This is a genomic window from Pseudoalteromonas sp. NEC-BIFX-2020_015 (assembly GCF_012952265.1).
GTDB classification, from domain to species: Bacteria; Pseudomonadota; Gammaproteobacteria; order Enterobacterales; family Alteromonadaceae; genus Pseudoalteromonas; species Pseudoalteromonas neustonica.
The window spans coordinates 1-115,343 of the sequence record NZ_JABCJL010000007.1; the positions used below are offsets into that span (position 1 = coordinate 1).

General features: G+C 39.4%; 97 protein-coding genes, 7 tRNA genes and 1 pseudogene (1 of these 105 running past the window's edge). 65 read left to right on the top strand and 40 right to left on the bottom strand.

The window, feature by feature from the left end; genetic code table 11:
* Positions 1-248: 248 nt before the first annotated feature.
* Positions 249-1,073: a M90 family metallopeptidase gene (locus HH219_RS06760; protein WP_054205490.1), complete on the top strand. Its 825-nt coding sequence runs from the start codon at positions 249-251 to the stop codon at positions 1,071-1,073.
* A gap of 97 nt (positions 1,074-1,170) precedes the next feature.
* A complete protein-coding gene (locus tag HH219_RS06765; protein WP_054205489.1) occupies positions 1,171-4,356 on the top strand; it encodes an amidohydrolase family protein in 3,186 nt (1,061 codons plus the stop codon).
* Positions 4,357-4,439: 83 nt separating this feature from the next.
* On the opposite strand, the gene HH219_RS06770 is transcribed toward HH219_RS06765, so the two are convergent.
* A complete protein-coding gene (locus tag HH219_RS06770) occupies positions 4,440-5,057 on the bottom strand; it encodes a TetR/AcrR family transcriptional regulator (protein WP_054454158.1) in 618 nt (205 codons plus the stop codon).
* Positions 5,058-5,157: 100 nt separating this feature from the next.
* Between HH219_RS06770 and HH219_RS06775 the strand changes: the two genes are divergently transcribed.
* Positions 5,158-5,634 (top strand): HPP family protein, encoded by a 477-nt coding sequence (locus tag HH219_RS06775; protein ID WP_064436002.1) that lies wholly within the window; start codon positions 5,158-5,160, stop codon positions 5,632-5,634.
* 30 nt (positions 5,635-5,664) lie between these two features.
* Here HH219_RS06775 and HH219_RS06780 read toward each other — a convergent pair whose 3' ends face one another.
* Positions 5,665-6,027: a hypothetical protein gene (locus tag HH219_RS06780; protein WP_064436001.1), complete on the bottom strand. Its 363-nt coding sequence runs from the start codon at positions 6,025-6,027 to the stop codon at positions 5,665-5,667.
* A 149-nt stretch (positions 6,028-6,176) separates the two neighbouring features.
* Between HH219_RS06780 and HH219_RS06785 the strand changes: the two genes are divergently transcribed.
* Positions 6,177-6,929: a Nif3-like dinuclear metal center hexameric protein gene (locus tag HH219_RS06785; protein WP_169326995.1), complete on the top strand. Its 753-nt coding sequence runs from the start codon at positions 6,177-6,179 to the stop codon at positions 6,927-6,929.
* Positions 6,930-6,957: 28 nt separating this feature from the next.
* Here the strand turns inward: HH219_RS06785 and HH219_RS06790 are convergent, their stop codons facing one another.
* Positions 6,958-7,722 carry an ElyC/SanA/YdcF family protein gene (locus tag HH219_RS06790; RefSeq protein WP_054205484.1) on the bottom strand — a complete coding sequence of 255 codons (765 nt, stop codon included), beginning with the start codon at positions 7,720-7,722 and terminating at the stop codon, positions 6,958-6,960.
* Positions 7,723-7,774: 52 nt separating this feature from the next.
* On the bottom strand, positions 7,775-8,662 hold the full coding sequence (locus tag HH219_RS06795) for a LysR family transcriptional regulator (protein ID WP_054205483.1): 888 nt from the start codon (positions 8,660-8,662) through the stop codon (positions 7,775-7,777).
* 291 nt (positions 8,663-8,953) lie between these two features.
* Here HH219_RS06795 and metE point away from each other — a divergent pair, with 291 nt between their 5' ends.
* From metE to HH219_RS06810, 3 genes are all read left to right on the top strand, one after another.
* Positions 8,954-11,227 carry a 5-methyltetrahydropteroyltriglutamate--homocysteine S-methyltransferase gene (metE, locus tag HH219_RS06800; protein WP_169326996.1) on the top strand — a complete coding sequence of 758 codons (2,274 nt, stop codon included), beginning with the start codon at positions 8,954-8,956 and terminating at the stop codon, positions 11,225-11,227.
* 582 nt (positions 11,228-11,809) lie between these two features.
* Entirely contained in the window at positions 11,810-12,412 is a 603-nt protein-coding gene (locus tag HH219_RS06805) for an ABC transporter substrate-binding protein (protein WP_064435998.1), read from the top strand.
* Positions 12,413-12,650: 238 nt separating this feature from the next.
* Complete coding sequence (locus tag HH219_RS06810; protein ID WP_064435997.1) at positions 12,651-13,988, top strand: ankyrin repeat domain-containing protein; 1,338 nt, start codon at positions 12,651-12,653, stop codon at positions 13,986-13,988.
* Between the two features lie 377 nt (positions 13,989-14,365).
* Here HH219_RS06810 and HH219_RS06815 read toward each other — a convergent pair whose 3' ends face one another.
* From HH219_RS06815 to HH219_RS06835, 5 genes are read right to left on the bottom strand one after another with little or no spacing between them, the layout of a single operon-like run.
* Positions 14,366-14,833, bottom strand: a complete 468-nt coding sequence (locus HH219_RS06815) for a DUF2069 domain-containing protein (RefSeq protein WP_054205479.1) — start codon at positions 14,831-14,833, stop codon at positions 14,366-14,368.
* The gene (gene wrbA, locus HH219_RS06820; RefSeq protein ID WP_054205478.1) at positions 14,830-15,384 is read right to left on the bottom strand and encodes an NAD(P)H:quinone oxidoreductase; all 555 of its coding nucleotides are present in this window, start codon (positions 15,382-15,384) and stop codon (positions 14,830-14,832) included. The genes HH219_RS06815 and wrbA overlap by 4 nt, the downstream gene beginning before the upstream one ends.
* Positions 15,384-15,731: an arsenate reductase (glutaredoxin) gene (gene arsC, locus HH219_RS06825; protein WP_169326997.1), complete on the bottom strand. Its 348-nt coding sequence runs from the start codon at positions 15,729-15,731 to the stop codon at positions 15,384-15,386. The genes wrbA and arsC overlap by 1 nt, the downstream gene beginning before the upstream one ends.
* Positions 15,732-15,785: 54 nt before the next feature.
* Positions 15,786-17,246: a M48 family metalloprotease gene (locus tag HH219_RS06830; protein WP_169326998.1), complete on the bottom strand. Its 1,461-nt coding sequence runs from the start codon at positions 17,244-17,246 to the stop codon at positions 15,786-15,788.
* A 1-nt stretch (position 17,247) separates the two neighbouring features.
* Positions 17,248-17,913 carry a hypothetical protein gene (locus tag HH219_RS06835; RefSeq protein WP_169326999.1) on the bottom strand — a complete coding sequence of 222 codons (666 nt, stop codon included), beginning with the start codon at positions 17,911-17,913 and terminating at the stop codon, positions 17,248-17,250.
* A 157-nt stretch (positions 17,914-18,070) separates the two neighbouring features.
* Between HH219_RS06835 and HH219_RS06840 the strand changes: the two genes are divergently transcribed.
* From HH219_RS06840 to HH219_RS06850, 3 genes are all read left to right on the top strand, one after another.
* Positions 18,071-18,289, top strand: a complete 219-nt coding sequence (locus HH219_RS06840; protein WP_054205474.1) for a hypothetical protein — start codon at positions 18,071-18,073, stop codon at positions 18,287-18,289.
* Entirely contained in the window at positions 18,282-19,364 is a 1,083-nt protein-coding gene (locus HH219_RS06845) for an AI-2E family transporter (protein ID WP_054205473.1), read from the top strand. The genes HH219_RS06840 and HH219_RS06845 overlap by 8 nt, the downstream gene beginning before the upstream one ends.
* Positions 19,365-19,477: 113 nt before the next feature.
* Positions 19,478-21,727, top strand: coding sequence for an aminotransferase class V-fold PLP-dependent enzyme (locus tag HH219_RS06850; protein WP_169327000.1), 2,250 nt, complete (start codon positions 19,478-19,480; stop codon positions 21,725-21,727).
* Between the two features lie 59 nt (positions 21,728-21,786).
* On the opposite strand, the gene HH219_RS06855 is transcribed toward HH219_RS06850, so the two are convergent.
* A complete protein-coding gene (locus tag HH219_RS06855; protein ID WP_054205471.1) occupies positions 21,787-22,815 on the bottom strand; it encodes a LacI family DNA-binding transcriptional regulator in 1,029 nt (342 codons plus the stop codon).
* A gap of 348 nt (positions 22,816-23,163) precedes the next feature.
* Here HH219_RS06855 and pgi point away from each other — a divergent pair, with 348 nt between their 5' ends.
* The 7 genes from pgi (at position 23,164) to HH219_RS06890 (ending at position 35,052) form a co-directional block, all read left to right on the top strand.
* The gene (gene pgi / locus HH219_RS06860; protein WP_169327001.1) at positions 23,164-24,810 is read left to right on the top strand and encodes a glucose-6-phosphate isomerase; all 1,647 of its coding nucleotides are present in this window, start codon (positions 23,164-23,166) and stop codon (positions 24,808-24,810) included.
* 258 nt (positions 24,811-25,068) lie between these two features.
* Positions 25,069-26,541, top strand: a complete 1,473-nt coding sequence (zwf, locus tag HH219_RS06865) for a glucose-6-phosphate dehydrogenase (protein ID WP_169327082.1) — start codon at positions 25,069-25,071, stop codon at positions 26,539-26,541.
* Between the two features lie 3 nt (positions 26,542-26,544).
* Positions 26,545-27,255, top strand: a complete 711-nt coding sequence (pgl, locus tag HH219_RS06870) for a 6-phosphogluconolactonase (protein ID WP_054205469.1) — start codon at positions 26,545-26,547, stop codon at positions 27,253-27,255.
* A 1,363-nt stretch (positions 27,256-28,618) separates the two neighbouring features.
* A complete protein-coding gene (locus HH219_RS06875) occupies positions 28,619-31,174 on the top strand; it encodes a TonB-dependent receptor (RefSeq protein WP_169327002.1) in 2,556 nt (851 codons plus the stop codon).
* Positions 31,175-31,466: 292 nt separating this feature from the next.
* Positions 31,467-33,029, top strand: coding sequence for a tryptophan halogenase family protein (locus HH219_RS06880; protein ID WP_169327003.1), 1,563 nt, complete (start codon positions 31,467-31,469; stop codon positions 33,027-33,029).
* Positions 33,030-33,176: 147 nt separating this feature from the next.
* The gene (locus HH219_RS06885) at positions 33,177-33,881 is read left to right on the top strand and encodes a SapC family protein (RefSeq protein ID WP_169327004.1); all 705 of its coding nucleotides are present in this window, start codon (positions 33,177-33,179) and stop codon (positions 33,879-33,881) included.
* 124 nt (positions 33,882-34,005) lie between these two features.
* Entirely contained in the window at positions 34,006-35,052 is a 1,047-nt protein-coding gene (locus HH219_RS06890; RefSeq protein WP_169327005.1) for an isoaspartyl peptidase/L-asparaginase, read from the top strand.
* A gap of 33 nt (positions 35,053-35,085) precedes the next feature.
* On the opposite strand, the gene HH219_RS06895 is transcribed toward HH219_RS06890, so the two are convergent.
* The 5 genes from HH219_RS06895 to dinG form a co-directional block, all read right to left on the bottom strand.
* Entirely contained in the window at positions 35,086-35,235 is a 150-nt protein-coding gene (locus HH219_RS06895) for a DUF2496 domain-containing protein (protein WP_082379041.1), read from the bottom strand.
* A complete protein-coding gene (locus HH219_RS06900) occupies positions 35,228-35,500 on the bottom strand; it encodes a late competence development ComFB family protein (protein WP_169327006.1) in 273 nt (90 codons plus the stop codon). Before HH219_RS06900 ends, HH219_RS06895 begins: the two co-directional genes overlap by 8 nt.
* A 236-nt stretch (positions 35,501-35,736) precedes the next feature.
* Entirely contained in the window at positions 35,737-36,357 is a 621-nt protein-coding gene (locus HH219_RS06905; RefSeq protein ID WP_054205462.1) for a primosomal replication protein, read from the bottom strand.
* Complete coding sequence (locus HH219_RS06910) at positions 36,358-37,134, bottom strand: TSUP family transporter (protein ID WP_054454191.1); 777 nt, start codon at positions 37,132-37,134, stop codon at positions 36,358-36,360.
* Positions 37,134-39,209, bottom strand: a complete 2,076-nt coding sequence (gene dinG, locus HH219_RS06915) for an ATP-dependent DNA helicase DinG (protein WP_169327007.1) — start codon at positions 39,207-39,209, stop codon at positions 37,134-37,136. Before dinG ends, HH219_RS06910 begins: the two co-directional genes overlap by 1 nt.
* Before the next feature lie 60 nt (positions 39,210-39,269).
* Here dinG and HH219_RS06920 point away from each other — a divergent pair, with 60 nt between their 5' ends.
* From HH219_RS06920 to HH219_RS06950, 6 genes are all read left to right on the top strand, one after another.
* On the top strand, positions 39,270-41,645 hold the full coding sequence (locus HH219_RS06920) for a DNA polymerase II (protein ID WP_169327083.1): 2,376 nt from the start codon (positions 39,270-39,272) through the stop codon (positions 41,643-41,645).
* A 274-nt stretch (positions 41,646-41,919) separates the two neighbouring features.
* A complete protein-coding gene (locus tag HH219_RS06925; RefSeq protein ID WP_169327008.1) occupies positions 41,920-44,517 on the top strand; it encodes a TonB-dependent receptor in 2,598 nt (865 codons plus the stop codon).
* Positions 44,518-44,546: 29 nt separating this feature from the next.
* On the top strand, positions 44,547-45,497 hold the full coding sequence (locus HH219_RS06930) for a class I SAM-dependent methyltransferase (protein WP_169327009.1): 951 nt from the start codon (positions 44,547-44,549) through the stop codon (positions 45,495-45,497).
* 430 nt (positions 45,498-45,927) lie between these two features.
* Entirely contained in the window at positions 45,928-46,176 is a 249-nt protein-coding gene (locus HH219_RS06940; protein ID WP_169327011.1) for a hypothetical protein, read from the top strand.
* A 688-nt stretch (positions 46,177-46,864) separates the two neighbouring features.
* The gene (locus HH219_RS06945) at positions 46,865-49,807 is read left to right on the top strand and encodes a TonB-dependent receptor (RefSeq protein WP_169327012.1); all 2,943 of its coding nucleotides are present in this window, start codon (positions 46,865-46,867) and stop codon (positions 49,805-49,807) included.
* A 60-nt stretch (positions 49,808-49,867) separates the two neighbouring features.
* Positions 49,868-51,823: a S9 family peptidase gene (locus HH219_RS06950; protein ID WP_169327013.1), complete on the top strand. Its 1,956-nt coding sequence runs from the start codon at positions 49,868-49,870 to the stop codon at positions 51,821-51,823.
* A gap of 137 nt (positions 51,824-51,960) precedes the next feature.
* On the opposite strand, the pseudogene HH219_RS21925 reads toward HH219_RS06950, so the two are convergent.
* Positions 51,961-52,221: pseudogene (locus HH219_RS21925) on the bottom strand (IS3 family transposase); the annotation flags it as partial.
* Positions 52,222-52,491: 270 nt separating this feature from the next.
* Between HH219_RS21925 and HH219_RS06955 the strand changes: the two are divergent.
* From HH219_RS06955 to HH219_RS06965, 3 genes are all read left to right on the top strand, one after another.
* Positions 52,492-54,534, top strand: coding sequence for a response regulator (locus HH219_RS06955; RefSeq protein WP_211842043.1), 2,043 nt, complete (start codon positions 52,492-52,494; stop codon positions 54,532-54,534).
* Between the two features lie 97 nt (positions 54,535-54,631).
* Complete coding sequence (locus tag HH219_RS06960) at positions 54,632-54,934, top strand: H-NS family nucleoid-associated regulatory protein (RefSeq protein WP_054205456.1); 303 nt, start codon at positions 54,632-54,634, stop codon at positions 54,932-54,934.
* A 65-nt stretch (positions 54,935-54,999) separates the two neighbouring features.
* Positions 55,000-56,757 (top strand): DEAD/DEAH box helicase, encoded by a 1,758-nt coding sequence (locus tag HH219_RS06965; protein ID WP_169327015.1) that lies wholly within the window; start codon positions 55,000-55,002, stop codon positions 56,755-56,757.
* 71 nt (positions 56,758-56,828) lie between these two features.
* Here the strand turns inward: HH219_RS06965 and HH219_RS06970 are convergent, their stop codons facing one another.
* Positions 56,829-57,161 carry a ribonuclease E inhibitor RraB gene (locus HH219_RS06970; RefSeq protein WP_054205454.1) on the bottom strand — a complete coding sequence of 111 codons (333 nt, stop codon included), beginning with the start codon at positions 57,159-57,161 and terminating at the stop codon, positions 56,829-56,831.
* Between the two features lie 185 nt (positions 57,162-57,346).
* Between HH219_RS06970 and HH219_RS06975 the strand changes: the two genes are divergently transcribed.
* From HH219_RS06975 to HH219_RS06990, 4 genes are read left to right on the top strand one after another with little or no spacing between them, the layout of a single operon-like run.
* Positions 57,347-59,053 carry an autotransporter assembly complex family protein gene (locus HH219_RS06975; protein WP_349251610.1) on the top strand — a complete coding sequence of 569 codons (1,707 nt, stop codon included), beginning with the start codon at positions 57,347-57,349 and terminating at the stop codon, positions 59,051-59,053.
* Positions 59,053-62,733 (top strand): translocation/assembly module TamB domain-containing protein, encoded by a 3,681-nt coding sequence (locus HH219_RS06980; protein WP_169327016.1) that lies wholly within the window; start codon positions 59,053-59,055, stop codon positions 62,731-62,733. The genes HH219_RS06975 and HH219_RS06980 overlap by 1 nt, the downstream gene beginning before the upstream one ends.
* 9 nt (positions 62,734-62,742) lie before the next feature.
* A complete protein-coding gene (locus HH219_RS06985) occupies positions 62,743-63,570 on the top strand; it encodes a transporter substrate-binding domain-containing protein (protein WP_169327017.1) in 828 nt (275 codons plus the stop codon).
* A 35-nt stretch (positions 63,571-63,605) separates the two neighbouring features.
* Positions 63,606-64,478, top strand: coding sequence for a peptidylprolyl isomerase (locus tag HH219_RS06990; RefSeq protein WP_169327018.1), 873 nt, complete (start codon positions 63,606-63,608; stop codon positions 64,476-64,478).
* Between the two features lie 105 nt (positions 64,479-64,583).
* Here HH219_RS06990 and queF read toward each other — a convergent pair whose 3' ends face one another.
* Entirely contained in the window at positions 64,584-65,429 is an 846-nt protein-coding gene (gene queF, locus HH219_RS06995) for an NADPH-dependent 7-cyano-7-deazaguanine reductase QueF (RefSeq protein ID WP_054205451.1), read from the bottom strand.
* A gap of 59 nt (positions 65,430-65,488) precedes the next feature.
* Between queF and syd the strand changes: the two genes are divergently transcribed.
* A complete protein-coding gene (gene syd, locus HH219_RS07000; RefSeq protein ID WP_169327019.1) occupies positions 65,489-66,028 on the top strand; it encodes a SecY-interacting protein in 540 nt (179 codons plus the stop codon).
* Positions 66,029-66,146: 118 nt separating this feature from the next.
* Here syd and HH219_RS07005 read toward each other — a convergent pair whose 3' ends face one another.
* Together HH219_RS07005 and HH219_RS07010 are read right to left on the bottom strand one after the other, a co-directional pair.
* Positions 66,147-66,920, bottom strand: a complete 774-nt coding sequence (locus HH219_RS07005) for a Zn-ribbon-containing protein (protein WP_054205449.1) — start codon at positions 66,918-66,920, stop codon at positions 66,147-66,149.
* Positions 66,921-66,934: 14 nt separating this feature from the next.
* Positions 66,935-67,201, bottom strand: a complete 267-nt coding sequence (locus HH219_RS07010; protein ID WP_054205448.1) for a hypothetical protein — start codon at positions 67,199-67,201, stop codon at positions 66,935-66,937.
* 392 nt (positions 67,202-67,593) lie between these two features.
* On the opposite strand from HH219_RS07010, the gene HH219_RS07020 reads away from it, so the two are divergent.
* Positions 67,594-68,235, top strand: coding sequence for a GNAT family N-acetyltransferase (locus tag HH219_RS07020; RefSeq protein WP_054205447.1), 642 nt, complete (start codon positions 67,594-67,596; stop codon positions 68,233-68,235).
* Between the two features lie 666 nt (positions 68,236-68,901).
* Here the strand turns inward: HH219_RS07020 and HH219_RS07025 are convergent.
* Positions 68,902-69,201, bottom strand: coding sequence for a DUF3301 domain-containing protein (locus HH219_RS07025; protein WP_054205446.1), 300 nt, complete (start codon positions 69,199-69,201; stop codon positions 68,902-68,904).
* Positions 69,202-70,230, bottom strand: a complete 1,029-nt coding sequence (locus HH219_RS07030; protein WP_169327086.1) for a DUF3549 family protein — start codon at positions 70,228-70,230, stop codon at positions 69,202-69,204. It abuts the gene before it with no gap.
* Positions 70,231-70,597: 367 nt separating this feature from the next.
* On the opposite strand from HH219_RS07030, the gene HH219_RS07035 reads away from it, so the two are divergent.
* The 3 genes from HH219_RS07035 to HH219_RS07045 are packed head-to-tail and all read left to right on the top strand — an operon-like array spanning position 70,598 to position 72,124.
* A complete protein-coding gene (locus HH219_RS07035) occupies positions 70,598-70,918 on the top strand; it encodes a YqcC family protein (RefSeq protein WP_169327020.1) in 321 nt (106 codons plus the stop codon).
* Positions 70,911-71,675 carry a tRNA pseudouridine(65) synthase TruC gene (truC, locus tag HH219_RS07040; RefSeq protein ID WP_169327021.1) on the top strand — a complete coding sequence of 255 codons (765 nt, stop codon included), beginning with the start codon at positions 70,911-70,913 and terminating at the stop codon, positions 71,673-71,675. Before HH219_RS07035 ends, truC begins: the two co-directional genes overlap by 8 nt.
* On the top strand, positions 71,675-72,124 hold the full coding sequence (locus tag HH219_RS07045) for a flavodoxin (RefSeq protein ID WP_054205443.1): 450 nt from the start codon (positions 71,675-71,677) through the stop codon (positions 72,122-72,124). The genes truC and HH219_RS07045 overlap by 1 nt, the downstream gene beginning before the upstream one ends.
* A gap of 50 nt (positions 72,125-72,174) precedes the next feature.
* Here HH219_RS07045 and HH219_RS07050 read toward each other — a convergent pair whose 3' ends face one another.
* A complete protein-coding gene (locus HH219_RS07050) occupies positions 72,175-73,758 on the bottom strand; it encodes a LysM peptidoglycan-binding domain-containing protein (protein WP_169327022.1) in 1,584 nt (527 codons plus the stop codon).
* A gap of 136 nt (positions 73,759-73,894) precedes the next feature.
* Positions 73,895-74,680, bottom strand: a complete 786-nt coding sequence (gene gloB / locus HH219_RS07055; protein WP_169327023.1) for a hydroxyacylglutathione hydrolase — start codon at positions 74,678-74,680, stop codon at positions 73,895-73,897.
* Between the two features lie 52 nt (positions 74,681-74,732).
* Between gloB and HH219_RS07060 the strand changes: the two genes are divergently transcribed.
* Complete coding sequence (locus HH219_RS07060; RefSeq protein WP_054205440.1) at positions 74,733-75,491, top strand: class I SAM-dependent methyltransferase; 759 nt, start codon at positions 74,733-74,735, stop codon at positions 75,489-75,491.
* Here HH219_RS07060 and HH219_RS07065 read toward each other — a convergent pair.
* Both HH219_RS07065 and rnhA read right to left on the bottom strand, forming a co-directional pair.
* Positions 75,462-76,325 carry an MBL fold metallo-hydrolase gene (locus HH219_RS07065; protein ID WP_054454212.1) on the bottom strand — a complete coding sequence of 288 codons (864 nt, stop codon included), beginning with the start codon at positions 76,323-76,325 and terminating at the stop codon, positions 75,462-75,464. The genes HH219_RS07060 and HH219_RS07065 overlap by 30 nt on opposite strands.
* Positions 76,326-76,410: 85 nt before the next feature.
* Positions 76,411-76,878: a ribonuclease HI gene (gene rnhA, locus HH219_RS07070; RefSeq protein WP_054205438.1), complete on the bottom strand. Its 468-nt coding sequence runs from the start codon at positions 76,876-76,878 to the stop codon at positions 76,411-76,413.
* A 68-nt stretch (positions 76,879-76,946) separates the two neighbouring features.
* Here rnhA and dnaQ point away from each other — a divergent pair, with 68 nt between their 5' ends.
* From dnaQ to HH219_RS07120, 10 genes are all read left to right on the top strand, one after another.
* Complete coding sequence (dnaQ, locus tag HH219_RS07075; RefSeq protein ID WP_054205437.1) at positions 76,947-77,660, top strand: DNA polymerase III subunit epsilon; 714 nt, start codon at positions 76,947-76,949, stop codon at positions 77,658-77,660.
* A gap of 8 nt (positions 77,661-77,668) precedes the next feature.
* Positions 77,669-79,045, top strand: a complete 1,377-nt coding sequence (locus HH219_RS07080; protein ID WP_054454217.1) for a TIGR03503 family protein — start codon at positions 77,669-77,671, stop codon at positions 79,043-79,045.
* A gap of 98 nt (positions 79,046-79,143) precedes the next feature.
* A tRNA-Asp gene (locus tag HH219_RS07085) sits at positions 79,144-79,220 on the top strand.
* A gap of 26 nt (positions 79,221-79,246) precedes the next feature.
* Positions 79,247-79,323 (top strand) — tRNA-Asp (locus HH219_RS07090).
* A gap of 41 nt (positions 79,324-79,364) precedes the next feature.
* Positions 79,365-79,441 (top strand) — tRNA-Asp (locus HH219_RS07095).
* 30 nt (positions 79,442-79,471) lie between these two features.
* Positions 79,472-79,548 (top strand) — tRNA-Asp (locus HH219_RS07100).
* Positions 79,549-79,586: 38 nt separating this feature from the next.
* Positions 79,587-79,663: transfer RNA gene (locus tag HH219_RS07105), tRNA-Asp, on the top strand.
* 37 nt (positions 79,664-79,700) lie between these two features.
* Positions 79,701-79,777: transfer RNA gene (locus HH219_RS07110), tRNA-Asp, on the top strand.
* A gap of 54 nt (positions 79,778-79,831) precedes the next feature.
* Positions 79,832-79,908 (top strand) — tRNA-Asp (locus HH219_RS07115).
* Between the two features lie 307 nt (positions 79,909-80,215).
* The gene (locus tag HH219_RS07120) at positions 80,216-80,929 is read left to right on the top strand and encodes a helix-turn-helix transcriptional regulator (RefSeq protein ID WP_169327024.1); all 714 of its coding nucleotides are present in this window, start codon (positions 80,216-80,218) and stop codon (positions 80,927-80,929) included.
* Positions 80,930-80,997: 68 nt separating this feature from the next.
* Here HH219_RS07120 and HH219_RS07125 read toward each other — a convergent pair whose 3' ends face one another.
* The gene (locus tag HH219_RS07125) at positions 80,998-82,923 is read right to left on the bottom strand and encodes a S9 family peptidase (protein WP_169327025.1); all 1,926 of its coding nucleotides are present in this window, start codon (positions 82,921-82,923) and stop codon (positions 80,998-81,000) included.
* Positions 82,924-83,086: 163 nt separating this feature from the next.
* On the opposite strand from HH219_RS07125, the gene HH219_RS07130 reads away from it, so the two are divergent.
* Both HH219_RS07130 and HH219_RS07135 read left to right on the top strand, forming a co-directional pair.
* Positions 83,087-83,677, top strand: coding sequence for an ATP-binding cassette domain-containing protein (locus tag HH219_RS07130; RefSeq protein WP_169327026.1), 591 nt, complete (start codon positions 83,087-83,089; stop codon positions 83,675-83,677).
* Positions 83,674-84,783, top strand: coding sequence for a DUF6136 family protein (locus HH219_RS07135; protein ID WP_169327027.1), 1,110 nt, complete (start codon positions 83,674-83,676; stop codon positions 84,781-84,783). Before HH219_RS07130 ends, HH219_RS07135 begins: the two co-directional genes overlap by 4 nt.
* A 9-nt stretch (positions 84,784-84,792) precedes the next feature.
* On the opposite strand, the gene fadE is transcribed toward HH219_RS07135, so the two are convergent.
* Positions 84,793-87,249 carry an acyl-CoA dehydrogenase FadE gene (gene fadE / locus HH219_RS07140; RefSeq protein WP_054454223.1) on the bottom strand — a complete coding sequence of 819 codons (2,457 nt, stop codon included), beginning with the start codon at positions 87,247-87,249 and terminating at the stop codon, positions 84,793-84,795.
* Between the two features lie 285 nt (positions 87,250-87,534).
* On the opposite strand from fadE, the gene HH219_RS07145 reads away from it, so the two are divergent.
* On the top strand, positions 87,535-88,299 hold the full coding sequence (locus tag HH219_RS07145) for a class II glutamine amidotransferase (RefSeq protein WP_054205625.1): 765 nt from the start codon (positions 87,535-87,537) through the stop codon (positions 88,297-88,299).
* 114 nt (positions 88,300-88,413) lie between these two features.
* Here the strand turns inward: HH219_RS07145 and HH219_RS07150 are convergent, their stop codons facing one another.
* The 5 genes from HH219_RS07150 to cmoA all read right to left on the bottom strand — a co-directional run bounded on the left by HH219_RS07150 (position 88,414) and on the right by cmoA (position 92,752).
* Positions 88,414-89,208, bottom strand: coding sequence for a DUF3108 domain-containing protein (locus HH219_RS07150; RefSeq protein ID WP_169327028.1), 795 nt, complete (start codon positions 89,206-89,208; stop codon positions 88,414-88,416).
* Complete coding sequence (gene purN, locus HH219_RS07155; RefSeq protein WP_169327029.1) at positions 89,153-89,800, bottom strand: phosphoribosylglycinamide formyltransferase; 648 nt, start codon at positions 89,798-89,800, stop codon at positions 89,153-89,155. The genes HH219_RS07150 and purN overlap by 56 nt, the downstream gene beginning before the upstream one ends.
* Complete coding sequence (gene purM, locus HH219_RS07160) at positions 89,800-90,852, bottom strand: phosphoribosylformylglycinamidine cyclo-ligase (protein ID WP_054205628.1); 1,053 nt, start codon at positions 90,850-90,852, stop codon at positions 89,800-89,802. Before purM ends, purN begins: the two co-directional genes overlap by 1 nt.
* A gap of 190 nt (positions 90,853-91,042) precedes the next feature.
* Entirely contained in the window at positions 91,043-92,011 is a 969-nt protein-coding gene (cmoB, locus tag HH219_RS07165) for a tRNA 5-methoxyuridine(34)/uridine 5-oxyacetic acid(34) synthase CmoB (RefSeq protein WP_054205629.1), read from the bottom strand.
* Positions 92,012-92,026: 15 nt separating this feature from the next.
* The gene (cmoA, locus tag HH219_RS07170) at positions 92,027-92,752 is read right to left on the bottom strand and encodes a carboxy-S-adenosyl-L-methionine synthase CmoA (protein ID WP_169327030.1); all 726 of its coding nucleotides are present in this window, start codon (positions 92,750-92,752) and stop codon (positions 92,027-92,029) included.
* A gap of 115 nt (positions 92,753-92,867) precedes the next feature.
* Between cmoA and HH219_RS07175 the strand changes: the two genes are divergently transcribed.
* A complete protein-coding gene (locus HH219_RS07175) occupies positions 92,868-93,554 on the top strand; it encodes a DUF3334 family protein (RefSeq protein WP_054205631.1) in 687 nt (228 codons plus the stop codon).
* Positions 93,555-93,620: 66 nt separating this feature from the next.
* Here the strand turns inward: HH219_RS07175 and HH219_RS07180 are convergent, their stop codons facing one another.
* On the bottom strand, positions 93,621-95,195 hold the full coding sequence (locus HH219_RS07180; protein WP_169327031.1) for an ATP-binding protein: 1,575 nt from the start codon (positions 95,193-95,195) through the stop codon (positions 93,621-93,623).
* A gap of 109 nt (positions 95,196-95,304) precedes the next feature.
* Here HH219_RS07180 and HH219_RS07185 point away from each other — a divergent pair, with 109 nt between their 5' ends.
* Positions 95,305-96,006, top strand: coding sequence for a response regulator transcription factor (locus HH219_RS07185; RefSeq protein WP_169327032.1), 702 nt, complete (start codon positions 95,305-95,307; stop codon positions 96,004-96,006).
* 114 nt (positions 96,007-96,120) lie between these two features.
* The gene (locus HH219_RS07190; RefSeq protein WP_169327033.1) at positions 96,121-97,503 is read left to right on the top strand and encodes a hypothetical protein; all 1,383 of its coding nucleotides are present in this window, start codon (positions 96,121-96,123) and stop codon (positions 97,501-97,503) included.
* A 114-nt stretch (positions 97,504-97,617) separates the two neighbouring features.
* Here the strand turns inward: HH219_RS07190 and HH219_RS07195 are convergent, their stop codons facing one another.
* Together HH219_RS07195 and HH219_RS07200 are read right to left on the bottom strand one after the other, a co-directional pair.
* Entirely contained in the window at positions 97,618-98,118 is a 501-nt protein-coding gene (locus HH219_RS07195) for a YgjP-like metallopeptidase domain-containing protein (protein ID WP_169327034.1), read from the bottom strand.
* A gap of 38 nt (positions 98,119-98,156) precedes the next feature.
* Positions 98,157-99,005: a DUF72 domain-containing protein gene (locus HH219_RS07200; RefSeq protein ID WP_169327035.1), complete on the bottom strand. Its 849-nt coding sequence runs from the start codon at positions 99,003-99,005 to the stop codon at positions 98,157-98,159.
* 270 nt (positions 99,006-99,275) lie between these two features.
* On the opposite strand from HH219_RS07200, the gene aspS reads away from it, so the two are divergent.
* A complete protein-coding gene (gene aspS / locus HH219_RS07205; RefSeq protein WP_169327036.1) occupies positions 99,276-101,054 on the top strand; it encodes an aspartate--tRNA ligase in 1,779 nt (592 codons plus the stop codon).
* A 73-nt stretch (positions 101,055-101,127) separates the two neighbouring features.
* Positions 101,128-101,733: a pentapeptide repeat-containing protein gene (locus tag HH219_RS07210; RefSeq protein WP_169327037.1), complete on the top strand. Its 606-nt coding sequence runs from the start codon at positions 101,128-101,130 to the stop codon at positions 101,731-101,733.
* A 30-nt stretch (positions 101,734-101,763) separates the two neighbouring features.
* Here the strand turns inward: HH219_RS07210 and HH219_RS07215 are convergent, their stop codons facing one another.
* Entirely contained in the window at positions 101,764-102,087 is a 324-nt protein-coding gene (locus tag HH219_RS07215) for a hypothetical protein (RefSeq protein ID WP_169327038.1), read from the bottom strand.
* A 169-nt stretch (positions 102,088-102,256) separates the two neighbouring features.
* Between HH219_RS07215 and HH219_RS07220 the strand changes: the two genes are divergently transcribed.
* On the top strand, positions 102,257-102,997 hold the full coding sequence (locus HH219_RS07220; protein WP_169327039.1) for an alpha/beta hydrolase: 741 nt from the start codon (positions 102,257-102,259) through the stop codon (positions 102,995-102,997).
* A 54-nt stretch (positions 102,998-103,051) separates the two neighbouring features.
* Here HH219_RS07220 and HH219_RS07225 read toward each other — a convergent pair whose 3' ends face one another.
* On the bottom strand, positions 103,052-104,254 hold the full coding sequence (locus HH219_RS07225) for a bifunctional alpha/beta hydrolase/OsmC family protein (protein WP_169327040.1): 1,203 nt from the start codon (positions 104,252-104,254) through the stop codon (positions 103,052-103,054).
* Positions 104,255-104,521: 267 nt separating this feature from the next.
* On the opposite strand from HH219_RS07225, the gene HH219_RS07230 reads away from it, so the two are divergent.
* Together HH219_RS07230 and HH219_RS07235 are read left to right on the top strand one after the other, a co-directional pair.
* Positions 104,522-105,361, top strand: coding sequence for an isopenicillin N synthase family oxygenase (locus tag HH219_RS07230; RefSeq protein WP_169327041.1), 840 nt, complete (start codon positions 104,522-104,524; stop codon positions 105,359-105,361).
* 274 nt (positions 105,362-105,635) lie between these two features.
* The gene (locus HH219_RS07235) at positions 105,636-107,057 is read left to right on the top strand and encodes a DEAD/DEAH box helicase (protein WP_169327042.1); all 1,422 of its coding nucleotides are present in this window, start codon (positions 105,636-105,638) and stop codon (positions 107,055-107,057) included.
* 46 nt (positions 107,058-107,103) lie between these two features.
* On the opposite strand, the gene HH219_RS07240 is transcribed toward HH219_RS07235, so the two are convergent.
* Both HH219_RS07240 and HH219_RS07245 read right to left on the bottom strand, forming a co-directional pair.
* Positions 107,104-107,847, bottom strand: a complete 744-nt coding sequence (locus HH219_RS07240) for a DUF3307 domain-containing protein (protein WP_169327043.1) — start codon at positions 107,845-107,847, stop codon at positions 107,104-107,106.
* The gene (locus tag HH219_RS07245) at positions 107,844-108,470 is read right to left on the bottom strand and encodes a hypothetical protein (RefSeq protein WP_054205648.1); all 627 of its coding nucleotides are present in this window, start codon (positions 108,468-108,470) and stop codon (positions 107,844-107,846) included. The genes HH219_RS07240 and HH219_RS07245 overlap by 4 nt, the downstream gene beginning before the upstream one ends.
* 189 nt (positions 108,471-108,659) lie before the next feature.
* Between HH219_RS07245 and HH219_RS07250 the strand changes: the two genes are divergently transcribed.
* From HH219_RS07250 to nudC, 8 genes are all read left to right on the top strand, one after another.
* A complete protein-coding gene (locus HH219_RS07250) occupies positions 108,660-109,199 on the top strand; it encodes an NYN domain-containing protein (protein ID WP_211842046.1) in 540 nt (179 codons plus the stop codon).
* Between the two features lie 126 nt (positions 109,200-109,325).
* Positions 109,326-109,754, top strand: coding sequence for a hypothetical protein (locus HH219_RS07255; RefSeq protein WP_054455517.1), 429 nt, complete (start codon positions 109,326-109,328; stop codon positions 109,752-109,754).
* A gap of 1 nt (position 109,755) precedes the next feature.
* Entirely contained in the window at positions 109,756-109,968 is a 213-nt protein-coding gene (locus tag HH219_RS07260; protein ID WP_054205650.1) for a helix-turn-helix transcriptional regulator, read from the top strand.
* Positions 109,969-110,332: 364 nt separating this feature from the next.
* Entirely contained in the window at positions 110,333-111,247 is a 915-nt protein-coding gene (locus tag HH219_RS07265; RefSeq protein WP_054205651.1) for a BadF/BadG/BcrA/BcrD ATPase family protein, read from the top strand.
* Complete coding sequence (gene nagA / locus HH219_RS07270) at positions 111,247-112,365, top strand: N-acetylglucosamine-6-phosphate deacetylase (RefSeq protein ID WP_169327044.1); 1,119 nt, start codon at positions 111,247-111,249, stop codon at positions 112,363-112,365. Before HH219_RS07265 ends, nagA begins: the two co-directional genes overlap by 1 nt.
* A gap of 65 nt (positions 112,366-112,430) precedes the next feature.
* On the top strand, positions 112,431-113,576 hold the full coding sequence (locus tag HH219_RS07275; RefSeq protein ID WP_054455519.1) for a DUF5009 domain-containing protein: 1,146 nt from the start codon (positions 112,431-112,433) through the stop codon (positions 113,574-113,576).
* Positions 113,577-113,792: 216 nt separating this feature from the next.
* Positions 113,793-114,587 (top strand): glucosamine-6-phosphate deaminase, encoded by a 795-nt coding sequence (gene nagB, locus HH219_RS07280; protein ID WP_169327045.1) that lies wholly within the window; start codon positions 113,793-113,795, stop codon positions 114,585-114,587.
* Between the two features lie 441 nt (positions 114,588-115,028).
* On the top strand, positions 115,029-115,343 hold the 5' portion of the coding sequence (nudC, locus tag HH219_RS07285; RefSeq protein ID WP_169327046.1) for an NAD(+) diphosphatase. Its footprint extends 609 nt past the window's final position; 315 of the gene's 924 nt are visible here — the first part of the coding sequence; it begins with the start codon at positions 115,029-115,031; its stop codon lies beyond the right edge, outside the window.

The window sequence follows — 115,343 nt, forward strand, 5'->3', positions numbered from 1 at the left end:
AATTGCTTTTAAACCAACCCGTTGGGCGTTTCACAGGCGCTTACTCTCATCGTTGTTACTTCTTAAAAGGGACTGCCATTGTTGCAAAGTAACGCCTTGATATTAAACACCTGTGAAACGCTGAAGTTTGCATCTTGAGGTGGCTTGGGTATAGTTCTTGGGCGGTTTTTATGTAACTGCTATGAAATGATTGAATTTTGCCCTAAGCGGACATATTAATAGTTTATCTCTGTTAATAGGACCCTTTAATGGTAAACGGATTGTTAGTACTCGCACTGGTAGCGTTTGTGGTTATTTATTGGCGTTGGCCAGTAATTCAAAATCGCTTGTGGCAAAAAAAATATCAAGATTATCATTTAGATGAAAAACAAAAAGCGCTGTTGTTACGCTGTATGCCTATTTATCAAAAGATGACAGATGCTGACCGTGAGAAACTAGAGCGCCATATTGTTTGGTTTTTGAATGAAAAACGTTTCATAGGTTGTGATGGTTTAAAACTCAATGAGGGTATGAAATTAATTGTTGCTGCTGATGCATGTTTATTAGTATTAAATAAACCGTGGCCACTTTATCAAAACGTTAAAGAAATTTTGCTTTATCCCAGCGCTTATTATGCACCACAAACATCCCGGGATAGCGCAGGCTTAGTCAGCTACCATAATACTATTCGTCAGGGAGAGTCTTGGCCTGGTGGCACGTTAGTGCTTAGTTGGCACGACGTACTTGAGGGTAATAGATTACCAAACGATGGGCATAATCTTGTGTTTCATGAGTTTGCTCATCAGCTAGATCAAGAAACAGGTAAAACCACCGGCACTCCGTTACTCACTAAAGAGTCAGACTATCAAGAGTGGGGGCGCATTTTTAGCCGTGCTTTTAATCAATTAAAAACACACGTTGCCTATAGTATGCCTCATGTTATCCATAGTTATGGTGCAACAAATGAAGCGGAGTTTTTTGCTGTGATCACTGAAACCTTTTTAGAAAAGCCAAGTGAACTTCGACACTACGATCCAGAAATTTACAGCTTATTAGTTGGCTACTATCAATTTGACCCAATTAAATGGCATTAACCGCCAAATTAAGACGCTTTATCAGATATCGCTGGTAAGTTGCTATCGTTTTTGTTGCAATCAATATTAATAAACAACAAGAACAAGCGAGATAGCAATGAAAGCAATGCTCCATACAACAATGGCTGTAGCAATGTCATTGGCCCTTTATGGTCAAGCACAGGCACAAGAAAGTACTGATGATAAAAAGTGGCAAGTTGATGCACCGCAAGGGCAATTTGTCGATGCGACTATTAGTGTGTCACAAGGCACATGGATGAATATTGATGTGAGCCCAGATGGTAAAACCATTGTGTTTGATTTGCTCGGTGATATTTATACTATGGCGATGTCGGGCGGTAAGGCGACTCAATTAACAACTGATATTGCATGGCAAATGCAGCCACGCTTTAGCCCAGATGGTAAACATATTGCGTTTACCTCAGATCAAGGTGGCGGCGATAACATTTGGCTAATGGATTTAAACGGTGAAAACCAAACAGCAGTAACGAACGAAACTTTTCGTCTTCTTAATAGTCCTGCTTGGAGCCCTGATGGCGACTATTTAGTTGCACGTAAGCATTTTACGGCAAGTCGTTCATTAGGTGCGGGTGAAGTATGGCTTTATCACAAAGCAGGTGGTAAAGGTGTACAGTTAACTAAACGTGCTGACGATCAAAAAGATTTAGGTGAGCCGATGTTTTCGCCTGATGGCCGTTACGTTTATTTCTCGCATGATTCGACTCCAGGTAAAACGTTTCATTATTCAAAAGACTCGGTTGCGGGTATCTACAAAATTAAACGTTATGATCGTCAAACAGGTGAGATCGAAACAATTATAAGTGGTATGGGTGGGGCGATTCGTCCAACACCGTCACCTGATGGTAAAAAACTTGCCTATATTAAGCGAGATGATTTTCAAACGAGCCTTTACATATATGATTTAACGTCGGGTCAGCACACAAAGTTGTACGATAAACTTGAGCGTGACATGCAAGAAACATGGGCTATCCATGGCGTTTATCCAACAATTGCTTGGACACCAGATAATGAAGAGCTGGTATTTTGGGCGGGTGGTACAATCCATAAGCTTGATGTGAAAGATGGCGATGTTGAGACGGTACCATTTGAAGTACAAACAAGTAAAAAAATTCAAAAAGCGGTGCGTTTTACACAAAATATTGATGCCGATGAATTTGATGTAAAAATGCTGCGCAATGTACAGGTATCTCCAGATGGCGAAACCGCTATTTTTGAAGCGCTTGGGCATATTTATAAACGTGATTTAGCGTCAGGTAAAATAAAGCGTTTAACGAAACAAGATGATCATTTTGAGTTATTTGCGCAGTTTTCTCGCGATGGTAAAAAAATAGTTTATGTAACATGGGACGATAATGAGCAGGGTGCTGTTCGTGTTGTATCTGCTCGCAGCGGGCGTGGCGATGACATAACCACTGAACCGGGCAAATATGTAGAGCCAACATTTAGCCCAGATGGCAAAACAGTTGTGTATAGAAAAACATCGGGTGGCGGCATATTAAACCCTGATTGGTCGTTACACACAGGCATTTACGCGGTGAGCACAAAAGGCGGCAAAGCTGAGCTAATTACAAAAAGTGGCTATCAACCACAATTTGGTGCGCAAAACGACCGTGTATTCATTATGAGTCCATGGCCAAAGCCAACATTAAGTGTTGTTGAACTTGATTCTAAGAAAGTCAGTAAACTGTATGAATCTGAGCATGCAACTGAATTTAGAGTATCGCCTGATGGAAAATACCTTGCGTTTGCTGAGCGTTTTAAAGTATTTGTTACGCCGCTAGTTGAAAGCGGTAAAACCATTAATATAGGCCCTAAAGATAGTCAATTTCCGATTGAACAGCTCTCAGTACGTGCGGGTGAAAGCATCAGTTGGAGTGCAAATAGCAATAAACTATATTGGACACTCGGCCCTGAGCTTTATCACGCAAGCTTAGCTGGGTTGTTTGATATTAATAAAGCTGATGACACTGATTTTAAAGTTGAAAGCGGCGATAACATCAGTTTTACTCGCAAAATAGCTGAGCCGAAAGGCATGATAGCCCTAACGGGTGCGCGTATTATCACCATGAAAGGTGAGCAAGTTATCGAAAATGGTGTGTTGCTAACTGATGGTAAGCATATTAAAGCACTGGGCAGTGTAGCAGATGTGAGCATTCCAAAAGGTGCAAAAATCATTGATGTAACTGGTAAAACAATTATGCCAGGGCTTGTTGATGCGCATGCTCACGGCTCGCAAGCGAGTAATGAAATTATTCCAGAGCAAAACTGGAAGAACCTAGCTGGTTTATCATTAGGTGTAACAACCATTCATGATCCTTCTAATGATACCACTGAAATTTTTGCTGCAAGTGAAATGCAAAAATCAGGGGCTATTGTAGGCCCGCGTATTTTCTCTACCGGGACTATTTTATATGGCGCCAATATGCCAGGGTATACGTCGCATATTGATTCGTTAGATGATGCTAAATTTCATTTAGAGCGTTTAAAGAAAGTGGGTGCGTTTAGTGTTAAATCATATAACCAACCCCGTCGTGAGCAACGCCAGCAAGTGATAGAAGCTGGTCGAGAGCTGGAAATGATGGTTGTGCCAGAAGGCGGATCGTTATTACAACATAACTTAACCATGGTGGTTGATGGCCATACAGGTATTGAGCACTCACTTCCTGTTGCAAACATTTATGACGATATTAAGCAGCTTTGGTCACAAAGTGATGTAGGTTATACGCCTACTCTTGGTGTTGCGTATGGTGGTATTTGGGGTGAAAACTACTGGTACGATAAAACGGACGTATGGAATCATCCACGCTTAAGTAAATTCGTACCTAAAAATCAATTGTTACCGCGTTCAATGCGTCGAGTTAAAGCGCCCGATCATCACTACAATCACTTTAATAATGCCCGTGTAGCAAAAGAGCTACAAGATTTAGGTGTACTAGTTAATTTAGGTGCGCATGGGCAACGTGAAGGGTTGGCTGCACATTGGGAGATTTGGATGTTTGCCCAAGGTGGAATGACCCCACTGCAAGCAATTCGCGCCGCGACGCTTGATCCGGCCAAATACATAGGCCTTGATCAAAATATTGGTTCGTTAGAAGTAGGCAAATTAGCCGATTTAATGATCATCGACGGTAATCCGCTGACGAATATTCGTGATACAGATAAAGTTGATTACACCATGATCAACGGTCGTTTATTTGATGCGGCAACAATGAATGAAGTTGGTAAAAAAGAACGCGATAAACTTTACTTTGAAGATAAGTAATTATTAGCGTTATAGACTAATTAAAAGCGGCTAAATAGCCGCTTTATTTTTTAACAACAAAGTAACGCCTTGATATTAAGTCCCTATGAAACGCTGAAGTCTGCATCTTGAAGCGGTTTGGGTATATAGCTTTGTACAAGTTGTCGTAGTAATAATGGGTCTTGCAATAGTTGGTTGCTAGAATGCATGACTCTTGCTTGGCAGATCATACCTTCTTTTAATGTCATTAATAATTGTGCTAACTGCTTGGCTTTTTCTGACTTGCTTTTAAGTTGTGTTGTTTGCGATAGCTTGTCGAACAGCAATTGTAAAACAGCTTTTTTGTGTGCACTGCAAAGTATTGCAATAGGGTGGTCGCTGTGTGGAAATTCAGCCGCAGTATTAATAAAAAAACAACCATTAAAGTCGCCAAGCTCTATGGCCTTATTATCTATCCAAATTGAGAGTGAACCAAACAGCGCTGATGCGATTTCAAAAGGAGTATCACAGTTTTTTAACCGATCGTTGAGCCAATGATTAAAGCGTTTATCCCTGGCTTCAAGGCAGGCGCAAATCAACTCATCTTTACTGACAAAGTGGTTATAAAGAGTTTTTTTTGCAACGCCAGACTCTTTTAGTATTTCATTAATACCTACCGCATGAATCCCTTTTTGATAGAAGGCTGTCAGTGCAGTATTAATAATATGGGTGCGCTTATCCATGATGGCTCCTTGTAAAAAAGTAAGCTTGACATGAGTAGACCGACTTGTCTATCATTTGCGTGTAGACAAGTCGGTCTACTTTTAGTTAGGAGTTATATTTATGAATGATGGATCGTATCAAGCTGTCATTGCAGGGGTGTTTTCAGCGCTTACATTGTTGGTTTTAGCGTATTTAGAAAGTGTAAATAATTATGGGGTCTGGCTTATGGCACCTTTTGGCGCCACGGCAGTATTAGTTTTTGGAATACCAGATAGCCCTTTGGCAAAAGCTAAAAATGTGATTGCAGGCCATTTGATCACTGCTTTTATCGCGGTCGTGTTTGTCACTTATATAGGCTCAGATCCTATTAGTATTGCCACAGCAACGGGTCTTGCAATAACGGCGATGATGCTAACTAAAACAGTTCACCCAGCAGCAGGGGCCAATCCTATTTTAATTATAAGCAGCGGGCAAAGTTGGGACTTTTTAATTATGCCAGTATTGATTGGCACCGTATTTATTGTCGTGTGTGGCTATTTGAGTACGTGGTTGATAGTTAAAGTGACTCTTTATTGTGAGCACAAAAAAACCGCTTAAGAGCGGTTTTTTTGTTTGCTTAGCTGTAAATTACACAACACCGCGTGGAAGGCGGCAGTCATGTTCTTTTCTCGCTAAGTACACAATCCAAAACTCTTCAGCTGTGTAGCCATCTTCATTTTCTGTAGTAACAGTAAATGCTGCTTTTTTAACGGCTGGAACAGTCGTTTTTGTTTTGGTTTTTTTAGCAGGCGCTTTTTTTACTGTTTTCTCAGACGAACCGCCTGAAGTTAACTGTTCAGTTAATTCAGCAACTTCTGCAAGGCGCAAATTTTTGCCGCCATCGATGCTGTACCAACCAGGTTTGGTGGTGATTTCAGGTTTATTACCATTGGCTGCTTCATATGCTGCTTCAAAGGCATTTAACACTTCTGTTTTGTCTAGTTTGCTCATCAGAGACCCTATACGTTGTAAACACAGATTAAGAATACCTATTTATACCTATTTTTGGGTTACTTTTCAATTTTTTGCGATTTCCCTTCCATTTTGAATAGATAACCGCCAAAATTTGCACAAAATCTAACGTTTATGTGGAATATGAAATGCAACGTCGAGAATTTAACCAGTTATTAAATGCGATCTTAAAGCCTGACTCAATTAAGGATTTTTGCCCAAATGGGTTACAAGTTGAGGGGCGAGAACGGATTCAAAAAATAGTAACAGGTGTAACCGCCAGCCAAGCGTTGATTGATGCTGCAATTGCCCTCGGTGCAGATACTATTTTAGTGCACCATGGCTATTTTTGGAAAGGCGAAGCACAGCCTATCACGGGTATTAAAAAGCGCCGTATTGGTGCGTTACTGAATCATGATATTAATTTATTTGCATATCATTTGCCGTTAGATGTGCATCCTGAGATTGGCAATAACGCACAATTAGCTAAATTACTCGATTTAGAAATGACAGGCGGCTTAGAGCCGATAGCAAATAGTGTTGCAGTAAAAGGGCGATTAAAAACGCCTATGACGGGTGAACAGTTCGCGCAAAAAATAGCTGAGGTACTCAATCGAGAACCCTTAGTGAGTTTAGTGCGTGATGAACCAATTGAAACCATAGGGTGGTGTACAGGTGGTGGGCAAGGTTATATTGACTTAGCTGCTAACCAAGGACTCGATGCTTATTTAACGGGTGAGGCATCAGAGCAAACAATTCACAGTTCACGAGAACAAAACATTGATTTTTTTGCCGCGGGTCATCATGCGACCGAACGCTATGGGATCCAAGCGCTCGGTGAGCTATTAGCACAACAACATGGATTTGACGTTACCTTTATTGATATAGACAACCCAGTTTGAAAATAAGTCAAATTCTGTTGATTGGAAACTACAGCGCCTCTGGATCAACCCAGCGGCGCACTGCAATCCAACCACGGCCAATTACTTCGTGCCATTGACGTGTTACAGCTAAGAGTACATTTACATTAGGGACATACTGTTTATGGACAGGCCAAGCAGAGTAATCATAAAAGTCAGTCGCAGCGGGTATTACATCAACCCCTTGTGCGTTAAATAAATCTTTTGCACGGCGCATATGGCTCGATGATGTGACTAACGCAACTTTAAAATCCACAAGTGCAGGCGCTAAAAATTTAGCTTCGTCGGCGGTGTCCATGGCTGCTGGGTTTTGCTTTATACGGTTAGCTTTTACTCCAAGGCTAATCGCTGTTTGCTGCATTAAATGACTATTGGTGACTTTGCCGTAGCCCCCACCTGAAACAATAAGCTGTGCGTGTGGATAAAGATACGCAAGCCTTATGCCTTCTACTAAACGACTTTTTGCACAATTACCCAGCTGGCTATTCGCACTGAGGTTTGGGTTTGGTATTAGATCGCAGCCAAGTACCACTATCTTGTCTATTTTTGAATGATTTTTAGAATTAAATACATATTGAAGTTGCGTGGAAGGATCGACTATTTTTTGGCCCATAAACGGTGTGCTGATCAGCATTAGCGCGCAAGTAACGAGTAAGCCAGTAAATGCGGCGACTTTGTTGTTACGCAAAGCTATCAAAAAGCACAAAGCACATATTAGGCCGAACAAGGGCAGTGGCATGAGCATTGCGCCGAGGATTTTTTTAAGTTCAAACATCACAGTAGCATCAGTAAAAGAGTTTTACGTATGCTACTGGGTTCGCTTGATTTTATCGACCGTTATTTAACTTACAGGTATTTAAAAAGTGGCGATAAACCGGGTTATCCCGCATATTCTTTTTCATTGCAAGGTACATGGGGCGAGTGAGCCCTAATGCGCCAAGGGGAATCGATTTGATTAAACCTTGGCTCTCATAAGGCGTTACTAGCCAATCTGGTAATGCCGCAACGCCCATACCCGCACTGACAAGTTGAAAAATAAGTAAGCCTTGCTCTACGTTTTTTAAGGTGCCGTCAAAACGTGCATTTTGAATAAAGTGCTTAAATATATCTTGGCGTTCGCGTGGAATTGGGTATGAAATAATGGTTTCGTTTTTCAAATCCAGTGCAGTAACGTACGCTTTTTTTGCCAGCTCATGATCGGGGGCAACAATCAGCTTAAGTTTAAAGTCAAATAAATGTGCGTATTCAAGTTTATCGGGTTCACGGATATCAGAGGTAAGCACTAGATCCAACTCGTCGCTTAATAGATCAGGGATTGCGTCGTAGCTAAAGCCACGTTCATAATCTACTTTAATATCAGGCCAAAAGTTATTAAATTCTTTAATCGTGGGTAATAGCCAATGAAAACAAGCATGGCATTCAACACTTAATCTTAACTGCGAAATCGGCTGGTTAAGGCTTTCCTTTAGTCGGCATTTTGTCGCTTCAACGCGGGGTAGTACTTCACTCGCTAGTTCAAGTAATAGCATACCTTGGGGTGTAAACCGCACAGGCTGAGTTTTACGTTCAAATAACTGACAATCAAGCTTGTTTTCTAAATCTTTAATCTGATGAGATAAAGCTGATTGAGTTAAAAATAGTTCGCGGGCGGTATTCACCAAAGAGCCGGTTTCTTTTAAGGTCGCAATGGTCTTTAAATGTTTTACATCAATCATCTTTAATAATTCTCATGGTATAAGTGAGGTTAACTCAGATTGCAGACATAATACGCCTTTATTGAAGATGCTTCAACGTCTAGATGGCTAAAGAATGTCATTTGTTTTACTTAACGTTTACAACTTCACTATAGCATCAAATTTGACAGCGTTGTCATTATATTTATTCTGATTTATAAAAATATTTATATGAAATTACCTCAAGTTAAATAGGAGGAAGCATCAATTGTGTAATGTAAGGGAGAGGTGTAAATTTTTAGCCATCTAAATAGCTAAATGGAGTTCTTTAATATGGCACAATTACATAACCTAGGCTTTCCTCGGGTAGGCAAAAAACGCGAACTTAAATTCGCAGTCGAATCATATTGGGCTGGTAAAATTAGCCAAGCAGAGTTACTTGAGCAAGGTAAAACGATCCGCGCAGAAAACTGGGCGTTACAGGCCGATGCGGGTATAGAGTTATTACCGGTAGGTGACTTTGCTTGGTATGACCATGTGTTATCAACTTCGTTATTAATCGGCGCTGTACCTAAGCGTCATCAAAAAACAGATGGTAGCATTGATCTTGATACGTTATTTCGCATCGGTCGTGGTCGAGCACCTACAGGCTGTTCATGTGCAGCCAGTGAAATGACGAAATGGTTTAATACGAACTATCATTATATAGTGCCAGAGCTTAGCAGTGATCAGCAGTTTGCATTAAGTTGGACTGAGTTATTTGATCAAGTAACCCATGCACATGCATTAGGGCATAATGCAAAAGTGGTGTTAGTTGGCCCTGTAACTTACCTTTATTTAGCAAAATGTGTGGGCAGAGAATTTGATAAATTAAGCCTACTTGAAAAACTGTTGCCAGTGTATCAACAAGTCCTAGTAAAGCTAGCGCGCCAAGGTGTTCAGTGGGTACAAATAGATGAACCTATTCTTGCTCTTGAGTTGTCTGATGATTACCGCCATGCATTAAAAGCAAGTTTTAACGCACTTGCAGGTCAAGGTGTAAAGTTGTTACTGGCTAGTTATTTTGACTCTGTGAGTGCTTACTATGATGATATAGCTGCTTATCCAGTTGACGGTGTACATTTTGATTGTGTTGCAGCTAAAGTCGATTTTACACAGATTGATTCGTTATTGAGCGCTGATCAAGTTCTATCATTAGGTGTAGTTAATGGCCGTAATATTTGGCGTGCAGACCTCGATGCGGTATTTTCCACGATAAAAGACATTGCAACAAAGCGCGGTGATAATTTATGGCTTGCTCCGTCATGTTCTTTATTACACACGCCAGTTGATTTAGAGCAAGAAGAAAAGCTTGATGATGAGTTACGCTCCTGGCTTGCTTTCGCAAAACAAAAAGGCCAAGAGCTGTCATTGTTAAAAGCAGCACTTGAGATCAATGATAACCGTGATTTAGTTACTTACTCAGCCCCTGTAAAAGCACGTTTAACATCAACACGTGTCAATAATGCAGCAGTGCAACAACGAGTAAGTGCGTTAACCGTAAAAGAGGGGGAGCGTGAGAATGTATTTGCTCAGCGAATTGAAAAACAACATGGAGCACTTAACTTACCATTATTACCGACAACCACGATAGGTTCATTCCCACAAACACAGGCTATCCGTAAAGCGCGTCGTGATTTTAAAGCCGGTGAATTATCTGCCACTGACTATCAAAATCAAATGGAAGCCGAAATCCGCTACGCAGTAGAAGAGCAAGAAGCGCTTGATTTAGATGTATTAGTACATGGTGAAGCTGAGCGTAATGACATGGTTGAATATTTTGGTGAACTGCTTGAAGGTTTTGCTTTTACCCAGTTTGGTTGGGTGCAAAGCTATGGCTCTCGCTGTGTGAAGCCGCCGGTGATCTGGGGAGATGTCTCACGCGAAAAAGCAATGACGGTTCAGTGGACTCAATACGCGCAGTCGCTTACCAGTAAAAAAATGAAAGGCATGCTAACAGGCCCTGTCACTATTTTGTTTTGGTCATTTATTCGTGATGATTTAGATAAACCAAGCATTGCAAATCAAATAGCACTCGCGCTGCGTGATGAAGTGGTGGATTTACAAAATGCGGGCATTGAGATAATTCAAATTGATGAACCTGCATTTCGTGAAGGTATGCCACTCAAAGCCACCCAATGGCAAGACTATTTAGAGTGGGCAGCGTATGCATTTAGAGTGTCAGCCAGTGGTGTGAAAGACGAAACACAAATTCATACGCACATGTGTTACGCGGAATTTAACGGTATTATTGCCGCTATTGCGGATATGGATGCCGATGTGATCACTATTGAAACATCACGCTCAAACATGGAGCTACTAGATGCATTTGAAAACTTTGATTACCCAAATGATATAGGCCCTGGTGTATACGATATTCACACACCAAACGTGCCAGATACTGCATGGATCAAAGCGTTAATCCACAAAGCCGCGCGTAAAATACCCGTTGAGCGTTTGTGGGTGAATCCAGATTGTGGTTTAAAAACACGTGGATGGGAAGAAACCCGCCAAGCACTTGATAACATGGTTAAAGCGACTAAAGAACTGCGTGAAGAACTAAAGTAAACGCTTAAAGTAAACCTCTTTACGCTGTTAAGCCCTAGTAATATTGCTAGGGCGTGTTGACCTTTGTGGATTGAAATTTGTTCAATCTAGGGGCGATTTAATCGCGGCGCGAGGTTTGTAACCTAGCGGGCTCGATAACTGCTCCTGCGTTATTCTACTGGCTCACATCCATATGAGAATAAGTAAAAACCGAGCAAAGCTTCCGCGTCCTGCTCACGCCCCTTACCTACATCCCTGTAGGTAACAAAGAGTCAATCGCCCCTAGGAAGAACCCTTTGGGCAGTGCATGTTTGGCATTTATACTGCGTTATCGCCTATTTATGGGAAACAACCACACGACATAGGCTCTGCCTTGCCTAAATACCAAACATACTGCTGCAAAATCAATCACGAAAGGTCAACACGCCCTAGGGCTTTTTGTTTAGTTTTATGTGTAGTTGTCGCTTCTATCTAACATTATGATAGTAAAGAATTAAATTGATTGGTGCCTGATTGGCATTAATTATGTTCACTATTGTGTCTTTTTATTCTCTTAGTGAGCAAGTAAATTAGCGTATCAGAATTATTAAGGGTCTAATCAACATGAAATTACTTAGCCGCGGTGTGTTTTTACTGACTTTACTTTTTAGCGTTTCTTTGATGGCTCAGACGCAAACAGCAAAAGATCCACAGCAATTATTAGTCTCTATTGGGGACCAGTTATTTAGTGATATAGGTAAAGTTAATAGCCAAGGTAATGCGTCAAAGCATGAGATGTCAGCCATTGTAAGTAAGCATTTAATGCCGCATATAGATGTGAAGTTTGTTTCATACAAATTGTTAGGTAAGCATATTAAAGGCATAGAGCGGGCGCAAGCTACAGGGTTTATTAGTGCGGTTGAGCACTATTTGACAATGACATACGCCAGTGCACTGATGAAATATACCGGGCAAGAGATCAAATTTGAAAAAAATAATGATGTCACCACCGGGGATTTTACAACAGTAAAAACACAAATTATAGATTCACAAGCCCCAACAATAGACCTGCACTTTAAACTTCGCCACGGTAAAGATGGTAGCTGGAAAGTATATGATATCGTTGCTGAAGGTATTTCCTTATTGAGTGCTAAACAAAAAGAAGTGATTCAACGTATTTCTGAAGTAGGGCTTGACCAAGTTACTCGCGAACTGAGTAGTAAATAAGCACTTTTATCCCGCCTCCAACCAGAAGCGATAAGTTACGAAAGTGACTTGTCGCTTTATATTAATACCATTATTATTCTTTTAAAATCACACTCTTTGCGCTAGCGTGTCGATCAAGGTGTGCTAGAATAAGCGCCTATAAATTATTATATTAAGCGCAGTGTCAGTTTGGTGTTGTTAAACTCGCGAACTGACCTTTATACCTGAGTAAGATAGACACTGGAGTTATGTTTTTTTAATGGAAAATGTACTTATTTGGCCTAAAGAATACCCGTTGTTAGTCAAAGGACTTATTGAGCAAAACGGTGCATTCATTTTGGATGCTTTAGAAGCATGGCCAGCCTGTCGCTCTAATGAAGAAGACGATGGCGTTTGTACCACTGTATTACCTCCCATCTATTATTTAACTTGGTTAACGCCACTTGAGCCATTTGAAGAGTGTTATTTTCAGCATATTTGTGAATATGACGATTCAGCACAGCATTATATTAACGCTGCAAAAAATCATTATTATGATAATGAATATACCCCAGAAAGCTTAGTGCTTATGCTTTGTCAGCGTCTTGAAAAGTATGCGAGTGTTGCCGGACAAGCTGCAATTAAAACGCCAATATCGTTGATTTCTCAACTTTTTTCTAAACGCTATTTTACGGTTATTGAGCACGCTTTATCATCAGCAAGCAAAGTGAGTGCGCAAGATGCGTTAGCTTTATGGAAAGAAGTTGATTTTCGTGAGCGTTTTAGCTGTTTTATTCCTGACTCAATTGATTCTGTTTCGCAACTAAGTGAATTGGCGGCTAAAAAAGTCGCAGGTGGTAAAGACTATTTTACTTTGCTGACTCAAGTTTCACCGGATGTTGATTCGGTCATGCTATTAGAGCAGGCCTTACTTGCTCATTTGAGTTTTAAAACTGCAAAACAGACAATGGCGATGCGCTTTATTGAACAAGGTGCAACGGGGACGTTAGCTGATGAGAATGGAAAAACGGCTTTTATGTGGGCTGTTGAGAAAGGGTATGTAAATTTGGTTCAAACGCTCTTGGAGCAACAAGATAAAAAGCAGCAAGATAGTTTAGGTAATACGGCACTACATTATGCCGTGTTTGCTAAAAATGAGCCTCTGATGGTGCTATTACTTAAATCAGGTTATGATTTTAGGACTCAAAATATTGACGGGTTAAGTTGTTATCGACTTGCTGTTAGTATAAAAGCGACACAATTAGTAAAATGCTTGGAACGTGATTTTGGTATTAAAGAGTTATCGCCAGATGGTCAGTTTACGCGAATAAAGAAAGTCCACGGGCTACATGCGATAGTTACTTTATTATTACCATTTCAGTTGTTTTTCTTCTTTGATGATTCTTTGTCAGGTAAAAGTGAAATAACGCTAACATTGACGATGTTTTCATTAGTGTGTTTTTTCTTTGCGATGAGCTTAAAGCGGTGTGCATTATATCCACATATTAAACATCCTTGGGGATTGTTTGTATTAAGGTGTTTTTCATTATTTAGCTTAGTAGGGCAGCTAGGTTTAGCGAGTATTGTCGCGCTAGCAACGTTAAGCGGGCTCGTTTAGTTGGGGCGTGTTGACCTTTGTGGATTGAAATTTGTTCAATCTAGGGGCGATTTAATCGCGGCGCGAGGTTTGTAACCTAGCGGGCTCGATAACTGCTCCTGCGTTATTCTACTGGCTCACATCCATGTGAGAATAAGTAAAAACCGAGCAAAAAAGAGTCAATCGCCCCTCGGAAGAACCCTTTGGGCAGCGCATGTTTGGCATTTATACTGCGTTATCGCCTATTTATGGGGAACAACCACACGACATAGGCTCTGCCTTGCCTAAAAACCAAACAGTCTGCTGCAAAATCAATCACGAAAGGTCAACACGCCCTAGCTGCCAAAATTAAAAACGCGCCAAATGGCGCGTTTTTAATGAGAATACTCGAAATATATTTACTGATTTTTTCGATCGTATTCTTGCTCAGCTTTTTCTTGTGCTAATTCATCTTTTAGCTTTCTAATTTTCAATCCTAGTTCTTGGCCTCTGTGGCGTGCGTAGTAAGTGCAGCCTACAAACATCATACTTGCAAACAGCAATTCTAATAATACCCATAGCAGTTGATCTTGAGCAATCCACAGTAACGTGAGGCCATGAATGAAATACAGCATGACAATGAAATTTGCCCATGCATAAGTGTAGGGTTTATCCTGGATAATGCCTTTGAGTGGTAATAGGAGCGGTAAAATATAAACAACAAAAATAAACCCGTTGCTATAGCCTTCTCGTGGTGCAATTAGAAATAACCAAATAGGCATTAATACTAATAAGCCAATATAGCCGATAATAGCAGTGCGTTGAAAGCGTACTGTAATCGCTTTTTTAGGTATGGTTTGAGGACTTAAATCGCTTTGCGATGTCATTGTAATTTTCTCGTTATTTTGACTAAGCGTTGACCAACACTTTGACAAATTTTTATTTCGTCTTTGCTCAATTGAGCGCTATTTTGAGCACCAGCAACATGAGTTGCTCCATAAGGAGTGCCACCGGTTTGAGTTGCAAGCAGTTCCGGTACTTCATAAGGCACGCCCATTAGCATCATACCGTGATGCAACAAGGGTAATGATAAGTTGAGCAACGTCGCCTCATTGCCACCATGCATACTACTGGATGATGAAAATACACAGGCTGGTTTATCAATTAATTGCCCTTTTAACCACAACTCGCTGGTGGTTTCCCAAAAAGCTTTCGCTTGTGAGGCCATCATACCGAATCGAGTCGGGGTACCAAATGCTAGACCATCGCACTTAATCAAATCATCTTTACTGATCACGATATCGTGCGGGTCTCTTACTTCAAATGTTCGCAATAATGCTGTACCACCTTGAGATTCAATGGACTCAGCAATTTCATGAGCCATTGCTGCGACAGAGCCATGGCTTGAGTGGTACAAAACAACAATGGTTACACTCATTAAAGTATGCTTAGTACATGTTCTGGTGGACGACCAATCGCCGCTTTATCGTTATTGACGACAATAGGGCGCTCAATTAATTTTGGGTGCGCAACCATAGCGGCAAGTAGAGTATCTTCATTGAGTTCATCTTTAAGGTTAAGTTCTTTATAAATATCTTCTTTGGTGCGCATTAGTTCACGTACAGAAGAAAAACCTAACTGTTTAATCAAAATGCAGATCTGCTCTTGGCTTAATGGGGTTTTAAGGTATTCAATAATATCTGGTTGAATCGATTTTTGTTCAAGTAGAGCAAGTGTTTCACGCGATTTTGAACAACGCGGATTATGAAAAATAGTAACAGGCATAGTAACAATCCAATTAGATAAAGTAGGGCTATTTTAAGGCAAGCGGCGCGAGACTTAAAGCCTCGCGAGTTCTTTTTGCATTTGTCGGTATTGCGTAAGTAATGCTTTGAGACGCTGCTGCTTATTTAATTCTTCAGGTTTTACAAAATTTAATGCTTTTTGGACTTCGTCAGCAGCTTTCAAATAAGCACCATATTGAACATATACGTCGGCATTTGCTTCATGGTAAGCGGCTAAATTGTCTTGTTTTTTAAATGTGTCAGTGATTAATTGCTTACCTAAGTTATGATTTGGTTTTTCTAATAAAAATGACTTTAATATTCGTTCGGCAACATCATATTGCTTAGCTTCTATTGCGGCATTGGCATAATTTAGTGTGATTACTTGGTTATTAGGACGATTTTGATGCAGCGGTGCTAAATATTTAACGGCATCAGCTGCTTTTTCTTGTGCGATAAGTAAGTCGGTATACGTATCAATGTAAAATAAATTCTTTGGATCGCTGGCTAGTAACTCATTTAAAATTGGTGCAGCTGTAGCAAGCTTTTTTTGATCGAGCAAACTAATACCTAAACCATAATTAAGTGCGGCAGTATTATAAAAACTGTTTTCACGAAGCAGTTTTCTAAATAAGTTTTCAGCTGCAACAGGTTCATATTGATAGCGGGCAATAGCGCGGCTTTTTGCAAGGTTGAAGTTTAAGCTATCAGGTAATTGACGTTTATCAAATTGTTGGGCTCGTAGGCGTACATCAGACACGCGACTTTCAGGTAAGGGGTGTGTAAGTAAAAAGGCTGGGGGTTTATATTTGTAACGAATTTGTGCTGCGAGCTTAGTTAAAAACTCACTTGAGGCGTAAGGGTCAAATCCCGCATTATTTAGCGTTTGCATACCAATACGATCGGCTTCTTGCTCGGCTGAGCGGCTATGAGTCAATTGGCTGAAGGCCGCTTGTGTTTGATTGGCTGAAATAATCGCTAGGCCAGCATCAGGAGACACGACAGTTGCAAGAATACCAGCGATCATCCCCGCTATAGTCAGGGCGCTATTATCTTGTTGTTGCTGGATCCGACGTGCTAGATGGCGTTGGGTTACGTGGGCTATTTCGTGGCCAAGTACAGATGCAAACTGACTTTCGTTATCTGATTGTGCTATTAAACCTGTATGTACCCCGACATGACCACCATAAAAAGCAAAGGCATTTATTTCGGGGTTATTTATCCAAAAAAATGAAAATGGAAAACGTACATCACTGGCACTGGCAACTAATTTACGGCCAATTGTTGTTAAGTATTCATCTAAAACGGGATCACTTACTACCGGTGATGAACCACGAATTTGCATCATCATTACTGCACCGATTGCTTGTTCTTTTTCAAGCGGTAAAGCTTGCAGCGCTGATGTGCCAAGATCAGGAAGTTTAAAGCTGGTTTGCGCCTTTAATGGTTCACTGATCAGGATACTAAACGTTAAAAAGGCACTGAATAGTGTAATAAAGACTGATTTTAGCTGCATTTTATTCCTTGTTAAGATTTTCACCGAGCATGAGTTTAGCAATATCAATTTCATCACTGCATGCGCGACTGTCTTTTTCGCATAATTGGTATAACTCTTTTATTGTGACTCCATCAAGCTTTACTACGTTCAATTCTCGTTGTAAAAAATTAATAATTTTATGGACTACCTTATGCGCATGAAGGATGACGGCTTTATCGGCTTTGTCACCACGCTCAAAATAAAAACCAATAAATTTATGTAACTGGTTAATGCGGATCAGGTTTTTCATTGAATGGGGATCCCATACATTAAATTCCATAAAACGATTGTCTTTGACATATTGATCAATGGTCACATCTTTAGCATAGGGTAATGCCCATAATTCAAAACCACGATCTGTGAATACTTGATGTAATGCAATTCGAGGTTTTTTGTTGCAGTGAATTTCGCCAACAGAGTCCTCATGGCCATCGAGTAAATCGATATTCCAATTACGTTTATCAATTAACCTTTTCACCGCATTGTCAAAGCCGTGTTCAAGAATACCTTCCGCCTCACTCACCGAGGATGCCACAAGATGATAAAAAGGGGGAAGCTCTCCCCAGTTTATTTGTTTTTTATACCAGTTAATCTCTTTGATAGTTGGATTACTGGGTAGTTGCGCTTTATTATGCGTGCCAGGCATTAACCTATCCTTACTACAAACTATGCTATAAGGATAAACCATTGTGATGTTTGTTTTAAGGAAAAGTTACTTTTGTTATTGTCAGCTATGGTATAAGGCGTGTGGTTACTTAAGTTATGGGACTAATTGTTTATTTCAGCAGGTATAATTATTCACTATGTTAAAGCAGGATTTACGTGTATTTAAATGCCCGCAGCAATTTATTCAGTTTAAATTAGGGTTACGGCAGGCATTATTAGCTCAGCAAACTATTGAATTTAGAATATTGGAACAACAACCGATTCAAGATATTGAACGGTTTTTACAGAAAAATAATTATCAATATAAATTAGAACAACAGCATGGGTTGTTAATCGTGGAGCCAAATTGTGTTTGAATATGTAAAAACGTGGTACGAAAGGAAGTTCTCAGATCCACACTCTGTTACCTTGCTATTTTTATTAATCGCTTTAATGGCGATGTTTTATTTTTTTGGCGCATTTATTGTTCCGGTGTTAGTGGCATTGGTAATTGCCTATTTACTTGATTGGCCAGCTGCACATTTAGAACGACTTGGCTTACGTCGCTTTACGGCCACGGTTATTGTAATGCTCATATTTACGGGCCTTATGCTAACTCTGATCATTGGTATTGGTCCTGTACTTTGGCAACAAACAAGTAACTTGGTACAAGAAACGCCGCATATGATTGAGCAAGGAAAGTCATTTTTGCTTCATTTACCACAGCAATACCCAAGTTTAATAAGCGAAGAACAGGTCAAATCAGTTGTAACAAGTGTTGAAGCAAAAGCAATCGATTTTGGGCAAGTGCTGCTCTCTTTTTCGCTGACGTCATTAAAAGATGTTGTTGCTTGGCTTATTTATTTAATTTTGGTGCCACTATTGGTCTTTTTTATGCTCAAAGATAAGCTTGAGCTAGTTAAAAGTGCAGAAAAATTAATCCCCAAACAGCGCCGTTTAATTTTGCAGGTTTGGCATGAAATGAACCAGCAAATCATGAATTATATTCGCGGTAAGGTATTTGAAATTCTTATAGTTGGTTCGGTATCGTTTGTTGCATTCACTATTTTTGATTTACGTTATGCAGCATTACTAGGTGTATTGGTGGGTTTTTCTGTGTTGATCCCGTTTGTGGGAGCTGCACTTGTGACTATTCCTGTCGCTGCTGTTGCGTTATTTCAATTTGGTTTAGAAACCCACTTTTGGACTATACTTATTGTGTACGGCATCATACAGGCACTTGATGGTAATGTTTTAGTGCCATTGTTGTTCTCTGAGGCTGTTGATTTAAATCCGGTGTTTATTATTGTAGCCGTATTATTTTTTGGTGGGTTATGGGGTTTTTGGGGCGTATTTTTTGCTATTCCATTGGCATCGTTGGTAAAAGCGTTGCTCAATGCATGGTCAACTAAATATGAAGACCAAGAGAGCGAAAAAACTAATCAGCTTTAGTCTTAAATAGCATAGAAAACGCACTTGACTAACTAATTGATTCTTACGCGGCCCATTAATTTTAGGTAGAATGGGTTATAAGATATATCTTTTAGTAATATGGTGCGTTTTTAATGTCTGACTTATTATTACCTACTGACTCATCGTCACAAATTTACCTTGATGCAAACGCAACGACGCCGGTACTTCCGTGCATTGCAGAAGTCGTCTCACACACTATGCAAATTTGTTTTGGTAACCCCTCATCCTCACACATCACTGGTATTCAAGCTAAACACTTATTAGAGCAAACACGGCAAAAAGCGCGTGATGTTATAGGTGCTCAGCTAGGTGATATATTATTTACGTCAGGGGCAACGGAAGGTATTCAAACGGCCGTTGTATCTACCCTAATAGCAGCTAAACAGCATACTAAGAAAAACCCTGTTTTACTGTATGGGGCAACAGAACATAAAGCGGTACCAAATACCTTGTTGCATTGGAATGCTGTTTTGGGTATTAACGCCACTTTGCTGGCAATCCCGGTATCGAGTGAGGGGATTTTAGATTTAGATTTTATTGCACAATACGCCAGTGATGCACTGATGATTTGTACTATGGCCGTTAACAATGAAACAGGCGTTTATCAAGATTTAAGCGCAATTGAAGCAGTGATACGTGCTCACAATACAGAAGTCGCTTGGATGGTCGATTGTGTCCAAGCTCTAGGTAAAACCGCCTTAGCACTGAGTGATACAACGATTGACTATGCACCTTTTTCAGGCCATAAACTGTATGCTCCCAAAGGAATTGGCGTGTTATACATTCGCCAAGGCAGTGCATATACACCTTTTATTGCTGGTGGCGGACAAGAAAGTGGAATGCGCTCGGGTACAGAAAACTTACCTGGGATCGCCGGACTCAATAAACTTTTTTCGTTATTGCTCGACAAAGCAGACAATACATTTAAATCTATCGAGGTTTTAAATAGTTATCGTAAACAGCTGCATCAGGCATTGGTGGATACCTTTGGTAACTTAACCTTTAATCATGCTTTTGAATTGTCGGTGCCAACGACGTTAAACTTTTCCATTGACGGGCTCACGAGTAAAGAAATTATGGATTTATTTGATGCCGCAGGGATCCGTATTAGTGGTGGCTCCGCGTGCAGCTCTGGTGCAAATCGTAGTTTTGTGTTAGATGCTATGGGGGTAAGTGATTGGCGCAGTGAAAACGCAATTCGCTTATCATTTGGCCCAGCCACAACGGAGGCTGAAATTGATCTTGCGTGTGAGAGAATTCGATCATTAAAACCGATTCTTGAGGCCAACTGTTTAGTGGTTTCTGATTCAGCATTCCCGTTGCAAGAAGCATGTGCATTAGGGCTAACACAATTTAGACATCAAGGAGCGTGTTGCTGGCTTTACGTTAGCCAAGACAAGCAAGCGGTCATTATTGATCCTATTATTGAGCTTATTCCACGTCTTGAAAAAATAGTCCATACACAAAATTTAACGGTGGCAGCTATTTTAGATACCCATGCCCACCAAGAGCGCAGTGGTGCAATAACCTTACTCGCACAAGCGCTGAGATTCAGCCTTGAGGCTGAACATCAGCTAGGGTGGCCTGTACATCAAACTGCCATAGAATTACCTGAGTGCACAATTGAACGAGTCGCGACACCAGGGCACAGTGTAGATAGTGTTAGTTATTTATTGCGATGTAATCAATCTAAGCAAGTACGTTTTTGTTTTTGCGGTGATTTACTGTTACCTGCGGGACTTGGTAATACCGCAATAGATGGTGGCGATGCCTTAGTAATGGCGTACTCTTTACGCCAATTATCACAACGTTTAGATAATGCGACGGTAATGTGTTCTGGTCATGATTATCAACAGTGTTTTGCGATTAATTGGCAAGTTCAGCAACAGCAAACACCGCTATTGCATGCATTGTTAGTTAATGAATTAAGTGATGCTGAGTTTGCTAGTAAAAAAAGTCACAGCGATGAATCTAACTTATCGAAATTTGCAACCTTGTGTGGGTATGCTGATAGTTTGCAACATAGCACTGCGTATGAACTAAATGCGGCACAAGCAAAAGACATGTTAGCTACAAATGATGTAACCTTAATTGATACTCGTGAACCGTACGAACATGGTGCAAATAATATTCCTCAATTGTTTTCAATCAAGCCTGCGCGAGTGATGAATATACCGCTAAGCAGGATGGCAAACGCGTTAGTTGACGGGCAATTAAACCCACGAGGTAAATATATCTTACTGTGTCGCAGCGGTAATCGTTCAAAGCAAGCCGCCACTAACTTATCTCAGCTTGGTTTTACGGATGTTTATAATCTCAGCGGTGGGATGGCATTGCTATAAAATAGCAAAGTGTTAATAATTAAGACGCTTAAAAGCGTCTTAATTATAGTAGTGAAGGTTTATTGTTTTGGTCCAGAGCTTTCACGGATCACGATTGACGGTGTAAATGAGGTAATAATTTCTTTATCTTGATTACGTGCGCCACGCGTTTTAGTAAACAATAAACGCGCTGCGTGCTGCGAAATAACATCATTTGCTTGATGCGCAGTGGTGAGCTTTGGCCAAGTTTGACGTGAGAATGGCGAATCCTCAAATCCTGTGATAGATAGTTGCTCCGGGATTTGAATCCCCATTAGTCGAGAAGCAAACAGCGCGCCAGCGGCCACTTCATCATTGCCGCCTAAGATAGCAGTAATTGCTAATTCATTATTGTCTTTAAGTAATGCTTTAGCACCCTCGACCCCAGATTCAAAAGAATATTTTCCGTCATATAAAAAAGCAGCATTGAGCGGCGTATCAAAATCGACGAGTGCTGCTTTATAGCCTTCAAGGCGTTCACTGGTTGACTTATGTTCTTTATCACCACAGATAAAACCGATGTTTGTATGGCCATGCTTTAGAAGATGTGTGGTAATTTCATAAGCTGCTTTATAATCGTTTACATAGATACAGGTATCTTGATCATCATCCGTAGGGCGACCTGAAAGAACGCGCACATAATGAATTTTTAATTCATCTAATAAATTGGTAATTTTACTATGCTCAGAAAGCGGTGGTGTAAGTACGAGCCCTGCCAAACGAGAACGTTTGATCATCGTAATAAACTCTTCTTCCATTTGAGAATCTGTGTAGCTGCATGGATGGATAACTAATTCATACCCTTCTTCTTTACAACGTGAAAGTACACCATTTTGCATATCAATTACATAGTAAGCATTAGGGTTGTCATAAACTAACCCGACAGTAAACGACGAAGTACCCGCTAGGTTTCTTGCTGCTAGGTTAGGCTGATAATTAAGTTCTTTGACAGCATCCATGACTATATCGAAGGTTTTTTTACGAACAGAAGGTTCTTTATTAATTACTCGCGATACGGTTTTCATTGAAACCCCCGCGAGTTTTGCTACATCATTTATAGTTACTTTCATACAGTTGCTTATTAGGTTGTTGTTTTAATGTTGTCATGAACGCGAGAAGAAAGCAGATCGCGTATTTATACTAGTACGCGTCATCAATTCTTCATCAGAACCAGTTAGTGTATCTAAAGTTAGTAGAAAAGAGCAGTAAAATAATTGAGATAAATTATATGATACCGGTGTCAAAAGAGTAAAAGTACGTTATTATCTCGATTGTAAAATTTAAAAGTAGAATATTGACAGCGTTGTCATTTTAACTTATCGTTAACTTACTTTGTAGGTTAATACACTATCATTCTAGTCTTTCTATATAAAGATAGTTATAAATCAGATTGTTGCAAGTTTAAGGGGATGTTAAATATGAGTTGTCGTTCACAGTTAGCTAGTTGGCAAGCATTAAAGTTAAGTGCAAATAAGATGAAAGAAACACATCTTAAAGATTTATTTGCTAAAGACAGCACACGGTTCGAGCAATTTTCAACTCAGATCCCAGGTGTTTTGTTTGATTATTCAAAACAACAAATTGATAACAATGTTTTTGAACAGCTTATTACACTTGCAAAAGAGTGCGACATTATTCGCTGGCGCGAAAAAATGTTCAGCGGTGAAAAAATCAATATTACCGAAGGTCGTGCAGTCCTTCATACGGCACTGCGCAATCGTGCAGAATCATCATTAATTATAGATGATGAAAATGTCAGTTCAGTTGTCAATGCTGAATTACATAAAATTAAGTTGTTCGTTGAAAAAGTTCGCAACGGACAGTGGTTGGGTTATACAGGCAAAACAGTTAAAGATGTAGTGAGTATTGGCGTAGGTGGTTCAAACCTTGGGCCTCAAATGGCTACTGAAGCCTTAAAAAGCTACGCTGATGACACCTTAAAAGTACATTACATTTCAAATGTTGATGGTGTACAAATTGCTTCAGTGCTTAAAAACATCGATCCAGAAACCACATTGTTTGTAATCTCATCTAAAACATTTACAACATCAGAAACGATGACCAACGCCAAAACGGCCGTTGAATGGTTTTTAGATTCAGCCAATGATAAACAAGCAATAGCCAAGCATTTTGTCGCAGTGAGCACAAATTTAGAGAAAACCGCTGCATTTGGTATTGCCAATGAAAACGTATTCACTATGTGGGATTGGGTAGGCGGTCGCTTTTCATTATGGAGTGCGATAGGATTACCCATTGCGTTATATTTAGGCTTTGATGCATTTGAAGCAATACTAGAAGGTGCGTTTGAAATTGATGAACACTTTCAGAGCGCAGCATTCGAAGAAAATATCCCCTTACTCATGGCGTTACTGAGCGTATGGAATACCAGCTTTTTAGGCTATGAGTCGCAGGCTATATTACCTTATGATCAGGCGTTACATATGTTGCCTGCATATTTGCAGCAAGGTGAAATGGAAAGTAATGGTAAACATGTAAATTTTGAAGGTAACAAAGTTGCATACACGACTGTGCCAATTATATGGGGTATGACAGGGATAAATGGCCAACATGCTTTTTATCAATGTTTGCATCAAGGTAACGTCGTTGTCCCAGCTGATTTTATTGCATCTGTAGAGCCTCAAGTAAGTGTTGGCGAGCACCATGATATATTATTATCTAACTTCTTCGCTCAAACAGAAGCGTTGATGATGGGTGTTGATGCACAACAAGTGCATTCAGATTTAACCGCAAAAGGTAAATCAGAAGCCGAAATAGCACAGTTATTAAACCACAAGATACATCAAGGTAATCGTCCATCGACATCGATGTTATTAGATAAAGTAGATGCTAAAGCGGTTGGCCGATTGATAGCCTTATACGAGCATAAGATTTTTTGCCAAGGCATCATATTAAATGTTTGTTCTTTTGATCAATGGGGTGTTGAACTCGGTAAAGGCCTAGCCTCAAAAATTGAAGCCGAGTTACTTGATGATCATATTAATCATCCACATGATAGTTCGACAAATGGCTTAATGGCGTATTACAAGCAACATCGAACGCAGTAGAAAATTCGCACAGTTCACGACTGTGCAACCAAATACCTTTGAACGGGTAGCGCTGGAGTTCTTAGGGCCTGTATATTTGTGAGAGGATATGCAGAGCCCCTAAGACTCATTTTATAACAGCTATAATAACAAGCGAATTCAACAGGCTTTTTCTCGAATATGATGCTAAAAGCTGACATCACCTAAACAACAGAATGTATGCCTGAACTGTTAAATGAGCAGTCGACAACAGGGCATAGCAAACGTAGAGAGTCAATTATGCTAAATCCTTTTGATATTGTAATTTTTGGGGGCGGCGGTGATCTTGCATTGCGCAAATTACTACCTGCAATGTATCGCGCATATCAAGAAGGCAACTTACCACAAGGTTCGCGTATTTTACCGACCGTTCGTGAAGAAAGTAAACGTGCAGAATATAAAGAGACAGCGCACGAAGCGCTAAAAGAATTTTTGAGCAAAGGCGAGTTTAATGCTAAAGACTGGAAAGCATTTTCAGCGTGCTTAGTACCAGTCGTAACAAACGTTACAGAAGCGGATGATGACTGGGATAAGTTAAAAGCGATACTAGATGAGCACGATGAAAGTAAATCACGTGTATTTTATCTATCACTTCCACCTGCTGTGTATGGTAGCTGCTGTGAAATACTATCAAGTAAAGGTCTGATCACTGAGACGTCTCGTGTAGTTGTTGAAAAGCCAATCGGATATTGCGGTAATTCAGCAGAAGAGATCAACGCAAAAATTGCTGAATTTTTTAAAGAAGATCAAATTTTCCGCATCGATCATTATCTCGGTAAAGAAACAGTACAAAACTTAATGGCATTGCGTTTTTCAAATTCATTATTTGAAAATATGTGGGATGCTAAATCAATTGATAATATCCAAATTAGCTTATCAGAGACCGTTGGTCTTGAAAGCCGTGCAGGGTTTTATGATAAAGCCGGCGCTTTGCGTGATATGGTGCAAAATCACTTATTACAATTACTATGCTTAGTGGCTATGGAGTCACCAAATAAACTTAATGCGAATAGTATCCGTACTGAAAAGCTAAAAGTATTAGAGTCATTACGACCACTGATGTCTACGGATGTAGATGACAATATTGTTCGTGGCCAATATGTCCCAGGTGACTTGGATGGAAAAATTGTCCCAGGTTATTTAGAAGAGCTAAATGAAGGTTCAAGTAAAACAGAAACTTTCGTTGCCATTCGTGCGCATATTGATAATTGGCGTTGGGCTGGTGTGCCATTTTACCTGCGTACAGGTAAACGTATGGCAAAGCGTTGTGCCGAGATTGTGGTTGAATATAAAAAAGTATCACACAATGTATACGGTGATAATGTTGGCAAAATTGAACCTAATCGATTGGTTATTCGCTTGCAGCCAGAAGAGACTATTCAGCTAACTTTGATGTCGAAACGTCTTGATAACTTAGAGATGCAATTAGAGCCGGTAACGATGAACATTGAGCTTTCACAAGCTTATAGTAATGGTTTTCATTCTGATGCGTACAAACGTTTAATGCTTGATGCTGCAGCCAATAACCCATCGCTATTCATTCACCGTGATGAAGTTCGTCAAGCCTGGAAGTGGATTGATCCTATTGTTGAGCGTTGGCAAGAAAAAGGGAATCCATCATTATACCGTGCAGGTAGTTGGGGGCCTGATGATGCTGATGAATTATTAGCTGAAAAAAATCATGTTTGGTTTAACACTGGCGATAAGGCGTAAGTAATGGCGACTATTGTAGAGAAATTTTTTGATTCAAAAGATGCATTAACAGCAGAGCTCTCAGCAACGCTTGAACAAAGTTTGATCAGCGGAATTGAGGCTGATGGACGTGCTGTGCTTATGGTATCAGGGGGCTCATCACCTGCTCCTGCTTATAAGCACTTATCAAACCTAGAACTAGATTGGAAAAATATTGATGTTGCTATGGTTGATGAGCGTTGGGTTGATACAGAACATGACAAAAGCAATGAAGTGTTTATAAAAAGCACTTTATTACAAAACCATGGGGCAGCAGCTAACTTCGTGACTATGAAAAATAGTGCAGTAACTGCTGAGCAGGGCATCGCAAAATGTGAAGCGGCATACCAACAACTGAAACGCCCATTTGATGTAACTATTTTAGGAATGGGGCCGGATGGCCACACCGCGTCATTGTTTCCACATGCAGATGGTTTGCAAAATGGCCTGGAAACTCCACAATTAGTGTGTGCAATTAATGCCATAAAAAGTGATGTGACAGGTGATATTACACAGCGCATGACTTTAACGTTATCAGCAATTGCACAATCGAAAGTTGTTAAACTTTTGATTAGTGGTGAAGAGAAACTAGCAGTGTATAAAGCCGCGAAAGCAGGTGGTGATGTTAATGATATGCCACTTCGCGCTATTTTAAATCACCCTACAATTAATATAGAAGTTTATTGGGCCCCTTAACTTGCTGTATTACCCAAGCCACCGCAAGGTGCGAGTTTCAGTTGGAATTAAAAGCGATTTAGGCAAGGCATTGATTGCAAGTAATAGTGGCTCTATTGTTAAAATCAATCCCTTATAAAAGTGACGCAGTATAAATCGCTTTTAAACCAACCCGTTGGGCGTTTTACAGGGACTTACTCTCATCGTTGTTACTTCTTAAAAGGGATTGCCATTGTTGCAAAGTAGCGCCTTGACATTAATCCCCAATGAAACGTTGAATTTTGCATCTTGAGGTGGCTTGGGTATATTAGCCTGAGCTATATTAATTATTAAAAAGCAGACCAGCAGACCAGCAGGTCTGCTTTTCTATTTTAGCGTTAGAGTTTTTGCAGAAAATCCAGAGCGTTTCTGGGTTATTTAGATTAACTGCTTAGATTAACAGCAATGGATAACTGTTCTCGTAGGTCTTTTATTCTTTATTAGGGCGTGTTGACCCTTGCGGATTAAAGCTCGTTCAATTCACGGGGGACCGCGTCGCGAGGTTTGTAATCGAGTCGACTAAGTAAAAGCCGAGCAAAGCTCCCACGTCCTGCTAACGCCCGATAAGCACGTTCCTCCTGTAAAGTTTTAACAACAGTCGATCAACCGTCCAATAAGTAAACATCAAGTAGCCATACCCACTGAGCTGTAATTAACAGCTTTAATGCTGAGGTTTTATTTAGATTCAACCAGTTAAGTGTCCTTAAATTGGATAAAGTATCGTTATATTAACGCCTATAAGCCTCTTGAGTATAACGAAAAGACAATTGCAGAAAAGGACCAACAAATGGTTGTATTTTTTGTGGAAATAAAGGTAGACATAAGTCGAATAGGAACCTATAATTTAAAAATGACAACGCTGTCATTGGTAATGATAATTATTTGCGCCCCTTGAGTTATTTTATTTGCCCTAATCTAACTATTTATCATATAACCATGAAGCAGTGGACTTTTTGAATGAAAGACACAGTTACACCCTTCCAACTAGTTAGTTGATGTTTCATTTTGTGTGTGAAAGCACATCAAAATGGAACGTTTTTTTTACACTTTAGTCAGTTTTTCCTTGTTTATTACCTTAAATCACTCCATATATTTTCTCTTTTTGAACTTAATCATGGTATATTTGTCACGTTAAAATGTAACAAATCATAAATACTCTATTTTAAATTTATTTATTTTCAATTGGTTATGTTTTTTAGGTTGCTTTTTTTTCAAAAACTCACCAAAAAGATGTAGCACAATTGTAATTTAGAGTGTATGGTTTGTTACTAGATGACAACGCTGTCATCATCACTGGGCAGAAGTGATAAATAAAAAACCAACAAAATGATTCAAGGGGAATCCTGTGTTAGCTAAAAATTTAAAAAGAAGCTTATTAGCAGTAAATATCGGCCTTATTATGAGTGCCGGATTCACTGGTGCTGCATTCGCAGCTGAAGAAACTAAAGTTCAAGAAGATTTAGAAGTAATTGAAGTACGTGGTATTCGCCGCTCATTAGAAGCAGCAGTTAATACTAAACGTTTCGCAAATGCAGTAGTAGATTCAATCTCAGCTGAAGACATTGGTAAATTCCCTGATAAGAACATCGCCGAATCACTACAACGTGTAGCTGGTGTTTCAATCAATCGTGGTTTTGCTGGTGAAGGTGCTGAAGTGTCTATCCGTGGTGTTGATCCAACACTTACACAAGTTCAGTTAAATGGTCAATTCGTAGCTTCTACATCCTGGTTTTCTCAAGGTTCAAATAAACGTAGTTTTAATATGGATCTTTTGCCATCTGAAATGATTGCAGGCCTAGAAGTTTATAAATCACCAGTGGCCTCTCTTGATGAAGGTGGTGTAGGTGGTACAGTAGTAATGCGTACACGCAAACCTCTTGAACTTGATGCATTAACTATTTACGCATCTGTTGAAGCTAACACTAACTCTTTAAGTGATGACAATGGTTTTGGTGCTACTGTTTTAGGTAGCTGGAAAAACGATGACGAAACATTTGGTATTATGGCAATGGGCTCTATGTTAGAGCAAATCGGCCGTGGTCGTAAATCAGAAAATTACTGGGAAGAGTCATGGTCAGCATCGGGCATTGCTGGTTTTGATCAAGACCGTGAAAGAACAGCACTTGATTTAACACTACAATACGCTCCAACAGATGCTTTAGATTTTACTCTGCATTACTTACGTACAGAGTTAGATGCATTTAATACAAACCAAAATTTCCTAACTATCGGTGCTAATGGCGAAACAATGACCAATACTAGCGGTCGTGCTGCACTAAATGGTTTACCTTTAGTTGGTACGGTTAATGATGCAAGTTGGTTAGCACAAGATACTAATACTCGTAATGCTGTAATGACAAGTAATGTTATTGATTTGCAGGGTTCTTACCAAGGTGATACATATAAAATATCAGGTGCTTTAGGTAAAACTTGGGCAGATGGCGGTAATGGTGGTAATGCAAATGGTTTATGGGGTCAGCCTGTAAGTGCTGCGACAGGCATCACTGTTGACGTAAACATGGACTTAAATGACAGCATGATTATGGTTCCTAATGGTGTTGATCTACGAGATGCATCTTGGCAAGCATTGCAAGGTCATTCTCTTGCACGAACAGAGCTAGAAGATGAAGAAGTTTATGCACAACTAGATTTAGATTTGTATGTTGATTGGGGTGCAATTACTGAGTTTGAAGCCGGTATTAAAATTCGCTCACATGAATTTTCAAATTCAGCTTATGGTGCAACAGTTGATGCTACTAAGTTAAACGTTACCAATATTGGTGATTTTTCTGATGGCTATTTAACAGATTTTGGTAATGTTGTAACAGGTGGAACACCGACATCTTATGTGAAAATAGATGGCCAAGCTTATTGGAATGCATTGAACAATGCTACTACAGCATGGGACTTCCAAGAAGGTAACTGGGGTAGTGTTAAAGAGGACGTTCTTGCGTTATACGCACAAGGTAACTTCAGTGGTGATAACTACCGTGGTAACTTTGGTGTACGTTATGTACAAACAGATACTGAAGGTTTAGCATATAACGGAAACCTTACAGGCAAAGATACATTTAAAGGTGATTACAGCGATTGGTTACCAAGCTTTAATGCCGCACTTGATTTAAGTGAAGACGTAATATTACGTATGTCTGCGGCTAAAGTAATGACACGTGCAGGTTATAGCCAATTAACTCCAGGTTATAAAGGCTTACCGCAAACAGTTCCAGAAAGTGGTCGTCTACAAGCTACACGTGGTAATCCTGCGATTGAACCATTCCGTGCAACTCAGATGGATATTGGTCTAGAGTGGTATTATAATGAATCTTCACTTGTATCATTTGCACTTTTCAATAAAGACATTGCTTCATTTATTTCAACTAAGACAATTAGCGAGAATCTAACGAACGTACCAGTTCCTGGTCAATACGAAGTTAGTGTTCCTGACCAAGGTCGTGGTGGTCAAATTGAAGGTGCAGAGTTCCAGTATCAAACTAACTTTGATAATGGCTTTGGTATGTTGTTTAACTACACTTATGTAGATGCAACAGGTGAGACTAATAGTGGCGATACAATTCGTTTACCAGGTTCTTCACGTAACGCATATAACCTAACCGGCTATTATGAGAATGAAATGTTTACAGCTCGTGCTGCGTATACATCTCGTGATGAGTTTTTTGCCGAAGGTACTGCTTTAGGTAATGGTAATGATTCATTCTCTGACCAACAATTTTTAGATGCGTCAGTGACTTGGCATGCAACTGCTCACCTAGATGTATCGCTAGAAGGTGTTAACTTAACAAATGAAATCACTAACCAATACTATGGTGGTGGATTGAATACACTTCGAGTTGTAACTGATAACGGTTCACGCTATGCGGTTAAAGTAGCGTACCGCTTCTAGTAATCTGATTGTGTTATTTAAAAAGGGAAGGCATTGTCTTCCCTTTTTTAATGTTAATCATTAATCTAGAATTTTTAGGGGAAAGTATAATGGCTTTAAAAGCAGGCTTAGAAACAATCATTCTGGGTGATAGAGTAAAGTAACTGGCCTTGGTCAAGGCCTTTAAATCTTTATGTTGTGATCAAATAACACAATTTAAAGATTTAGCGACGCATAGAGAGTTACTAAATAAAATATATCAGCATAGTTTAAGTTAGATTTATACGGTATCAAGTGCCAAAGTGGGGCTGAAATGAAAAAGTTAGTAAATGAAATAGTTATAGTCGGTGGTGGTACTGCGGGTTGGTTATCTGCGGCTTTATTAGCTAAGAAATTAAATATCCTTGCACCTGATTCAGTAAATATTACTTTAATTGAGTCACCGGACATACCAATTATGGGAGTTGGCGAGGGAACATGGCCAACAATTCGAACTACCTTGCAAGAAATTGGTATTGATGAAGTTGAGTTTATCACTTATTGTGAGGCTAGCTTTAAACAAGGTGCAGAGTTTGTGAATTGGGCGAACCCCCCTGTAGATGGTAAATCAAGCAGTTACTTCCATCCACTTAATGCTGTTTTTCATGCTTCTTATGATTTTAACATGGCGCCTTATTGGCTTAATGGTGACTTAGGCGAAATGCCTTATGATTTACTTGCTGCTTCTCAAAGTCGTATTTCGCAATTGGGGTTTGCCCCAAAATTAGTTACTACACCACAATATCAAGCTATTCAAAATTACTCATATCATCTCAATGCTAATAAATTTGCAGAGTTATTAACAAAACATTGTGTTGAGAAACTTGGTGTAAAGCACGTAAGTGCTAATGTTATCGATGTAAGTTTTCAGGCTGATAATGGCAACATAGCGTCAGTATTAACAGATAACGCAAGTGAAGTGAATGGTGATTTATTTATTGATTGTTCAGGTTCTAAAGCAATCCTTCTTGGTGAAGCATTAGGAGTCAAGTGGAATAGTATTAGTGATGTTATTTTTAATGATACTGCTTTAGCACTTCAAGTTCCTTATGAATCAGATGATGCACCTATCGCGTCTAACACCATTGCAACAGCGCAAGATGCAGGATGGATCTGGGATATAGGATTGCAATCACGTAGAGGTATTGGCTATGTTTATAGTAGCAGACATACAACTGAACAAGCTGCTGAAAAAGCGTTGCGCAAGTATGCAGGTAAAATGGCTGAAGGATTAGCGGTTAGAAAAATTAATCTTAACTTAGGTTACAGAGAAAAGTTTTGGCATAAAAACTGTGTTGCAATCGGTATGTCAGCAGCATTTATTGAGCCATTGGAGGCATCTGCAATTTTCTTAATCGAGGCTGGCGTTAATATGATTGCGGATCAATTTCCAAGAGAACTATCTGCAATGCCTTACGTTGAAAGTAAGTTTAACAACACATTTTCAATGCGTTGGCAAAAAAGTGTCGATTTTATTAAGTTACATTATTGTATTTCGCAAAGACGAGACTCCCAATATTGGATTGATAATTGCGATCCAAAATCAATTCCAGACTCACTCCAAGAGAAATTGGCACACTGGCAGTATCATCCTCCAAGTAAACATGATTTTGGAAATGCGTTTGAACCGTTTGTATTAGATAGTTATTTATTTGTTTTATATGGAATGGGTTATAAAACTGACCTAACTTATAATCGATCGGCTTATCCATTTACAGAACAAGCAAAAATTAAGCTGGGACAGATTGATAAGTTAACTGATAGCTTGAAGAGTCAACTTCCGAAAAATAGAGAGCTCCTTAACAAAATTAAACAGTATGGGATGACAAAAATTTGATTAGGCTATTCAAGCGATTGTAATATGGTGTTATCGGAGAAAATTTTATGGAAATGCGTTATTTTCTTCCTTCCAATTTAGGCTCAAAACGCGTAGCCTTAGGTACTAACAGCAAAAAAATTAATTTATATATAACGGAGCAGTAACATGGCGGAGCAACAAGTACAGCCTTTACACAATGAAAAACATGCCAACACTAAAATTCAAAACGGCATTAACGTAGAATTTTTAAAAACTCAACACTTAGTGCCTGTAGTTGCACATGAGTTTGCACGAGTTGCGAATGAATTCCCAATGTCTTTCGTTAAAAATAACGAGACAGGTCAATTTCAGGCCGTAGCTATGTTTGGTTTAGAGCCAGGCGAAAATCTTTTTGTGCAAGATGGTAAGTGGACTGCATCGTTTGCACCTATGGCAACAACACGCTACCCACTGGGTCTAGTGAAACACCCTGAAGAAGATCAATACGGTATCGTTATTGATGAAGCTAGTCCTTTAGTGGGTGATGCTGAAGGTAATGCATTATTTGAAAACGGCGAAGAAACTGATTACTTAAAACGTCGTAAAGAAGCGCTAGTATCATTTATTGAATTTTCTCACGTAACTGAAGCATTCACTAAATACCTTGCGGATAAAGAGCTTTTAGTAGCACAAACACTAACAGTTGATATTAAAGGCGAGAAAAAAGACATCAACGGTATTTACCTGATTGATGAGAAAAAACTGAATGAGTTAAGTGATGAAGCTTTCTTAGAGCTTCGTAAACGTGGTTATTTAGCACCAATTTACTCATTTTTAACGTCTACTCACCAAGTAGCACGTTTAGCTCGTTTGAAAGCGCAACAAGCGTAATTTCACCGAAACTGAGAAAAAGCGCCTTTAGGCGCTTTTTTTGTGGCTTTTATCTAGTTAGGGTTGTAATTCATCGCCAATTTATTCACATTATAATTACTTATTTTAAATGTTACTGGCCAGTATGAAACTACCTCTCTTAAATGCTTTTATTAGTGTGGCAGCCATTGCTTTAAGCACTCACTCCGTTAGTACAATTGCGAACACATCAACTCCATTTGCTATCGCTATTCATGGCGGCGCAGGCACAATTGAAAAAAGTCGTTTTACCCCAGAGCAAGAAAAGGCCTATCGAGCCAAACTACAAGAAGCGGTAGAAACAGGCTATAAGGTTCTTGAGCAGGGCGGTGAAAGCCTAGATGCGGTGACGGCAGCAATTAATGTGTTAGAAAACTCACCTTACTTTAATGCTGGGCGCGGTGCTGTTTATACATATGACGGCAGCCATGAACTTGATGCTTCTATTATGGATGGGCGGGGCCGTCAAGCGGGCGCTGTTGCGGGTGTAAAGCACATTGAAAACCCAATAAACCTAGCGCGTTTGGTGATGGAAAAGTCAGTTCATGTAATGCTTAGTGGTCAAGGTGCTGAAGAATTCGCGAAAGAACACGGTATTCCGTTGGTAGAGAATAACTTATTTGATACAGAGAACCGTTATAAGGCATTGCTAAAAGCAAAAGAAAAGTTAGATAAAGCCAAAGTAACGAGTAAAAATTATCAAGCCGCACATCATGCGTTACCTGTGAACTATAAAATGGGCACTGTTGGTGCAGTCGCACTTGATAAAAAGGGTAATTTAGCTGCAGGTACATCAACAGGCGGTATGACTGCTAAGCGTTTTGGTCGTATAGGGGATTCGCCAGTGATTGGTGCTGGTACTTTCGCTGAAAATGAGTCGTGTGCAGTATCTGCAACTGGGCATGGAGAGTATTTTATTCGCTACAATGTAGCTGCTGATATTTGTGCTCGGGTTAAATATCAAAATAAAACGATTGATCAAGCGGGTGATGAAGTAATTAATGATGTGTTAAAACCAATAGGTGGCACGGGGGGAGTGATCATCGTTGATACTAAAGGTAATATTAGTTTACCTTTTAATACAAGTGGTATGTACCGCGCTAGTAAATCAAACACCCAACCTACGTATGTTGCTATATTTAAAGGGGAGTAGGGCTAAGGGGGGGTTAGCCAGCTTAATGCTGGCTTATTGAATTAGTTTTTTTTCGTAGTCGTTTTTTATGATCTCAAGGGCTTTTAGTACATCTTCAGTTGCTACATTGTGCTCTTCTAGTAGCATGATTAAGTCGACTGCTAATTTTACATGTACAGGTGCTTGGGTTAACTCTTTACTCATGCAGACTCTTTTTTTTTGCTATTTGTTCAATGGCAACGTTAATTGCAATGGCTACGCGTTCTTCCATTTGTATACGTTCGGCTTGCGGTAGATAAAACGCCATATCTACATCATAACGAATATATCGAGGTGGAAGCTGGTTTAGTACAGTGCAGCAAAAGTCGGCCATAACATCTTCGTTATACTGCTTATCGAGCTCGCGTTTGATTATTTCCTCTATAACTACCTTTTCATAAAAGTTATGAATATCGTCATGTAATCGCACTAGTGTTGCTCCAGATTTATATTTCAGCTACTTCAGTTTATACCACGCGACAGGATAAATCGACAAACGCTTTAAACGCTATATTATTAAGAGGGCTAAGGAACGGGTGCTAGGTCATGTTGACCTTTCCTGATTGATTTTGCAGCAGTCTATTTGGTATGTAGGCAAGGCTGCGCCTATGGTGTGTGTTGCTTCTCCTAGATTGAATAAATTTCAATCCACAAAGGCAACACGCTCTAGCGTAGTTGCTGTTTCTCTACGATTTGAATTTTTTCTTCGGTGGCTGATATGGCTTTGCGACAACGACCAAGGCGCGCGTGCAGAGCCAGTATCTCCAAGTTTATGGCTTTGGCTTTTACAGGGCCCACATTTTGCATTCGCAGCTTACACTCTTCGACCATTAGTACTAAGCGGCGCTCGAATTCGTGATTTTGTTTAAGCTCGTCGTATAACTCATGGGCAGGCTGCATAATTTGCTTTACAGCTTGCTGATAAGGTAGCGATTTACTCACAGGCTTATTGCGGGGCTTATACGTGCTTTTGTTTTCTTTTTCCCAAATAGGCGTAGATTTAATGACATTAAATACCGCTTGTACCTGATTGCCAATACGCTCTAATGCATAATTGTGAGCATGGCGACGTTCTAATGGCGGAAGGCTATTTACTTCATCTTCAATTTCCAGCACGTAATCAACTAATTTCATGCTTTTTGTAGTGAAAACACCCCGATCAAATAGGCTTGGTTGTGCCTGCATATACCTATTTTTAGCGAATAACTTAGCTTTATCAAATTGTTCAGCATGTTGCTTTAATGTTGTTACTTGCTGGCAAAGTTTATCAAAAGAGTCTGCACGCATTTATAAATACGCCTCATAAATTAGTTTTAGCGCTAGGATTATCACAACGGTATTAAATACCGGGCGAATAAATTTACTGCCAAAGCGTATGGCTGAATGAGCACCTATCCATGCACCTAACATTAAAAAGAAGCCCATGGTGATGCCCAATAAAAAGTTAACATGGCCAAGTGCTATAAAAGTAATGAGGGAGACAAAATTTGATACAAAATTCATTGAACGCGCTAAACCACAATTCAGCAGCAAGCTCATTTTATAGAGTAAGCTATTAGATGCTGTCCAAAAAGTCCCCGCTCCAGGACCGGCTAATCCATCAAAAAAACCTAAGCTTAGGCCTTGTAGCCATTGTTTGATTTTAGTCGCTCTATTTAGTGGCGGTAATTGGTTGTGTTCTACTGTGCTTAAACTACCAAATAGGCTGTAACAGGCCACCATAATGATCACAACAGGAAGTAACTTGTTTAAAAATTCAATACTGAGGTAATCAACAATCAGCGTACCAAGTAATGCACCGATTGCGGTTGCAACAATAGATGCGGCCCAAAATCGAGGGTTAAATAGTTGCTTCCGAAAATAAGTGACACTGGCGGTCAGTGAGCCAAAACTAGCAGCGAGTTTATTGGTGCCCAATGTTAAATGTGGAGGTAGGCCTGCGGTTAATAGTGCGGGTACTGTAAGCATACCGCCGCCGCCGGCAATTGCGTCTATAAAACCGGCGGCCAGAGCCACGGCGCAAAGGAGTGCCCAGGTTGTTGGGTCGAGTGCAAGTTCAAACATTAATAATCAATTTGTCTTTTAAAGGGTGGTAGTGTATCAAGCATGGCTTTACCGTAGCGCTTGGTCACTAAACGGCGATCGAGGATGGTGATCCGTCCCTGATCGTTCTCTTTACGCAGCAGTCTACCACAGCTTTGTACTAATTTCTTGGCTGCATCAGGCACGGTAATCGATAAAAATGGGTTCCCTCCTTTGCTTTGTACAAATTCAGCTTGTGCTTCTTCAATCGGGGAGGTGGGTACGGCGAATGGAATTTTAGTGATCACTAAATTCTCAAGGTATTTACCCGGCAAGTCGAGCCCTTCAGATAAGCTTTGCGTGCCAAACAAAATACTGCCTTTACCTGCGTCGATATTTTTAGTGTGTTGCTTTAATAGCGCTTCGCGCGACATTTCACCTTGGACTAAAATATCAAGATTTTTAGCGCGTAACTCTTTGACTACGTGATCCATTTGCCAATAAGACGCAAACAATACTAAGTTAGCTTGTTGTTTATTTAAATGATTGGGTAATACCTTAGCTAAATGATCACTAAACTCTTTATGAGTTGGCTCTATACTTGAGGTTGGAATATGTAACGTGGCTTGATTCGGGTAATCAAAAGGCGAAGGCACTTTTAAATATTTTACGCCTTCTTCTTTAGTTAATCCTGTTTCATAGGCAAAGTGATCAAATGATCCAAGTGCTGTCAGTGTCGCTGAGCATAAAACAGCGCCTGCACATTGTCGCCATAATTTATCTTTTAAATAGTAGCCAACTTCAATGGGGCAGTCGCTTAATAAATGATCGTGATGGTTTTTGTACTCTAAGCGCTTTATCCAACGGGCATGCGGCGTGCTTTCACCTTTAGTGGCGTAGCTGTACCATAGTTTATTGAGTTGCTCTAAGCGATTTATGTAATGGCCGCTTTCACCTAAAATAGGATCGGCAACATAGGGTTTGATATCGCCATCACTGACATCTTGCACCAGGGTGTCGTGCATTTTATTTAAACAACGAAGGGCATCTAAAGTGGCTTCGCTGATATCTTTTGCTTTAGTGTGTAATGACTCAGGAATTTCACCATGCTCAAAGCGGTATGTATCGTCTTTTGAATAGTTAAAATCGGCATTATCTAAAATATCACGCACCACTTTTAAGTCTTTATTGGCATCATTTATACTGTCGCACAGTTTAAAATTTTGCCCTATGGCTTTTTGGCCCACGAGCACTTTGGCCATTTTACCACTGAACTTGGTGAGTTTATCAAGCCAGTCAATGGTGCCTTTAATTGTTGCCGCGGCAGATGAAAAATCGCGAGTAATGTGTGCAAGATGATGCGCTTCATCTATTACATAAATCGAACTATCAGGCTCAGGTAAAATTTTACCGCCCCCTAAATCGAGATCAGCTAATAATAGTGAATGATTAATTACTAACACATCCATTTGCATTAAGCGCTGACGAGCAAGTTGAAATGGGCAGGTTTGGTGCGCCTTCATTTGCCTTTGGCATGCATGTTTATCACAGGCAATTAATCCCCACACGCGGTCGGGAATAGTATCAGCCCAGCTATCTCGATCGCCTTGCCATTTTTTCTTGGTGTAAGCATCGTATAATTGTTGCAAGCATCTAGTTTCCATTGCGCTCAGTGGCGAAGCAAGGGTTGGCATAAACTCCATTTGTGTTTGATTATCACCATTTATGGCGTTATGTAGTTTATGCGCACATATATAGCGCTGACGACCTTTCACTAAATCAAATTTAAAATCTAAGCCTGAATGCTTTTTAAAAAATGGCAGCTCTTTACTTATTAGCTGCTCTTGTAGTGCAACGGTGGCGGTAGAAATAATTAATTTCTTTTTTTGTGCAAGCGCCAGTGGTAATGCCCCTAAACAATACGCGAGGGATTTACCGGTACCCGTGCCGGCTTCAATAACACAAATGCGCTGCTTTTTGTGGTATTCACCCGCCAGTGTTTTGGCTATTTCGGCGACTAAATAATTTTGACTGCTTCGAGGGCGATAATCACTGAGGTTATCAGCCACATGCTTATGAATTTTTCTTATCGTCGTTTTTAATGCATCAGAAAGCATGGGGGAATAACCTAAAGTATGTATATAATTACAGTGCTGTATATTAATTGGGATCGAACATTGACACAAGCAATCTATCAAGGCTTTATACTTTCAAGGCAGCAATATGCTGCAGACAAGTATAGTCGCCATTGCGGGATCACACTGTGCTATTGGCTAAGCTCTGATCACGGACCGATAAAAGTGTTAGTACCAAATCAACACGCTGTATTTTTTATTCCTAGAAAGCAACACGCTTTAGCACAGCATTTACTATTAAAACAAAATATAAGCGCCGAGTTTAAAGATGTTTCCATCAAACATTTCAGTGGTGAAGAATGCATAGCCTGTTATTTTTCAAGCTCACACGCGCTATATGAAGCAAGACAGCTGTTTGAAAGCCACACTTTAGATGAACACATCACAGTATATGAAGGCGATGTGCGCCATAGCGATCGCTTTTTAATGGAACGTTTTATTCGTGGTGGAGTATGGGTTACCGGAGATGTGACTCAGCAAGCCGGTTTTATTCAAATTGATAACGCACAACTAAAAGCAGCTGATTCTTATACTCCACAATTTAAAACGCTGTCACTGGATATTGAATGCAGTGGTGAAGGTGTATTGTTTTCAGTTGGCTTAGTGGGTCAGGGCATTGATTGCGTGATTATGGTTGGTGAGCCACAACACAGTGAACAAACAGTTTGTTGGTGCCATGATGAAATCGATTTATTAAATCAGTTAAAAAGCCTGATACAGCAAGTTGACCCTGATATTATTATTGGCTGGAATGTCATTGAGTTTGATTTTAATGTACTCAATAGGCGCGCGGATGCTCTTGGTGTTAAATTGTTGTTTGGTCGAGGTAATGGACAACTACAGATCAGAAAAGGGCATTTTACCCGCTTAACCTTGCCCGGTCGCTGCGTTATAGATGGTATTGATACTTTAAAAAATGCCACCTACCATTTTGATAGTTTTTCGTTAGCAAATGTAAGCCACAAAATACTGGGCGAAAAAAAATTAATTCAAAGCGATAACCGCCTGAGTGAAATTATTCGTCAATACAATGAAGATAAACTCTCACTCGCAGCCTATAACCGACAAGACTGCGTGCTCGTTAATCGTATCTTTGAAAAGTTAAAGCTTATTGAATTTGCTATTGTACGTACGCAACTAACAGGGCTTGAATTGGAGCGAATGGGCGGCTCTGTAGCTGCGTTTACTAATTTATATTTACCTTTATTACATCGCAGTGGGTACGTTGCACCGAACTTAGGTGATCATGGCTTATCGTTTGAAAGCCCCGGCGGGTTTGTAATGGAATCAATCCCTGGGCTTTATAAAAATGTGATTGTGCTGGACTTTAAAAGTCTGTATCCATCTATTATGCAAACCTTTTGTATTGACCCTCTGGGGTTAATTCGTGGTTTAGATGATCCTGATAACGCAATCGTGGGGTTTGAGGAGGCGTTATTTTCCCGCACAGAACACCATTTGCCAAACCTAATTAAAAAGTTAGCATCCTCAAGGCAACACGCGAAAAACACCGATCAACCCATGCTGTCACAAGCGATTAAAATTATCATGAACAGTTTATACGGTGTGCTAGGCTCCAAAGGTTGCCGGTTTTATGATCCACGCTTATCCAGCTCTATTACTTTGCGCGGTCATGAAATTATGCAAACTACCAGGCAATGGATTGAAGAGCTTGGTTACACGGTTATTTATGGTGATACGGATTCAACGTTTGTGAGTTTACCCGATGAACTTGATCCACAGGGTTGTAAAGCAATCGGCAAGCAACTCGCTATAACAATTAATGAAAAGTGGCAACATACTATAAAACAACGCTTTGCAACGCAAAGTTATTTGGAAATAGAGTTTGAAACACTTTATAGCCCATTTTTTATGCCAACCATACGTGGTAAAACCACCGGTTCAAAAAAACGCTATGTTGGTCAAGTACAAACAGGCGACGAAAAAAAACTGGTGTTTAAAGGTATGGAAACCGTGCGCAGTGATTGGACACAATTAGCACATGAGTTCCAAACTGAGCTTTTTGAAACGTTATTCAGCGACGCTTTTAACGTTGCAATGTTACACCCTATTATTGAAAGCTACATTAGCCGGTTATATGCCGGAGAATTTGACGATAAACTCGTATACAGGAAAAAACTCGGTCAGCATTTGGCTGATTACCAAAAAAACATCCCCCCCCAAGTACAAGCCGTTAAAAAGCACCAAGCAACTCACCCCGAGTTTGAGATAAGTAAAGGTCAAATAGTTGAATATGTATATACAACGTCAGGTGCTCAATTATATCTCGTTGACCATAAGTTTGATTATGCAATCTACGTAGAAAAACAGATCAAACCAATTGCTCAAATGATATTAACTCCCCTTAATCAAGACTTCATTAGTTTAAAAAAAGCGCAATTAAGCCTTGGCTTATAATTTCACATATAGGGATCATTTGTTTTTTACGGTAACAAAATAAGAACATTTAGTTTGAGTTGGCTTGTTTATAGTCCCTAAAATAACATCATTTGTCCCCTTTATGTGTATTATCAGCCTTTTTTTGATGTTTTAGTTTAAATAAAAGTAAACAGATGTTGGCAGTGTTCGTTTTTTTGTTTAGTATCTTTGTGTGTTCGAAACCTAAATGTTTCGATAGTTCACAAAAACGAAACAAAAATAACCACAAGATAGTGGTCCCAGGGAGAATCAAATGTTAAATAATAAAATTTCAAAAGCTGTTCGCTTAGCGATTGCTTTTGGTGCTGCATCAACAGCTGTGTTTTCTGCAAGCTCAATTGCTGCAGAAGAGGGTGCAGAAAAAGTTGAGCGTATTGAAGTAACAGGCTCACGTATAAAGCGTGTGGATATGGCTGGTGATTTACCTATCACTGTGATTGATCGAGCTGCGATTGAGCTAAGCGGTGAAACGTCTGTTGCTGATTTACTTCGTAATACAACTTTTAATAGCCTGGGTTCATTTCGTCCCCAGTCAGGTAGTTCATCGCAAGGTGCTACAACAGTAAGCTTGCGCGGCTTAGGTTCTGATCGTACATTAGTTTTAGTCGATGGTCGTCGCTTGCCTAAGTCGACATTGACAGGTTCTAGCCAAGATTTAAACTTTATTCCGATGGCTGCAGTTGAACGCGTTGAGATTTTAACTGACGGTGCTTCTGCATTGTATGGTTCAGATGCTATTGGTGGCGTAATCAATGTTATTTTACGTAAAGATTTTAATGGTGCAGAAATTACCTTGGGTTCAGGGCGAATTGAGCACGAAGGTGGTGACCGTGAGAATGGTTCAGTATTATTCGGATCTTCTTCAGATAAAGCATCTGTTTTAGCAGGCGCATCTTGGAGTGGTCGTGATATTGTTTATGCACGTGATTTCCCTTGGTATAGCCCTGGTGGCTCTGTTTATTCAAATAACTTCACAACGTTTTCAATTGATCCAGAAACAGGTGAGAGAGCTAGTAATTTTGACTTTTTCTCTCCAGAGGCTACGTGTGAAGGTGTTGGCAACGAGAACTTTTATAGAATAGGCGAGCGTTGTGGTTTCAATTTTGCCGCTGTCTCTGCCGATGAAGCATCAATTAAAAACCGTTCAGCTTTTATGAAAGCGACATATGAAATAAATGATGATTGGAGCATTTACTCAAACATTAATATCGCCCAGACTAAGTCATTTGGACGCTATGCACCTGGTCTAGATACAACTGCATATGATGCATCACCATCAACAGTATTTATTAGTGCGGATAGCCCAAATAACCCAACTAATCCAAATAGCCCTATATACGATGCTTCTCTAAATATGGAACAGCAGCCATTAGATTATTGGCATCGCTTTGCAGCATTAGGTAATAGAGATAATAGTCTCACGTCAGAATTAAAAGATCTTAGTTTCGGCACTACAGGTATGATCGGTAACGTTTCAGTTGAAGCGGGTGTTCGAAAAACTATTAACGAAAGTAACAATATAGGTAGTGGTTATATTCTTCGCAGTATTGCTCGTCAGTATATCAATGACGGTACGTACATGTTGAATGACCCATTTGGTGCGTCTAAGGACGTTAAATCTGCAATGACAGTTACCACGTCGCGTACTGGTAAATTTAATCAAGAAGAAGTTTACGCAAATGCGGCATTTGATGTAATGGAACTAGATTCAGGTGCAATTCAAGCATTTGTTGGTTTTGAATATCGCACAGAAGATTACGCTGATAAATATGATTCATTATCAGAAGCTGGTCAAGTAGGTGGTTCATCGGGTAGTTCCGCAGGTGGTTCTCGCTCAGTTCGAAGCCTATTTTTCGAAACATTAATACCAGCAACAGAAGAATTTGAACTAACTTTTGCTGGTCGTTACGATGATTATTCTGATTATGGTTCAGATTTTTCTCCTAAAGTCTCTGCCCGTTACGCGCCAATTGATGATTTAGTTCTTCGCGCTGCTTGGGGTAAAGGTTTCCGTGCTCCATCATTACCTGATTTAACTCAACAACCTTCTGAGTCCGCTGATTCTGTTTCAGATGAAGCTACATGTCTAGCGATTGGCGAAGAAAAAGATTGTTCATCGCAAATTAATGCGTTAGTTATTTCTAACCCAGATTTACAATCTGAGCAGTCGGATCAATATTCATTAGGTGTAGTATACCAAGTAACAGACGATATTTCTGTTGAACTAGATTACTATAACACTGAAATAACGAATCGGATTCGAGCATTCGGAGCTCAAGCTATTATTGATGCGCGTTTACGTGGCGATGCTATCCCAGATGCTTTCACTGTTAATCGTTCTCCAAATGGAGCAATCACACAAGTAGTACGTGGTTTTGGTAATGATGGTAGCCTCGAAACTTCTGGTATTGATTTTAAAGCTAACTCTAAGTTTGAGTTTGGCGACATGGGTGCACTAAGAACTAATTTTAGTATTTCTCATATCTTAGATTACAGCACAGATGGCGGCCGTAACTTTGTTGATGATCCTGGTGTTCCGCAAATGCGTCTGAATTTATCAAATGTTTATTCTTTCGCCGATTTTGATTTCACTTGGAATTTAAGTCTAATCGATGGTCAGTGCGAAGATATTACAGCTGATGGAGAATGTGAAGGTCATATTCCAACATGGGTGACGCATGACTTACAAGTAGCATATAGCACGCCTTGGAATAGTAAGATAAGTTTCGGCGCTCAAAACGCATTTGGCAAAGAGCCACCTCTTTTTGCTTCTGGTGGTCGTGACTATAACTTTGACTTGTATTCGGGTTTTGGTCGCACAATGTATTTTAACTTCACACAATCGTTCTAAAAATTTAATTTTTAACAAAAGAGTGGCTTATGAGCCACTCTTTTTTTTGGAGAAAATCAATGCATTGGGATCATTACTGGCACTTAACAGAGACTTTATCAAGTTTCGGTGATTCAAAAAGTACATTTGGATACCCTGAGGAGGTTCTAATATTTTGGGAGGATATAGTTTGTTCCAAAAAAAAGGAATGCGCGTATCTAGATTTAGCTACAGGAAAGGGGGTTTTAGCTATTTTGTTGCAGGCAACCATGACTCAGCATAACTTAATCGGTTCAGTGGCTGCTTGTGATTTAGCAAAGATAAAAAAAGATAAAATAAAGAGTGATATTACAGCGATCAGTAATGCAATTGAAAAAGTTGAGTTTAAATTTAATATAGCTCTTGAAATGCTTCCTTATAAAAACGATTCATTAGATGTTCTTGTTAGTCAATTCGGATTTGAATATTCGGATTGGAATAAATCATTACCTGAAGTCCTGAGAGTTTTAAAAACAGAGGGAGAAATAATTCTTATGATGCATCATCCTGATTCTGTTATTACAAGTGATTGTAAATTAGGCCTTAGTATTTTAAATACACTTTTGAATGAAAATTTATTCGAAGAACTATCTGAAATAATAAGAGTGAAATTTTCAGGTAAGGTTTTATTACATGAGAGAATGAATAAAGCATTACTTAATAAAATACAGAACATAGAAATAAAAACAGAAAATGAAGAATTTTGGTTCATGGATGTTATGTCAAATATATCAAAAATTATGATGAACTTAAATAATGAAAGTTTAGCTGAATTAATGAATTTAAAAAACAGTATTCATTACCAGATTGAGAGGTTGGAAGATCAATTGTCGGTTGCATTTTGTAAATTTGATGTAATAAAAAAATTAGATCTAGCAGGCATTGGAAGTCGAAACTTTAATATCAAAGAGTTTTATGTTAACGGGGAGTTGTTTTCTTGGGTTGTCAGGATATATAGGTAATAAGAGCTTATTTTTAGTAGAGTAAGACTTGTTGAAATAAAAGGAAGTAGGCCGTTAATTAAAGCAATATTGAGGAGGTATAAAGATAAACAATCTAGGATAAATATCCCTGAAATAATAATTGATAGCGGGCTAATGAATCAGGGTTTAGCATAAAAAGTCTGTAAATTCAATAGTTTTAAGGTAAAAAGTACTGCCAGAGCGCGAGCACACTTTGTTAATGATGTTAATGGAACAGCAATTCTTCTCAGTATTTCGATTGATTAATTGCTTTAATGTCTCTTTTTTACAATGTTGATCATCTAACGTAATGAGAGTGTCATTAATAAATAGGGCAAGTTCACTAACTTTACCTTGACGGGAAATGATTGAAAGGTTCATTTAATCAATGGATTAGGTTTTATTCGCTTTATATGACCAGTGGATTTACATGCGGAAATTGTGTTTTTTGGCACAATGCCTGTTGATAACAAGTTGCTTAGTAACGATTGATGCGACGGGGATCAAAAGTCAATCGCAAAAAATAGTTGGTAAAGAAGCCGCTTATCAAAAAAACAGAGAAGAATTTAGGTATTGTGCAGTTATCCATAACGTAAGTGATTTATCAGAAACGATACACTGGGAAAGCGCAAAAACAGTGGGAGTCATTATTTCTTACAGAAAAGAAAAAGGTAAATAAGCAATGAGTTATGTTATGTTATGGATACTATATCAGTTCAGCGCGTTTAACGGCGGAGGAACTAGCGAATTCAGCGCAGCAACATTGGCAAATAGAAAATGGATTGCATGGGCTGTTTAGATTTAGGATTTAAAGAGGATGAGCGCCGAATAAGATGTGAAGGCTCATCCCCTGTATTTGCAGGACTGAGGCACATTACATTTAATCAACTAAAAGTAAAAACAAGTTTTAATAAAGGTATGCACAGTAAATTTACTTTGAAAAGGTCTTGAATTCATAGCCTTTTTTCATATTTTTGCCCGAATAATAAGATTAAGCCTGTAATAATTATATGGGCTCCTTTTCATCATCTAGCGTCTTAAAGCACTTCGTCTGTAATTTTTTACTCTGAAATTGATTGATTTAACATGATTATTACTTAATCCATATGTTACCTGAAACGCAAAACGATTTTCAACAAGTGCAATGTAAACAGTAGGTTGCAATAGGTTTTTTTTTCATGCCTTTGTGTTTTTTATGTAAATAGATTGATTGCAAAGTTAAATAACAGTTGACCATACACTGTCCCTGATATTAGTATCTCTCTCGACAATCATGGTGCTTAGCTATTATCAATAGTGATAAGTACCTTTTTTGTTTGAATTTATACTAATAAAATCATATACAAAATATGACCAGGGAGAATCAAATGTTAAACAATAAAATTTCAAAAGCGGTTCGCTTAGCGATAGCTTTTGGTGCTGCTTCTACAGCTATTTTATCTAACAGCGTTATGGCTGCAGAAGAAGAAAAAGCTGAAAAAATTGAACGTGTTCAAGTTACAGGCTCGCGTATTCGTACCGATAGCTTTGGAAGTGAAGTTCCAGTTGATATAATTTCAATTGAAGATGCCACAAATGAAGGTATTAAAACACTTGGTGATTTACTAAGAACTAGCACTGCGGCGGCGGGCTCAAACCAAGTTACTTCAGCTTTAAGTGTTGGTTACGTTACAGCTGGTGGTAAAGGTAATGAGTCAGCTTCATTGCGAGGGCTGGGTGCTTCACGAACATTAGTTCTATTAAATGGTCGTCGTGCGGGTCCTGCAGGTACCCGAGGTCAAGTTCAAGCGTTTGATTTAAATACAATTCCTTTATCAACAATTGAGCGTGTTGAAATTTTGAAAGATGGTGCATCTTCATTATATGGCTCTGATGCTGTTGCTGGTGTAATTAATATCATTACAAAAAAAGGTGATGATAAATCTGTTACTGTAGATATTAGTCAACCATTCGAGTCAGGCGGTGAAGAGCGTCGTATTAACTTCTCATTTGGTGAAGAGTTTGATGAAGGCTCATTCCGTGTAACAGCTGATTATAAAAATACTCAAGAACTTAAAAGAGGTCAGCGTGACTTCTTAGAGTGTGGTGAGCGATTGGTTACATACCTTGATGGTACATCTGCTGACCCTATCAATCCACGAACCGGTAAAGCTCAATGCGCGGAATCTGGATATGGTCTTTGGGTATATGGCGGTGATGACGCAACAAATGTTACAGGTAGTGGTCCAAATTTAGCATATGATTATGATGGTTTCTTTGGGGCTAATGGTTATAAAAATTATAATTCAACAGCAACAGGTGCTGGCGATTTACGCACACCAAATGGCTGGTTTCCTGTTTCATATGACCGAGAAAGCGATGGCTGGTGGGATTTAGATCATCCATTTCGTGATGACCAAACAATGCGCCCTGAAAGTAATGTATGGTCTATCTATGCTCAAGGTGATTATAATTTAACGGATGATATTACTGTATACAGTGAATTTATTCATAGTTCTCGTACTACTACTACTGCCGATTATCGTCAATTCTGGATTGGGGATGTGGGAGCTCAAGCTGCAGATAAGTTTGAAGGTTTCAGTGGTGATGCAAAACTAATGCCAGTTGCTATATCAAACCATTATTCTTCAGAAACAAATATAGATTACACCCGTGCTGTGATCGGTATTGAGGGAAGTATCGGTTTTTGGAACTGGGATGTTTCTTATCAAAACAGCTATAATGATGGTGAATATAGAAATGATATCTTTTTAAGAGATTCACTTCTAATGTCACAAAATCATCTTAAAAACGGCACTAAATGTAATGGTGAAGTTACAGCTACATCTAAGAAAACATGTGTTGATTTACCATGGGCAGATCCAGCGTTCTTAGCTGGTAATCAATCTGCGGAAGTTAGTGATTTTATCAATGGTGTAGATTTTGGTCGCACTACGTATAAACAGCAAACTTTCGAAGCATTTATTTCTGGCGAGTTATTTGAATTGCCAGCCGGTGCAGTTGGATCTGCATTTGGTTTATCAATTCAAAAAGATGAAATTGATGATACTCCAGGTAGCAATACTGTTAATGGTAACTCTTGGGGCTTAAGTGGCGCAGGTCGCACTGCTGGTTCACAGATTTCTCGTTCAGTGTATGGTGAAGTTAAAGTTCCACTTATTTCAGATGTTTTTCTAGTTGAGTCTCTTGATTTAACAGGTTCAGCTCGCTGGACTGACGTATCTACTTATGGGAATGACTCGACATTTAAACTTGGTTTAAATTGGGTTATTGTTGATGGGTTAAGTCTTCGAGGAAGTCGCGGAACATCATTCCGTTCACCAGCTCTTTATGAACTTTATCTTGCTGACCAAAGTGGTTTTAATGGCCAAACTGCAATTGATCCTTGTTTAAATTGGGTTGATCAATTTGCTGCAGGTAAAATTACAGAGTTAACAGCCACTAACTGTAAAACAGCGGGTGTGCCAGAAGATTATACTGTTGGCGGAAGTTCTGCAACTATCTATACAAGTGGTGGTGCAGGTCGTTTAACAGCAGAAACAGCCGTTAATGAAACTGTTGGGTTAGTTTGGACAAGCCCAGAAAATACATTTGCAGCTTCAATCGACTATTTTAGTATTGTTATTTCAAACGAAGTAACTAGCTTGAGTGGTGGTCAAATTACCGGTAAATGTTATGAGTCTTTAGACTTTGCAAATGAACCTTTATGTGATTTGTTTACTCGTCGTACAGGCCAAGATGGTGATTATGGTATAGATGAAGTTAGAAGTGGTTATGTAAACGTTGCGACACAAAATGCACGAGGTGTTGACTATAAATTTACTTATAATGATGACTTTGACTTCGGTTCAATTCGTTTCCGCTTTGAACATACAATGCAAATCGAGCGTAAGTATAAACTTTTTGCTGATAGTATTGAGAATAATGAAGTAGGTGAGCTTGGTGAGCCTAAACATGTTGGTAATGTGTCTCTAACTTATAAGTGGGAAGACTATAGCTTAACATGGACTTCACGCTATGCAGACTCAACGAACAACTACGAATATTTGAACGATTCAAATGAAACTACTTACCGTGGTGAAAAAGTAACTGTTGTTCGTGAAACACCTTGGGTAACTTATCATTCACTTTCAGGTTCAGTGAAATTAGATAGTGGCTTAGACTTTACAGTTGGTGTTGCTAATTTGTTTGATAGAGAACCACCAATCGTTTCTAGTGCGGGTACGTTGAATGTTGGTAATGCAGCTCTTTACTCTCAATATGATCGTCTTGGTCGTAGAGCATTTGCAAATATTACTTATAAATTTTAAGTATTTAAGTTAATTTAGAAAGCTCTCACTCAGTGAGAGCTTTTTTTTTAAGGGTAATTTATGAAAGTTCATTTTTTCGGTTTACTTCTGGTGTTAATGGTAAACAATGTAATCGCTTCGAACATCAATATGCCAGTACTAGAAGCGTATGCGAAGCATGCACAGTATATAGACATCAAACTTTCCCCTGGCGGTGAATATCTTGCTGCGACATCTAGAGATATTGAAGGTGTGATTAGTTTAACTGTATTAGATTTAAGAAGTAATGAAGTGATCTCCATTACTCGGGGTAGAGGAAACGAATCAGTAAGTAGCTTTAGTTGGCTGAATGATGAGCGCTTACTATTAACTATGGCCCGTGAGGTAGGTTCGCTAGAAAAACCATTGCCAACAGGGGAGTTGATTGCAATGAATGCTGATGGTAAAAAAATGGTCATCCTAACGGGGCCAAGAGCTGCGACAAAGGATTATCGCTTTTCTTCGATTATAGATATTTTACCAAATGAGCCAGAACAAGTGTTAATTTATAGTGTCTCTTGGTCATCTTCAGAGCCATTTATCGACTTATATCGTATGAAAGTTTCAACTGGACGAAAGAAAGGGCTTGGCCGTATCCCCATGCGCGCTTATAAAGGCAGCGGTGTTGGTGTGTTTAGCAATAAAAAAGGAGAAGTATTAGCTGCTCAAGGAATTGATCCAAGTAAAAATAATAAACTAATATTATTAGCAAGAAATAATGTTGATTCTGATTGGAAGTCAGTTCTTGAATCATATGAATATGAAGGTAGTTTCTCTCCTTTATATTTTTTAGATGATGATGAAACCTTAATAGGAATTAGTGATTTAGAAACTGATACAAAAGCAATGGCTACATTTAACATCAAAACACGGAAGCATAAAGTTTTAATTTCTCATGATAAAGCCGATTTATCACCAATTATTAGTATTGCGAATGGAGTTCGTGGCGAGTTAATTGGCGCTAGATATCAGTATGAACAACTAGGTTCAATTTTTTTAAATATTGTAAAAGATAAAAAAAATCAAGCGATAATTAAAAGTTTGTTAAAGTCATTTCCGGGGCAGGCGGTAAGAATAACCTCTGCAACTAAAGATAATAAATCTATGGTCGTAATGACCTCTTCAGCAAATAACCCACCAAAATTTTATTTATATGATAATGTAAAAAGAAAGTTGTCGGTTCTTACACCGACTAAGCCTTGGTTAAATAAAGACATTGTATCTGAGACAACCATTATTACTTACAAGAGCAGAGATGGTTTAGAGATTACAGGCTTATTGACTTTACCTAAAGGGAAATCAAAAAACCTTCCATTAATATTATTACCTCATGGCGGACCACATGGAGTAAAAGATGATATTTCTTATATTAATGCGGATGTTAAAGTTCTCTCTTATCATGGGTATGCAGTTTTTCAACCTAACTTCAGAGGCTCTGGTGGATTCGGGAGATCTTTCTTAACAAGTGGCTTTAGAAAGTGGGGCACAGAAATGATTAACGACATGACCGATGGTGTCCATTCTTTAATCAAAAACGGTGTGGCTGATAAAGAACGTATATGTGTGTATGGAGCATCATACGGTGGCTATGCTGCATTACAAAGTGTAATTAATGAACCTGATTTATATAAGTGTTCAATAGGGTTTGTTGGTGTTTATGATCTAGACTTGATGTTTGAAGAAGGTGATATACCTGAAAATCAGTCAGGTATTAATTTTTTAAATCAAGTTCTACCTATAGGCGAATCAAGAAAAGCACAGTCGCCAGTGCACAACATTGATAAGATTAAAGTACCGGTATTCATTGTTCAAGGTGAAGATGATGTCCGTGTACCTAAAGAACATGCATTCAGACTTCGCAAAGGTTTAGAAAAAGAAAACTCTCCGTATGAGTGGATGATGAAAAGTGGAGAAGGTCATGGTTTTTATAAACCAGAGAATCAAATTGAGTTGTGGCAAGAAATGCTTCAGTTTTTAAATAAACATATAGGGCATTGAATTTGGATCACGATTAGGGTACTGCCGATCAGTTAAGCAATAAAAATCTTGACGATTGGTAAAGTGAGATCAAAATCCTATGATCATAGGTCATAGGATTTTTTATGCAACTTGCTCATGAATTAGCTACCACAATCCCATTCTAAGGTAGCATATTCAACAACATTCCCCCACGGGCCATTCCTATGAATAATTTCTGTTTTAAATAAACCATTTATCGTTTCAGCCATTGCGTTATCGTAAGAATCACCGCCACTGCCTACAGATACTTGAATGCCTGCTTCAGCAAATAGTTCTGTCTATCATATGGATAAATACTGACTCCCTCTATTGCTATGGTAAATCAGTTCTGTTGGATCACCATAATGCCAAATAGCTTGCTCTAATGCACCAAGAATGGCTCTATGTGCATCGTCGTTGAACAGACCAGCCCAAAGAGAGGTATATTCATGCTGTTGCGTAGTAACAAGGCTAATTGCACGTTCACGAAATTATTATGTATAGCGATTTGATTTTTTCATTGTTCCAGTTTCTCAAGCTATTGATTTTCTGGAAAACACGGGGCTATTCACTGCCCTGACACTGATAATAGCTATGGCTTCATAAACTTGAGTGCTAAGATTGTTAAAGGTATTTCAATTATGATTTCTTTTATATAAGTGACTCTTATGATTTTTAGTTTTTCATTAGTACTTTTCACTGCATTGATTACTTATTTTTTAAGTAAAAAATATTTGTCTAAAAAACACTTGTGTAATAATCAACATGAAGACCATAAGCAATTAAATCAGTTCAATAATACGCAAAAAATGATAGATGATATGCCGCTGATGATAGTTGTTGAAGATAAATATCATCAACGTTTAATGTGGAATGAGTCTTTTGAGAATGCATTTAGTAAGCAATGGGATGAAAATAATCGAGCTTATAATACTAACTCTTTAATTGCTGATGTTTTTATTACACAGAATAATGAGGTATTACACTCTCAAGTTTGCAGCGAATATAACATTCAGCTTATTGATAATAATAGTAAGTTGGTAAATATATTTTATGTAAAGCAACCATACCTTGATTTAGAGGGAGGTGTAACAGGAGTGATGACCTTAATAACACAGGTTTCTGAAGTTGAAGAAGCGTTTACTCAAAATGATCTCATTCATCAGTATTTACCTCAACTAGTTGAAAATATACCTGGTGGATTTTGTCAACTTGAATACTTTAATAACGCAGAGGGGAGGTTTACTTATCTTTCTCTAGGAGCCCAAAAAATATTAGGGCTCGCTGACGACTATATTAATCATCGAGGTGTTGTTGGGTGCATTTCACCTTCGGTTGTTGATCAAGACCGTGTAACAATTGCTAAAGCGTTTAAAGAAGGCGCGAGCAAGGGAGAAAATATCGATTGCCAGTTTCGTTATAAATCTAAGAATGAAATCCGTCGATGCCGTTTTATTGCAATTGTAAACCCTCAGTCACTACCTGAAGATGAAGGGGCTTCATGGCATGCAATACTATTTGATATCACAGAAAAATTACAACGGAAAAACAATGTAAATCTGAATAAAAATAAAGCTATTGATGAAAAAGGTGACCTATGGCACGTATTTTTAGATGATGAAAAATTAATTAATTTACTAGATATGTGCCAGGTTAGTTATCAACAACGAAATATAAAAGACTTTAAAGACGAATTTAAAAAGCCGGTATTTATTATAGTCTGTGAAGATGATTTAGATGTTTATTTAGGCTGTGATAAAGTAAGGAAATTAGCTGAATTTTCTGGTCGAATAATTGTAATTACTAAAAATAAAGATGATATTTATCATTTGCAAAATAATTTAATTAAAATATCTTATGAATCAATCAATGTAGTGACACTTAAAGAAGCATTTAAAATGCTTGCTCAGGGTATACAGAAAAAGAATAAAAATAAAAAAGATCTTCCACGAAAACTCAGTGGCAATATTTTAGTTGCAGAGGATAATCAAGTTAATCAGTTATTAATACAAAAACAGTTCGAAAGTTTTGGTTTAAAAGTAACACTTGCAGATAACGGAAAGACCGCGTTTGAATTACTAAATACTAAACCATTCCAAATGGTAATCACTGATTGCAATATGCCGATTTTAGATGGCTTTCAATTAACCTCAAAAATTAGACAGCACCGCGACGTTGCAGTGAAGTGTATTCCAGTAATTGGGATGACCGCAGATGATTCAAAAGAGATAATTAATAAAGCGCTTACAGGTGGAATGGACTGTGTGATATTTAAGCCCTATTCACTATCTCAACTGTACGAAACGCTTGTTGAATACCTACCACAAGACGTATTATTAAACAGCCGCGAGCAGCAGCTTAAAGACTCTCTCAGTGAAGAGGTTTCATTGTCGCACTGGGTAGCGGTATTTGGCAATAAGCAAGATGCACTTGCGATGGCACATGTTTTTCATGATACGTTGAAAAAGGATCTCATTGATTTAAACCATGCGTGTGCGATAAACGACGCCAAACAATATGAAAAAGTACTCCATCGAATAAAAGGCTCAATAGTGATGGTTAAAATAAAAACACTTGCGAGTAAGATAAAGGCATGTGAAATACAGCTAGCTGAAGAAGGTATTACTAAAAACAATAAATCTGTAACATTAATAAGTGAATTAACGATATTAAATAACATGGTTGCTAGTTGGTTAGACAAAGTGGATTAAATACTGGGTTCATCTTGGCCTAACATATAAAATAAGCTTATAATTTAATTGAATCATCTATCTAATTTTATAACTTAACAATTTAGTGAGTAAAAAAATGAAAGAAGTTAAAGCATTTATTAAATCAGCTAGTCTTATTGAGCTAGAAAAAGCACAAGCATTACTAGGTGCTGCAATAGCAAAACATACTGAGCAACAACAAGCAAAACAAGACGTACTAGACCTGTTAAAAGAAAAAGGTTTAACACTTGAGGATTTGCAAGATATCGTTGGCGATAAGCGTACCAAAGTATTACCGAAGTACCGTATTGAACATGAAGGTAAAATAGTTGAGTGGACCGGTAGAGGTAAGCGTCCTAAAGCATTTCAAGATGTTGATTTAACCAAACACCTAGCTTAATGTTTTGGGAGGCCGAGTGCCTCCCATATTAGTTTTCTTTCTTATTCATTAGTTGCAGTCATTAAATGAGTTATGTATTAAGGCCTTACCAACAAGAGGCTGTTGCACGTACTGTTGCCTTTTTTAGAAAGACAGATTCTCCTGCTTTAATTGTTCTCCCCACTGGTGCAGGCAAAAGTTTAGTCATTGCCGAGCTTGCTCGTATTGCTAAACAGAAAATACTCGTATTAGCGCATGTAAAAGAACTCGTTGAACAGAATGCGCAAAAGTATGAAAGCTTTGGCCTAGCAGCGAGTATTTTTTCTGCTGGCTTAAAACAAAAATCCTTATCTGAGCAAGTTACTTTTGCAAGTATCCAATCGCTTTCTCGTAATTTAAATCAACTCAATGAACATTATTCATTAGTAATTATTGATGAATGTCACCGAGTCAGTGGTGATGATAAAAGCCAATATGCTAAAGTAATTGATGCGTTAAAACGTCATAATGCAAAGTTAAAAATATTAGGCTTAACCGCGACTCCTTATCGCTTGGGGATCGGGTGGGTATATCATCGTCATTACCATGGTTTTGTGCGAGGGAATGCTGAGAGTCCATTTAAAGAGTGCATTTTTGAATTGCCGCTTCGTTACATGATTAAACACCAATTTTTAACACCACCGAAAGAGCTTGATGCGGCAATCAGTCATTATGATTTTTCGTCGTTATCGAGCAATGCATTTGGTCAATATAGTCAGCAAGATTTAAATCAATTATTGCAAGCGAATACTCGCGCTACACAAACGATCTGTGAAGATATAGTAAAACACAGTGAAAACCGTGAAGGTGTCATGATTTTTGCAGCGACAGTTCGCCACGCGCAAGAAGTTGTTGGTTACTTACATGGACAAAGCTGTGCACTGATCACGGGAGATACCGGTCATAGTGAGCGAGATAAAATAATTGCAAAATTTAAGCAAAGACAATTGAAATTTTTAGTGAATGTGTCAGTGCTTACTACTGGTTTTGATGCCCCCCACGTTGACTTTATTGCTATTTTAAGGCCCACTGAATCGGTTAGCCTTTATCAGCAAATAGTTGGGAGGGGGCTGCGTTTATCATCAGGGAAAAGTGATTGCTTAGTTATTGATTATGCGGGTAATGGCTTTGATCTTTTTCATCCTGAAGTTGGCAGTAAAAAAGGTAATAGTGATAATGAGCCTGTGCAGGTACTTTGTCCTGGGTGTGGGTTTGCTAATATTTTTTGGGGCAAAATAGACGGCGCAGGAAAAGTCATTGAACATTTTGGTCGTCGCTGTAAAGGCTTGCTTGAAGATGAACATGGCTATAAAGAGCAATGCGATTATCGGTTTCGTTTTAAGGAATGCGACAACTGTGGAACACAAAATGATATTGCTGCCAGAGAATGCCATTCTTGCCATGCTATAATGGCAGATCCTGATGACAAGCTGCGAGCAGCACTGAACTTAAAAGATGCGCTAGTACTGCGTTGCAGTGGCTTAAGCGTATCTACTTTGGTAAACCATACGCAGATTATTAAGCTAACTTACTTTGACGAAGATGGTGCAAGTTGCGATGAAATATATGATTTTTCAAAACCGGGGGCGCGCTACATTTTTAATAAGCAATTTGGTAAACGTACTAATAATGGGCAAACACCGGTTGATTATAAACTGGCCGAACAAGTCATCGAAAATGAAACATTATTGGTAGCGCCCGATTTTGTGATTGCCCGAAAAAGTAAAAAATATGGCTGGAAAGTCGCAGATAAATTGTTTGATTATCAAGGCAGCTTTAGGAAAGCGAATCAGTTAAGTCGTTAATTCACTTAACTGATTTTATGACCGATCTAAGTTTACACTTGGAGGGGGTTATTCGTAATTATACTAACGTACTAATCATTACCATCCATTAATCCCCAACCATCCCCATAACCTTTATAGCCATTGGCGATACTTTCTAAATACTGCTCTGTTTGGCCTAGAAGAGTGTGATCTGGCACCATTTCAACTTGTGTAATTACTTCCCAAATACCCGTGTCTTCACACTGTACTAATTCGGTTGCAGGGGCGAGCTCATCTTCAGCTATGGCTGTGGCGAATGTTTCAGCATCGCTCTTTTGTTCAAATAAAATATAAAAATCAATTTTGTGCATGCGTGCTAAATCAATACCAGCAGCCGCTATTTCTGTTAAAAGTTGGCCATTGTCATCATCAGGAAAGTGCATTTAAAAACCCAGTAAAAATAATTCAAATTAGTTAGTGCCATTGTAACTAAAATTAAGCGCTTTAGCGTACTAATTTTCACATTTGAGTTACTGCGCCCAAGCATATCGATATGTTACTATTTCAACCTTGATGGTTGATTGTTTTTAAGTAGGGGTATTACTTGCCGATTCGGATCGTAACACGCATTGTTTTTATTGTTTGTTTTTGTATAACTACACATATTTTTGCGGCTTCATTAGTCGTTAATGATTATGAAATAAATGGGATCAATGGTGATCTTAAGAATAATGTAGCGCTTTATTTAAAGCAGTTAGAGGGCGAAAATGCTAATCGTGCGCTGCTTAACCATGCAAAAAAACAAGTTGAGCGAAGCCTAAGAGCGCTTGGGTACTATAAGCCTGCGGTTAAATTAAACTTTGACCACGGGTCACAAAAACTCATTGCAACTATTGAGCGTGGCCCTGTTACTCGTATAAGTAATGTTAATATCACAATAAATGGAGCGGGTAGAACAGACCGCTTACTTGCAAGTACGATTGAAAGCATAAAAATAAAACAAGGCGATATTTTAAATCATAGCGATTACGATACTGCGCGTAAAATCCTAGAAGCACAACTTCTCGAACTTGGTTATTTTGATATGAAATGGCAAACGCATAAACTCGCTATCTCGTTAAAAAGTAATAGTGCTGACGTCGTGCTAACAATCGATACCGGTGAGCGTTATCAATTTGGCGATCTGATAATTACAAAAAACACGCCTGCAGAAAAATACATTCGTTCACTTGCAAAATTTTCTCAAGGAGGCAGCTATAAAGCAACCAAGGTTGCAGATTATAACTTAGCCCTTTCGAGTACGCCATATTTTACCAGTGTCCGAGTTTATGCTGATATTGCTAACCGTGCAAATAACCAAGTGCCAATTAATGTGGATGTGTTACACAAACCAGCGAATAGTTATGAAATTGGTGGTGGCTTTAATACGGATTTTGGGCCTAAAGTTCGGTTTAAATGGTCAAAACCATGGATCACTGACGATGGCCATTTTTTAGAGAGCAATTTAAACCTTTCAGCAAAACAGCAAGACATATCTTTTAGTTATACGGTGCCGGTTGATGACCCTAATGATGATCTTTGGCGTTTTTCTGCGGGCTATAAATTAGAAGATGAAGTGACTGAAGACATCTACAGTAGGATTTTGACTGGTCAATTACAAAGGCAGTGGCTAACAGAGGATGATTGGGTACGTACAGTATTTCTTCGTCGAGATCATGAAACTTACCGAATTGGTGACGAACAGCAACAAAACTCAAAAATGTTTATGCCGGGTATTAGTTACGCAAAAAAAGAGACAAAAGGTGGAACAACACCTTATTGGGGTGAGCAATGGCTGGTATCAGCAGAGTTTGCGCTTGAGGATGTGTTGTCTACAACGAATATCGCTAGGGTGCAATTTCAAACTGCATGGTTACGTACTTACCTTAACAAACACCTTGTATATTTACGGGCAAATGTAGGGGCAATGCTTGTGGATGATATTAATAATGTACCCTTGTCGTTACGTTTTTTTGCTGGTGGCGATCAAAGCGTACGTGGTTTTTCATATCAATCAATATCACCAGAAGATGAAGAAGGGCGCTTGATTGGCGCCAAGTACTTACTCTCAAGCACCGTGGAATATAATTATCAATTTGCACAAAACTGGCGTGTAGCCTTATTTGTTGATAGCGGTACAGCTACGAATGACTTTTCTGATCGGGTAGAAGTAGGGGCTGGATTTGGTTTTCGTTATTTAACGCCAGTAGGGCCAATTCGAATTGACCACGCATGGGGACTTACGAAAGAAAGTAAAAGTACGCGTTTAAGTATTACTATAGGGCCAGAAATTTAATGTCAATTACGAAAAAAGTTACAGCCGTCTTAACCGCTCTTTTATGCACTCTTGTTGCAGTGGTTTTTTGTTTGCTTTTTACCGCGCCAGGTAACCAGTTAATTGCATATAGTGCAAACAACATGGTGGATGGATTAAAGATAGATATTAAAAAAGGTCGATTTTTATACAGTGACCCATTCGATGTTAAATTTAAAAATGAAAGTATAGATTTCACAGCCAAGCAACTAAAACTGGATTTATACTGGTGGCGTTGTGAGGGGTTATGCATTGAAAATATCAGTGCGCAAACTATCAATGTTTCTTTAGCCGCAAGTACAGAGCCATTACCAAAAATCTCAGAAGACGTGCAGCTCGAGCAAAGCAACACCATTGAGCTACCCATTGATATTTACGTAAAGAGAATAGCTGTTCCTACATTTACATTAAAACACCCAAGTGCTGATGTAACGGTTAATAACTTTATATTGGCAGCTTCGGCGGCACAATCAACTGTTGTGTTAAATAACCTCAGTGTGGCGAAAGTAAAGGTTATATTAAAATCAGTGGAGCCAACACCCAGCGAACCTTTAGTTGCACTTGCAGCACTGCCGGATATTCACTTTACTTCAGCGTTGAATATGGTCGTTGAGCGGTTTAATGTGAGCAATGTCAATATTGTTCAAGAACAAAGCAGTCATGATATTAATAATATTAATGGAGCATTTTCAATTGCTGGTCCACGTATTGAATTAATGTCTTTAAGTGCTGATTATTTACAGTGGCAACTCGCGAGTCAGTTAAATGCAACATTAACCGAAAATACACCTATAACGGCTACAATTAGCCTAGAACATCCCGCACACCACATTGCATTGGATGTATCTGGCGATTTGCATAGTTTAGCACTGGATATACAAACTCAGGGTGAATACCCATTGAGCGCACAGCTTGAAGCTGATTTAAAAACGGAGAACTTTCCATTTTCAATCAATGCAAGTATCCAACAATGGCTGCTTGATGTGGAACATAACACGTTAAAGATTAATGATGTGCAATTATCTGGTAAGGGTAACGCTGATGACTACGCTATTAATTTAATTGCACAAAGCCAATTGGCCGCCTATCCAAAAGTACAAATCAAGTCAGTTTTAAAAGGGGGGCTAACCCATATCAAAGTTGATGATTTAGCCCTGCTTGCAAATGATAGTAAAGCAACCGTGACTGCATCAGCAAGCTGGAACGACGGCATTAAAGGACAGTTTACTGGCTATCTTAAAAACTTAAAGGCACAGTATCTTACTGATACGCTCACGAGTGATGTATCAGGCCAATTAAAAGGGGCATTTAATATAGAGCAAGAAAACTGGCAGTTGGTGATGAATGATACACAGCTCACTGGCACCTTGAATGATATGGCATTTACCTTTGCATCTGACTTTGACATAAATAACTCACTCCATGCCCGAATCAATAAGTTTGAACTCTCTAGCGGCGAAAACACACTGGCCTTAAGTGGCGATGTGACAAAGCGATGGAATATTAAAGGGAAACTTCACTTAAATAATACGATCCCAGATAAATTACCAATCACAGGGGTGGGCGATGGTAGCTTAGTGATCGCTGGAGAGCGTTTAGAACCGATTGTTAATTTAAACATTGCAATGCGTGATTTAAATTTTTCAGACATAGCAATAGAGCAGTTAGTTTTAAAAACAGATTTTAATTACGCTGCTGATTGGCAAACTAATGCAAGTTTAAAGGTTGAAAACGCCAATGTGTTGGGGCATAAAATTCAAACCTTAGCGATAAATGCCGCGGGTGATAAAACTGACCACCAACTCCAACTCCAACTTGATCTAGATGCTTTGCAAGGGAAGGCGCAGTTTGAACTTGCTGGAAAATTCATAAATAAAGAATGGCAGGGTAATTTAAAGGATGTGCTATTAACCGATAATGTTCTACGCTTTCGTGCTAAACCTGCTATTGCAATTAATATTAATACTGACAATGGTGATTTTTTAGTAAAGCAGCACTGTTGGCAAAGTGAAAATAGTAAATTATGTATTGATGAGTTAAATCAAAAAAATCAACAAGGTAAACTAAGTGCGAAGTTGGTTAACTTTGATTTATCACAGATCAAATATTTATTACCAGAGAATGTAATTACACAAGGTGACTTGAATGGTCATATTAACGCTAACTGGCAAGGGCGTGAATTAAGCGCCTTAACAGCCACGATCAATTCTCATGATTTAGTAACTACATTGATCAATGAAGAAAACCGTTATCGTCTACCGCTAGAGACATTCACCATAAACGCAATTGCGGATGCACAGACTGCGCAGTTTAATGCACGTTTAAACTCAAGTGTGATTGGCAACATTAATGCAGACTTACAGGTAACCGATTTAACAGACGCGCAAAATATGTCGGGAACGTTAGATATCGATAAAGTCTTACTCACTGATTTACAGCCACTTATTGGGACGCTTGAACAGTTAAAAGGTGCTATTAGTGGTCAAGTTGCAATCGCTGGGACGACAAACTCACCGTTATTAAGTGGAGAGCTTGATGTAACTGGGGTTAATTTACAGGGGGAACAGCTACCTGTTTCGTTAGTTGATTCAAATGTTAATATAGCATTTGATAAAACGACTGCTGTGTTAAAAGGAAAATTAAAGGATGGTGATGGCGGCTCACTTGATTTAACGGGTGATATTGATTGGCAAGGAGAAAAACCAGCGGTCAATTTAAGTGTATTAGGCAAGCAATTTTATGTCCGCGCGCAGCAAGGTGTGTTATTTAAAGTATCGCCAGATTTAAAAATTAGCTTGGCAGATAATACTTTTAAACTAGCAGGTCAAGTTGTTGTGCCCTATGGACGTATAAAGATCGAAGAGTTACCCGAAGGGGCTGTGCAAGTTAGTGATGATGAAATAATTGTAGATAAGCAAGTTGAGCAAGCTGATGTTGTGCCCTTCAATTATGATATAAACTTGAAGTTGATTGTTGAAAATGATGTGCGGATTGATTCATTTGGCCTAGAATCAAAAATAGAAGGGGACTTAGCAATTAGTTTAAATCAACAAACGCCAATGATAGCAACGGGTGAGTTGAACTTACGCCAAGGCACTTATCGATCATTTGGCCAAGATTTGATCATTCGAACAGGGCAAATTGGTTTTAGCGGTTCGATTGAAAAGCCTTATCTTAATATTAAGGCAATACGCAATCCTGAAAACACAGCTAATGGCGTAATCGCAGGTGTGACGTTAACAGGGAATTTAGAGCATCCTTCTTTAAAGGTTTTCTCGGAACCTGCAATGGATCAAGCGCAATCATTAGCGTATCTACTAAATGGTCAGCCATTGGATGAAGGCAACAGCTCATCAGATGCAATGTTAGCTCAACTTTTGCTTTCACAAGGTGTAAGCCGAAGCGAAGGGGTTGTATCTAAAGTTGGTGAAAGTTTTGGTTTTTCTGATGTTAGCTTAAGCTCTAAAGGCAGTGGAGATAACACTAAAGTTGAAATATCGGGGTATTTAGCACCCGATATTAAAGTTAAATACAGTGTTGGGATTTTTGACTCATTAAGTGAGGTTGCAATGCGTTATCAACTAATGTCACAGTTATATATTGAAATTACGAGCAATATAAACCAGAACGTTGATATTCTTTATAAGTTTGACTGGGAGTAAAAAGGCGCGATGCTAAAGCTGGTACTAGTATGCTTACTATTTACATTTAATGTTAGATCGAATACTGAGCAAACAGTGCGCTTTTCTGCGGGAAGCCATCCGTATCCGATTGAATTATTAAAGCTAGCATTGGGCAAGTCAGAAATAAAGATGTTACCTGAAGAGATCGGTAGTATTCCTACACAAACACGTGCAATACGTTTATTAGGTGAAAAAAATGGTATCGACGTATTTTGGGGCGCAACAAGTTCAACGTGGGAAAAGCAAGCAAAGGCAATTTTAATCCCGATAGATAAAGGGTTACTTGGTTATCGTATCCCTTTAGTTAATATTAAAGATAAAGAATTATTTGCTAATGTAACTCACTCAGGGCAATTACGAACTTTTCTATTTGGTTTGAGAGAAGACTGGCCAGATACCGCAATTTTTATTAATAACGAGTTACACACGCAAATTTATGGTCAAGGTGCAGATCCTATTGAAATGCTAAAAGCGAGGCGAATCGACGCATTACCTTATGATATTTTTGATTTAGCACAAAATTATGGTGATGATATTGTTCATGACAAATATATAGCAATACGTTACCCATCAGCGCTTTACTTTTTTGTTGCGAATAAAGATGCCATTTTATATGAGCAAATTAAATCGGGCTTATTAGCAGCGATTGCCGATGGATCCTTTGATGAGTTATTTAATCGTTATTTTGCTAAAACTATCGAACTGGCAGATCTGAAAAACCGCCGAATTATTGAACTTGTAAATCCTTTACTCCCGCTAAGTGCACCAATTCACCAACCACATTTTTGGCTTGATAAAAAAGCGTTAACCAAATAATGTAGCACCACAAAAAATAAAATAAGTTGTGGGATATGTTGAAGAAATCATGCTTAGCTGCAGTTGCACTAATACTAAGTCAAACCAGTGTTGCGAAAACAGCTGCGCAGCCAACAGCGAGTAGTGTTATAAACAGCGCCAGCGCACAAGAGTGGCGAATAGTTGATGCTGACAATATACTAAAAATCACGTTACCAACGGGATCTGCATATATCGAGCTCAACCCCTTACTTGCTCCTAAACATGCTGAGAATATAAAGCAACTTGCGCGTGATGGATTTTATAAAGGGCTAAGTGTTTATCGTTTTGTAGAAGGCTTTGTTGCGCAAGGTGGTGATGCAAGTGGTAAAAAATCAATAAAAAATGCAAGCAAATCACTCCCTGCAGAATTTTACCTTACTACAGCAACGGCACTTAACATAACTGAACTTGATATCACCGATGGCTATGCGCCGCTAACCGGTTTTTTAAAAGGATTTGCCGTTGCGCAAAATGAGGCTCAAACACAAACTTGGCAAGTGCACTGTAATGGTGTATTTGCGATGGCTCGTGATAACAACATTAACAGTGGTGGAACAGAATTTTATGTCACTATCGGTCATGGGCCGCGCTATTTAGATAGAAACATTACTGTGTTTGGACGCGTTCTTGAAGGAATGGAACACTTTAATCGTTTATCCCGAACACCAATAGAAGGTGAACTCTTTAACCCAATTGCAGATATACACGTTTTAGCTGACATTGCAAAGCACGATACAAGTCAATTTAAAGTGTTAAAAACGGATTCGAATGCCTTTAAGTCACTTATTAAAGCGCGGCAAAATCGCAGTGAAGAATGGTTTGTTGAAACCCCAGATTATGTTGACGTATGTGGTATGCCAATTCCGACAAAACGATTGAAGAGCTAATTGAGGACACTAAACCCCGAACTAGCTCGGGGTTTAGGTTCTTGAATTCAAGTATTAAGTGCAATCATTATGCAGCCACCAGAACTTCTGATTGCCCCGTAAACATTACTGTCGGTTTATTTTCACTGCAAACGGCACATTATCGTGAGAAGTTGAGCGATATGGATTGATATCAAGACCTCCACGGCGTGTATAGCGAGCATACACTTCAAGTTCAGTGATGTTTAATTGCGCCATTAAATCACAATATATCCGCTCTACGCATTGCTCATGAAACTCATTGTGGGTTCGAAACGAAATCAAATAACGCAGCAAAGATTCTTTACATACTTGCTCACCAGTATAACGAATAATAATACTTGCCCAATCGGGTTGCGAAGTAATTAAGCAATTAGACTTAAGTAAATGGCTGTGTAATGTTTCACTCACCGTATTAGTGGAGGCTGGTTTAAGAGAATATGCATCCAAATGATAACTATCGATTTGAATATCTAACTCATCAATACATTCACCAGGTAATGGTGTGCACGGTAAGCAATTATAATCATTAGGGCTATACAAAACGACATCGATAGGCATTGAAACGCCAGCAGATAAATCGGCAATTAAAATAGCTTTTACGTCTTCAATCGAATCAAACCGCGTTTGATTAAAGCTATTTAAATATAATTTAAAAGACTTTGATTCAATGATATGACTGCTTTGACAAGGAAATATAAAGCTTGCGACTGCAACGACGGGCTTACCTTTAGTATTTAACCAAGAAAGCTCATATCCGGTCCAAATATCTTGGCCTTTAAATGGGAGAGCAGCTTCATTTATATCAAGTGCATCACGATTAAGTTTACGTGCAATAGGAAACAATAAACTAGGTGTGTAGGTATCTACATATTCTGTTGATTGGCCAAGTACACTGTCTTTTAATTCAGGTGAGTTGCTGTAATCTGTCATGTTAGCTCTTTTGTAGTTACAATAGCGCTATTATACCTAAAGCTTATGAGTTTCGCAGTATGTCTATCACCTCACAATTAGAGCAACTTCACCAATGTTTTGCTAAACGACAGTTAGAGCTGACGCAATTATTACCACGCATTGAACACGATAGTGATTGGCCAAGTCCGTGCGAGGTTGGTACTGCTGATGCAAAAGGGTTGATCCAATGGCAAGCGGTATGTCGTAGCCCCAACGGCTCTTTAACTGATTTAGCTAATGCGCTTGATGTTAAATTTCCAGATGCGCTGAATGAGTATTATGGAATGTTTTTCGCGGGATGCATTACTGCAAAAATAGACGAACACGAAGTAGAGCTACTGCAAGCGTGGAGTATTGAAGATTTTGATCTACTTCAGCAAAATATTACCGGACATGTATTGATGAAGCGCAAGCTTAAGCAAGACCCAACTGTATTTATAGGCTTAACAGATCAAGAGGATTTACTCGTCTCAGTGTTAATTACGACGGGTGAAGTATGCTTAGAATATGTAGGTAAAAAGCCACATCATATATTGGCTCCTAACCTAGCTGCATTTATTGAGGCACTTGTAGTTTAAAGTATAGATATTCGCGGAGTTAGATTTACTCCGCATTGTTTATACCCAAGCCACCTCAATATGTGAATTATGCATCTTGAGGTCGCTTGGGTATATTCGACTTTCAATGACCCTAATGTTATTGAAAATCCCACGATATATTAGAGACTAATCCACACGGCTCACATTTAAAATCAAATAAACCAAACCATGACTCAGGTAATTTCCAATCGCTGTTACAGCTAGGGCATTTACGCGCAAGTTCAGATGCTTTATCTGTGCCACCGACACGATATAAATAATAATACACTGGTTTTTTAGTTAAACAGGTGACCCGTTTTGCTATGTCTTTACCACGACGAGAAAGGTCGCTATCCAGATTTGATATTTCATCCAATGCAGGAAACTCACAGCGTGTTGCACCATTAATTTGAATTTGGTCACAGGCTTGCCAATCTTCTTGCCACTTGATTAGTGTTTTATAATCTCCGTTAGCAATAGCGGGGATCTTAAACAAGGGGACGGGTAAAAAATCATCGCCACAATACAGCGGGCTACAAGTGTGAACATAGGTCGTGTATAAAATATAACTCGATGGCTCATGGCATTCATCAGCGCCATTAGAGTGGATATCTTGGCCTATCACTTTTACTTTTGGTGCAAGCAAACCTGCGGCGTGTAATTTATCAATACTGTGTTTTACAAACGGACTATTATTGAGTGGATGCATTGCATCATTAGTAGGGCACATCACGCGCGTTATGAAATAACCGTCTTTTAAAACGGTTGGAAACTCTTCCCCCATAATTTGACCGTTAAAACGAAGTGCATTTACTAAGCGATTAATTGCTTGCTCAGCATTTTCAAGGGTCGTATCTTGGTAACAATCAAACGTTAAATCAACAACAAACATGGTGGGGTCTCAAATTATTTATTTTCTAGTAATGCCAGTAATCGGTCGAGCTTTGCTTCAAGGCGATCAAGTTGACTTGAATTATTTACAGCCTCTACTTTTTGTTGAGGTTGTTTTGCTAAATTATGAATAGACTCAGGGTTGTTTTTATATTGACTCACCGCGGCAATAATAACGGGTAAAGGGATCGTTTGTGTCAGTTTGCTTTTTGTCAAAGCAACAGTCGGGGTTTTTCCTTCATCTAGAAGGGCTTTAATCGCATCAAAAACAACAGCATTCATTCGGTTTATAAACTCTTTAAATAGGGCGTTACACAGTGCTGTGTAATACCGGACTATAATAACAGTAAGTTGGCTCTAGCCAAACAATTTACTGTTGGCGTAAACGTACATTTAGCTCATCAACCACTTCGCTCCAGTGAGTGTTTTGTTCTAAAGGTGTCGTCATAAAATAGTGGTGTGCTTCTTCCTAAAGTCGCTTTTGTAATGATATGTAGTGCCGTATCGTATTTATATCATACTCCTTGATGGTTACGTTAAACCAGTGATAGAACTTTATAATGAGTTATTAGAGTTTAACTCCCGCTGAATTTGCCTTTTAAAGCGCATAGGAATATACCTATAGTACTTAATGTATAAAAATTAAAATAAGCAAACGCTAATAAGGATTAACGATGACCGTCGAAACACAAAGTGAGACATTTCGAGTGCAATACATTGCTGCCGAAGATATCAGTATCGCAGCGAGCTTAATTTATCAAGCCTATCATGATGATCCTGTTTTACAGAAAATGCTTAATTACAGTGAAGCAGCCAAAGGGCCTTATGAGAAAAAACTACGTTCTTTAATTCGCGAAGAACTCAATACATTTTGGCAAGAAAAACAACCCTTGATAGGTTTATATAAAAATGAACGATTAAAAGCAGTAGCCAGTGTTTTTGAATCACAAAGCCAACTACAGGCGCAACGATATTGGCATTGGCGCTTAAAGTTAATGCTCAGTGCTGGCTATTTACAAACGAATCAGTTGATTGATAAAGAGCAAACGATTCGTGATGCCTTAGTTGAGCAAGGTAACTATTACTTTTTAGCCTTTATTGCGGTTGATCCGCATTTTCATGGTCAAGGGCTCGGCCGTTATTTACTGCGCGGTTTAGATGACCTTGTAAAAAGTAATAAAGAGTCAAGTGGAATGGCAGTGTTTGTAACGCAAGGAAAGCATACGGCTTTTTTCAAAAGTGAAGGCTTCACGTGTTTACAGACGCTTACCTTTAACAGCGTACAAGGTGAGCTGTTATTTAAATCGGCTCAATAACATTGACCCAATTAAAACGGCCATAATGGAAGTTTGCGTGTAGGATATATCTTACAGTGGTGTGCGCTTTATCAGTTAATTTTACGTATCTGTATTGTTGTTTTTATTTAATTCATTGTTTTTAATGTACTTTTTGTTTTTTGCAAAAATGTTACATGAAAATAATTATTATTTGCCACTATCGTTAAGTCCCGTTTGCTTTAAACTTCATTTCATCAAGACGATACAGACTCAATGATTGAGCTGGTGCCAAGGAAACGGATTACGGCAATTAAGCAAGATGCTTAGCAGGAAGCAAACGGACAAGTTAACACGGATGCAAGGATGAGTTAGGACACCGCGAGGATGCGGAACATTAGCGGAGCTAATGATAAGGATAACCCAAAGGATTATATTACAGGAAGTAATAGGAGCGTTTGGAGACGCAGGATGGCCAAGGTGGCAAGAGGATAACACTAGGATGTGTAGGATATTGCATTGATGCAACGTGAGGGTGTATGAGGATGTATACCCGTTCAGGGGAAAGATAAAAAGGGTGCTTCGGCTTAGGTATGGATGCCTTATTATGGATGAAGTAAGATTTAGGCGTAACTATATGTTACGCCTTAGTTTTTTGTGTTTCATGTCAAACTATTAAACCTCAAAATATTCCTGATAATTCTCTAACTAGATCTTGTGCGGTGGCACTAAAACGCTCTGCAGCATTTCATTTTCCATAAATAAAACACCTTGATAAGCGTTTTCACCATCACTGGAGAATTCAAAAGTAAACTCGCTTTTGATCCCTGGTTTGCCGCTTTTTAAAAGCCCAAAGCGGCGTTTAGTACACGCGACACTCATTAATTGAACTTGGAGTTGCTCACTTTGACGTTTTGCATGCGCGTTAGCTGCTTCGGCTACTTTACGATTTAGCCAAAAAAAATAAATTACACTGCCAATAAGAATGAATGTCCACAAACTTGCCATTTAAGAAAATAACCTTCCAATTGCTCGCGCGAGGGTTTCGCTGCGATTTTCTTTACGTAGTAAACCTAATAAGTGTGGTCTAACACTTGGTATTGCAACTAAATCAGCAAAAATACTTGGGAAAAGCTCTGCTATTTCTTGGTGGTGGGCGCAGTTGTCCATAAAAATATGTAAGCGCTCTGCGTCGGTAAGTAAATTAAAACAGCGTCCAGCAATAGTTAATAAAACATCCGACTCGGTGGAAATGTCTGATTGTAAAATGCTATCGACTAATTGTGCGGTGAGTGTTTGGGCTTGTGCTTTTGACATCGCACGTAATGCGCAGCATAACGCTAGAGTATCTTTTTGCGCAATAGCATGCTGAGCATAGCTCAGTAGTTGCTCGCTAAAAGTGGGTGGTATTTCTACGTGTTCAAGCATCGCGCTGAGTGGTTGTAATACATCGGCTGGCAGATGCTCCCATGCTTGTTGTAATGCAGCTTGGTTTTTATCGTCATTTAAACGCAGTGCAAAATCAGCAATACCTTGTATCGCAACACTTTGCCAATTTTCAAAACCTAATTTCCCACTAAAATAAAGTTGTGTATATTCGTAATATTGTGATGCAGGTTGTTTTAATAATACTTTTAACAGCGCATTGAACGCAGCAAGTTTATTCGCATTGGGTGTGAATACATAAGGGTTGTTATCAAGTTTGCCGTCAGCGTGTGCGCCTGTTAAGTCATTACCTAGTGCTTCTATGACCATATTGGCAAAATGATCGCGACTTGCGCAAACAAGTTTGCTTTGTTCATCAACTGGAAACTTTAAAAACCATACATAAGGTTCACTGCTGGCTTTACGATCCCAAAATTGAATGGCTAACCATGCATGGCCTGCCAATGGAAAAGGATAGGGGATCAGTGCTTGCTCAATAGCTAAAAATTGCTTTTTATCTAGTTTGGTAATATGTCTACCAATATCAAAAACGCGCCAATTTGTGCCTGCGCCATCAAGTAATTGCCCTAAGGTTGCGATCTGCTCGGTCATAATGATCCAATGATTTTTTACTGCAAAATTAGTTAAATTATACGTCATAGCAGGCCATGAGGGAACAGGGTATATACCCAAGCCACCTCAAGATGTAGAATTCAGCGTTCCACAGGGGCTTAATATCAAGGCGTTACTTTGCAATAATGGTCGTCCCTTTTAAGAAGTAACAACGTAGGGAGTCAGCGCCTGTGAAACGCCCAGAGGGTTGGTTTAAAAGCGATTTATACTGCGTTATTGATTTGAACAATAGAACCACTATTATTTGCAATCAATGCCTTGCCTAAATCGCTTTTAACTCCAACTGAAACTCGCATCTTGAGGTAGCTTGGGTATAATTAACCAATATTTATCAAAGAGGGTGGTTATGTACCAATTAACCCAAACCTATTTAACGCAACTTAAAGCTTTATTAAAGCAGCATCAACTTTGGCAAAATGAACCTATTGATGTTCAAGCGTTAGACTCAACAGTGCCTTTTTGTCACGATACAATGGCGTTTGAGCAGTGGTTACAATTTGTATTTATTGAAAAAATGCAAATGTTAGTCACTCATCAACATCCATTACCAATTAATTTTTCAATTGCGCCGATGGCCGAGCTAATGCTGACAAAAAAAACCGGTGCGGCAGCCATCACTGCATTACTCTCTGAGCTTGATAACATTTTAGGAAGTGGCCATGAATGAACGCCCTGATCCAATTGAATTTGGTGAATTAGAGGTTTTATATCGCGATGAAAACTATATTGCTATTAACAAACCATCAGGTCTGCTGGTTCATCGTTCATTTTTAGATAAGCATGAAACACAGTTTGCAATGCAAATGTTACGAGACCAAATAGGTCAGCATGTTTTTCCAGTGCATCGTTTAGATAGGCCTACCTCGGGTATATTACTTTTTGCATTAAGCTCTGAAGCTGCGCGTGATATAAATCAGCTTTTTATTGATGGTCAAATATCTAAACGGTATTTAGCGTTAGTACGTGGTTTTGCACCAGAGTCGGTATTTTTAGACAAGCCACTTAAAGAAGAGCTTGATAAAATAGCTGATAAGTTTGCAGATCAAAATAAGGAGCCACAAGAGGCGCAAACCCAGTTTAACTGTTTACATCAAGCTATGTTGCCGATCCCGATTGATAAATACCCCACTGTACGTTATTCGCTGGTGGAATGCTTTCCTAAAACGGGGCGAAAACATCAAATTCGCCGTCACTTAAAACACTTATCATTGCCAATTATTGGTGATGTAAATCACGGTGATAATCAGCATAACCAGTTTTTTAGAGAGCATTTTGAATTACGTCGATTAATGTTATTTGCAACTGAGCTTAATTTTGTGCACCCTTATACTCAACAACTGATCAATATTAAAGCGCCGTTAGGTGAGGCAATGCTTACTATTTGCCAACAACTTGGCTGGCCAAATACAGAAAAGGATTATTAATGGCACATATTAGTATTTTTGTAGGCAGTGTTAATGGCGGCGCAGAACGTTTAAGCGATGATATTGCAAAAACAATTGAGCAAGTGGGTCATACAGCCGTTGTAATTACTGAAGCATCACTTGATGATATAAAAAATGCCTCGCATATTTTAATTGTTACCTCAACTACAGGGCAAGGTGATGTGCCAAGTAATTTAGCGGGGTTATATTTTGCTATGAATAGCACTTCCCCTATGTTGACAGGCAAACCTTTTGGCGTGATAGCGATGGGAGATAGGTGTTATGGTGAAACATTTTGTGGAGCAGGGCGAAGCTTTGATGAGTTATTACGCGACTTACAAGCAAAGCCTGTTGGTAATCGCTTAGAAATAGATGCCAGTGAAAACTTTGAGCCATGGCCAGTAACAGAGCCTTGGCTAAAGCTGTGGTTAACGAAGCTTCCAGAGTAAGTAAAAAGAGCGCATGAGCGCTCTTTTTATTAGTTATGTTTTAGTTTACGTTATGTGCTTTTTACATCAACTTTTAGCTTTAACTTTTGCCCGGGTTGTAAGTATTTTTGCCCTGATAGATCATTCCATTTAATAATATCGTTGACCGTTAGGTTAAACTTAGATGCAATGCGCGCGAGTGAGTCACCGCGACGGACTTTATAGATAATCGTACGGTTGGTGCTAATTAATGCTGTTTGGGTGTTCTTAGCACTTTTATAAACAGTTAGCTTTTGGCCTAAACGTAATACGCTATTCTTTTTAAGTTTGTTCCATTTAGCGAGCTCATTAATGGTTACATCGTATTCTCGACTTATATCCCATAACGTATCACCACTTTTAACCGTGTGAGAGAGCTTCTTTTTCGTGCTTTTATTCACGGCCATGCGTACTTGTTTGGGTAAGTGCGCGCTATTAATCGCACCATCACTTAATGGCACGAGTAACTGTTGACCAACACGAATTGTATTTGATTTAAGTTTATTCAGTGACTTAATTGCAGCGGCGCTGGTTGAGAATTTATTAGCAATAACCGATAAGCTATCACCATTGGCGACAATATACTGCTGCCAGCGTAAGCGATCTTTTAAGTCGGTTTTTGCGAGTAACTGCTGAAATTGTTCTACTTTATCAGAGGGTAATAATAAAAAGTGTGGGCCATTAGGATCTGTTGCCCAGCGGTTAAAGCCCGGATTTAAACGATACAACTCAGTTAAGCTAATATCGGCCATATCTGCGGCGAGTGCTAAGTCAATTTGTGAGCCAATATTAACGACTTCGACAACTTGTGCATTAATGATCGGATCCCATTTAAGACCAAATTCTTCTTGACGTTTTAATAAGTCAGACAAGGCTAATAGCTTTGGTACATACGCAGTGGTTTCACTGGGTAAATCAAGAGACCAAAAGTCAGTAGGCAAATGCTTTTTACGGTTCTTTTTAATTGCGCGTAATAAGCGACCTTCACCTGAGTTGTATGCTGCTATAGCGTTGAGCCAGTCACCTTCAAGGGTTTTATGCAAATACGACAAATAATCAAGTGCCGCACGGGTTGATTGTACAATGTCACGACGGCCGTCGTACCACCAGTTTTGTTTTAAATCAAAACGCTCCCCTGTTTGTGGCATGAATTGCCAAATACCAGAAGCTGTACGGTGTGAGTAACCAAATGGGTCGAAAGCACTTTCAACAATGGGTAATAGCGCAATTTCAATTGGCATTTCACGTTTTTCAACTTCTTCAACAATAAAATGCAGGTACGGCTCGGCTCGTTTCGAAATGCGATCTAAATATGATTGATGACGGGCATAGTAATTACGCTCAGTAACAACAGGTCGGTTTTGTGGCACTTCAATCGATAATTGGTAACGGATCCGTTCCCACACATCATCAAAAATAGGCGGCGCTTCATCAAGTTCGTTGACTTGTTGATATTGCGCATTAATCATTAATGCTTCGCTGATGTCGTTAGGGCTTGCGCCATTAAGCTGCTGCTCTTGTTGATTGACAATAACGTCATCAGATTGTGTTGATGTCAATGTCTGACAACCACTTAGCGTTAGTGCCAAGGCTAAAACGAGGGGGGATTTCTTCATAAATACCAATACATCAGGTAAAAAACTCGGCAAATACTACCCGTTATGACACGGTATTACCACTTTATGACCGTTTTAAATATGCAATAATGGGCTGTTTATCAGCTAACTAAATAATCTGTTTAGATTTTTTACACTAAAAATGATCTTTCCACGCTCTAAGACTTGCAAAGCGTTGCCAAGGTTCATTATTTTGTTCTAGTTGTGTTGCCATTGCGCAAAATTTCTTTGGTAAGTACTCTGTTATTGATGACAAATCACTGCGCATAAATGGGTTTATTTTTCGCTCTTGTTTTAATGTGCTTGGCAGCGTGATTTCATTTTTTTGACGCTTTACCCTCACCCAGTCATTGTAATAAATCAGATCTGGATTGTTAGGTTCTACAGCTAATGCAAATGCTAGGTTGGCTTGGGTGTATTCATGAGTGCAATAAATTTTACAGTCATCGGGTAGCGTTTTTAGTTTATCGAAAGAGTGATACATTTGCTGCGCCGTGCCTTCAAATAAGCGTCCACATCCACCACTAAATAACGTATCTCCAGTAAAAGCTAAAGTGGGATGGGTATAGCAAATATGATCCAGCGTATGTCCAGGTGTTGTCATAATAGTAAATTGAGTCCCCAGAACCGTTAAACTATCGTTATCCTTGAGCGGCTTAGTTATTCCTTTAAATGGACTGTTGTGTGGGCCATATACGTCAATATAATTAAATTCCTCGCACAAAGTGGCTATGCCATCAGTGTGATCATAATGATGATGCGTGATTAGAATTCCTGCGAGGGTTAAACCATGTTTTGCTAAATGTGCTAATACAGGCTCTGCTTGACCAGGATCGACAACCCAAACTTGATTACATTCAGCTCGACTTAGGCACCAAATATAATTATCAGAAAAGGCTTTAATTGCTTTGACTTGCACCATGTGGCATTGCTCTATAAAGTGACGATATTAAACATTATAACGAGCTTAGCGCATGAAACCAGCCCTTAGTTTTCAAGAAGGACCCAAACCACTGTCGTGGCAAGAGTTTCCTCATGGTGACTACTTACGTTGCGATATAGAGCGAAAAATGGGGAAGTGGTTGCCGCGTATGTTTGGCTATCACATGCTCAAGCTTGGTAATTTAAGTGGTGAACTCAATACCAGTGAAAGCACTATTAAACACCAAGTTTGCGTCGCTGAATCTGGACCATTTACAGGGGTGGTTGCCGATATAGATGAACTGCCATTTTATGAGCACAGCGTTGATGCATGTATTTTAAGCCATTGCTTAGAATATCATTCAGATCCACACCATATATTACGCGAAGCACATCGTACCTTGATCCCTGGTGGTTATATGGTTATCACCGGCTTTAACCCATTTAGTTTATGTGGGCTTGCGCAGTTATTACCTTTTAGTGGCCAAAAATTGCCATGGACTGGGCGCTTTTTTACACCTGCACGGGTAAAAGATTGGCTTAATCTACTGGGATTTGAAATTGTCAGCGATGAGCGTTTTATTTATTCTTCACTGGCGCGTGGTAATCGGTTGTCTCGGTTTGCACCATGGCGACGCTTTACAAAACAATACCTAAAGCCAATGGGGAGTGTTTATATGATCGTAGCACGCAAACGTGTTACACCACTGACCCCGATAAAACCTAAATGGCATGCACGGCCACAGTTTTCACCTGTAAAAGGAGCGGGCCTTCGCCAAACCTCAAAGCAGCACCGTGAGCGGGATCGTTAAATATCGTTGCCTATTTTGTTGAGGTTGCGGCAACTGGCCTGCGCGAATATTCATTTGTATTGCCGGATGTAGTAATTTTGGCGCGCTGAGTGTTGCATCACGGTTATTACGCGTTGCAATATAATCCTGTTCGGTGGTTTGTAAGTGTATATTGCTAATACGTTGCTCTTTTACAGATGTTTTATTAGCAAGTGCGCGGCCATTAGGTTGGTAGTCATGGCACATCCATAAAATCGTTTCATTTGGTAAAGCTAAAATGCGTTGCAACGACTGATATAGTTGCTCAGCACTGCCACCAGGGAAATCACATCGCGCCGTGCCACTATCTGGCATAAAAAAGGTATCGCCTACAAATAAATTACCGGCAATAAAAAAGCTGACGCTATCAGGTGTGTGACCAGGTGTTGCTAGTACTTGCACAGTATGCTCGCCCAGCGTAAAGCAGTCATTATCACTAAAAAGTAAGTTAAAAGGGACTCCATCGCATGGCATATCAATATTGTAAAGGCGGCTAAAGTGAGCTTGTACTTGGACTATATTTTTACCGGTAGCCAATTTGCAGGGATTATATGCACCTAAATGCTGTTTTATGTAACTTGCAGCAGTAATATGATCAGCATGAGCGTGTGTTTCTAATATCCATTCTAATGTCAGTTGTTTACGGTTGATGTGAGTAATAATGTCATCAGCAGTTTCAAAGCTTAATGTACCGTTCGCCGCGTCAAAATCAGCGGGGGCATCGATCAACATGGCTGTTTTAGTCGTTAGGCAATAGACTAAATACGTAAATGTAGCACTTTGTTGATGAAAAAAAGACTCGACTGAGATAGACATTTTACAACTCCATTATATGATATATCTAAATCTTATATCATATAACCAAGTTGTAAAATAGTGTGCGATGAATTACCACCTGGTATTATTCAGGGTTATAACCTTCATCGACCAATAAATCTTTGCTGCCTGCGGCATCACGGGCTAAATCATCAACAATTTCATTGTATTTATTGCCACTATGGCCTTTTACCCACTTCCACGTAACGTTATGGCGGGCACAGGCCTCATCAAGACGTTTCCATAAATCAACATTTTTCACCGGCTTTTTGGCGGCAGTTTTCCAGCCACGCTTTTTCCAGTTTGCAACCCATGACTCAATACCTTGCTTTACGTATTGGCTATCGGTAGTAAGATTTATATCGCAAGGGCGGTTTAGACTTTCAAGTGCAACAATGGCTGCTAGCATTTCCATGCGATTATTGGTCGTGAGGGTGTAGCCTTGGCTTAATTTTTTTTCGTGGTCATTATAAAACATAAAAATACCATAACCGCCGGGGCCCGGATTACCTAAACATGAGCCATCGGTGTAAATCTCTACGGTTTTTTGCACTGTTTTCCCTTGATCTTATGTACAATAAAGTGATTATAGAAAGATACCAGAGTCAGGCTAAATTCGATATGGCACGTAGACAAATAGTTTTAGATACAGAAACCACCGGCATCGACCCTAAACAAGGGCACCGCATTATAGAAATAGGGTGCGTGGAATTAGTGAATCGCCGCCTTACGGGGAATAACTTTCATGTATATATTAACCCACAGCGAAAAAGTGAAGAAGAAGCTATTGATGTTCACGGTATCACCAATGAGTTTTTACGCGATAAACCGTTGTTTCATCAAATAGCTCAAGAATTTTTAGACTATATTAAAGGGGCTGAGCTAGTTATCCATAATGCACCGTTCGATGTTGGTCATATGGATAATGAATTTGCCTTGCTTAATCAGGGCTATCAAAAAACCCATGATTACTGCCAAGTTCTCGACACCCTCAAAATGGCGCGTGACTTGCATCCAGGACAGAAGAATAACCTAGATGCGTTATGTCGTCGTTATGATGTCGATAATGCTAAGCGTACGTTACACGGCGCGCTACTGGATTCTGAGATCTTAGCGGATGTTTATTTAGCGATGACGGGTGGGCAAGTAAAGCTCAACCTAAATCAAAATAAAAATCAGGGCAGCGAACAGCAGCAAAAAGAAATTCGTCGCTTAGACCCAAATCGAGCCCCTTTAGTTGTATTACACGCGACCCACGATGAGCAGCTCGCTCATAACGAGCGACTAGATATAGTCAATAAAGCTGGCGGCCAATGCGTATGGCGCGCCGAATAAGGCAAAACATGAGAAGTATACTGTTAGCTGTGTGTTTAGCATTCATGCTACCGAACACTGGTAATGCAACAAGCGAAGATAAAATTACGCTATTACAGCGCGATGGGCAGCAAAATGAAATTCCATTGCTTGAAAATCGTTTTCGCATTGATCACAAAATTGATGAAATAACATTATTGTTTTTTCGTAAGCCCGGCTCACCTGCTGTTGTACTAGTTAGACCCGATGGTAGTAAATACTATTCAACGTCGCCGCGCAATGACGCAAACCTAGAATGGTTTGATGAACTCAGCTATGATTTGATCACGATTAAGCAGCCAATGGCTGGGCCTTGGCAAGTGGTTGGCAGTATTTTACCTAATAGCCGTATAGTGGTGCTCGGTGAAATTGAGTTGCAGGTTGATCCATTACCGTCGCTGTTGTTTCGTGGTGAAACAGTCAAAGTCACAGGAAAGGTTCTCAATGATGGTGAACCTATTAAAGTTGGCCTGTTTCGTGATGTGGTTAGTTTACATGTAGACTTTATAAGTACTAATAATAGTGATTACGCAAATTTTGGTGCCGGAACACAAGCTGTTGCAGAATTTAAAGATGACGGGCGTGGTTTTGACGAACGCCCTAAAGATGGTATTTTTACTGGCGAATTCAAATTAGTATTTCCAGCAGGGCAATGGCAACCCGAGCTGTATATTGAAACCCCATTATTAAAACGCACCGTTGTACAAGATATGATAGAAGTAAAAGAGCCTCCTTTTAACTATACAATCGCGTTAGCTGAAGATGATCTGCAAGAACATCAATTAACAATTACCCTTGATAACCAAATAGTGCAACCAGAGACGGTGTTGATCCAAGGGAAAATTTATTACCCCAATAATGAAGAGCAAATGTTCACGCTTGATGCCAATAAAACATTAACACGAGAGCTTGCAATAAAAAATTATGACTGGGGACGATACAGTGTTGAGCTTTCTGTTTTTGGTACAAATATTAATGGCCGAGAATTTATGGCGACTCTACCTACATATAAATTTGAAATAGAGCGACCAATTGAAGCCGTACCAGAAATTGAAAAGCCGGTTATGACAGCAGCCCAGCTACAAGAAATCGAAAAAGCGGCAAAAGAAGCCGAAGCAATGTCGACTATGACGCTAATTAGTTTAATTATTGGCGGGAATTTACTGGTTTTATTACTAGGCGGGTTAGCAATTCGTGTATTTGTACAGAAAAAATCAATTTTGCCAAAAATCAATTTACCGTTTTTGAAGAAAAAATCAGCAGTGGATCCAACGCCGCAAAGTAATGAAAAAAAAGAAGTTGGTGAAAATGGTTCAAAAAATGACAAATCAGGTGAAATTTTAAACCTTTCGATGTCGGATGACTAAAAAGGCTGTAAAAAAACAAAAAAGCCCTTGACGAAATAGGTGTTGGTTCGTATTATTCACGCCGCTGCCAAGGGAGACCTAGACAGCAACGAAAATAAGGAGTGGTAGTTCAGTTGGTTAGAATACCGGCCTGTCACGCCGGGGGTCGCGGGTTCGAGTCCCGTCCACTCCGCCAATTTTCGAAAACTTGTAAGTAAAGCTGGAGTGGTAGTTCAGTTGGTTAGAATACCGGCCTGTCACGCCGGGGGTCGCGGGTTCGAGTCCCGTCCACTCCGCCAACGCTTACACAACATATGGTTGTAAAACATATTCTTATTATGGAGTGGTAGTTCAGTTGGTTAGAATACCGGCCTGTCACGCCGGGGGTCGCGGGTTCGAGTCCCGTCCACTCCGCCAATAAGAAAAATAACAGTTTAAATATGCGCTGGAGTGGTAGTTCAGTTGGTTAGAATACCGGCCTGTCACGCCGGGGGTCGCGGGTTCGAGTCCCGTCCACTCCGCCAACTATTTAAACAATGTTATATTACAAAATTTGTATGCTGGAGTGGTAGTTCAGTTGGTTAGAATACCGGCCTGTCACGCCGGGGGTCGCGGGTTCGAGTCCCGTCCACTCCGCCAACAAATTAAGTAATAACAAGTATAATGATATCTCTGCGGAGTGGTAGTTCAGTTGGTTAGAATACCGGCCTGTCACGCCGGGGGTCGCGGGTTCGAGTCCCGTCCACTCCGCCACTTGATATCATGAATAAAATTAGTAAGTGCATTACCCCATGCACATACCACTGCGGAGTGGTAGTTCAGTTGGTTAGAATACCGGCCTGTCACGCCGGGGGTCGCGGGTTCGAGTCCCGTCCACTCCGCCACTTGTTATTTCCTCAATAACAAGTTTATAAAATCCTTGTATAAATCTTTTAATAAAACATACTTTGGCTATCAGCTATCAGCTATCAGCTATCAGCTATCAGCTATCAGCTATCAGCTATCAGCTATCAGCTATCAGCTATCAGCTATCAGCTATCAGCTATCAGCTATCAGCTATCAGCTATCAGCTATCAGATCGACTCTTTTATACTAACCTGTTAATATTCCTTATTATTCATCATTATTCAGCTTCTTATATCTGTATGAATAGCTAAGAATCTAGTCTCACTTTAAAAAGGAAGCACTAAGATGAGCACATTAGGTCAACAACTAAAGCAGTTAAGAAATAATAAAAAATTGAGCCAACCTGAATTTGCCCAGCAAATGGGTATAGAGCAAAGTTATCTATCAAAGCTTGAAAATGATAAATCCATCCCTTCTAATGAAATATTTAGATCTTTGCTTCGAGCATTAGATATGTCTATCGATGAGTTTATGAAACCGCTTATGACCAGTGATGACAAAGTAAGGTTAATTCAAATACCAGATGTGGAGCAGTGGATTAAAAGCCAAGCCATTAATACAGCGGTTAAACAACGGAAATTGATTTATTGTGCTATGTTTTTAATATCGTTTGGCTGTGCGTTGTTTTATGCAGGGCATAAAAACTACGTGTTTAATGAACAGTTTTATGAATATCAATCTATTGGTGTTATTAAACCGAATGAGCCATTAGAAATTTTTAATCATTGGCGAACGCTTATTGTAGATAAAACTAAAGTTGATGAAAAGCGCAGAGAGATGATAGCAAGACGTGTTGAATTGAGTCAGTTTATCTCTGTGTATAAAGGTGGATCATTCTCTGAAAATGTGGACGGTGGGACGCGAGTATATACTTTTAAAAGTAAATTGCAGCCTATTCCCCATTATGGCAATAACTGGCTTGAGTTTATTGGACTATTCGCAGCATTGTTTGGTATAGCACTGGCAGTATTTGAGCCAAAGTTAACACGCTACCAATAAAAAGCTGCATGCTAACAAGCACACAGCCTTTATTTTAAATTTAGCCCATACTTGTATGGGCTAACGCACTATTTTAAATAGGTATCTAAAAAGTTTAAGTAAGCGTTAGAAGCCGTAATACGGTTTTCTTTTTTACTAAAACCATGGCCTTCATCATCAAACAACACATATTCTACGGGTACGCCATTGGCTTTTACCGCAGCAACCAGTTCATCACTTTCTACTTGTAAAACGCGAGGATCGTTCGCACCTTGAATAACCATTAATGGTTTGGTGATATTCTTAGCGTGAAATAATGGCGAAATAGCACGATGACGTTCACCGTCAGTCGCTGGATCGCCCATTTCATCGTACAGTGACTTTTTAAAGCTTTCCCACCAAGGCGGAATAGAATTTAGGGTACGTACCCAGTTTGTAACGCCAAAAATATTAATGCCGACTTTAAATTCTTCCGGTTCAAAAGCCAGTGCTGCTGCGGTCATAAAGCCGCCATAGCTGCCGCCCATAATACCGATTCTATCAGCATCAACCCAATCCAGACCTTGTAAGTGCTGCTTACCAAATACAATATCTTGTAAGTCGTCGGTGCCGTGTTTTTTATCATCTAGGTGGAAAAATGTTTTACCATAGCCTGAGCTGCCACGGTTATTAACGGCAAAAATGGCGTAACCATGATTCACTAAATGTTGCTGCATGGCACTGTAACCGGTGCGGCTTTGCCCACCTGGTCCGCCGTGCACCCAAATAAGCGCAGGAACTTTATTTGTGCTGCTTGCTTGTTTTGGTTTGTATAAAACGCCAGGTATTTCAAGGCCATCAAAACTTTTAAAGCGAACGATTGTGCTTTCAACTAAGTCGTTTTGGTTAATGTCTTTACTTAGCGTATTTGTAAGCTGTTTTGCTTGATTGCTGCCAACTTGCCACACAAATAAATTACTTGGCGACGTATCTGAGTTTAGGTAAAACGCCATCGTTTTTTCATCGCTTGAAAAGTTAACGCTGCGCAAGTTGCCTGCGGGTAATGTCGGCATCGCAATTTCTTTGCCTGTTTGGGTATCGATCACGGTTACTTTGGTGCTCGCGTCAGCATTTACACCACTTACTTGATAACGGCCTGATTTAGAGAAATAAATAAAACTCACATCCCAATCATCTTTTAATGCAGCGCTATGTTCACCGGTGGCTAAGTCATAACGCCATACCTGTGAAAACTCACCTTTAGCGTCTGTTGAGTAATATAAATATTTGCTGTCAACAGAGAAGGTGTCAGGGCTGTACTGTGCTGGTGTGTCATGCTTTGAAATTAATTGCGGTTTGAGTGATTTTTTATAGGTATCAAGAATAAAGGTATCGCTGTCTTTATTGGTATTACTTTTAGATAAAGCGATATAGCGACCGTCGGGGCTAATTGCACCTACGTTTAGGCCTAATGTGTTTTGATAAACAGGCGTTATTTTATATGTTTTGCTATCAACGCGGTACAAGTCCATAAACTTCGCGTCGCGTTTATTACTGGTGATAAAAAATTGGCTGCCATCTTTAGTAAAACCTGCAAAACTTGCGCGGGTTTCATCCCCTGGCGTTAAATCTTTGACTGTGCCATCAGCTTCGCGTACGTACACGTGGTAGCGTTCGTTACCGCCTGAATCTTTGGTAAATAATACCCGATCATCATTTGGGAAGTAACGCACAGGGTAGGTGCTGTCTTCAAAATTAGTTAAACGGGTTTTATCGCCAGTTGTAGCGTTTACTTCGTATAGGCTATAAATACCACTTTCATCACTACTAACTAAAATTTTGTCGCCTGTTGAGGAAAAACTATTGCCCCTGATTGAAGTCGTATCAAAAAAAGTGTCAGCATTATACGTTTTAATAGATTGAACTTGCGGAGCTTGTGTACTTACGGCGCTATTTGATGGAGTCGATTGACTACACCCGCCCAATGCAAGTGTTATTGCACAGGCAACCGTTGCGAATTTTAAAGATTGTTTCATGGTTACATTCCTTGATTTATTGTTATGACGTTTTTAGTCTTACCTGAACACTTTTTAAACGCAAGTGATTAATGATTGTTAACTGCAACAAAGTGTTACAAAGGTTGTATCGTTTTAAATACGGCTAGCGATATAATGCTTACTCATACAAAAGGAACTATTTATGATTGAAGTCATTGGCTTAAATAAACAATTTACAACCAACGCGCTATATAGTGACTACAGCATTACATTTACAGCCCCACGAGTGTGTATTGAAGCACCTAATGGACAAGGTAAAACCACGCTACTGATGATGTTAGCGGGGCTTGAAGGCAGGCAAAGTGGTGAGTTTTTATTTTCCGGAAATACGCTCAATGACCCTCATAATCAGGTTGCGATCGCCAGTGACAGAATTGCGTTACCTGACTTTTTAACAGCTAAACAGATTATTAATTTATCTGTGAGTGCACTGAGGTGTGATTGGCCTTCAGCACTTATTAGCGGTTTTAACTTCAATGAATTTTTAAATACTCGCTTTGATGTGTTGTCATCGGGTAACCAAAAAAAATGTCAGTTGATATTGGCTTTAATGCGTGGCGCACCTTATTTATTACTCGATGAGCCCAGTGCAGCGCTTGACCAAACAAGTATCCATTATTTATTGGCTTTACTTGATGATTATTTACTCGAAAAACCAGATGGGCAAATAATCATTACCTGCCATGAACCCGAAGTGTTTATCGAACATGGCTTTGAGTGTATGTCTTTATGAGTAGCATAACTATTAAGCAAAAAATTACTCAATATCAATCATTTATGGATTATCGCTATCAGGCCTATAAAAATGAACTTGCGCAATTGTTAGTGCAACTTAAAAATTTTGGCTTATTATTTTTTGTGGTGTTGGGATCGGCCATGCTTGGCATGATACTGCTACTATTTTTAGGACTGGGCAAAATCATCGACAGTGCTGATGCGCCGCAACACGGTGCAAAAATGGCGTGGCTGTACTTACTATTACAAAGTGTGATGCTTAGTGCGATGAAATCCGCTATTAAAAATAGTCAACAACGGCTATTTCAGCGAACGATTGTAAAGTCTGGCTGGCTTAAGTTAATGGATATTAAGTTATTACTATTAAGTAATGGGTGGTTGGTAGCAAGCGCGGTTATTGCGTTTGATTTAACCCTTACACAGTGGTTAAAAGCCCCGCACTTTATACTGTTTATGTCGCTACAATTTGGTTTAGGGGTTTTATGCTTATATAACTCTTGGGCATTGGTGATCGGTTTTTTATTGAGTGCTATTTTAGTATGTGTTCCTGTTGAAATACAGCCACTGATTTATCATCTCGGGTTTGTTTTACTATTTACGTTGAGTTTATTTATCCCTCAGGTAGCGCTAGGAGCTCGGTTATCTGTCAGTTCATTACCGAGCTTTTGGGTGATGTTCTTTGTTAACCATACATGGGTTTTAGTATGGCGATGTGCGCTTTTACTGTGTGTATTTATGGCATCAAGTACATTATTGCATGAGCGGCCTGATTTAGCGGAGATATTCACTATTCTAGCTCTGGCTTTTATTGTGTTATTTACCAGTTCTTTGCAATTTGATTGCGGTAAACTGCATGAAAAGTACCAGCTATTTTTTAAAGCGAATAACCAAGCAAGGCGTTTCTTTATAAGCCAGTTCGTTCCTGGCATGATATTTTTTAGCATAGCGCTGGCTGGGTTTATGGCTTTATTTAAGCAAGAAAATTATGTATTGCTGATTATGAGTTTAATATGGTGTGGCTTGCAGCTCTTTGCAGCGAAAAAAAAACCAGCGCATTATGCGCTGGTTTGGATATGTGTAACTGCGTTACTACTTGCTTTTTAATTTAAAAGGTTAAGCAGCATCTGCTTTTTTAGCGGCACTGTTACGTGCCGCTTTACCTGCAAGTAAATCAGCAGGGTCAAAGTCATCAACGTTAATAACATCTAAGCGCGCTTTTTCAACGCTTGCCAGCTTGTCAGCTTCGGCTTGCGTTAAAATACCGGCTTCAAGTCCCATTTGTGCAACTTTATCAAGTTGGAAAAATGGTAGTTTAAGGCCTTTTTCACGGCATACTTTGTCAAATAACGGCTCAACTGCAAGTACGTCTTTAAGCGTTTGTTCTTGACGTCCTACTAAGTTAAGCGGCTCATTTTTCAAGTATACGTAGCTTGCTAAACGATTACGCGTTTCGCTTGGTACTTGGAGTATTTGTGCCAATTTATGCTCCAGTTTGTCGGTAGGTTTACGAACCGGGCGACCAAACGGGAATAACAGAAGCTTAAGTGCCGCGCGTAGCGGGGCAGATGGCATGTTATTAATTAAATCAGCCAGCGCACGTTGGCAGTGGTAAAGATGATCTTGACAGCTCCATTGTACAAGCGGTAAGTCTTCTTTTTTACGGCCTTCGTCGTTATAACGTTTAAGCGTTGCAGACACTAAATATAAGTAACTAAGTAAATCACCTAAACGAGCAGAGATACGTTCTTTACGTTTTAATGAGCCACCAAATACAGCCATACTGATATCAGACATTAGTGCAAGTGATGCACTAAAGCGTGACGCGGTACGATAAAACTCAGCTGTTTCGTCTTTAAATGGTGTAGTTGCAAAGCGTGCACCAGTAAAGGTCATCCACTTAGTACGTACTAGGTTAGACAGTGTAAAGCCAATATGACCCATTAATGCTTTATCAAATACCGCAAGTGCTTCTTCACGATCTTCAATTGCGCAGGCACCCAATTCAGTCAGAACAAATGGGTGACAGCGGATAGCCCCTTGACCATAAATAATCATATTACGGGTCAAGATATTTGCACCTTCAACGGTAATGGCAATCGGTGCACCTTGATAGCCACGACCTAAATAGTTATTTGGCCCAAGCATAATACCTTTACCGCCGTGAACATCCATCGCATAGTTGGTAGAGTCACGCATTTGTTCGGTTAAATGATATTTAATGATTGCAGATACAACCGATGGTTTTTCACCTAAATCAACAGCACCGGTAGACATGCTAACGGCAGCATCGGAGCTGTACGCATATCCTGCAAGTTTAGCAAGTGACTCTTCAACACCTTCCATTTGGCCAATAGGTAAGCGGAATTGACGACGAATACGACTATAAGCGCCACTGGCAAGCGCAATTGTTTTAATACCACCGGTTGAGTTTGATGGTAATGTAATTGCACGGCCAACCGATAAACACTCAACGAGCATACGCCAGCCTTGGCCTGCCATTTCTGGGCCACCAATAATGTAATCAAGCGGTACAAAAATGTCTTTGCCTTGAGTCGGGCCATTTTGAAACGGCACGTTCAGTGGAAAGTGGCGACGGCCAATTTCAACACCCGGCATATCCGTTGGGATCAATGCACAGGTAATGCCTAAATCTTTAGTGTCGCCTAATAAACCGTCGGGATCTTGCATTTTAAATGCAAGCCCAAGTACTGTCGCAACAGGCGCAAGGGTGATATAACGTTTATTCCACGTTAAGCTCAAGCCAATGACTTCCTCGCCTTCCCACATACCTTTACAGACAACGCCATAATCTGGAATTGCACTGGCATCAGAGCCGGCTTCTGGTGACGTTAGGGCAAAACATGGGATCTCTTTACCACTTGCAAGACGTGGTAAGTAATGATCTTTTTGTTCTTTTGTACCATAGTGCTGTAATAACTCGCCTGGGCCTAATGAATTAGGAACACCAACAATAGACGAAAGTAGAGTCGATTTACTGGTTAGCTTTTGTAATACACATGACTGTGCAAATGCAGAAAATTGTAAACCGCCATATTCTTTTTTGATGATCATGGCAAAGAATTTATTATCTTTAAGGTATTGCCATACATCTTGCGGTAAGTCGGTTAACTCGTGAGTTGCTTCCCAATCGTCCAACATGCCACATACCACTTCAACTGGGCCATCGATAAAGGCTTGCTCTTCGATAGTTAGTTTTGGCATTGGATATTGGTGTAACTTATCCCAGTCTGGGCGACCGCAAAAAAGATCGGCTTCCCACCATGTAGTACCTGCATCAATGGCTGACTTTTCAGTTTCAGACATTGTAGGGGTTACTTTTTTGAACATGGCAAAAACAGGTTTAATAATATATTGCTGACGAATGCCAGTAACAGATAATGGCACTGCGATGATCAAAAAGATCAACCAGCTAATTGCGCCAAACGCACCTGCAAAGGTACCAATGACAAGTGTTGCGATAGAAACGCCAAGGGCAGTATTCCAGCTCGCTCTGTGGTAACTCGCAATGCTAAGCAGCACGATTAAACCAAGTGTAAATATGAGTGTCATGTATTCAATCCTTAATAGAGGTCAGACCACCTCTGTTAGAGTAGCGTTAGATTAGTTAATTATCAAGTGGCTAAATGAGAATAATGTGAGTTTAGTCACATGTTTGTAACGAGTATAACTCAAGGCCTCAAACATAAGCTTGCCTTGCACTTGCTAATGCTTAACAATACTTAGTGTTACAGTGTGAGCCGATTGTGAGTGTACTTTTTAATTTCTAAAATAATCGGATGTACAGCTTAGATCTATAAGCTATTAACAAGTTAATTTTAAAGGTTAATTTATTTTATGTGTGAGTTGCTTGGGATGTCGGCAAATGTGCCTACGGACATTTGTTTTAGTTTTTCAGGCTTGTTAGAGCGTGGTGGAAATACAGGTCCTCATCGGGATGGGTGGGGAATTACATTTTACGAAGGGAAGGGATGTCGTACGTTTAAAGATCCTGAGCCAAGCTATCGATCTGAAATTGCAAAACTCGTTAAAGCGTATCCGATCAAAAGTGTGTCGGTGATAAGTCATATTCGCCAAGGTAACCGGGGCGAAGTGTGCCTTGAAAATACGCATCCATTTACACGTGAACTGTGGGGTAGAGAGATCACCTATGCACACAACGGCCAGCTTTCTAACTATCATGATTTGAAACCTGACTTTTATCGTCCTGTGGGTGATACCGACAGTGAGCTGGCATTTTGCTGGTTATTGGATAAAATTCGTGAAAAATACCCTCAGTGTCCAGAAAATATGGCCGTTGTGTTTCGCTATGCGGCAGAACTGGCACATACGCTGCGTGAAAAAGGGGTATTTAATATGCTCCTTACAGATGGTGTATATGTACTGGCGTATTGTACTAATAATTTACATTGGATCACTCGCCGTGCACCCTTTGGAAAGGCTACGTTAATTGATGCCGATATGGTGGTGGATTTTCAAAAAGAAACTACGCCAAATGATGTTGTGACAGTTATTGCGACTCGCCCTTTAACAAACGATGAGCGGTGGCAAAAGATGGAGCCTGGTGAGTCTGCATTATTCAAAATGGGTGAGTTAATTTAGCCGTCAGTTCAAACGTTTGAATTTAACTCATGTGGGTATAAGATGAAATGCTCAAGTTATAATTATCATACTTGAGCGTTTCATCTTGGATAGAGAAACAAATTTACTCTGGTGCTATTTCGCTTTTACTTCTTCAGGTAAAGCAACAGGGCTGGTTACAGTAAACGATTTAAGCTGCACTTCGAATTGTTCTACACCTTTTTCGCCTTTCCACATTCTTACCAGCATGTAATCCATTTCAGGGGCAAACCAAGCAAGAGCTTGGCGCTTATCGTTATCGTATAAACGCTTCACTTTAATTGCTTCAATATTGCCGATAGGTAATGAAATAGTTTCTTTACCTACAACTTCAAAGTTGTAGTCTCTACGGTTGCCTTTTTTATCAATTAGCGGGTATGAAAAGCTGGTTTTACCCATTTTTAGTTCTTCACGCACTTGTACTTGATATGACAACGAATCTTGAAATTCATCGGTCCATTCGCAATCGAGAGGGTATTTGCTTTGACTGCTGTTAACTATCTTTTTTTCATTATCAAATTCGATGGCGTAATCTTTATCAGGCCCTGTGCCTTTGCGTTCCATCGTGTAGTTGAGCGGTGTGATTTTCGTATTACCGTAAATAAAACGAGAGGTTTCTTTACGTGAATCGGAAAAAATCATCCATTCAATATCACTGTGATACGTGACTTCATAGGTGTCATCATCGAGTTTTTTGAGAGTACGAATTGCTTTGCCATGATTTTCGCCTTTTCTAAGGACATCATAACTTGCTTCATATTGAGTAAGGTCACCAGCAATTAAACTAGTAGGAAGTAATAAAGTGCCCGCACATAATAGCAAGGCACTTAGTTTTTTATTCTGGGTAGTGCGCGCCGTGTACAGGAAGTTGTTTTTCGTCAAGAACTGCATAATCTGCTTCCATAGTAAGTCGTTGTTCACTGAACCACTTGACCACCAAAGGATAGATTATATGCTCTTGTGCATGCACGCGTTTTGCTAATGTGTCAGCAGTATCATCTGCCAGCACTGGAACTTTGGCTTGAAGAATGACTGGACCGCCGTCTAATTCTTCAGTAACAAAGTGCACACTTACGCCATGAACGTCATCTTTTGCATCAATAGCTCTTTGGTGGGTATTCAGCCCCTGGTACTTAGGCAACAAAGAAGGATGAATGTTCAACATTTTTCCTTTAAATTTTTGCACTAAGCTAGGAGTAAGAATACGCATAAAACCAGCTAATACAACTAGATTTGGTGCGAAAGTATCTATAACGTTCATTAATTGCGCATCGTAGGCTTCGCGCGAGTCAAAATCTTTATGGCTAAGCACAGCTGTTGCTATGCCCGCTTTTTTCGCTCGCTCAAGACCATAAGCGTCTGCTTTATTGCTAATAACAGCCGCTATGTTTGCGTTTATCTCGCCACTATTACAGGCGTCAATGATGGCTTGTAAATTAGAGCCACTGCCTGAAATTAAGACTACTAGACGAGAAGGGACCATTAATCACGGCCGCCTAGGATTTCTACTTGCTCTTCGCCTTCTTTAGCATCGTGGATTTCACCAAGGTGCCATGCGTTTTCGCCAAGATCTTTTAAAATCGTTAAGCTTTGCTCAAGCTTGTCAGCCGGAACAACTAATACCATGCCTACGCCACAGTTAAATGTACGGTACATTTCATGGGTAGTGATGTTACCGTTTTCTTGTAACCAGTTGAAAATACCAGGCCACTGCCAGCTATCACCTTTGACAACTGCTTTTGCAGATTCTGGTAATACGCGTGGGATATTTTCCCAAAAACCGCCACCAGTAATATGCGAAAGGGCATGTACGTCTACTTGTTTGAATAACTCAAGCAATGGTTTAACGTATATGCGTGTAGGTTCAAGTAGTGTTTCACCTAATGTTTTGCCTTCAAATTCTGCACTTGTATCTGCGTTAGATACTTCAAGTACTTTACGAATTAAAGAAAAGCCATTTGAATGAGGGCCACTAGATGCAAGAGCGATAAGCTGATCGCCTGCAGCTACTTTAGTACCGTCGATAATATTTGCTTTTTCAACTACGCCAGTACAAAAACCAGCCATGTCGTAATCTTCGCCTTCGTACATACCCGGCATTTCAGCAGTCTCACCACCAATTAATGCACAGCCTGAGATCTCACAGCCTTTACCGATGCCTGTTACTACATCTGCTGCAGTATCTACATCAAGTTTGCCTGTTGCGTAGTAATCTAAGAAGAATAACGGCTCAGCACCTTGAACGATAAGGTCATTTACACACATAGCAACTAAATCGATACCAACAGTATCGTGCTTTTTAAGGTCGATCGCTAAACGTAATTTAGTACCAACACCATCTGTGCCTGCAACAAGTACTGGCTGTTTATAGCCAGCTGGGATTTCGCAAAGTGCGCCAAAACCACCGATTCCGCCCATAACTTCTGGACGACGCGTTTTTTTAACTACGCCTTTAATACGCTCAACAAGTGCATTACCGGCATCGATATCTACGCCCGCGTCTTTATAACTTAGAGACTGTTTTTGTTCGCTCACAGGTTTTCCTCAAAAAAGTTGCATGTGGTTGCTTAGAAACGCGCGTATTTTACAACAATTGCAAGGGCGCGGCTAGTTCAAATATAAGTTTACTATTATTGACAAGGACAGTTGTCCGTATAATGACACAATAGATTTAGGTAACAGGTGCTAGGTAGTTCCTAGCACCTAAAACTTAGTCCCTTTTGTATTAAGCCTTTGCAGTCAGAATTGCACGCAAGGGGGCTGGGTAGCCTTCAATGGTTTTAGTGGTATCATTTGGATCGAGAAAATCGATAAGCGATTCGTTTTCCATCCAATCTGATTTACGTTGTTCTTCAAGTGTTGTAATTGCACAGTCTTTAATTTTCACATCTTTGAAGCCAACACGCTCCATCCATAGCTTAAGAGCCGCCGTGCTTGGAATAAACCACACGTTACGCATTTTTGCATAACGGTCAGTCGGTACTAATACTGTATTTTCATCGCCTTCAATAACTAAGGTCTCAAGTACTAATTCACCACCAGGGCGAAGTTGTGCCTTTAGTTGGGCTAAAAAATCAATGGGTGAACGACGGTGATAAAGTACACCCATTGAAAATACAGTATCAAAGGCTTTTAATTCAGGGAGAGCTTCAACGCCAAGTGGCAATAAATGGACGTTTTCATCAGGGTTAAAATGTTTGATAGCTTGAAACTGACATAAAAATAAATCAGAAGGGTCAATGCCTACCACAAACTCAGCGCCTTCACCACGCATACGCCATAAGTGATAGCCCGAGCCACAGCCAATATCTAATACTGTACGGCCTTTAAGAGGCTCAATATGTGGCAGTAAACGATCCCATTTCCAGTCACTGCGCCATTCAGTATCAATCTCAATGCCGTGTAGGCTAAAAGGACCTTTACGCCACGGCATCATGCGTTTTAATAAATGGATTGTTTGCTTTTGTTCGCCGTCGGTCATTTCGCCGGGTGCGCCAATCTGCACTTTATCAGTGATATTTACATGTTTGGTCGTTACTTCTGGCAGGTTTTTTAACACTTTTTGCCATTTAGGCAAGTCACCGTGACTGGCCTCATTTTGCCAATGTTTTAATTGACTAGGCAATGTCTCGAGCCAATGGCTAAGAGGGCTTTGCGCAATGGCAGCATAAAATTGATTAAACCATGAAGACATTAAATATTTCCTAAATTACTTAATTGCTACTAATGAGCAAAAATTAAAACATTGATACCATACTTGAGTTTGGCTAAAACCAATATCACTGAGCCGTGTAAGGTGTGCGTTTAGCGTATCTGGACGCATTACATTTTCAATTGCCGTGCGCTTTTGGCTTATTTCTAATTCAGAATAGCCATTGTGGCGTTTAAAGTCATGATGTAAATCAATCAACAAATTATCGCATTGCTCATTTTCACCTTTAACTTTTTCGCTTAACAATAATACGCCACCGGGTTTTAAATTTGCGTATATTTTTTCAAGTACCGCTTGGCGTTGTGCTGGTGGTATAAATTGCAGCGTAAAATTCATTGCGACGACTGATGCATTTTCGATATTTAACTCGTTAATATCGCCAAGCGTTACTGTAACAGGGACTTCTGAGCGAAAGCCGTGTAAATGCAGTTTACACCGTTCAACCATGGCCTCTGAATTGTCGACCGCAATAATATGGCAGTTATCGGTACGAATATTACGGCGTATACTCAATGTAACCGCACCAAGCGAGCAGCCTAAATCATATAAGTTTGAATTACTCTGTGCGTATTGACCCGCTAATTTGCCCATGGTGCTTACAATAGTGGCGTAACCCGGCACAGAGCGCTGGATCATATCTGGGAAAACTTCTACTACATGTTGGTCAAAGCTAAAATCTTTAACGGCTTGCTCAGAGGCATAAATACTGTCTTTTATGTTCACACAAACAGTCTCTTGAAAAATAATAGGGCTATTTTAGCATTTTATACTGGATAGTCAGTGATAATTTCAGTAGCTTGGCTAGAATAATGAATAACAAGTATAAAAAGAGAAGTTTATGAGTAAAAGTAAAGTAATAAGCACAGATGATATATTGGCCACTCTTTGTCACTCCGTAACGGGAGTACTTTCTTCAGCCAGCGGCAACAGCATTAGTTACTCAGCAATGGTACAAAAGATAACGCGTACCTGTATGCGTCCAGACATTGGCTGTTTTGTATTGTTCGATGGTGGGTTTACTGGTTTAGTTATTACAAACTTCACTTCGCAAGCTGCGATGGAAATTTATCACGATTATATGCGTAATATGGGTATGCCTGAAAATGAGATTGCCCACAGTCATTTATCAGATGATGTATCAAATGTACTTGGTGAATTAATGAACCAAATTGTGGGTGACTTTACGTCAAAAGTGCGCGAGCAACTACATACTTCAATTACCCAAAATCAACCTAAAATGATGGCCATCAACAAGCAAGTGCAAATATCAGTTGATACCACTATGGATAGACCACAAGCACGGCGAGTGACATTTACCACCGCTAAGCAAAATATCTTTTATTTAGAATTAGCGATGGATAAAACTGAATTTATCAAATTGCATGATTTTGATATCGTAGAGGCTATAGATCCTGACGATATTATTGAAAATGAGGCAAAGCAAAAAGCTGAAAAAGCGAAAGCTGCGGATGATGCAAAAGCAATCGACGCTGATGACGATTTTATGGCAGAGCTTGGGCTGTAAACAGTCAAAAGATGGCGCTAAAGCGTAAACATTTGATATTCAGATGATTACGTTTTAGTGATCTGCTTAAAGTCTACGGGTGTTAAATTTGGCTGCATTAACTAAATTTATGGGCCATTTTAGTGTTATTTTAGCTCCTCCATGGTCTGAGTCCTCTATAAACACGTTGCCGTGATGCCAGTCCATAATAGTGTTAACAATTGCTAGCCCAAACCCGGTGCCTTTCAGATGAACATTTTTTAATGTATCACCTCTTTCGAAAGGTAATAAAACACGTTTTTTATCAAAATCATTAATACCACAGCCATCATCCTCAATAGTAAGAGAGTAAGACCCTTGGTCTATTTCTATTCTGATTTTAACTAATGCCTTGGCATACTTATAAGCGTTTGAAATTACATTATCTAATGCGCGCTGCATGTAAAAATGATCACAGTTAAAAACCAATCGTTGATTATGAGGTTGCACATCAAGCTTTATTCCAGATTTGCTTTTTATTTTTAGGTTGTCCGTTAGTTCACGCAAATACATGGGTTTGATATTTAATTTTGGCTGCGCATATTGGAACTTTGCATAAGATAAAAATTCGTCTATTAAGTTATTTAATTGTTCAACATCCTCTTCTATTGATAATAAGTAGGGTTCACTGTGTGTCTTTTTCTCTCGTATTAACTCAACAGAAAAAGCAATATTACTTAATGGAGTTTTGAACTCATGGGACACTGCATTAGAAAGATCTTTATTACCTTGAATTAGCTGCTCAAGTTTTATCGATAAATGGTTAAATGAATCTGCAATTGGCTTGAGTTGCGCCGAATCACGTGTTTTTATTTGATGGCTGAATTTCCCATTGGTAAAGCTATCAATTGCAAGGTGTATTTTTTCTAGATCACGCCAAAAAGGTTTTATCCATAGCAATGTTGTGATAATTGCAGCTAACAATAAAAAAGGGTACGTAAGTTCTGATATTAATTCGTAATACCATGGCTCTGTTTGAGACGTATCGTCTGCCATAATGACTAAGTTCGTATTTGCTAGATGTTTATAGATATAAAACTTTTTGTTCTCTATATGGAAGACAACCTGCCCTGATTGTAGTTTTCTAAGTTGTTTTGGTTCAAGATTAATAGCTTCTAGCTCAATAAGAACTAAGGGGAAAAAAGTGTGTTTGTTTAATAATTCAATTTTATTTCCCCAGTGAGCTTTGGGTATTGCCATTAATTGCTGTTCTAGCAGATTAAATGCACCAACAGCTTCGCGTTGGCTATCATCTAAATAATGTTCGGTTCCTGCGTAAATAGGGCCAAGGCTAATATAATATTGGGGTGATGAAAGCATGTAATATAAGGTGTTACTATCTGCATGTCCGTAACTACTCTGTTTAGTTAATATATTTATTTCAGATTGTGATAAGTCCGAGTTATTAATGTTTCCTAAATTAATCTGGTAGCCAAAAAGTGGTTGTAGCTCAGTAATTTTTTGTTGCCATTGTGAATGAGGGATTTTATCCAGTTCATCTTTTATAAGCATCGTGGGTGTAGTGTGAAGTTTAAGTAAATCCTCGGTGTTTGCGGAGTAATACAGTTGCTCTTTGACAATACCACCAACAGTTAATGCAGTGAGTATTAAAGTGAAAATCATAAAAAGTAGGCGAAAAAAAAGTTTGAACAAAATAATAAACCGATTGATATGCAAATAAAGTTGTTACTATAGTAACAACAAAACAAATGGAAAGAGTAAGTGATTTAAGATGTCTAGTAATCTAAATAAGGCTGTACATATCTTCTTAGTTGAAGATAACCTCAAGCTTGCTAACAATATTAAAGAGTACTTTCTTTGCAAAGGGTTTCAAGTTACACATGAAGCTGATGGTGGAGCCGCTCTGGATAAGATTTTAAGTGTTCAACCTGATTTAGTGATATTAGATCATATACTACCAAATAAAGATGGTTTAACGATTTGTAAGTTACTTAGGCCTATTTTTAATGGATTGATAGTTATGTTGACTGCAAATAACGATGAAATAGATCATGTTGTTGGCCTCGAAGTGGGTGCTGACGATTACTTAATAAAACCAGTTCAACCTAGGTTGTTGCTTGCTAAAGTTAATTCTTTACTTCGCCGCTCAGTGCCTCATACCGAGCAGGCGTTAAATATAATAAAAATAGCTCATTTAACGATTAAACAAGATGAACGGTGCGTTAGATTACACGGCCTTACAATCACATGTACAGCAGCAGAATATGAACTACTTTTACTCTTGGCTCAGAATGTAGGGTGTCCATTGAGCAGAGATACGATTAGTGAGTGTATACGCGGACTTGAATATGATGGTAGTGATCGTGCCATCGATACACGAATTGCCCGATTAAGAAAAAAACTTAATGATTCCGATGGGAGCTTTATTAAAACAATCCGAAACCAGGGCTATATGCTTGCAAACATTTCATAGTAAAAGATTCACCGCTGTTACAAACTGTGACATATGCACCTCAAAAGGGTGACAATTTATTTGATGGGTGTGGTTTAAAGTTTCTTTATCATATTAACGGTAAAGGTGTTTTAAATGTTCAAATCAAAAGTTTCTATTTTATCGGTCGCCATGGCTCTGGGTTTAGCGGGATGCAGTGGTGAAAAGCCAGCAGTGGTTATCCCCAGCGTAGGTGTTCAGAGTTTTTATTTTTCTAATGATAATATTACTAATCATTTGTCGCCACTATTAATCGGCACTGTACCACTTGAGGAAAATGATGAGCGTCAATTACTTGCTAAAGTGTGGTATCCAGCCGTAGGTTATCCAGATGAAAAGACTCGCTTTTATTATGGTTACCATACTGAAGAATATAATTTACCAATTGATCCAAATGATAAAGAAAGCATAGAGTTTTTTAATAATAACAAAGTGAAAAGCCTTTCATATCAAAATGCCAAACCTTTAAATAAGCGTTACCCTGTCATTGTTTACTCACATGGTTTAGCTGGTAATGTTGAAGATAATGAACCTTACTTTGAATCACTTGTAGAGCAGGGGTATGTTGTTGTGTCTGTTGGCCATACATATGAAGCTGGCTTTGTTAATTTTGCTCCAGGAAAATATGCGTTATTTGATGAGGACTACGCAGAACATGCTAATAACACGACTCTACCTGAGGATGAAATTGATCATTCAATGCTCATTTCTGATGAAGATCTACTGATGCTAGGAAGTATCTCTGCGGGTGAACCGATACCTGTGGAGCTTTTAAAACGTTACTTTTATTCTGAGGGCAATGTAAAAACAGGTGAGCGGGCTCATTTAGATTTATGGGTAGAAGATATAAATTTTGTGCTGTCTGAGCTTGAAAAAATTAATCAAGGAATTATACAGAGTGATCTAAAAGGTATTTTTGATTTAACAACTATTGGTGCCGCAGGTCATTCTTATGGCGGGGCTACTGCGAGAAGGTTTTGTAATCAGGAAGCAAATTGTTTGGCATCTGTACATTTAGATGGTGATATATATGAGTTATATGAAGAAAAAATAGTTAATCCTCATATGTCACTCAGCGCAGATGTTAACGGCTGGGTTGCTGCTCAGATAAGGAATAATGAAGAATTTGCTGCTCAATATATGGCTGCAACGCAAGAAGAGATTGCTGAAATGAAGGCTGAAATTGAAATTTATTTTTCAGCATATAAAAATGCACATATCTATTCTGCGGATAGTGATATTGTTTTATTTTCACCAAAATCTATATCGCATGCAGACTTTCATACCCGTTGGATAAATTATCATGAAGATGGTTTAGGTAAAGTGATTTGGCACGATATTATAGAATCGAGTAGCGCCGCATTTTTTAACAGTTATCTGAAAGACAATACTGGAGTTGCTAAGCACCCAACAGATAAGTTATGTGCGTTATTGTTAGACGGTAATATTGAACCATATTACAACACGTTATGTGATTAATTCAGCGTTATTGATTTTAACAATGGGCAATCATTACTAGCAATCAATACCGTATTCAAATCGCTTGTAATTTCAACCTCCACACGCATTTTAAGTAGCTCGGGTATCAAATCCTTATAATACATAAGGGTTTTTACCCTGAGTTACTAACACACAAAATATTCGTAAATCGAGTTCTAGCTGGTGGTATAGGGGTTCCATGTGACAGCAAAGGGCATAAAAGCTTTTGTTATGGTCTTTTTCCTTAAAGTGGGCTAGTTCGTGTACAACTAGGGCTTTTAGTAATTCCTCGGGCGCGCGCAGTAAGTCACTGTTTATGGCCAAATCATGTTTGCGGGTTTTACCTTGCATACGGTAGGTGTGTGTGCCGAGCGCATTAGTGACCATATCGCCTTGCTTTTTAAATGCGGCGCGGCCAAACGGAGGCGCGTTTTTTAAATAGCGCTTTTTAAGTTCGGTGGCATAAGCATATAACGATTTATCGCTAGTGATGGTGTGAGGGCGAGGGTATTTCTTGGTTAAATATGCGCCGTGTTTATCATTATCAATAAGCTCCATGACTTGGTTGATAATTTGCTCTGGGTAGCCGGTAAAATAGCGTTTAAAATCACTCATTCAATACTTCTTTATTGTTAATTATATTTTAGCGGAATTTAAAATAAACTTGCTTGACTGGCTTCTTTTTCACCAACAAAGGAGTTAAGTACTGGGTGTTCATAAGCTAAATCTTTGCAAAACTCGCGGGCTAATAACGGCGCTTGGCGGTTATCTGCAGTATGAAAAAATACATACGGGTGTTTGCCTTCTTCAAGCCATTGTTGCACTTTTTTCAGCCACGGTTGGTAATAGCTTTTATAGTCGTGTTCTAAATCGGCAATCACAAAACGAGCCATAGGTTGACTGCCAGTCGCAATGGCATGCACAGGTAAATGTGGCTTTTTTTGCTGGGCATCAATGAGCGCATCGGTATTTGGTTTGACTGCAAATAATGCGCGGGTATCCATAGCGATACGATTGATGTTATTTGCTATTAATAGCTGATTAAGGGCAATTTCGGCTGCGCCTTTTTTAAAAAATTCAGGATGACGAACTTCAACGCCGTAGCTTAAGCTTTTAGGGAGTTTGGTAATAAATTGCGCTAATAGGGGGAGTTGTTGAGGGCTAAAGCTACTTGGCAATTGCAGCATTATTTGCCCAATGTGGGGCAATATTGGTTCAAATAAAGTAAACCATGCGCTGAGCGCGTCATCTATATGAGTAAGCTGTAACTCATGACTAAAACGTCGGTGAAATTTAAAGGTAAATTTAAAATCACTGTCCACTGATTCAATCCAACGTGTCAGTGATTGGGCACTTGGATCGGCATAAAAGCTGGTATTACCCTCAACTGAATTAAATGTACGCGCGTATTCTCGCAGCATATCAGCATTTTTACAGTGACTAGATAACAAATTGCCTTTCCACGCGGTACTTGACCACTGCGGACACCCTAAATACAACATAAAATGGCTATAAAATTGTGTGTTTTAGCAAGTATATCAAATCTGTAAACTCAAAGCATAGAAGTGGTTTTTTAGGTCGCATTGATACAGGTTAGATCAAATGACAAAATGCAGCGTTTCATGTAAGTTTAATTCCAACGACACTCGCATCTTGAGGTAACTTGGGTATAATACCCAGCCTAAAATGATTTATAAATAGTGGCTTATCTCCCTCCAAAACAGCAATTTTTAGGGGAAGCGGCTATTGGTCTTTACACTGACAGGAATACTATGCGCTCTATATACTGCGGACAACTAAATAAAACACACGTAGATCAAGAAGTTGAATTATGTGGTTGGATCAATAAACGACGTGACCTTGGTGGACTTATCTTTGTCGATTTACGCGATAGAGAAGGTTTAGTACAAGTTGTATTCGATCCTGAAGTTGAAGGCTTAATGGATACAGCGAATACGTTACGTCAAGAATTTTGCGTACAGTTAAAAGGGGTTGTTCGTGCACGCCCAGAGAGCCAAATCAATAAAGATATGGCAACGGGTGAAGTTGAAATTTTAGGTACAGGCTTAACTATCATCAACCGCTCAGAGCCATTACCGCTTGATTTTAATCAGGTAAACTCTGAAGAGCGTCGTTTAAAATACCGTTACCTAGACCTTCGTCGTTTAGAAATGAGTGACCGTATTAAGCTACGTGCTAAAGCAAGTAGCTTTGTGCGTCGCTTCCTTGATGAAAATAACTTTTTAGACATCGAAACCCCAGTACTGACTAAAGCAACACCAGAAGGTGCGCGTGATTATTTAGTACCAAGTCGCGTTCATAAAGGCAGCTTTTACGCATTACCCCAGTCTCCACAATTGTTTAAACAATTGTTGATGATGTCTGGTTTTGACCGTTATTACCAAATCGTTAAATGTTTCCGTGATGAAGATTTACGTGCTGATCGCCAACCTGAATTTACCCAAATAGATATAGAGACCTCGTTCATGAGCTCTGATCAAGTCCGTGGTATGACAGAGAAAATGATCCGCGAAATGTGGCAACTGTTGCTAGATGTCGATTTGGGTGAGTTCCCAATCATGCCATACTCTGAGGCAATGAGCTTATATGGCTCTGATAAGCCAGATTTACGTAACCCAATGAAACTGATTGACGTTGCTGATTTAGTAAAAGACGTTGAGTTTAAAGTATTCTCTGGCCCTGCAAATGATGAAAAAGGCCGTGTTGCAGTATTAACTGTACCGGGCGGTGCATCACTTTCGCGTAAGCAACTTGATGACTATACTAAGTTCATCGGTATTTACGGCGCGAAAGGTCTTGCTTGGATGAAAGTAAACGACCGCGCTGCAGGCGTTGAAGGCGTACAATCACCAATCGCTAAGTTTTTAAATGAAGGCGTGATCAACGAACTACTTGCGCGTACTAACGCACAAACTGGCGACATCATTTTATTTGGTGCTGATAAACGCAACACAGTAAATGAAGCAATGGGCGCACTACGCATTAAGATTGGCCTTGATTTAGAAATCACAAATCTTAATAGCTGGGCACCACTTTGGGTTGTTGACTTCCCAATGTTTGAAGAAGATGACGAAGGCACATTACATGCCGTTCATCACCCATTTACTGCGCCGAAAGATGTAAACGCAAGCGAGCTTGAAGCAAACCCTGCAGCGGCTATTTCAGATGCATACGATATGGTATTAAATGGCTACGAAGTAGGTGGTGGTTCGGTACGTATTCATAATGCAGATATGCAAGAAGCGGCATTTAGAATCTTAGGGATTGATGCACAAGAGCAACAAGATAAGTTTGGTTTCTTACTTGAAGCACTAAAATACGGTACGCCACCGCATGCCGGTCTTGCGTTTGGTTTAGACCGTTTAGCAATGCTACTGTGCGGCACTGATAACATTCGTGACGTGATTGCTTTCCCTAAAACCACACAAGCATCGTGTTTATTAACCAACGCACCAAGCAAAGCCAATGTAGACTCATTGTCAGAGTTGGCAATTAGTGTTGTTGAAAAAGCTGAAAAGTCAGCAGAATAAGTATTTAAATACGTTATAAATCTCAAACCCTTAGATGTGAGTCTAAGGGTTTTTCGTATCTGTGGAGGGTGTTATGGTGGTAAATGATCAATTTTCACAAAGCGACTATTACGATCAGCAATTTTCAAAATGTGCTGTCAACGCACAACGTTTTAGTAACATAGAATTTGAGCAGTGCCAGTTTATTGAATGTGATTTCAGTGACAGCCAGTTTAGTAATTGCCGTTTTATTGAGTGCGAATTTATTAACTGTAACTTGAGCGATTTGAATTGGGGTTATAGCGCGCTTGAAGACGTAAGTTTTGTTGATTGTAAACTCAATAGTATTCAATGGGCGCAGGTAAATTGGCCGCAACTAGCACTTACATCATCGGTGAGTTTTAAAAATTGCCAGCTCAGTCATAGCTCGTTTTATGAGTTAGTGTTAAAAGAGCTGACTATGACTGGCTGTTTTGCGAAAGATGTTGATTTTAGACACGCTAACTTAGCGGCTAGTAATTTTAGTGACACTGATTTTAGAGATAGTCTGTTTCATCAAACACATTTGAGTAAAGCAAACTTTGTCGGCGCGACGAGTTTTAATATTGATATAAAAAATAATAATGTTAGTAATGCGAAGTTTGAGCGTTTTGAAGCGTTAAATTTACTCAGTGGACTGGATATCGAACTGGTAGATTAGCCGTTATTACACGGCTAATTTAGTGCTGAATTAGCAGGCAGGGCCATTTTTATTTCGTGCGCTGGCAAGTGCTCTGGCGATATCAAGTAATGCAGGGGTAATATCACTTGCACCATCTTTAATTAGTTTTGATACATCACCTGACGAATACAAGCTATCACGCGGTGATTTAATACCTAACTCACGTACAAAATCTTTAGTTTTACCCGTACTACCTGTTTCAATAAATTTAAAAATAATACGCTCGTTATTATTTTTTGGCTCTGTTTCTAGCGTTTCGATTTCATCTTTATACGCTTCAATTCTGCTTTGTAAAATATCGATACGTTCTTCGATGCTATTGTATGATTTCATGGATAGGTTCTTTTCTAAATAAACGTTAGGACAATAGCGCTATTATCGCATAAATTTAAAAAAATTATTTCTTTCTTTAAAACTGTTAATCGTTCTTAGTAAGACGTTTTATTGCAATTAATATTCAAAGCCTTAAAGTAACTGTAATTAAAATAAGCCGAGCAAATTAATGCCACTACCTTTTAAGTACTTTGTGAGCTTCTGTTTTCTCATAGTCAGTGTAACCGCGAGTTCCGCAACAAACAGCGAAGTGATTGTTGATAAAGCGCGTGACCGCGCGATCCCGATCAGTATTTCATTACCAGCATATAACGAGCATTGCAGCCAACAAACAAAGTGCCCAGTGGCATTTATTAGTGCTGGCTATGGGATTGCGCATACTGACTATCAGTTTGCGGTAGATGTTTTTACAGCTAAGAGTTATTTAAGCATTGCTGTAGCTCATGAACTAAAAAATGATCCTGCGCTTAACTCTAATCCTCCCTACATGGCAACGCGAATAGAAAATTGGCATCGTGGTGTAGTCACTCTGAAATTCTTAGTTGATAAATTATCCGCTAAATATCCGGCGTATGATTTTAGCCACCTGACTTTATTTGGTCACTCAAATGGTGGTGATATATCTGCACTCTACGCAGCTATCTACCCAAATGAGGTGAGTAATGTGATCACCTTAGATCATCGCCGTATGTTATTACCTCGCAATAAAAACATTCGGGTTTTAACGCTGCGCGGCAGTGATTATCCTGCTGATCGCGATGTTTTGCTCAATAGCCGAGAGCTTGTGCAGTATCCTGTTACGCAAATTTTAATAGCAAAATCACGCCATAACGATATGTATGACGGTGGGCCTAACTGGTTAGTTGAGCGAATGAGCCAAGAGATAATACAGTTTTTACAAAATAGCTAAGAAGGTTTGCGCGTAATGGCTATTACATACACTACACGCAATGTAAGAAATTTATTAGTTTACTAATTCACTTACGATCAATGGATTATTATGCAAGGTTTTATGTACCGGGCATTTATCGGCTATTTCCAACAGGCGCTGACGTTGTTCGTCTGTTAAATCGCCCACTAGGGTGATTTTGCGTGTGATTGCTTCAAGATTACCGGTTTGTTCGCAATCGTGACAATCAGTGTGGTAGTCACGAGTGTGCTCAAGTTCAACTTTGACGTGTTCTAGCGGTAGGTTTTTTCGGTTTGCATACATACGCAGCGTCATAGATGTGCATGCACCAAGGCCAGCTAATAAGTGGTGATAAGGATCTGGCCCTAAATTACTACCGCCAACTTTAAGAGGCTCATCAGCGAGCCATGTGTGATCTTTAGTACTGACGTGCTGAGTAAATACATGATCTTTTTCTTCAACGAGTACATTACCATTATTAAGTTTGGCTGTGTATTCACTTTTATCATATTTTACATAGCGTGTTGCCCATGAGGCAATTATGTGTGCCACGTAGTCTGCGTCTTCTTTATTGGTGAGTAAATGGTCTGCATCATCTAAGCTTATAAAACTCTTAGGGTGTTTTGCCGCAGCGTATATTTTTTCAGCTTCTGAGATTTTAACCGTGGCATCAATGGGGGAGTGCATCACCAATAACGCGCGTTTAAGCTTACTAATATGACTGCTATCGTATTTAGCAATATCGTCTATAAACTGTTTTTTAATGGTAAATTCTCGACCAGCTAAGCTGACTTTTGCTTCACCAGCGCTGTTGATCTCGTCTAAATGAGCAGCAAAATTATGGGCAACATGCTGTGCATCTGATGGCGCGCCAATTGTTGTGATTGCTTGAACTTCATTCATATGTTCTGCTGCCGCAAGTACAGCGGCACCACCTAAACTATGACCAATTAATAACTGGGGAGCCTTATAATGATCACGTAAGTGATCTGCTGCGGCCACTAAATCTTGAATATTTGATGAAAAATTACTGTTAGCAAAATCACCGTCACTGTTACCAAGGCCTGTAAAATCAAAGCGTAACACCGCAATGCCTTGCTGAGTGAGTGCTCGGCTAATTCTACTGGCGGCAGCGATATCTTTACCACAGGTAAAGCAATGTGCGAATAAGGCGTAAAACTTTATCTCACGGGTGGGCGTTTCAAGTTGTCCGGCGAGTGTTAAGTCGCCACTTTTAAAAGAAATTTTTTGGCGCATAGGTGACCTTTTAGGATTGAAAGATATTAGCGAAATAGGATATGAAAGAGTAGACCATAAAATTGTGCTTATGATTTCAATTAGTTTCGTGCTTTACCTACAATAGCAACATTTTGATTTACATCAAGTAATAAGCGCTTACCAAATGAAGGCGGACATAAGTCCTTATGTTTTTAAGGCTAGTTTATTATTCTCGCGAAGCGCTACAATGGAGCAACTGCTATGATTAGCAAAGGCTTTTGACAACTTAATTCATTGGATACGAACATGCAATTACCTACCGTTGATTATAAAGCGAGCGATGCGGCCGCTCAATTTGTTGAGTCTCTTAGAAATACGGGCTTTGGTGTATTAAAAAATCACCCAATACCACAGTCATTGGTTGAGTCAATTTATAAAAATTGGCAGGCTTTTTTTAATTCAGAACAAAAAAATGACTTCTTATTTTCAAAAGAAACGCAAGATGGTTATTTCCCACCGTCAGTGTCAGAGGTGGCAAAAGGGTTTACGGTAAAAGATATTAAAGAGTACTTTCATGTTTATCCAAATGGTCGTGTTCCTGCTGAACTTGAAGCTGATGTGCGTGAGTACTACCGTTTAGCAAACGAATTTGCAGCAGAGCTATTAAGCTGGGTACAAGCTGAAGCACCTGCTGAAGTGCGCGCTAAATTCTCGATTGATTTAAAAGATATGATTGCGAATTCTGAACAAACATTACTGCGTATTCTTCATTATCCGCCAATGACTGGCGATGAAGAGCCCGGTGCGATTCGTGCTGCTGCACATGGCGATATAAACTTATTAACAGTATTACCAGCGTCAAATGAGCCCGGCTTGCAAGTGCAAAAAACAGATGGTGGTTGGTTAGACGTGCCGTGTGATTTTGGCAGTTTAATTATTAATATTGGCGATATGCTTCAAGAGGCATCGGGTGGTTATTTTCCATCGACTATTCATCGTGTAATTAATCCTACGGGCAAAGCGTCTACAAAGTCGCGTATTTCTCTTCCTTTGTTTTTACACCCACGCCCGGACGTTGTTTTGTCTGAGCGATACACGGCTGATAGCTACTTACAAGAGCGCTTGCGTGAGTTAGGGGTTAAATAATGCTCACGTAATAAGCGTTTTCCTAAAGCGGCCATTGTGCCGCTTTTGTGTTTTATAAGGCCTTATACCAACCAGCATAAATATTTGAACAATTTAACGAATTAAATAGACCCCACATCTATCCAGATTGGTATTACTCTTAGGCTTTGCTCTGCATGACACTATTGTTGTATTAGCTGTCTTGCTGTAAACGTGAATATTCAATGCATTATTGGTCACGATCGGTATAATGCGCGCAACTGGCCGCTTTGGCCTTATTTAAAAGAGAGTTTATATGAGTTTTGATGGGTTAGGTTTATCACAGTCTTTAGTTAATGCAGTTTTAGAAAAGGGCTATGAAACGCCAACACCAATTCAGGCTCAAGCCATTCCAGCGATCATTGAAGGTCGTGATGTGATGGCCGCAGCACAAACGGGTACAGGTAAAACAGCTGGCTTTACATTGCCGCTTATTGAGTCATTGGCTAAAGGTCAAAGAGCTAAAAACAATCAAGTACGTGCGCTTATTTTAACGCCAACGCGAGAACTTGCATTGCAAGTAAGCGAAAATGTTGAAGAGTATGCAAAGCACTCTGATATTAGCTCATTTGTTGTGTATGGTGGTGTTAAAATAAACCCACAAATGCAACGTTTACGCAGAGGTGTTGACATTTTAGTTGCAACGCCTGGTCGGTTAATGGATTTACATAATCAAAATGCACTGAAGTTCGATACCCTTGAAGTGCTTGTGCTTGATGAAGCTGACCGTATGCTTGATATGGGTTTCATTCATGATATTAAACGTATCATCAGTAAGTTACCGGCTAAACGTCAAAACTTAATGTTCTCAGCGACTTTTTCGGATGATATTCGTGCGCTTGCAAAAGGGTTAATTAATGATCCTGTTGAAATTTCTGTTGCAGCCAAAAACACCACCGCTAAGAGTGTTACTCAATCAGTGTATGCTGTAGATAAAGCACGTAAAACTGCGCTGTTAAGTCATTTGATCCGCACGAATGAGTGGCAACAGGTATTAGTATTTAGTCGAACTAAACACGGTGCTAACCGTTTAGTTAAACAACTAGAGCGCGACGATATTGTAGGCGCAGCTATCCATGGTAATAAATCTCAAGGCGCACGAGTAAAAGCACTTGATGGATTTAAAAACGGTGAAGTACGTGTACTTGTAGCGACTGATATTGTTGCGCGTGGCCTAGATATAGTTGAATTACCACATGTTGTTAACTATGACTTACCTAACATTTATGAAGATTACGTTCACCGTATTGGTCGTACTGGCCGTGCGGGTGCAACGGGTCATGCAATTTCATTTGTAACAAGTGATGATGCTGCTGACTTATATGGTATTGAGCGCTTTATTGGTGAGCTAATTCCACGTGCCAAAGAGCCGGGTTTTGAGCCAACGCAAGGTGTGCCTGAACGAGATCTTGACGCGAGACCAATTGCACCTAAAAAGCCTAAGAAAAAGCAGCCATTTAATAAGCCTAAGTCTGATAGCAGTAAACCAAATAGTAAAAAACCGAATAACGGTGGAAATGGTACAGGCCCACGCCGTGGTGGCTCAGGCAAAAAACCGGATGCGAATAAAGCTGGTGGTGAGCAAGCGCAAAACCCTTGGGCTAAGCGCCAGTCAGTAAGTGGCAGTGGTCAGCGCCGTCGTCGCCCAGATAATAGCGGTTCACAAGGTAACTCGTAAGTTATACTGAGTCGTTTTAATTAGCGCCATTTTATATGGCGCTTTTTTATGCCTTGAGATAATTAATTGCTAGGCCAATAAATAGAGTAACGGTGACACTTAATAAAGTACCGAGCATGACATATTCAGTTAGTTTTTTATCTTTACTGGCGCTTAAGTCACCAAATCTAAACACCGATTTTGCAGCCAGTAAAAAGCCAACCCCCGCAAATTGATCTAATAAAATAAAGGTAAGCATTAGTACGCGCTCTAACATGCCAATACTTTGCCCAGCAGCGGGCAAACTGCCTGTAGCACTAAAACCAGCGGTTATTCGCTCCAACATCATACGGATAAATACAGCACTGGGACTGAGTATTAATAAATAACCGCACAAGACCCATAATGTGGAAGGTGCAATTAACCATCGCCATACGGCTATAAAAAAATCACTGTTATCACTTAGCCAAATAGCCAATAGTAAAATTACGGCTAAATGAGCAAGCTGGTCAAATATAAAAGGCACGACTCCTTTGCTTGAATACGATTTAGCGAGGTCAATGAGATAATGGGTCACCATAACGATAGCTGTTGCGCCACAAATACGTAATATGTCTTGCCAGCCATAAATAAGCTCCCACCATGTAACAATTAAAGCGGTCGTTACGCCATGAACGAGTACATGTAAATACAATTTTTTAGCACGAAAATGACGCGTGTTACGATTATTTACCCAACTCATCGGTTGCCAGTAAAAGTCAGCTAATATATGGCCAATTACTAATGCAGCCATCAATACACTAAAACTCATGATTTGACTCCTTTGAGAGTCGAAATTGTATCTTCAGCATAATGTAAAAATCGTTCAATTAATTGGTAGTGTGCAAGATTGAGTAATTTGGTTACATTTTCCCGGCTTGTTTTTAATTGCTTTGCCAGTTCGCTATGCTGCTTGTTTTTTGCGGTTAAATACACATACAGAGCATTTGCCTGTTTTACCGTCATTTTAGTCAACAAGGTATCAACAAAAGCTATATTTAGCGCAAGACCAGGGTCTATATTTTGATTGGCTATATTTAAAATTAAGCGTTGGTTGTTTATTTCGTCTAAACTGCGCCCTGACATTGTAAATGCAGAGCCGGTCGCTGTTTTGATATCTGCACGTGCGTTGTCAATTTCGCCAATGGCTAGACTTTGGCGGATTTCATACCCAGCTGCTTTTATATTTAAATATAGTAGTAAGGCAACCATGCAAACGTATTGCGGTTGCTGGAGCTGAATTTGAAATGCATCACCGCGATAAAGCGTACTTTGCCCTTGCCATCTTTGAGTTATAGCTCTTAGGCTTTGATCAAGCTGGTACAGCATTGCATCGTACTCATGCTGGGGAATATTCTGTGATTTAATTACATCACCACTTATCACTGCAATCATAAAATACCTGTTAGTATAGCCAATATAGATAAGTAACCATTTTAGGTTACATTGAGGTATGTAACCTAAAATGGTTACATTGAAATATGTAACTAATCTAGGTTACTAACGATTAAAAAGCAAGGATGATAGAGTAACGACAAGATTTGGCACGCCCTAATAAGTAACGATGTTTATGAGGAAAATAACATGACAGAGCAAACGCAGATACCAGCGAGTACACAATCAGAGCTTGTGACAGGTAAGAACTCAAGTAAACCGCGAATAGGTATTTTTGTTGATGTGCAAAATATTTATTATACCTGTAGAGAGAGCTATCGGAAAAACTTCGATTACAATTCTTTTTGGGCAAAAATAAGTGATGAATATGAAATTGATTGCGCGATTGCGTATGCAATTTATCGAGGTGATGAAAAACAATCTCAGTTTCAAAATATTCTTCGTGCGATTGGTTTTGAAGTAAAGTTAAAGCCATTTATCCAACGTCGAGATGGCAGTGCAAAAGGTGATTGGGATGTAGGGATCACAATAGACATGCTTGAATACGGTAAAAAGCTTGATAAAGTTATCTTGCTCTCTGGTGACGGTGATTTTGCTTTATTACTGGGTCATTTAAAGCAGCAGTATAATGTGCCTTGTGATGTCTATGGAGCAGATAAGTTAACAGCCGAAGCATTAAAACAAAGTGCTGCGCAATTTTATTGTATTGATGATTCACTCCTTTTATAGAACACATGTATTAAATAACTAACCTTATGTTAAAAATATTTGACATGGTTATAAAGTAGACTTATAGTTTCAATGTTAAATATATTTAACATTGAGTTTGTTTTACTTAACTTTAAAAGGTGGGTTATGAGTTATACACAAAAATCACGATTACTTGAGATGGTTATCACTTTAATTGTATTGTTTAATTATATGCAGTCAGTACTGTCGATGACACCACAGGCACAAATGGACGTAACATTGGCCAGTGGCCTATTGATCTCGTTAGCAATACAAACGGTTGCTATGCTTATTGTAATGCACATTATATTAGCTGCATTTAATGCAAAATATGCCAATCAAGCAAAAGATGAACGAGAGCAAAGCATTGCGTTAAAGGCCAAAAGTGTGTCGCTGTTTATTTTGCAAATTGGGGTTGTACACACGGTGTTTTCAATGTTGATTGGGCCACAATATGGGTTGCCAATAAGTCCATTGCATCAATTGGTGATTGTTGCACTATTAAGTGACGTGATAGGCAAAGGTGTTGAAGCATGGTTATTGTATAGAGGCTAGCATGGCAAAATTACCAATTACTAATACGATTAGGGCGTTACGTTTTGAACACGGAGAAATGACCCAGCAACAGTTAGCCGAGATTGTGGGGGTAACGCGACAAACAATAGCAGCGATTGAAGCCGCAAGGTATTCACCTTCTTTAGAGGTCGCTTTTAAAATAGCCATTGTATTCGGTCAACCGTTAGAAAAAATATTCCAATATAATCGGTGATACTTTACTAAATTATTATTTTAGGTAAGCTGATACATTACTGTATTGTTTTTATGCTGATTTGGTACTAAAAGTAATACAGTTAGCTCTTTTATTGTTCAAAAATGACGTAGTAAAACTAAATAATTAACTAATATGTTATCAACACAAACAAGTTTTAATTTTATTTTCGTTAATTATTCATTCTAATTCAGTATTTTAGCAATAAATATAAAAGATATATGAATTTTTATAAAAAATATAATGACAACGCTGTCATTTGTTGTGTAACATTAATTCAACATGGGTTGAGGGTGAATCGCATTAAGACAATAAAAAAAGTGCGGTTATTACAAATATAAAAACGAAGGTTAGAGGTCGTTACATGATGGCTAAGAGTGCGAATAAGGACCAATTGTTTATTGGTATCGATGGTGGCGGAACAAAGTGCCGTGCAACTATATACTCTGCACAACATGGAGTATTGGGCACCGGCCTAGGTGGCCCCGCGAATCCATTACATGGGTTAGAGCGCACATTAGAGTCAATAATGGTGTCTACACAATTAGCAATGCGTGATGCGGGTTTGCAGTTAGAAACTGTGCATCAAGTGTATGCTGGCTTGGGCCTTGCGGGTGTTAATTTACCTAGCTTGTATGAAAAAATTAGTGAATGGGAACATCCATTCAAACAAATGTTTTTGACCACAGATTTACACACAGCATGCATAGGTGCCCATGAAGGTGGTGATGGCGCGGTGATTATTACAGGAACAGGCTCATGTGGTTTTTCACATGTTAAAGGCCAATCTGTTAATTATGGCGGTCATGGTTTTGCTTTAGGTGATAAAGGCAGTGGCGCATGGATGGGGCTTGAAGCAATTAAAGCCGCACTCGTAGATATCGACGGGCTAGGTCCTCACACTGCAATTAGTAACGTTATAAAAAACCACTTTAATACAGACACTGCAATGGGGATCGCTGAGCAAATGGCAGGGCAGCCTTCAAGTAGTTATGCAAAGCTGGCGCGTTATGTATTTGATGCAGCTCACGAGGGCGATGTAATTGCGTTAGCAATTGTAAAAGAGGGTGCCGATTACGTAAGTAAATTAGCCCACCGGCTACTTGAAAATAACCCCCCGCGTTTATCTATGATCGGCGGCCTTGCAGAACCATTAAATAAATGGCTTGATCCTGCAATCGCTAAGCTAGTTGAAGTACCAAAGCAACCGCCAGAAATGGGGGCAATCTATTTTGCACAGCAATCTGTACTTGAACAAAATCAAAAGGTAGCGCTGTAATGAAAACTTTCTATCGTGCGGCTCGCTTATTTACCGCTGAAAATTTTATCGATAATGCATTATTTAGTGTTGAAAAAGGCGTATTTAATTTAGAAACTGAGACGAAAGATCCCGTTATAGAGCTTGATGGCTTAGTTGCTCCAGGATTTATTGATGTGCAAGTTAACGGTGGCGGCGGTGCATTTTTTAATGCTGATCAAAGTACTGAATGTTTAGATCGCATTGCTAAAGCACACGGTCAATTTGGTAGTACCGCATTAATGCCAACCTTGATCACTGATAAAGTTGAAGTAATGCAAGCGGCAGCTGATGCAACTGCAAAAGCGATACGTGAAGGCGTACCTGGTGTATTAGGTATTCACTTTGAAGGCCCGCATTTGTCTTTTCCAAAAAAAGGCACGCACAGTGAACAATTTATTCGCCCAATCAGCGAACAAGAATTTGCCATTTATGCTCGCCAAGATTTAGGCATAAAAATGGTCACGTTAGCACCTGAAAATGTCAGCATTGCTGATGTTGAACGCTTAGTGGCGTGTGGCGTAAAAGTATCGATTGGTCATACAAATGCAGACTATGCAACCACAATTGCAGCACTGAATGCAGGCGCAGATGGGTTTACACATTTATATAATGCAATGTCACCGTTTACCTCGCGTGAACCGGGTGTCGTTGGTGCTGCGCTGTGGCATGATAATAGCTGGTGTGGGCTTATTGTTGATGGGCATCATGTTCATCCACTGTCGGCGCAATTAGCGATTCGCACAAAGCAACGTGGCAAAATCATGCTGGTAACAGATGCTATGCCGCCAGTAGGCACTGATGACATGGAATTTGATTTTTTCGACGGACGAAAGGTAATTCGTACCGGCGATAGACTCAATTCAAGTACTGGTGAATTAGCGGGCAGTGTATTAGATATGGCAAGTGCTGTACGCAACACGGTAAATACATTAGATGTTAGTTTAAGCGAAAGCTTACGCATGGCAGCATTGTATCCAGCACAATATTTAGACCTCAAGAAAAAGGGACGTTTACTTGATGGCTTTGACGCAGACTTTGTGGTGCTTGATGAGCATCAATATGTCAAAGGCACTTATATTGCAGGCATTGCAATTTAACGTTTCCCTGGAAAAAACCCCGCAGCTTCATCGCGGGGCTTTTTTGTTTCTATGAGTAATAAAATATGACAACAACACAACACAATACCGATAAACCAGTTAGAAAGCGCCTTGCATCACTTGATGCTTTACGTGGCATGGATATGTTCTGGATTTTAGGCGGGCAGTCTATTTTTGCCGCCTTATTTATTTTAACTGGCTGGACCGGTTGGAAAGTATTTGAAGCGCACACATTACACAGCGCATGGCACGGTTTTACATTTTATGATTTAATTTTTCCGCTGTTCATCTTTTTATCTGGTGTGGCGATGGGCTTAGCGCCAAAACGAATTGATCACCTTCCTTGGCTTGAACGCAAAGTCTACTACCGTAAAGCGATAAAGCGCTTATTTTTGCTGTGCGCATTGGGAGTAATGTATAACCACGGGTGGGGGACAGGCATACCCTTGGCGTTTGATGAAATACGTTATAGCAGTGTGCTTGGACGAATTGCAATCGCGTGGTTTTTTTGCGCCATGTTAGTGTGGCATACCAGTCTTCGTACTCAAATTATCACCGCGATAAGCCTGCTGATTGGTTATTGGATTCTAATGTGCTTTATTCCTGTACCAGGAGGTACTGCGGGTGATTTAAGTGCTGCTGGAAGTTGGAACGCATGGTTTGATACGCATTTTCTTCCTGGGATCAGTTATCAAAATCGCCCCGTAGATCCGGAAGGTGTACTATCAAGTTTACCAGCGATTGTTAATGCTTTGATAGGCGTATTTGCGGGTCAACTCATTGCTAGAGCAAACCAGATAGGCGAGTGGAAAACCGCAGGTGTTTTGTTTGCCGCAGGTGTAGTCAGCGTGTGCTTAGGGTGGCTGTGGGATTTACATTTTCCTGTAAATAAAGAGCTATGGACTAGTTCGTTCGTACTTGTAACGGTTGGCTGGAGCGCAATACTATTAGCGATTTTTTATGCATTGGTGGATCTTTTGAATGGCCAAAAGCTGGCATATCCATTTGTTATTATCGGCGCGAACTCAATTATTATTTATTTAGCATCTAGTTTAGTTAATTGGACCTTTATTAGTAAGAGCGTATTTGGTGGGTTTATTAACGCAGTACCGCCTTCGTGGCAACCAGTTATGGCTGTAATAGCATTGTTATTAGTACAAATATTACTTTTACATTGGATGTATAAGCGCAAGATTTTTGTCAGCGTTTAGCCGCGAATTGTATTCAAACGGTAAAATGTAATTTTTTTATTCACTTTTACTTTACAAACTAAATCGAAGTGGTAATAATGACAGCGTTGTCATAATGGTATTAACCAAACAGTGTATCCCTGTTTGGTTTGATCTAAGGCCCAATTCGATTGCACGTGGGGTTGGGACTTAGATCCCATTTTTTCATCAACTAATTAAATAACTGAGCAAACTAATATGCAAATAGTAATTCTAAATGATGCAGCTGCTGTGGCGGCATATGGCGCAAATATCTTCGCAGCACAATTACAAAAAAAACCAACATCAGTGCTCGGTTTAGCAACAGGTTCTACACCGGTTGCTTTATATCAAGAATTAATTGCTAAAAATAAAGCAGGTGAGATTTCATTTTCACACGCAACCTCATTCAATTTAGATGAGTACCTTGGTTTGACCGGTGATCATCCGCAAAGCTATCGTTACTTTATGAATGAGCAACTATTTAGTCATGTTGACATAAATAAAGAAAATACCTTTGTACCAGCGGGCGATGCAGTAAACCCAGTTACGGCTTGCAAAGAATACGAAGCGAAAATTGTTGCCGCCGGTGGTGTAGACGTACAATTGTTAGGCATTGGGCGTAATGGTCATATTGGATTTAACGAACCTTCTTCAGGTCTTCGTTCACGCACACGTGTTAAAACACTGACCAAAGCAACAATTGATGATAATGCCCGCTTTTTTGGTGCAGATGAATATCAGCCTCATCTATCAATCACCATGGGTATTGGCACTATTTTAGAAGCCAAAAAAGTTGTGTTACTTGCAACCGGTGAAAATAAAGCGGATGCAGTACATGCCATGATTGAAGGCCCATTGATGGCTGCATGCCCAGCATCTGCCCTACAACTTCATCAAGATGCTGTCATTGTGATTGATAAAGCTGCGGCAAGTAAACTAGCTGATTTAGAGTTTTATCAGCATATTGAGGCCGAAAATCAAAAGTTACAGGCACATTTAGCAACCTTGTAATGATGAAATAAATTTATTGTGTGTTCAAAAGCCCGAAAGGGCTTTTTTTTCGTCTGTAACAAGATAAATGTATACCCAAACCACCTCAAAATGCGAGCGTCGTTGGAATTAAAAGTGATTTAGGCAAGGCATTGATTGCAAGTAATAGTGGTTCTATTGTTAAAATCAATCCCTTATAAAAGTAACGCAGTATAAATCGCTTTTAAACCAACCCGTTGGGCGTTTCACAGGCACTTACTATCAGCGTTGTTACTTCTTAAAAGGGATGGCCATTCTTGCAAAGTAACGCCTTGATATTAAGCCCCTGTGAAACGCTGAATTCTGCATCTTGAGGTGGCTTGGGTATATACCTTTGTTCGCTATGGCGATTAGCGACTTGTTTAATGCAATTAATATAAGCTTATGGTAGTTTTAGCCATCTAAAAAATAAAAAGGATGAGCATGCTTAATTATAGTCAAATGCCATTAGATCGCGCGTCTAATCTGCGAAAAGACTCACAATGGTTAGCAACTCAACTCAACTTTCAAAGCCGTTGGATCCTAGTTCATAATAACCAGACTTTATTTGATGCTCAGAGCTTTACTGTCACATTTTTAAGTTTTAGTGATATTAACCACTTAGATTTAAGCGAAGCGATATTTTTAGGCTTGGACGAACAGCAAACCAGTTTTTTTGCACTCGATGTGAGTACAGTCGATGTGACGACTTTAGCGCCATTAACCGCTAATGCAGAATTTATTGATATTCGCCGTTAT

What these genes read in the sequence shown, in the direction of transcription:
- HH219_RS06760 (WP_054205490.1), top strand. Translation starts at nt 249, where the DNA reads ATGGTAAACGGATTGTTAGTACTCGCACTGGTAGCGTTTGTGGTTATT.
- HH219_RS06765 (WP_054205489.1), top strand. Translation starts at nt 1,171, where the DNA reads ATGAAAGCAATGCTCCATACAACAATGGCTGTAGCAATGTCATTGGCC.
- HH219_RS06770 (WP_054454158.1), bottom strand. Translation starts at nt 5,057, where the DNA reads ATGGATAAGCGCACCCATATTATTAATACTGCACTGACAGCCTTCTAT.
- HH219_RS06775 (WP_064436002.1), top strand. Translation starts at nt 5,158, where the DNA reads ATGAATGATGGATCGTATCAAGCTGTCATTGCAGGGGTGTTTTCAGCG.
- HH219_RS06780 (WP_064436001.1), bottom strand. Translation starts at nt 6,027, where the DNA reads ATGAGCAAACTAGACAAAACAGAAGTGTTAAATGCCTTTGAAGCAGCA.
- HH219_RS06785 (WP_169326995.1), top strand. Translation starts at nt 6,177, where the DNA reads ATGCAACGTCGAGAATTTAACCAGTTATTAAATGCGATCTTAAAGCCT.
- HH219_RS06790 (WP_054205484.1), bottom strand. Translation starts at nt 7,722, where the DNA reads ATGTTTGAACTTAAAAAAATCCTCGGCGCAATGCTCATGCCACTGCCC.
- HH219_RS06795 (WP_054205483.1), bottom strand. Translation starts at nt 8,662, where the DNA reads ATGATTGATGTAAAACATTTAAAGACCATTGCGACCTTAAAAGAAACC.
- metE (WP_169326996.1), top strand. Translation starts at nt 8,954, where the DNA reads ATGGCACAATTACATAACCTAGGCTTTCCTCGGGTAGGCAAAAAACGC.
- HH219_RS06805 (WP_064435998.1), top strand. Translation starts at nt 11,810, where the DNA reads ATGAAATTACTTAGCCGCGGTGTGTTTTTACTGACTTTACTTTTTAGC.
- HH219_RS06810 (WP_064435997.1), top strand. Translation starts at nt 12,651, where the DNA reads ATGGAAAATGTACTTATTTGGCCTAAAGAATACCCGTTGTTAGTCAAA.
- HH219_RS06815 (WP_054205479.1), bottom strand. Translation starts at nt 14,833, where the DNA reads ATGACATCGCAAAGCGATTTAAGTCCTCAAACCATACCTAAAAAAGCG.
- wrbA (WP_054205478.1), bottom strand. Translation starts at nt 15,384, where the DNA reads ATGAGTGTAACCATTGTTGTTTTGTACCACTCAAGCCATGGCTCTGTC.
- arsC (WP_169326997.1), bottom strand. Translation starts at nt 15,731, where the DNA reads ATGCCTGTTACTATTTTTCATAATCCGCGTTGTTCAAAATCGCGTGAA.
- HH219_RS06830 (WP_169326998.1), bottom strand. Translation starts at nt 17,246, where the DNA reads ATGCAGCTAAAATCAGTCTTTATTACACTATTCAGTGCCTTTTTAACG.
- HH219_RS06835 (WP_169326999.1), bottom strand. Translation starts at nt 17,913, where the DNA reads ATGCCTGGCACGCATAATAAAGCGCAACTACCCAGTAATCCAACTATC.
- HH219_RS06840 (WP_054205474.1), top strand. Translation starts at nt 18,071, where the DNA reads ATGTTAAAGCAGGATTTACGTGTATTTAAATGCCCGCAGCAATTTATT.
- HH219_RS06850 (WP_169327000.1), top strand. Translation starts at nt 19,478, where the DNA reads ATGTCTGACTTATTATTACCTACTGACTCATCGTCACAAATTTACCTT.
- HH219_RS06855 (WP_054205471.1), bottom strand. Translation starts at nt 22,815, where the DNA reads ATGAAAGTAACTATAAATGATGTAGCAAAACTCGCGGGGGTTTCAATG.
- pgi (WP_169327001.1), top strand. Translation starts at nt 23,164, where the DNA reads ATGAGTTGTCGTTCACAGTTAGCTAGTTGGCAAGCATTAAAGTTAAGT.
- zwf (WP_169327082.1), top strand. Translation starts at nt 25,069, where the DNA reads ATGCTAAATCCTTTTGATATTGTAATTTTTGGGGGCGGCGGTGATCTT.
- pgl (WP_054205469.1), top strand. Translation starts at nt 26,545, where the DNA reads ATGGCGACTATTGTAGAGAAATTTTTTGATTCAAAAGATGCATTAACA.
- HH219_RS06880 (WP_169327003.1), top strand. Translation starts at nt 31,467, where the DNA reads ATGAAAAAGTTAGTAAATGAAATAGTTATAGTCGGTGGTGGTACTGCG.
- HH219_RS06885 (WP_169327004.1), top strand. Translation starts at nt 33,177, where the DNA reads ATGGCGGAGCAACAAGTACAGCCTTTACACAATGAAAAACATGCCAAC.
- HH219_RS06890 (WP_169327005.1), top strand. Translation starts at nt 34,006, where the DNA reads ATGAAACTACCTCTCTTAAATGCTTTTATTAGTGTGGCAGCCATTGCT.
- HH219_RS06895 (WP_082379041.1), bottom strand. Translation starts at nt 35,235, where the DNA reads ATGAGTAAAGAGTTAACCCAAGCACCTGTACATGTAAAATTAGCAGTC.
- HH219_RS06905 (WP_054205462.1), bottom strand. Translation starts at nt 36,357, where the DNA reads ATGCGTGCAGACTCTTTTGATAAACTTTGCCAGCAAGTAACAACATTA.
- HH219_RS06910 (WP_054454191.1), bottom strand. Translation starts at nt 37,134, where the DNA reads ATGTTTGAACTTGCACTCGACCCAACAACCTGGGCACTCCTTTGCGCC.
- dinG (WP_169327007.1), bottom strand. Translation starts at nt 39,209, where the DNA reads ATGCTTTCTGATGCATTAAAAACGACGATAAGAAAAATTCATAAGCAT.
- HH219_RS06925 (WP_169327008.1), top strand. Translation starts at nt 41,920, where the DNA reads ATGTTAAATAATAAAATTTCAAAAGCTGTTCGCTTAGCGATTGCTTTT.
- HH219_RS06930 (WP_169327009.1), top strand. Translation starts at nt 44,547, where the DNA reads ATGAGCCACTCTTTTTTTTGGAGAAAATCAATGCATTGGGATCATTAC.
- HH219_RS06940 (WP_169327011.1), top strand. Translation starts at nt 45,928, where the DNA reads ATGCGGAAATTGTGTTTTTTGGCACAATGCCTGTTGATAACAAGTTGC.
- HH219_RS06945 (WP_169327012.1), top strand. Translation starts at nt 46,865, where the DNA reads ATGTTAAACAATAAAATTTCAAAAGCGGTTCGCTTAGCGATAGCTTTT.
- HH219_RS06950 (WP_169327013.1), top strand. Translation starts at nt 49,868, where the DNA reads ATGAAAGTTCATTTTTTCGGTTTACTTCTGGTGTTAATGGTAAACAAT.
- HH219_RS06955 (WP_211842043.1), top strand. Translation starts at nt 52,492, where the DNA reads ATGATTTTTAGTTTTTCATTAGTACTTTTCACTGCATTGATTACTTAT.
- HH219_RS06960 (WP_054205456.1), top strand. Translation starts at nt 54,632, where the DNA reads ATGAAAGAAGTTAAAGCATTTATTAAATCAGCTAGTCTTATTGAGCTA.
- HH219_RS06965 (WP_169327015.1), top strand. Translation starts at nt 55,000, where the DNA reads ATGAGTTATGTATTAAGGCCTTACCAACAAGAGGCTGTTGCACGTACT.
- HH219_RS06970 (WP_054205454.1), bottom strand. Translation starts at nt 57,161, where the DNA reads ATGCACTTTCCTGATGATGACAATGGCCAACTTTTAACAGAAATAGCG.
- HH219_RS06980 (WP_169327016.1), top strand. Translation starts at nt 59,053, where the DNA reads ATGTCAATTACGAAAAAAGTTACAGCCGTCTTAACCGCTCTTTTATGC.
- HH219_RS06985 (WP_169327017.1), top strand. Translation starts at nt 62,743, where the DNA reads ATGCTAAAGCTGGTACTAGTATGCTTACTATTTACATTTAATGTTAGA.
- HH219_RS06990 (WP_169327018.1), top strand. Translation starts at nt 63,606, where the DNA reads ATGTTGAAGAAATCATGCTTAGCTGCAGTTGCACTAATACTAAGTCAA.
- queF (WP_054205451.1), bottom strand. Translation starts at nt 65,429, where the DNA reads ATGACAGATTACAGCAACTCACCTGAATTAAAAGACAGTGTACTTGGC.
- syd (WP_169327019.1), top strand. Translation starts at nt 65,489, where the DNA reads ATGTCTATCACCTCACAATTAGAGCAACTTCACCAATGTTTTGCTAAA.
- HH219_RS07005 (WP_054205449.1), bottom strand. Translation starts at nt 66,920, where the DNA reads ATGTTTGTTGTTGATTTAACGTTTGATTGTTACCAAGATACGACCCTT.
- HH219_RS07010 (WP_054205448.1), bottom strand. Translation starts at nt 67,201, where the DNA reads ATGAATGCTGTTGTTTTTGATGCGATTAAAGCCCTTCTAGATGAAGGA.
- HH219_RS07020 (WP_054205447.1), top strand. Translation starts at nt 67,594, where the DNA reads ATGACCGTCGAAACACAAAGTGAGACATTTCGAGTGCAATACATTGCT.
- HH219_RS07025 (WP_054205446.1), bottom strand. Translation starts at nt 69,201, where the DNA reads ATGGCAAGTTTGTGGACATTCATTCTTATTGGCAGTGTAATTTATTTT.
- HH219_RS07030 (WP_169327086.1), bottom strand. Translation starts at nt 70,230, where the DNA reads ATGACCGAGCAGATCGCAACCTTAGGGCAATTACTTGATGGCGCAGGC.
- HH219_RS07035 (WP_169327020.1), top strand. Translation starts at nt 70,598, where the DNA reads ATGTACCAATTAACCCAAACCTATTTAACGCAACTTAAAGCTTTATTA.
- truC (WP_169327021.1), top strand. Translation starts at nt 70,911, where the DNA reads ATGAATGAACGCCCTGATCCAATTGAATTTGGTGAATTAGAGGTTTTA.
- HH219_RS07045 (WP_054205443.1), top strand. Translation starts at nt 71,675, where the DNA reads ATGGCACATATTAGTATTTTTGTAGGCAGTGTTAATGGCGGCGCAGAA.
- HH219_RS07050 (WP_169327022.1), bottom strand. Translation starts at nt 73,758, where the DNA reads ATGAAGAAATCCCCCCTCGTTTTAGCCTTGGCACTAACGCTAAGTGGT.
- gloB (WP_169327023.1), bottom strand. Translation starts at nt 74,680, where the DNA reads ATGGTGCAAGTCAAAGCAATTAAAGCCTTTTCTGATAATTATATTTGG.
- HH219_RS07060 (WP_054205440.1), top strand. Translation starts at nt 74,733, where the DNA reads ATGAAACCAGCCCTTAGTTTTCAAGAAGGACCCAAACCACTGTCGTGG.
- HH219_RS07065 (WP_054454212.1), bottom strand. Translation starts at nt 76,325, where the DNA reads ATGTCTATCTCAGTCGAGTCTTTTTTTCATCAACAAAGTGCTACATTT.
- dnaQ (WP_054205437.1), top strand. Translation starts at nt 76,947, where the DNA reads ATGGCACGTAGACAAATAGTTTTAGATACAGAAACCACCGGCATCGAC.
- HH219_RS07080 (WP_054454217.1), top strand. Translation starts at nt 77,669, where the DNA reads ATGAGAAGTATACTGTTAGCTGTGTGTTTAGCATTCATGCTACCGAAC.
- HH219_RS07120 (WP_169327024.1), top strand. Translation starts at nt 80,216, where the DNA reads ATGAGCACATTAGGTCAACAACTAAAGCAGTTAAGAAATAATAAAAAA.
- HH219_RS07125 (WP_169327025.1), bottom strand. Translation starts at nt 82,923, where the DNA reads ATGAAACAATCTTTAAAATTCGCAACGGTTGCCTGTGCAATAACACTT.
- HH219_RS07130 (WP_169327026.1), top strand. Translation starts at nt 83,087, where the DNA reads ATGATTGAAGTCATTGGCTTAAATAAACAATTTACAACCAACGCGCTA.
- HH219_RS07135 (WP_169327027.1), top strand. Translation starts at nt 83,674, where the DNA reads ATGAGTAGCATAACTATTAAGCAAAAAATTACTCAATATCAATCATTT.
- fadE (WP_054454223.1), bottom strand. Translation starts at nt 87,249, where the DNA reads ATGACACTCATATTTACACTTGGTTTAATCGTGCTGCTTAGCATTGCG.
- HH219_RS07145 (WP_054205625.1), top strand. Translation starts at nt 87,535, where the DNA reads ATGTGTGAGTTGCTTGGGATGTCGGCAAATGTGCCTACGGACATTTGT.
- HH219_RS07150 (WP_169327028.1), bottom strand. Translation starts at nt 89,208, where the DNA reads ATGCAGTTCTTGACGAAAAACAACTTCCTGTACACGGCGCGCACTACC.
- purN (WP_169327029.1), bottom strand. Translation starts at nt 89,800, where the DNA reads ATGGTCCCTTCTCGTCTAGTAGTCTTAATTTCAGGCAGTGGCTCTAAT.
- cmoB (WP_054205629.1), bottom strand. Translation starts at nt 92,011, where the DNA reads ATGTCTTCATGGTTTAATCAATTTTATGCTGCCATTGCGCAAAGCCCT.
- HH219_RS07175 (WP_054205631.1), top strand. Translation starts at nt 92,868, where the DNA reads ATGAGTAAAAGTAAAGTAATAAGCACAGATGATATATTGGCCACTCTT.
- HH219_RS07180 (WP_169327031.1), bottom strand. Translation starts at nt 95,195, where the DNA reads ATGATTTTCACTTTAATACTCACTGCATTAACTGTTGGTGGTATTGTC.
- HH219_RS07185 (WP_169327032.1), top strand. Translation starts at nt 95,305, where the DNA reads ATGTCTAGTAATCTAAATAAGGCTGTACATATCTTCTTAGTTGAAGAT.
- HH219_RS07190 (WP_169327033.1), top strand. Translation starts at nt 96,121, where the DNA reads ATGTTCAAATCAAAAGTTTCTATTTTATCGGTCGCCATGGCTCTGGGT.
- HH219_RS07195 (WP_169327034.1), bottom strand. Translation starts at nt 98,118, where the DNA reads ATGAGTGATTTTAAACGCTATTTTACCGGCTACCCAGAGCAAATTATC.
- HH219_RS07200 (WP_169327035.1), bottom strand. Translation starts at nt 99,005, where the DNA reads ATGTTGTATTTAGGGTGTCCGCAGTGGTCAAGTACCGCGTGGAAAGGC.
- aspS (WP_169327036.1), top strand. Translation starts at nt 99,276, where the DNA reads ATGCGCTCTATATACTGCGGACAACTAAATAAAACACACGTAGATCAA.
- HH219_RS07210 (WP_169327037.1), top strand. Translation starts at nt 101,128, where the DNA reads ATGGTGGTAAATGATCAATTTTCACAAAGCGACTATTACGATCAGCAA.
- HH219_RS07215 (WP_169327038.1), bottom strand. Translation starts at nt 102,087, where the DNA reads ATGAAATCATACAATAGCATCGAAGAACGTATCGATATTTTACAAAGC.
- HH219_RS07220 (WP_169327039.1), top strand. Translation starts at nt 102,257, where the DNA reads ATGCCACTACCTTTTAAGTACTTTGTGAGCTTCTGTTTTCTCATAGTC.
- HH219_RS07225 (WP_169327040.1), bottom strand. Translation starts at nt 104,254, where the DNA reads ATGCGCCAAAAAATTTCTTTTAAAAGTGGCGACTTAACACTCGCCGGA.
- HH219_RS07230 (WP_169327041.1), top strand. Translation starts at nt 104,522, where the DNA reads ATGCAATTACCTACCGTTGATTATAAAGCGAGCGATGCGGCCGCTCAA.
- HH219_RS07235 (WP_169327042.1), top strand. Translation starts at nt 105,636, where the DNA reads ATGAGTTTTGATGGGTTAGGTTTATCACAGTCTTTAGTTAATGCAGTT.
- HH219_RS07240 (WP_169327043.1), bottom strand. Translation starts at nt 107,847, where the DNA reads ATGAGTTTTAGTGTATTGATGGCTGCATTAGTAATTGGCCATATATTA.
- HH219_RS07245 (WP_054205648.1), bottom strand. Translation starts at nt 108,470, where the DNA reads ATGATTGCAGTGATAAGTGGTGATGTAATTAAATCACAGAATATTCCC.
- HH219_RS07250 (WP_211842046.1), top strand. Translation starts at nt 108,660, where the DNA reads ATGACAGAGCAAACGCAGATACCAGCGAGTACACAATCAGAGCTTGTG.
- HH219_RS07255 (WP_054455517.1), top strand. Translation starts at nt 109,326, where the DNA reads ATGAGTTATACACAAAAATCACGATTACTTGAGATGGTTATCACTTTA.
- HH219_RS07260 (WP_054205650.1), top strand. Translation starts at nt 109,756, where the DNA reads ATGGCAAAATTACCAATTACTAATACGATTAGGGCGTTACGTTTTGAA.
- HH219_RS07265 (WP_054205651.1), top strand. Translation starts at nt 110,333, where the DNA reads ATGATGGCTAAGAGTGCGAATAAGGACCAATTGTTTATTGGTATCGAT.
- nagA (WP_169327044.1), top strand. Translation starts at nt 111,247, where the DNA reads ATGAAAACTTTCTATCGTGCGGCTCGCTTATTTACCGCTGAAAATTTT.
- HH219_RS07275 (WP_054455519.1), top strand. Translation starts at nt 112,431, where the DNA reads ATGACAACAACACAACACAATACCGATAAACCAGTTAGAAAGCGCCTT.
- nagB (WP_169327045.1), top strand. Translation starts at nt 113,793, where the DNA reads ATGCAAATAGTAATTCTAAATGATGCAGCTGCTGTGGCGGCATATGGC.